Raw genomic sequence first — 114,383 nt, forward strand, 5'->3', positions numbered from 1 at the left:
CCGTCAACCAACCCAATTCTCGTCTCTCCACGATGTACTCAATCCCGCGGGGTGGAGCAGCCCGGTAGCTCGTCAGGCTCATAACCTGAAGGTCGCAGGTTCAAATCCTGCCCCCGCAACCAATCAAAACAATGCATTAGCCAAAATCCGCCTCGCGCGGATCTTTGCCGTGTCCGCCAGGTGTCCGGGGCGGACGTCGGTTGGGAAGGGGCATACGCTCAGTGCGCGTATGCGCAACGGCGACCTCGCACTCTCCCGAAAACCCCTATTCGAAGAACTCGTCTTTCCATGTGTTCATTCGTGTGCGCCTCGGTTCATCCGGTCCGGCTGCGGGGGCATCGTAAGCGGCGCGCGCACGCCCTGCCGCCGTCAGCTTGACGAGGGCTGGAAGTTCCAGGGGAGAAGGTCGTCGATCCTGCTCTTGGGATGACCCGCGGCGATGGCCTCGAGCGTGGCGGTGAGCCAGGCGAGGGGATCGACGCCGTTGAGCTTGCAGGTCTCGATCAGCGAGGCGATGCGGGCCCAGGCCCGCCCGCCTTCGTCATGGCCGGCAAAGAGCGCGTTCTTGCGGTTCAGCGTCAGGGGCCTGATCGCGTTCTCGACCGGGTTGGTGTCCATCTCGATGCGGCCGTCGCCCAGGAACAGAACCAGGTCGTCCCAGTGGCGCGCGAAGTAGGCGAGCTTCTCGCCGACGCGGGATTTGGCCGAGACCCTGGCACGGGCCGCGTCCAGCCAGGCGCGGAAGGCGTCGACCAGCGGGACGGACCGGGCCTGCCGGGCGGCGAGGCGCGCGTCGGCGCCTTGGCCGCGGATCTCGGCCTCGACGGCGTAGAGCTCGGCGATGCGGCGCAGGCCCTCCTCGGCGATGGGCGAGGCGTCGCGGTCGAAGACCTCGCGCAGCTTGCGTCGGCCGTGCGCCCAGCAGTGGGCGAGGCGCAGGGGCGCCTCCGCCCCCCGACCGCGGCTGACGGTCTTGTAGGCGGCATAGCCGTCGACCTGCAGCCCGCCGGCGAAGCCATGCAGCAGGCGCTCGGCATGTTCGGCGCCGCGACCGGGCGCGTAGCCATAGACCACGGCGGGCGGATCGGCGCCGCCCCAGCGACAGTCGTCCCGCGCCAGCGCCCAGAGGTATCCGGTTTTGGTTTTGCCTCGTCCCGGGTCCAAGACCGGCGCGGCGTCCTTCGGGGCTTACGCGGCCCCACCGGGGCCACGGTCCCCCTTTGGACCGCCCATGAAGAGGCGGTCCCCGCGCTTCAGCTCCTCGGCCATGCGCTCGACGATCGGGCCGAGGTGGAAGGCGGCCTTGCCGACCCAGCCGGCCAGGGTCGAGCGGTCCAGCTCGACGCCCGAGCGCGCCAGGATCTGCGCCTGCCTGTAGAGCGGCAGGTGGTCGGCGTATTTGGCGACGAGGACATGGGCGAGCGCCGCCTCGGTCGGCAGCCCGCCCTCGATCAGCCGCGCGGGCGCCTGCGCCTGGACCATGGCGCCCCTGCAGCGCCGGCAGGCGTAGCGGGGGCGGACGGTGACGATGGCGCGCAGCTGAGCGGGGATGATGTCGAGACGCTCGGAGCGATCCTCGCCGATCCGCGCCATCTCTCCGCAGCCGCAGGGACAGAGCGTGCTTTCCGGCTCGATCACCCGCTCGATCCGGGGAAGATCGGCAGGCAGGCGCCCGATGTTCCGTCGGGCCGCAGCAGGCATGACGGCCCGGGCGGGCTTCGCGCCGGCGGGCGCGATCTCCACCTCCGAGATCGCTGTTTCCAGGTCCTCGAAGCTCAACTGGCGCTCGTCGGCGGCCAGCTTCTCGGAGCTCTTGCCGTAGATCGCCTGGCGCAGCTCCCTCACCAGATGGTCGAGCCGCCGGTTCCGCTCGGCCAGGGCGGCGACCTCGGCCTCCAGCGTCAGGCGCGCCGCGCGCTCGGCTTCGAAGGCGGCGCGCCGCGCTGGCGGCAGGGCGCTCAGGTCGATGTCGTCGGGCGGGGCCATGCTCGCAGCATAGCTGGCGGCGTCGCGGGTGAGGCGCCCCTGCGGGCGGCGTGATTCACTCCGCCGCAGCAGGGCGGCGTGGACGCCGGGGGCCGTAGATCCGTCGCCAGTCGAGCCCGTCGAACAGCGCCTCGAACTGGGCGCGCGACAGCCGCATCACCCCATCGCGGACCGCAGGCCAGGCGAACTTGCCCTCCTCCAGCCGCTTGTAGATCAGCACCAGCCCGCTGCCGTCCCACAGCAGCACCTTGATCCGGTCGCCGCGCTTCGAGCGGAACACCACGATCAGCCCGGAATGCGGGTCGAGGCCGAGGGCCCGCTCCACGACGGCGGCGAGCCCGTCATGGCCCTTGCGGAAGTCCACCGGCTTCGTCGCGACCACGACCCGGACGGCTTGCGCCGGGACGATCATCGCGCCCGGCGCAGGGCGACCGCCACCGCCGCGATCCGCTCGGGGGCCGCGTCGGCCGGGAGCCGGATCGTGACGCCGTCCTGCTCGATCTCGACGGCGGCCCCAGGCGCGGCCCTGGACGGCGGCGACGACACGTCCTCAAGCGCCAGCAGCGCGAACCCCGCCTCGTCCTCGACCGGCAGCGCCAGCTTGCCTTGCCGGGCCTCCCGCCGCCAGATCGTTACCTGCTGCGGCACCACCCCGTGCCGCCGCGCGACGTCCACCACACGCACGCCCGCTGCATGGCTCTCCAGCACGATCCGGCCCTTGGCCTCGTCGCTCCAGAACCGGCGACCGCCGGGATGAGCGAGCACCTCGACCCGGCCCGGCGCATCGCCATCTTTGGCCAGTCTATGGAGTGCGCCCCTTCGGGCGGACTCCACTACGCTGCAAACCTCTTTGCAAAGCGGCGCTCCCATGCCCGAACAAATCGTCGGCAAGGGGACCATCACCGGGCGCACTCAGCCAGACAGGGGGCGCCCGCCCCGCTAGCGGGGCATCCGTAGCGCGGCGCGTTCGGCGTGTGGGGGGGGGTGAAGGTGCTTCAATGAGGTAAGCGTCGTCTGGACCCCACCTGTCGGTTCGGGCCGATCTGAAGGAGTGTTGCGACCTTGAAGGGGGATCGCTGCAAGGAAGGCTTCTCAACGATTGACGCAACGAACGCGGGGACGGCGCGCCGGCTGGAGGTACTGTCGGGCGAGAGCCGGCGGCGGAGCTACACGGATGCGCTGAAGGCGCGGCTGGTGGCGGAGACGCTTCAGCCCGGGGTCTGCGCGGCGGACCTGGCTCGATGGCATGCGCTGCAGTCAAACGAGGCCAGATCATAATCAGAAGAGGATATCAATCGAAGAAATTCGATTGCTGACCTGCCATGGTTTGCACCAGGAGGCTTCTGTCGAGAAACAGGTTCCGCATCTCGCAGCTCGTTTCCGCGATGAGTAGGCACCCGTGGCAAGCTGCCCCGTGGGTCGCCCGGTCCCCGCTTCGACCGTCAGGCTCATGATCCGCGCAAACCGGGTCGTTCGAGCAGATCAGCTGCCGAGCGAGCGCATTTCGTAGGATGCTGGAGAACCGTGATCCGGCGGCGACTAGTCCGCCCAATGTACCTTGGGCGCCGGGAGTCGCTGTGTAGATCAGGATCCCACACTTGATGGAAGCGCCGCCGTTGCGGGCGTTGCTGAGCGCATAGATGCGTTCTTTCAGAGAACTCGCGGGATATCCGCTGTCGAGGGCGATCTCGGCCATCAAGGCATGGGAGAGCGAGTGCAGCAGCGTATAGGCCGTTCCCGGATAGTTCGGGCCCCCTCCCGAAAACTTGGCTCGCCAGTGGTCATAGCCGCGTAGCAGGCTTGCCTGTCGATTGACGACATAGGGGTTCTGAAGCCAACGGTTCACGGCCTGCTCGTCAATGTGGATGAATAGGCCTTCGCCGAACTGCTCGATGGCCGGCAACCAATCGGCTCTGCGCGAGATCGGCGCGCCGCGAACAGCCAGCTGAATGTCCTCGATGCCGCCGTCGGAACTCGTGGGCGCGGCTTCAAATCGCGTGAAGCCGTACAGGCTTGACACCTCCCTCAAACGATGGACGGCGACGAGGTTCTTTATCGCCGAGGTGTCGATATCGACGCCTGGATCGACCCATGCTGTCCGTGGAAGTGTTTCCGCATAGAGCTTGGCTGTCGGGTGATTATTCCCGATCTGTTGGCGACCACTCGCAAACACGTCGAATTCGGACATCTTTGGAGACCGGGCCGCATCGGCCCTTGCTCCGTCCCTGAGCCGTTTCAGGCGCTCGAATATCTCGGCATCTGGATAGGCGCCCAGTGAGACGGAGACCTTCGGGTTGAAGCGTTTGGCCTGAGCGACATCCTCGACCGTCTGCACGTTCGCCAGATCGCCCGACAGTTCATCGACCAAGCGGGTCAGGTCGTCCTCTTCGCTCGGCAGCGAAATGACTGTGTAGACCTGCGGGAAGTAGGTGTTCGTGGCTGTGCGGGTAAGAAGCTTCAGATTGTCTCCGCATCCGTCGGGATCGCGATCAAGCAACCACGGCCGTTCGCCACGGCATTTTCCCAGGCGCCCGGGTTGGAAAGCATCCTGAAGCGAGAGGTGCCGACCGCAACCGCAGACAACGCTGGTATCGGCAGGGTCGGCGCTGGTGCCTTTCTCCTCTACCCAAAGCGGCTCCTGGCACTGAACCGTCCCATGGACGACCCATCGCCAGTCGATGTCCTGCAGATGTCCTTTTTCGCAGGCGCAGACGAAGCGGATCGGCGTCACTTCCGACTTTCGACCATCATCGAAGACGAACCTGCGCCTTCCCTTGGTGTCGAGGTCCTGCCAGCGCACGAGGCGCCGCCTTCGAAGCGTCCCTGTCGCCGCGGCCGTTGCTTCGACCTGCTCGCAGACAAACCATGTCGGGAAAATCGGCGCCGTAACTCCGGCCGGCATTCCTGTCGTGTTGTCGGTCGCGACCGGCGGAGTACGGAGCGATAGACTGATATTCGTGTCCAGCCGCCCCTGATCTTTCAAGAGCTGTTCCAGGCGCGCCGTTAGGCGTGGCTCGGGGATCGTCGTGAAGGAGTTAGCCCGCATCTCCCAGAATTCGAGACCTGCCACCACCACGGACCTTGTCGGCAGGTCGATCATGGCGCCGGGACCGAAGGTGGATATCAGTTGGCTCAGCCGTTGCGCGTTCTTGGTCATGCGAGATCATCCGCGTTTGCGATCTGGTTGCCCCATGGATCCCGGACCTTGAGCGCGACGCTGGGCTCCACATCCCGCATGGACCGTCCGGCGACGAAGTGCCGATGGTCTTCAGCAAGGTTGGCCAAGTCGGGCTCGAGCGGCATGTGCAGCAGGCGATGAGGACTCTTCTTTCGGGCGTAGGCGAACGTGTTGCCTCCTGCAGCCTGATCGTCGGCGGTCGAAATCCACGCATCGGCGATCGCGTCTATCGCCGCCGCCAACGCGGTGTGGCCACCCGCGATCATGTGCGCAGGAGCTCTAGCGATAATCGCATCGCGAACGGCGGCCCGCACCGCCGGATTGTTCTTGAAGGCTGTGACAGAGGCCTCAGGTGTCAGCGCAGGATCCAAGTGGCGTGCAGCGGCGACGACGACAGCCGCAAGGGCGCGGTCCAGCGCCCGGGCGGCCCAAGGCGTCACGCTAGTAGCCTCGACGGATCGATAGAAGGTTCGGTGGAACTGACCGAATTGCTCGAAGTGCATCCGGTCGCGGGGCTTGTGCAGATTCAAGACCGCGACGACCAATCCTGGGCGCGATGGATCGCGTCCAACGCGGCTGGTGGCCTGGATGTATTCAGCAGCCGTCTTCGGTTGCCCCTGGACGATCATGAGACCAAGGCGCGTGATATCTAGGCCGACAGAGATCATGTTCGTCGCCAGAGCGACGTCCACGGGATCCGCGCCGGTTTCGAAGCGCGTTTCGAGCCGTTGCTTGGCTTTGGCGACCTCGTCCGTCGAGACGCGCGAGGTCAACTCCAGAGGTTCTCTGATGGGCCGATCTGCAAACGGATTTCCGGGCGGATCGACCCGATGCCTCTGCGTCCCGTAGCGGGCCGTTCGATCCCGAACCTCGTCTTCGACGATCCGGCGTGCTCCGCCGAGCTCCCGCAGGGCGTTGAAATAGCAGACGGCGGTCATGTACGGGTCGGCGGGATTGGTGCTTCCGCCGATGGCGGCGGCGCTGGCAGCAAACTCAGACTGCGCCGCCGCAAGCAGGGTCGTGAGGGAACGCAGGAAGACGAGCTTCGGTCCGCGACCCTGGGCGGCGATGCCCATGTACATCCGGGCAGGGTCGTTCGTTGCCGGCACAGTCCGGGCGAAAAAGCTGTCAGTGCGATCCACGCCGGGCGGCGGGAAGATGCTTGTGGTCTGGCGATCGAACAGGGCCTCGATCTGATCCGTGGCCCGCCGCACCGTCGCGGTCGAAGCGACGATCTTCGGCCGCACGACCCGGCCCTCGTATCGACGCGACGCCAACAGGTCGATCGCCGCTTCATAGAGTCCCGCGACCGTTCCGAGGGGACCGGAGATAAGGTGCAGCTCGTCCTGAATGATGAGGTCGGGCGGATCGAGCGACCAGCCATTGCCCAAGGGGCGCCCCTCGCCTGGTTCAGCCGCGCCGTAGAAACCGACGCCGTCCTCGAAGCGATCGACATGGCCGAAGAAGGCGCCAGTCTCGCCGACCCAGGGCAAGGCCGCGAACTTGTCCACTGTCGCGATCAGGAAGGCGGGCAGGCGCCGATAAATCGGTTCATCGACCGTGAGGACCGGCAGCGGCCGGTTACGGCTGAAGTCGCAATTCGTATTGGCGCAACGGATCTCAAGGTTGGTCGGCGCGTGCTCGTTGGGCACGCAGGCGAAGGACGACGGCGTGAACTCCGTGCCGCACCATGGGCATGCCTTGAGCGGCGCCGGCGCGCGCTTGTCACGACCGTTTCGGAAACGCCGTACCCTGCCGACGGCCGTGGTTTCGTCCGACTTGCCTTTCCCCCCGAGCTTGTTGGGTGACGCATCCGAACCGACCCACAAGCCGATTTCGATCGGCCAATCTCCAAGCAAGCGGCGGCTTTGCCCATCGGTGTTGGTGGGATCTGTCCGCATCAGCTCGAGGGCGCACACCACGCCGGCGGCACGAGCCAACTGGTCGAGCGTGAGCAGCCGAAGCGTATAGCGCATGATGACCGCCACACCCGCTCCAAGCACGCCCGAACTGGTCAGTCGCCGCAAGGCAATTACGAAAGCGGCCAGACCGAGATAGGCTTCCGTCTTGCCGCCGCCTGTTGGGAAGAAGAGGAGATCGGCGATCTCCCGGTCGGGATGAGCCCGCTCAGCCAGCCCTGAAACGTTGAGCAGGATGAAGGCGAGCTGGAAAGGCCGCCATTGCGGCCCCGGCAGAGACTGTGGATCGCCGGAGGCGCCTGCCACTCGCCGGCGAGCAGCCATGGCGACGGCGAGGTTCATAAAGCGAAACGCAGTCCGGGCCTTCGCGTTCTGCTCAAGGAGCTTGATCCCGTCGACAATTCGGTCCTTAGCCGTCACCATCTCGGAGATCAGCCGCTCGCCTGTTTCCCGGCGGCGCGGGGGCAAGGAAGCCAGCTTGTGGCGCTCTGCATCGATCCAGAGCCCGTAAAGCTTAGGAAGCTCGTTGAGGGCCTGCACCAGAGCAGCGCCGCCGGCATCGGCGGCGTGCGCCAACGCTTCCATGCCGAACGTCACACGCGCCTTCAGCTCCGCGTCTTCGTTAGGTGCGACACGCTCCACCTCCGCTGTCGGTAGCGGGTCGGTCCAGACACGAGTGACGGGATCTTTCCCATCCTCGTTCGTCTCCCAGCCGGCAGCCGCGTTGCGCCCCACCGCCCATTCGAGCACGTCGCGGTAGTGAAGGTCCGCGACCCGCAGGTCCCAATCCGGCGCGCGGTATCCCGACAGGTCGCGACGCGGTCGGAAGCCTTCCTCGCAATAGAGTTCGAGCCGCGCCTGAAAGGCATAGCTGACGTCGGAGTAGAACCGATGCACCGTCGCGCGGCGATTGACAAGGAACACGGTCAGCGCCCGAACCTGCTCGGTATGTCCTTCAGGGGTCTCGTAACTGAACAGACGGGAGTGCGTCTCTAACGTCAGCCCGCCGCCGCGACGCTGCTCAGCGGCGCTTTCGGGGACGAGCACGGGCTCGCCTCTTCCATCCCGAATTTGCAGCCGGACGGTCCGCGCCTTCGGCGTCCGCACCCAGTCCACCATCGGCCTCGTCGCACGCTTAGGCTTTCCGTCCTCCCCGATCTCCTCGGGAAGAGGCTCTGGCAGCAGGATCGTTTCCGGCAGAGCGGGCTCCGTCCGGTAGTCGCCCCAGGAAACGCGAGCCTCGATCTCCTTGACGTCGGGCGAGAGCAGCACCGTCAGTCCGACGGACGAGGGAAGAAACCGGCGCCTCGTATTGGGCGTTTCCGGCTCCTCGTTGTCGCCGGCGGAGCCTCCGGCTCCATCGGCGTCGGATTCATCGACGTCGATCTCCATCTCCTCCTGGGCCGATGGATCTTCGTCCTCATCCTCTCCTTCTAGGCCAAGCGGGTCTTCGGCCGGCGCGAGGAAGCCGGTAAGATACCAGCGCGAGGGGCTCTCGTTCAGCCGCTCGGTCGCAAGATCGGCATCCTGCGGTCCAGGGCCAATCAGGTCGCGGCGGAACAGCTCGACAAGGTCGGCGCGAATATCGACAGAGCTTTTCATGTCCGGCCCACTCCTTCCGAAAGAACGAGCTCGCCGAGAGTCTTCTCAAGCCATATGCTCGTGTAAGCCAGCCTCAAGGGCTCCTTCGGCCGGTAGCCTGCCTCGTCGAGAAGCCGCTCCAGCGCGACAATGCGGTCGCGATGGCCGAGCCGGACGCCGAAGCGCAGGCTGGCCTTGTCTGGCCCGCACAGGATCCAACCATCGGTCCGTGCTAGCGCGTGCGCCCAGAGCGAGCGCTCACCGATATCCAGCGCAATGTCGGACGCTCTGAGAGCTGCCGCCGCGATCTCGCGATCTCCTGGCGCATGAACCGCCGCCAGTGACGCACGCAAGGCCTTCGCATCGATCTGATGCTCGGGCCGTCGCCGCTGGAAGCCCGTCTGGGTCTCGGTCACGCAGTCTTCTACCGTCTCGACCGGATACCCCCCCGCGAGCGCCGCCCACGAGCCGATGCGGTGGGATTCGAGAATGACGTTCGTGTCGACAAGAACTGGCCCCCGATGTCGCGCCATGGCCATCTCACAGCTCGGCCGGGGGCTCGACCCCGTGCGCAATGAAGAGGTCTGTCAGGTCTTCAACGGTAAGATCGAGGAGACCGGCAGCGCGGCGAGTCGACAGCCGCCCCTCGTCGATCGCGAGGCCGATCACCTCCATGAACGGCTTCGAGAAAAGAAGCGGCGGAACGGACTTGGGCGCGTCGTGTCCATTGTTGCGCAGCGCAGCGTCGGAGATCGCGCGCGCGCGCGCCGGCTTCAGCCATTCAAGCGCCACCAGCCGCCATTTCAACGCGGATGCTGTGACCATTAGTTCATCAGCGGCGGTGTTGAGTCTGATGACAAGCTCAGTGTCTCCGAACTCCGTCCACTCGCCGTAGCGCGCGAGCGCGGCCTTCGGCATCAGTACCGCCGAGGCGAAATTGTTGGCGAGCTGCTCGACGCGGTTGCCGCCGACTTCCTTGGACTCCTCCGAATGCTCTGGGGGCATCGCATCCCACGTGAGGATGTGAAACAGTTCGTGTGCCAGATCGAAGTGGCGACGGCCTGCGACTTCGTGGCGATTGATCAGCACGACGTCCAGCTCCGGCAGACGGCAGGCGGCACCCGAGATACCCTCGAATGCATCGACCATGAGCAACAGGATGCCCAGCTCACGCTCCATCACATCCGTCAGGCGTTGGGCCGGGACGTCCCCGAGATCAAATTCTGCAGCGAAGCGCTCGCCTGCCTCCATCGCATCCTCGAAGCGCGAATGGCGCGTCAGGCCGAGGGCTCGGCGCAGCAGTGGACTTGCGCGTCCAACCTGAGGTGCGATCGAGCGGAAGGCGGCGATCCATCGGCCGGCACTGCGCTCGTATGCGCCGAGTACGCCCAATCCGACGTTGGTCTGCCGCCAGGAGAAGCGGCCTTCTCCGACCAGCAGGAAGGGGTCGGTGAAATAGTCCAGCGGCGCTCCGAGCTTCTCGACGGCGAGCAGCAGCTCGTCTGCCGTGACGCGACGCTCTCCGGTCTCGATGGCGGAGACCGTCTGCCTGTCCTTGAAGCCGAAAACGCGCGCCAGATCGTCCTGGGAGAGCTTGCGCTCCTCCCGCAGGGCCTTGATCCGCGCACCGATGAGTTGCGTCGCCATGGGAGCCTCCACAGAGCGCATGTAATCTTGCGAAATGGCATTTGCAAGAATTTATTGCGTTCAGTGCTCAGGCGGTCCGCGCGACCTCGTCGATCCGCGCGGTCCCGGCCTCCTCCTCGAAGTAGCGGTCCCCACCGCTCAGGGACGCGCAGAAGAGGTCGGCAAGGACGCTGCCGATCCGCCGCATGTCGTCGTGAAAGAGGTCGAGCTTCAGGATCCTCGGGCCCCCGCGCTCGGCGTTGAACTCCACCCGGAAGCCTGCGAGCAGCGTCCGCCCCGTTCGTGCAGACTGCTTGTGGATCGGCTTGATCGTACGGCCGTCTCCGTGCGCGAGGGCGTCGCGGAGCCACTTGAAGAAGTCCTCGGCCGTCATGGCCTCGAAATCGGTGTTGATCCTCCGGTCCTCGATCTCGCGCCCGTCGGCGCGGTCGACCAGCACGAGCTGGGGGACGGCCAGGGACAGCCGCCACGGATCTTCCGTGATGCGCTTCGCTCGCATGGCTTCCCGAACATCATGGGCGCGGTGATCAGCATGGTCCTGCCACTGGCCGCGATGCCCTTGGTTGCCTGCCACCCATGCGCGGTTCTTGGTCCAGAGCAGGACGCTGCTGAACAGGGCGAAGGTCTGCGTCACATTGAAGGTCGTCTGTGGCGGCTCGTCGAGCATCGCCTTCAGGCGATTCACAATCGCCCATTCGACATGTTCGTCAGCGATGCCGCCCATGGGCCACCTCAGTCATTCGTCATCCACGTCGTCGTCCTCGTCCTCATCCTCTTCGTCCGACGCCGTCAGACCCGCGGCGCGCTCGGCTTCAGCGCGTTCGGCATTGAGCGCGAGGAGGCGGGCGAGGACCTCGTCCTTGAACTCGGACGGCCAGTCGAGGCGCGTCTTGGCTTGCTTGCCCTCATCGGCGTGCTGCTCGATGAACTCCGGCTGTGCCCGCTCGGCGAGGTCGTCCCAACCATAGGCGCGCAAGACTGCAGCATCCATCTCGGCATGGAGCTCGCGCAGGCGGGCAATATCCGGAGCGTTCTGGCCGCGGTGGTGGAAGCGATTGTAGGTCTTGGTAAGGCCCTCATCACGTGAGACCAATAGCTCGGCGCGGTATTCATAGTATGACTGACCTGCTTCCCTTAAGTCGTTCAACAATTGATAGCTCGCTGGAAAAGCAAAAGTGCGAAAACAATCGGAAGGTGCGTACCGAAGATCGTCCTTCATAGATGAAGAGAAGAATCGCGCCCAAACCTCATGCACTCGAGATTGCAGCACGGCAAATGCGCCGTAGCCATCAAGCGCTATTACAACATGAGGCGACGCTACGATGTGCTCAACGGGCAAAAAGGCGAATGCGAGATGAGCTGAAGTGAAGGGGTGGAAGAGTATTCGTGTAAGCCCTTGCTTTGCCCGCCGCATCTCAGCGCGCGTCCTCCAGAACGTCCAGAACGGCCAGCTGGCAACCTCCTTTGCCTTCTTCGATCGCTCCGAGGCCACCTTTTCTTCACATATGCTGAACAACGCGGGCCACAGCCTTGCCTCCGCCTCCGACATGTCATCAAAGCTGATGATGAACCGGGAATAGGCTTGCGTGGGACTTCCCAAGACTTCTGCGCCGCCAATGTATGGGAAAATCCGTTCTTGGTTTCTAGCGTCTTCTTCAATAAGCCGATGCATCTCCGAAATCGGAGAGGCGGCAACCTCATTATCGGCGAACTGAAACCCCTTGCCGTAGGGCTCTTGGCCCTTGAATGCCATGCTGCTGCTTTCGACCAAACTACGAGGCTCATCACTTGTGCCTGTGTGCACCAAGTACGATGTAATATTTTGAACAGTGCGACCGTCTACGATTCGCTCCTTCGGAACAATATGTTTTGCGATATGCACGATGCTGACAACAACCGCAGCCTCACCGGGCCAGGAATACCTCTTCACGACATTGTAGATGTTGCCGCTGTTGTTGCAGATCCAAGTCAAACCCGATCTTCGAGTGTCCCCTTGCGAGATGGTGTTAGTCGAGATGAAACCGAGTGCTCCACCTTTCCGGATAAGTCCAAATGCAACTCTGAAAAAATACGCGACGAGATCAGTCTGGCCGCCTGCCTGGTCGTTACTTGAGAACAACCAAGACAAGTAAGCCTTTCCAAGGTTTCCTGAGATATTGCGGCCGCCCATGAATGGTGGATTTCCGATAATGGCGTCGAACCCACCATTTTCACGTCTAAAGACCTCTGGGAACTCGACGGCCCAGTGGAAGGGTGGAATGCCGTACGCTCCTTCGCGCAGGGCCTTCGCAGACGCTTCCAGTAGGTCCCACCGTGCCGGGCGGCCCGAGAACCAGCTCTCCGCATCCGCACGCGCTTTCTCACGCGCTTTCGCCTTGTCGGCGGAGAAGAAGGCCGCGATCACAGCGTCCCCCAGCAGCCTGACGGGCGACAGCCGCGTCTCCACATGCTTGTGCCGCTGTTCCTGCATCGCGCGCATCGTGTCGTCCGGTGCTGATCGGATTTCCGCGCGAGCCCGATCCGCTTCGGCCACGCGTTCGGCGACGAGCGGCCGCAGCAGCGGCAGGCCGGGCTTCGACGAGTCCCAGTTCGCGGCCGCAATCTGCTCGGGCGTCAGCCCCACCAGACTGTCGCCGCATTTCAGCGCATGGTCGAGGAAGGTGAACTCGTGATCCTTCGCGAGTGTCGCGAGCCATAGCGACAGCTTCGCCAGATCGACCGCGCGCGGGTTCTTATCCACCCCATAGAGGCAGCGCTGCGCCACCAGGCGGCGGGCGTGCAGTTCCTCGTCCTCACCGGGCGGAATGACCGGACGTGTCGCCGGCCAGCGCTCCCAAGCCTTGACCAGCCGCGCGGCGATGGCGCGGCAGGCCTCGACGAGGAACGCGCCAGAGCCCATCGCCGGGTCGCAGACCTTCAGTTCGAGGATCTGCTCCGGCGTCGCATCCGGCCCCAGCCGTTCGAAAGCGGGCTCCAGCGCATGCGCGACGATCGGCTGGGTGAGGCTGCGGGGCGTGTAGTGGCTGCCGGTGCGGCGGCGCTCGTCCGTCGGCTGCAGGATCGGCGTTCCGGGGGATGCCACGACATGGCGGGGCGATCCGCGCTCGTCCACGACACCGTCGAGGGCGGCGGCAAGATCCTCCACCGTCGTTGCCGCCTCGACCGGCTTTGCCTGAGCGGCCGTGAGCGAACGGCCGACGTTCTCCTTCAGATCCTTGATCCTGTCCTTGCCCTTGCGTTTCAGCAGTTCGTCGAGCGCGACAAACACCGGCGTCCGGTTGTTCTTTCCCGCCTTTATCGCGAGCACGCGGCTTTCGGCGACCTCCACGGTGAAGCCCATGACCGTCTCGTAGACCGAGCCGATCTGCTCGACGTCCAGCGTGCGGTAGGACAGGCGCTGGCGTTCCTGACCGCGAAGCTTCAAGGTCATCAGCCCTTCGAGGATGCGAAGGATGCAACCGTCGGAGACATTGAGGATGCGGGGCGGGTCGTCCTTGCTCGCACGTCCCTCGAGGAAGGGGAATTCCTCCGGATCGAAGAGCTTGCCGCCGCGCGCCTGGACGAAGTGGGACGGGTGTCCCTTGTGGATCAGCCGGAAGAGTGCGAGCAACTGGCCCCAGCCGCCGCGACGCTCGTCCATGGTGTCGGGGTTGAGCGCAGCATCCTCGACGAGCTTCGCGTAGAGACCGCGGACCGAATAGCTGGACTCGTAGATGGCCCGGGCACGGGCATCTGTGAGCGACGGCAGCAGATCGCGATCCTCAGCGTAGAGTATGAAGACCAGCCGCATGAGAACCGTGAGCAGTCCCTCGTACACATGGCCGGGGTTCGACCTCGCCAGGTCCCGGATCATCGCGGCGTCAGCCGCATCGAGGCCACGAAGAAGCTCGTGCAGCGCGCCGAGGACTTGCCCGGCAAGTTCGGTCGAGACCGACGCCTGTGCGTCGCGGCTCTTCTTCAACAGGGCCGGAAGGCGGCGCTCGTCAGCGTCTGAGAACAGACGGAAGCTGTCTAGAAGGAGTTTCAGGCCGCCCAGCATCGGACGTCCGGCGACCATACCGAGTGGGCGCAGCGGGAAGGACAGATAGCCCGATGTCTCGCCGCGTGGCGCATAGACGAGGCGCAACTCACGGTCGGTGACCAGCAGGCCGGCAAACACGCCAGCGTCTTTCAGCAGACGCTCGAAGCGCTGATGCGGCGAGGCTTCCCAGCCGTCGAGCTGGGCGCGGCCATCCGGCTCGATGCCCGCCGCCTCTACGCGGATGAGAAGCTGCCACGGCTGGCCATTCTGCCCGAGCTCGGCGACTGCCCAAGTCGGCTCCAACGTCGTCCCGTGCTCGGGCAGGCTTACCAGCAAAGTGTCAGGCAGTTCCGGCCCGCCTGGCACCCCTGCCACATGGGCTGCGTTCCAACCGAGCACCTTCTCCATAAAAGCCCAAGGGTCGGGCAACGCTGGCCCGGCCAAATCCGGACTGAGGTGTTCGGCCACCTCTGCCGTATCGACGGGGCTCTGATGCAGCGGCGTCAGGCCCAGTTCCTTGAGAACACTGGTTGCTACGACCAGCCCGACCGGCTGAACGTGATCGAGCCATTCGAGGTCAGGGTCGCGATAGAGAATGTCAGCCATCGCGCTCATCCCGACACAGGCCAGAGGTAGACGATGCCGACCGGCTCCAACCGATGGGCCTTCACCTCATAGGAGTCGCGCAGACGCATAGGCTCATCGCGAAGCTCCTGCTCGAGGCGCGCGAGGCGCGTCTGCCAGTGCCGCCGGTCGGCTTCGCGCTCACGCCGTTCTTCAGGCACCAGGTCGAGCGTGAGCTGATCAGGATTGAACTCTTTCGAGGCTTTGCCAATCCGATTCCGTTGCTGCTCCAGCAGGCTCGCCAACGACCGCGCCTCCTCGTCTCCTCGCTTGGCGAGTTGCGTCTTGATGGCAGCAAGGCGTTCCTTGGCTATGGTTTCGAGGGCGGGGGTCAAGTCAGCAATGTCCTGGGCGACGAGGCCCTGTACGCGTGCAACTGCCAAGGCGGGAGCCTCGCGCGCATCGCGCAACGCCTCCTCAAGCTGGTTCAGCGTTCTTTCCTCGCCGCTCTCTCCCAGGGCCCGGAGCGGCTTTCGGTCCCGGTCGGATTCGGTCCAGATGGCCGTGATCGGGATGATCTCCTCATGCAGTCTGGCCGCGCCGGCGCCATAGACGGCCAGGCGGCCCATCAGCACGACGCGCGTCTGGGCGCCGGGGCCGGTGATGACCGAGAGTCGGGACAGGTTCGACTGGAACCCCTGACTCAGAAAACGCGAAATGAGGCGCCGAACCAGGCGATGTTCCAGATGCACCTGCACGACATCGGTCGCATCGCGACCGTCGTCGAGAACCGGAGGCTCGAAGGCGATTGCCCGGATTGGGGCGTTGCGCCGCCAATCGCCGAGCCTCTCTCCGCGCTTGCGCGGCCGAACCCGCAGATCGTCGAACGCGTCGTCCCAGCCGGCGTCCTTGGAGAATGCGGGATCAGACGGATCCAGCCGGTAGGTCGCGGTCCTGCCGACATTCTCGCCGCGCGAATTGTCGAGTGCGCAGCCGGCTCGCGACAGCGCTGCGGTGGCGACCCGCTTCAGATCGTCTGGATCGACGCCGACCCTCTCCCGGGAGCGTTCGAGAACGCGTCTCAGGTCGTCCTGCTCTTTGAGGAGACGCTCATGGCGCGCCTTCTCTTCATCATCCATTTCCGACCGGGCCTTGAGGAGCCGCTCTGCGTCGTTCTCATCGGAGATCGCGCGAGCGAGAGCCTTCCCCTGTCCGCGCCCGATGCCGTCTTCGGCCAACCGCTTGGCGATGCGATCCTCGATCACCTGGCCGACCGAGCCAAGTTCCTCGCGAATGGTCTCAGTCTTCCAAACCAGCGCGTCGAGAACGATGTCCGCTTCGCGTTGCTCATACCGGAAGTAGCGGCAGAAGACCTGCTTTTCAGGTTGAAGCTTGCGATCAATACGGCCGTTCCGCTGCTCCAGGCGTGACGGGTTCCATGGCAAATCGAAGTGTAGGAGGTCCGAGCAGTAGGATTGAAGGTTGATGCCTTCCCGCGCCGCGTCCGTGCAAATCAAGACGCGCAGCGGCTCCACATCGGGATCAGCGTTGAAGGCGCGTTTGATCTCCTCGCGGCGATCTGACCCCGTGGCGCCGCTGAAGACGCCAATCCGTTCGTCTATGCGATCGGTGTCAGCCAGCGCCTCCCGCAACCGCCGCTCCAACCAGCGCCTCGTATCTTCCCACTCGGTGAAGACGATCAGCCGACGTTGATTCCACTGCTGGCCGTCCAACATGGATCTGCGGATCCAATCAACCAGCCAATTCACACGCGCGTCGGGGCGCGCGGCGTGCTTTTCGGCCAGCGCGAGCATCTCGTCGACGGCCGCGAACTCGGCACGCAGGTCCTCCAGAGTAGCGTCAACGACGCCGGCCGCAGAAGCGGTCGCAGCTTCCGCCTCTTCATCTGCGGCCATGGTCCTTTCGGCGTTTTCGCCTTCCAGACCCAGCTCGGCGTTGTCCTCCGGTGTCGGCGCGCCCACGAATGCGGCCGCCGCTGCCGTCGCGCGAGCGACCTCTTCGCCATCCAGCACTTTTTGTAGGGTGGCGCGGTGTGTCTTCAGCGTTCGAGCGAACGCGGCGACCGATGACAGCAGTCTCTGCTGGAGGCCGACAAAAGCCAGCTTGGCGAGAGCCGCCTTCTGACTACTCAGCTTTGCGATGCGCTTCATGCGCAGCTCGCCATAGGCGACGAGGAGTCGTGCGAGCGCCAATTCCGGAGCATCCCCGGGTAGACCGTCGATCGAAATCGGCTCGATAACCCGTTCCGGGAACGCCTCACCGAGACGGCGGAGATCAGCCTTCAGGCGACGCACCATGACTGGCTCGAGATCGCGCGGCCGGACCTCGACACCGCGCGTGAAGCGTTGAGGGTCGAGCATCTCAAGAAGGGCGGAGAAGCTGTTGGAATGACCGTTATGGGGTGTGGCGGTCAGGAACAGGCGATGCTCGAAACGCTCGCCGAGTTCCCTGACCGCTTTTGTGAGCTGACTGGAAATCGCGTATCTCGTGCCCGCCGAGGGAGCGGCATGGTGCGCCTCGTCAAGGATGAACAGAGCCCTCGCACGAAATTCTCCGAGCACGTCTCGTAGGCCGGCGGCATAGGTCTCGTCAGTCAGCAGGCGGTGCGAGACGATAAAGCGTGAACCCGTGGTCCACGGATTGACGGAGAACCCCCTTAACCGCCTCAGCTCGCCGATGCGGTCTCTGTCTATGATCTCGAACGAAAGGCCGAACTTGGCCTCCAACTCATCCTTCCACTGGACCGTCATCGCAGGCGGCGCAGCGATCACGATGAAGTCCACCCGACGCCTGAGCAGGAGTTCCCGCGCGACGAGGCCCGCTTCGATCGTCTTGCCGAGACCGACATCGTCCGCAATCAGCAGGTTGACGCGCGGCAAACGCAGCGCTTTGCGCAGAGGGAGAAGCTGGTAGGCATCGAGTCTGATCCCCGCGCGGAACGGCGCTTGGAGCAGATCCCGGTCAGCGGCTGTCGCGGATCGCCATCGAATTGCCCGGATGTGCGCCGCCAGGACGTCGGCGCTGTCGGGATGACCGACGCCAATGCTTGCCCATCGATCCTCGTCGAGAACTCTTCTACCAATCTCAGCATCCCATAGGACATCGAGCTGTTCACCCTGGGCGTCGTCTGAGATGCAGGACAAGGCTATTGTAGGAAGGCTGCCGTCCTCGCCGACTAACGATTCCACCAACCATGGCTTACCTCGGACTTCAACGAAGCTGCCAGGTTGAATATTTGAGTGTGCAGAGCCGTCGCTCATTTCGATTTCCGATCGGTATATCTCACTGCCTCCATTCGCCCAATCACGCGTACCCATGCACTCCAAAGGCATGGTTGCCGCCGTCTGTCACAGCCTCACGATTCAAGAGAACAATCCGCTGATTCTGTGGGCGCCGCTCGGCCGGGTCGGTGTCGAGCCCAAGCCACCTGAGTGCGTAATAGAGAAGCGCGCGCCGAACTACGATCTTTGCCTTTCCGCCACGCATGCCGTAGTCGAGCGCGATGACCTTCGCCTGCGTTTCCGATAGCTCGGGATGCGGGCCGAGCTCCAGAGTTACCTCGGAACGCCAGTCGCGATCATCGTCGGCAGACTTTTCATTCTCACGCGATCCGCGGATGTCGAGGATCCGCGAAAACAGGAAGTCCTTGAAGCAGTTATCGGTCAGGCAGAACGCCCGCGTGTGCCAACGGAACCCGTCGAAAGCGATGGCATGGGGCGCGATCCAGCGCCAGCGGGACTCGGGACTGGAGAGGGACTGGTACATCACTTCGATCGCCTCTGAGCGGCGAATGGCGCCGACAACCGAACGGAGCGTTACCGCATAGACCCCACGGACCGGCGTAGGGGCGGCAGGTCAGGGATCCAGCAGTCCTCGTGCTCCAGCACGTCGTCGGCAACGAGGCGGAGCTGCGAGAGGTAGTTCGCGGCGTCTGGCGGGCGGGACTTGCAGTCGAAGCCCGACCCTCGGACATAGGTGCGCGCGCTCTTGTCGTAGACCATGTTGTTCGGCGCCAGCGCGATGTAGCGATTCAGGTCCGAGGATGCCTGGTTCACCGAGACACCGAACTGCTGCATCACGTCGATGCGATTGACGTGCCCCTCCCAGAACAGGCGGAACTCGATGAACTCGAGCCGCTGCTCGATCCCCCAGCGAAGTTCAGCCTTGTCCCTCTCCACAATGCGCTCCCGCCCGGCCCGGCGCGCACGTTAACTGTGCGCGCCCAATTTTTGGGCGGTTCGACGGTAGCCGCGTGGGACTGCGCGATCAATCGAAAAGAGGCGCGGCGGCGCGCGATAATCCCAAGGATTGCCTGAGGTTCTGCGCCACTGCATCCGCTGCCATCCGCACCGGCTCGGCAGCGAGGTGAGCGTAGCGCGCTGTGGCCTGGACCTGCGTGTGCCCGAGCAACTTGCCGATCATCGGCAGTCCCTGACTCGAGGCCACAGCCGGGGACGCGAAAGTGTGGCGCAGGTCAGGGATGCGGACGTCCTTCACCCCTGCGCGGGCGCGGACGCGCTGCCAGAACGGCTGAAGGTCGCTCAGGCGCTTGCCCGGCAGGGTGCCGAAGATGACCCACGGGTTGCCCTCGATGTGCTGGGCATCTCGCAGCAGTTCGACGGCGGGCTGACCGAGATGTACGACCTTGGCACCGTACTTTGAATCCGGCAGGCGCAGGACGCGCTCGGCCAGATCGACGCATGACCATTTCAGCGACACGATCTCGTTCAGACGACAACCGGTCGGTACGAGCAGGCGTGCGGCGAGGATGGCCGAGGTGTCCGTTGCCAGATGATTTGGGACAATGAGCGGTAAATCGCTCTGGAGGGATCGGCTCGCTGGTTTGAGGTTGTGCGGCGCGGCTCCGATTGAGCAATCGGCGCTGTCGGGTGGTCTCCTCCTTGGTCCTGCGCCGTTCCGCGAGGATGGCCTCGGCCCGGCCGAAGTCGGCGTCGGCAGGGGTAACGGTGCCGAGGCTCTCGTGGACGCGTCGATGGTTGCAGTGGTCGACGAACGCACCGACGGCAGCCTCGAGCGCGCCGGGCAGGCAGGGGGGGGCTCCAGCAGGATCTGGTTCTTCAGGGTCTGGTGCCATCGCTCGATCTTGCCCGTCCGCTAGGGGCTTCGGACCGATGGCGGCGCCATAGCGGACCTGCGGGCGGTTCGGCGCGCCGCGGACATGCTCCATGGCCTCGTCCTTCAGCCAGGTTGCGAGGTCGCCGGCGATGCAGGACGAGCCGTCGTCGCCGAGCAGCCGCGGGCGGCGGCGCGCCGTCGGCTGATCGCAGCCCGAGGCCGCCGAGGCGAGCTCAGGCGTGTCCGTCGCGTCCTCGGCCTGCATCGTCGCGCAGAGCTTCCAGGGCGTCACGTAGCGGCTGAAGCCGTCGAGGATGGCGCTGGGACGGCGTCAGCCCCAGCCGATGACCTTGAGGCAGGGAAGTCGGCCTGCCAGAGCTGGTTCGGGCGGACGGCCTGGTCGTGGAACGCGTCGGCGGTCTTGATCACCACGCAGGCAGGGCTCGCGATGAGGTTCTGCGCCTTGAGCATGCGATAGCCGTTCGTCGGGCGATCCGTCCGCTGGACGGCTCGCGGATCCTCCGAACCCTCTGACACGACGCGCCGTTTCGTGTCCGTGAACGGCACGGCCGGCTGTCGGGGCGAGAGATCCGGCTCCTCCAGCGCCAGGTGGCCGCCGTCTGGCGCACCTCGTCTGGGATCCGGTTCCAGACGTGGCCGGGATGGGGTCGATGGTCCTCGAGGCCGGCCTCGCCGAGCGCCGCCGGCGGGCGTGCCGGCGGTGGAAGGCGCTGCGCGGAACGCCGAGACGCTCCAGCGTTCGCGTCGCCGGCAGGCGCCGCCCTCGGCCCGGCGGACGATCTCCAGTTTTTCGGACGAGGGGCATCTCATGCGTCGTCTCCGCCCGCCATCGTCCTCGGACCTGTGGCGGACGATAGCTCGCCCCCGATCATGCTTTTTCCAGCAGCCGGCTTTCCAGGGCGAGATCCGCCGCGTTCGTCGGCGAAACGATCCACCGGACCGTTTCCCGATCCTCCTCGCCCTTCAGCGCGGCCGTCTCCACGCGGAGGTTCTTGACCTCCGGGCGCGTCGCCTGGCGGGCCGTGTCGCCGGCCAGCCGCTTCTTCCCGGCCTCGAGGAACGCCTTCGACCAGCTGCAGTGCAGGCTCGTTGCGGTCCCCTCGCGCCGGCGACAGCTCGGCGACGCTCTCCTCGCCGCACAGGCCCTCCAGCACGACGCGGATCTTCTCCTCCGCCGAATGCAGCTTCCGGGTCCTGCGTCGGATGTGCCGAATGACCTCCTCGGCCGCCGGCTGCGTCGTCTCGGTCTTCCGTCTCATCTTCTGCCCTCCCTGGGCACGATGAGCCGAAACCCTCCGTTACGATATCAACTCGGATGTCTCATGGGCGCTGACGCCGGACAAGGGGTTCTGACCGGTTCGGTGCCGCTAGCCATCTCGCCGCTTTTCAACCCAGTCTTCGGGCCAGTGCCGGGTCACCTCCTCGATTTCCCTTTCCGTGAGCTCGCCGGTCTCGCTGCTGATCACCTCGACGCCGATGAGATTCTCGGGGTCGGGCAGGTCCGCGATGGCGCCTGCGATATCCGGCGTTCCGTCCAGATTTTGATAGTCGTCCCCCATGACAGTGTACTCGAACGCGTTTCCATCGTTGTCGATTTCTCCGCAAGAAGATACGGTATCGCGAGCGAGGAGGCGCGCAATTGTAACAGCTGTCTTGGCCTGGGATTCATTAACCAGATAGATCTTCGTCACCTTGGCGAAGCGATAGCCTCTGGGGGTTGGTTTCGTCATGTTATCTCCGTCAATTTTTAGATTGGCTGTTGGATTGGTGGGGACTAGTGACGAAGCTGGGGTACTTCCCGGGTTGATCCGCCAAAGGGCGTGGGCTCAATCCTCATGAGTCAAGAGTCTCGGCCCGCTCATTGAATCCGAAGCCCACCTTGGCTGGTGCGATGCGAACCGATCCAGCGACTCGATGGCGCTGAGGGCCAGCATCCGCGTCGGTTCGCCATTGGCCGCGAGGCGGCGCTCCTCGTTGAACAGTTCGTCGAACACCCTGGCCTTGGCCTCGGTCGTGCCGGTGCCGCGTTCGATATTCGGTGCCACGGCCTCGAGAAAATCTCGGCACTGGTCAGCCATCGGGTAGTCTAGCCCAGCGGCGGAGGCGGCCCACGCGCGAACTGCGCCGTACTGGTAGAAGACGGGCTGCCCTTGCGCAGGCTTCAGATACATCGAGGGAATATGCGGGGGGCCTTCTCCGCGGATCCTCCAGGCGCTGAGCGTCGCCGGCGTGAGGTTGATCAGGGCAGCGACCTGCGGCGTCGACAGCAGCCACCAAGGGGGGATGCTCGGCCATACTTCTGGGAGCCGCTGCGGAGGGGTGGTTCTCATCATCTTCATATTTTGACAGTGCGGATTCGGCGGTTCAACTGAAAAAACCTTATTGTCTTGGGGGTGTCGAATGAATTACGGGTGTAGTTGTGTATTTCTGTAAATTGTTTCTGTTTTGTTGAGTGGTGTGTGTAAGAGGGTATATCCCTCCTACACAACTTGCACTGGTTCTGCTTGTCAGATGGTTTCGAACGGCTTCCGTTTCAGGTTCGCCCACATCTTGCCGCCGCTCCGTCTCTCCTGGTGATACCCACGCTTCTCCATCTCCGTCTTGAAGACGCCGCGGCTCAGCGGCTTCAATCCGAAGCTGTCGCACCAACGCTTGTAGGAGGTGTGGAGAGACTGGGCGCCCATCATCTCGCCTTCGCTGACCTCGCACGTTTCTTCCAGGAACTGAGCGATCATGTCGGACTGGGCGACGTACTGGTCGATGTCGGCCCTGACGCAGGCGGGGATGGCGAGTCCCTGCTTCTGGTAATCGCGCAGGCCCTCAAGCAGCCTGTTGAGGATGCCGGGCGATTCGGCCTCAAGGGCGCGCGGCAGGTTCGTGTCGAGCTGCTCGGGCGCGACGACGCGGTCAAAGTGGACGACAACGATCCGACGAGCGAGCGCCGTATCGCCGCCGTCGATGACGGGCCGGACGTTGGACGTCATCACCACGGTAAAGGCCGGCTGGAACTCGAAGCGGCTATGGTAGAGGTTCCGAGCACTGATCGTCTCGCCGCCGGTGAGCCTCTTCACCATCGGGGCGTCAAGGATCTCTCCGGTGCCAAGCTCCGACGTGGCGACGAGGCGCTTGCCCGCGAGGCGGGCGATGTCGTCGCGCCTTTCGTCATGTGTGCGCTTCGTGAAGGTCGAAGGCTCCGTGGAGGCGGCATAATCACCCAAGAGCCAGCGGATGATCTCCACAAGCGTCGACTTCCCGTTGCGGCCGGGGCCGTAGAGGATCGCGAAGACATGCTCCTTCGGGTCCCCGAGCAGCACATAACCGAGGAAGCGCATAGCGAACCGCGCCACCTCGTCAGAGAGCGTCTCCTTGAGGAAGGCGTCGAAGCGCGGGCAGGTCGCCTCGATATCGTAGTGTACGTTGGCCATTCGCGTGAGCAGGTCTTCGGCGCGATGAGGGTGAAGCGTGCCAGTGCAGAGATCCAGCGTGCCATTCATCACGTTCAGGACGTTTTCCTTCTGATCGAGACGATCGGGCGCCAGGAGGATGCGGTCGTCGCTGATGACCATCCCCAAGACATCCCGCACCTTCTTGGCGCTCAACAGCTTCCGGGCCCGGCTCCGGTGCTGCTCGTCGCCCGCAGATGTCTCGGCCTCGTAGATCGCCTCGAGCCGACTCTTGATCTGCTCCTGCATGGCGACCTTGTCGACCTTCCTCCAGCGGCCGTCCTCGTAGCGCAGATGGCCGTGCGCTTCGGAATAGCGGAACGAGTCCGTGAGATCGCTGGCCACAACCCGCGAGAGTGGCACGTCGTCCAGATCCATCGGGCCGGCGGGGTACCGGCCGACGCTCCGTGCGATCCCGTCCACCTCATGTTCGGGGAGCGGATTCGGGAGCGTCGCATTGACGCCCCGAAGAGCGTTGCGGATACCGTCCTCGTCCATCCCCTTGCGGCGCAGGGCGCCGGCAAGCGAGGCCAGGTCGTTGTTGCGGCTCCCCGGGGCGAGGAACTGATCGCCCGAGTTGTCCCCCCGGTTGTCGTTCTTCGCCTTCGTCGCCGACACAAGCCAATCCGGAGCCGCCTGGGCACTACCCTGCGAGATCCACTCGTAGCGGCTGCCGCTGATGTGGGCGCTCGGCGGAGCGATCACATAGCCGCCGGTTGCACGGATATCGAGGTTGTCTCCGAGCTTGCTGGCGCTGCTGCGAATATCGTCGGGCGGTGCCTGGAAGTAGATGTGCGTCCCACCGCTGCCAGTGCGAACGACGAGGCTGCGGGGGAGTTCGCCATTCGCGTCCTCGAGCTGGCGCAGCGCCTCCTCGCCGCGCTTGCCGGGCCCCTGGTCCACATCGACGACCAGCAGGTCCGAGGCGGCGCCGGTCGCGATGCCGATGTTGGCAAAGGGAGAGGCCCCCCACATGGCGCGGACCATTTCGGGGTCGGTGGTGGCGTTCTTGAAGCCGCCAGCGTGCAGCGGATGCTTGCCGGGGGAGCTGCAGGAGGCGCTGCCGCAGGTGCAGGAGCCGTCATCAATGCTGTGGGTGGGGAAGACCGCCCAGCCGCGGGCGGCGTAGCGCAGGGCATAGTCCAGCATATCGGTCATCAGGCGGCCTTCTCGATCGAACGCGGGGGCAGGGACTCGTGGGCGTCGAGCCAGGAATTCAGGGCGGGCAGGCGGTAGTAGACCTTGCGGCCGATCTTGCAGCGGGCCGGCCCAGTGCGGAGGGCGTGCCAACGGGCGAGGGTCCGCCGGGAGACGCCGAGGATCTCGGCGATGTCGTCGGCTGAGTAGAGCGTCTCGCGAGCGCTGATCTCGCGAGGGCTGTTGGGATGGGTGTTAGGGTGGCTCATCTTTTCTGCCTCTGGCTTCTAGGACGAGCTGGCATATGGCGACTGGTCGAGGGGTGGCAATGTTCGATTATATTAAAATGAGACTTGATTATAATCTAACTTCAGTCCGGGATTTTCGGGTCGCTGTCGAACGTTTACTGTCGGATCGTGTTCGCGAGCTTGTCCGCAGCGCGCCGCAGTGGGTCATCCATCAGGTGCGCATAGCGTAGCGTTGTCTGGTGTTGGGAATGCCCAAGCAGCTTGCCGATCGTCTCGAGCGTCTCGCCATTCGAGATCAGCACGGAGGCGAACGAGTGGCGCAGGTCGTGAACCCGCAGGCTTACAAGCCCGGTCTCGCGCTTGAGCCAACTCCAGGGCCTGTTGATGTCGGGCATGCAGGTGCCGCGGGACGTTGGGAACAGGTAGCGGTGACTTGCGATCTCCCGCATCTGATGCAGCAGAGCGAGAGCGCCGCTCGACAGCGGGATGCGCTTGGGGCGGCGGTCCTTGGACTTGTGAGCTGGTCTGTTCCAGATGCCGCGCACCAGATCGAGGTCCTGCCATTCAAGGCTCAGGACCTCACCACGCCGCGCACCGGTCAAGATAAGCAGTCGAATTGCGTTCGCGGCGCGCTGATTGGGCATTTCCTCCAATGCCGAAAACACCAGCTCGTATTCCGCCTCCGTCAGATACCTTTCGCGTGCGTGTTCTGCATTCCTCCTGAATCCCTCGGCGGGGTTCTTCTCGATCCATCCCCAGCGGACGGCGAGGTTGAGGGCCTTTCTGAGAACCTCAAGCACGCGATTGGCCCGCGTCTTGGCTCGGGCGCTGATCTCTGAATGGAGCTCATCGATCTGCTTGCTGGAAAGGTCGGCGAGCAGCACGGCGCCGAGGGTGGGAAGAATGTCCTTCTGCCACATGCTGCGCTGGTCTCGCCGGCTTCGGTCCGAAAGCGTTGGAAGGTGGACGGTCTCATATTCAGACCAGAGCGATCGCACGGTCGGCGCCGACCGGCGTTCATTCCTTTCGGCGAGGGGATCGAGGCCGTTGTCGACGTCGCGCCGCAGTTCCTTGGCGCGCTCGCGTGCGGCGGCGGCGCTCCAGGCGGGGTGCCGGCCGATGGTCATTCGCCGTTCCCGACCGTTGACATGGTAGTTGAGGACGAAGGATTTGGCGCCCGATGCCGTCACGCGCAGGCCGAAGCCGGGCAGCTGGGAGTCGTAGTGGACCTTGTTGCCGCTCTCGGGCGCCGCGATGTTCTTGCAGTAGGTTTCGTTGAGTTTGATCGACACTGATGTCCGTTCTATGTCCGGCCGTTTGAGTGATTTCATTGTCCGGTTGGCCGCCTGAGTGTCAATGGCGTATGTCTCAACAAACTGAAAATAAATACAGAAGCATGTCATTCAAGGACATGAGCGGCCATCGGCACGCAGGCTCATAACCTGAAGGTCGCAGGTTCAAATCCTGCCCCCGCAACCAAATCTGCCATACAGCCCAAACACGCGAACGCCGCCCCAAGGGGCGGCGTTTGCGTTAACGCTGGTCCCGTTCCAGAATTCCCGAATGCGCGCCACGAAGCTCAACATCGAGGCAGTCAGGGGGTATGGCCTTGAAAGACCCAAGGGTCTCTGATCGCTGTACGTCCACGCGCTCCCGACGAGGTGGTCGTCAGTCCCGGGCCAGACCCACGGCCGCTGCGTCGCCGCCGGAGCGGGCCGCGTCGCGGGCGGCGAAGAGATAGGCGGCGGCGGCGATCGCGTCGGCGGCCGGCAGGCCGGCGCGGCGGCTCAGGGCGGTCTGCATCGGCGCGGCCAGAGACCAGTCCTCGCGGGCGGAGAAGCTGCGCGCGACGGCGCCGGCCAGGTCGGGGCGCGTCTCGAGGGCGGCGGCGACGGCGGCGTGGACCCGGTCGCGCGTGTCCGGCGGGCCGGCGTCGGCCTGGATCGCCAGCGCCTCCATCACCGGGGCGAGGCGGGCGACGGACCAGGCGGGAGACGCCTCGGCGGGGTCGGGGGAGAAGAAATGCGCGGCGACGGCGTCGACGCCCTCGGGGCCGTCGATCTCGATCAGCGCCGCCGCCCAGGCGCCCAGCACGGGCGCGGCCGCCTCGCCCGGCGCGGCGGCCCGGATCCGTCCCTCGATCAGCGCGCGCGCCCGCGGCTCCCCGGTCAGGCCGAGCAGCAGGGCCAGGATCGGCTCGACCGGCGCGGAGTCGGCCGCGCTCAGCATCTCGATCAGCGCGGCGGCGTCCAACGGCAGGTCCAGCGCGCGCAGGTCGCGATAGGAGGCGCGATCGAGCTCGCTCAGCGCCAGCCGCCGCACCCGCAGGTCGCGGTCGCCGGAGAGCGTCGCGGCGAGGTGGAAGCGGGCGGGATCCTCGGGCCCGTCCCACCCCTGCGCCGCATCGATGATCCGGCGCACGACCGGCAGCGTGACGCGGCCGAAGGTTCCCAGCCGCCGCCATTCGTCGTCGACCGGATCGTGGGCGAAGACCACCGCCTCGTCGGGCCGCAGGGCGCGGGGACGGGCGTCGGCGCCGGCGGCGAGGAAGGCGGCCGGGTCCGGCGCGTCCATCGAGGCCGAGACCGGGGCCGGCGCGTCCAGAAGGCGCCAGCGCGTCGGATCGTCCGGATCGGGCGCGGCCACGACCAGCGCGTCGGCGTCGAACAGCCGGTCGACCAGCGTCAGCGGCGGCAGGGCGCCGTCGAAGGCGCAGGCCCGAGCCGCCGGCGCCGGCGCGAGCAGCGCGGCGGCGAGCGCGAGGGCGAGGATCGGCGAGGTCGCCCGCGCCGTCATTCGTAGGGCTCGATACGGTCGGCCGAGAGCGTGTAGCCGACGTCGGCGAGCTGGGTCTGCGCGGCCGCGGCGCCGAACATGCCGGTGACGTAGACCGGCGCGAACATCTCCTCGACCTCGTAGGGGGTCTCGGTGGTGACGAAGACGAGCTGGTTGGGCGGCGGCGGGGGGACGTGGATGCAGGCGCCCACGTAGGGCACCAGCAGGAAGGCGGTGGTCCCCGTGCCGTCGTAGTCGAGCGGCACCACGAAGCCCGGCAGGCGCACCAGCTTGCCGTCGAAGGCCCGCGTCACCTTCGCGCCCAGGTCCTGGTCCGGGGGCGTGCTCATCTCGCCGTGCTGGACGACGCCCAGGTCGCGCAGGGTGCGGAACATCTGGCCCTCGCCGCCCGCGGGGATCAGGTCGTCCCAGGTCAGCTCGATCGTCTCCTCCTTCGCCGGCAGGCGCAGGGGAGCGACGAGCCCGGCGAGCAGCGCGAGGCCGGCGACGACGGCGCGTCGGTCAGGGCGGAAGGCGTCGGGGTCGGACATGGTCGGGGCGGCTCCGGAAGGGTCAGGTGCGGATCGTCATGCCGTCGGCGAGGGACATGCGCCAGGCGCGGATCGCGGGCGGCAGGCTCGCCGCCGCGCCGGCCGCGACCACCGCGCCCAGCAGCAGCGCCTCGCGCGCCCCGGGGGGCGTCAGCGGCAACCATAGACCGAAAGCCTGGTCGACCCAAGGCCGCGCCAGCGCCAGCAGGGCGTAGAGCAGCGCCAGCCCCAGCGCCGCGCCGGCGGCCGAGATCAGCGTCGCCTCCAGCACCAGCAGGCCCAGGATCGTCGCCGGCCGCGCGCCCACGGCGCGCAGGATCGCCATCTCCCGACGTCGGGCGTCGAGCCCCGCGAAGATCATCGCAGCGAGCCCGATCAGCGCCGTCGCCACCACCATCGCCGAGACGCCGACCAGCGCGGTTTCGGCCACGCCCACGATCGACCACAGCTCCTGCAGCGCCACGCCGGGCAGGACCGCGAGCAGCGGCTCCTCGGGGTATTCGTTGATCCAGCGCTGCAGGCCGAAGATCTGCAGGCGGGACTTCACCCCGACGAGCGCCGCGGTGATCGCCTTCGGCGACAGGTCCATCTCCCGCGCCGCCTCGGCCGGGATCCGCGCGCCCTTCGGCGCCTGCGCCCCGTTCTTCCAGTCGACGTGGATCGCCTCGATCGCCTCGAGGCCGACATGCACCGTGCGGTCGACCGGCGTGCCGGTGCGCGCGAGGATGCCGGCGATGCGGAACGGCTTGTCGGCGTGCTCGGTGAAGGAGGCGAGGCCGTGGGCCACCACGATCTCGTCGCCCAGGCGGTAGCCCAGCGTCTGCGCCACCTCCGCGCCCACCACCGCGTCGAACAGGTCGTCGAAGCGCCCGCCGGCCGCGAATTCCAGCGGGCGGCCGCCGCGATAGCGGTAGCGGTCGAAATACTCGGGCGTCGTGCCCATCACCCGGAAGCCGCGATGGCTGTCGCCCAGCGAGATCGGCACGATCCACTCGACCTCCGGCCGCGCGGCGATGTCCTCGTAGCTTTCCCAGGTGACGTTGTTGGTGGCGTTCCCGATCCGGAACACCGAGTAGAGCAGCAGCTGCACCGAGCCGGAGCGCGCGCCCACGATCAGGTCGGTGCCCGAGACGGTGTCCGCGAAGCTCTGCCGCGCGCCGCCGCGCACCGTGTCGACCCCCAGCAAGAGGCAGGTCGAGAGCGCGATGGCGCAGAGCGTCAGCAGCGCGGTGACGCGCCGGTTCCGCAGCGACAGCAGCGCGAGGCGCAGAAGGCTCATGCCGCGGCCCCCGGTGCGGCCCCTGCTCCGGTCCCTGCTCCGGGCCGGAGCGGGCGCGCGATGTCGGGCAGCGCCACGGCGCGGTCGAAGCGGGGAGCGAGGGCGGGGTCGTGGCTGACCATCAGCAGGCTCGCCCCCGCCGCGCCGACCTGCGCGAACAGCAGATCGAGGAAGGCGCCCTGCGCCTCGGCGTCGAGGGCCGAGGTCGGCTCGTCCGCCACGATCAGGTCGGGCGCCCCGATCAGCGCCCGGGCGACGGCGACGCGCTGCTGCTGGCCGACCGAGAGCTCGGCGGCCGGGGCGCGGGCGACCAGCGCCTCGGGCAGGCCCAGCGCGCCGGTCAGGCGCAGCGCCTCGGCCCGGGCGCCGCCGGGGGCCTGCGCCACCCGGGCGCGGCGGGCCGGCGCGAAGCGCAGCGGCAGCAGGATGTTGTCCAGCCCGCTGGCGTAGGGCAGCAGGTTGAACATCTGGAACACCACCCCGATGCGTTCCGCCCGGAACCGGTCGCGGTGCGCGGGCGAGAGGGCCGAGAGCCTCTCCCCCGCCACCTCCACCGCGCCCGCCTGCGGCGCGGCGATCCCGCAGACCAGCGCCAGCAGCGTCGACTTGCCCGATCCGGAGGGGCCGTGCAGGAACACCCGCTCCCCCTTCTCGACCGAGAAATCCTCGACCTCGATCCCGAATCCCGCGCCGCCCCTTCGGGCCGGCCACGCGTAGCGCAGGGTCGAGACCGCGAGCGCCGCCGTCATCGCTCAGAGCGTGCCGTCGAGATCGAGCGTGGGCTCGTCGCGCTCCACCTCGAAGGCCCGGGCGCCGCGGTCGGAGACCACCTGCACGTCGAGCTCCTGCGCGCCGGCGAAGTGCTGGAAGTAGGGGAACCCGATCTCCTCGATCGCGTCGGCGTCGGCGCAGTCCAGCTCCCAGGCCGCGTGGAACTCGGTATGCCCGCCGGCGGGGGCGTGATCGTGATCCTCGTCGGCCGCGGTGTCGTGGTCATGCTCTTCGCCGTGCGCCTCGTCGTCGTGATGGTCTTCATCCGCGTCGTGGCCGGCCTCCGTCAAGAGTTCCGCGGCCGAGGAGACCACCTCGCAGCCCGCCGCCTCGGGCAGCGCCAGGAGGTCCAGCGGCCGGGCCAGCAGGTCCTTGGCGGCGGCGACGGCGGCGAGGTCGGCGTCGGCCTCGGCCGGATGCTCGAAGCCCACGATGTCCGCGCCGGGCGCGCGCAGGGTCAGCGACAGGCGCCCGCCCTCGCGCGCCAGCTCCAGCCGTCCATGCCCGTGCTCATGGGCGCCGAGCGCGCGATGCTCCTGCGCCGCGGCGGGGAGGAGCGCGGCGGCGGCCAGGATCGGGGCGGCGGCGAAGGCGAGGGGGCGGAGCGGCATGGCGGGTCTTCCTTCCGGCGGAGAATCGGTTTTCGGGGCCGAAGCTAGCCCGCCGGAAAGAAATGTTATAGCATAACTTTTGCGACATCCTGACGAGGGGCGCCGGCGGCCCGGCCGCCTCCGTCCGCGCCGCCGCCTCCTGCGCCAGCCGGCGCGCCTGAATGGCGTCGAGCCGGGCGAGCGCCGCGGCCGGGTCGCCCCGCGCCTCGCGCCGCGCCGCCGCCCAGGCGCGGACGACGGAGCGGGGGCTCCAGGGCAGGGCGGCGCCGGCCAGCCAGCGGCGCAGCGGCGGCGGCAGGCGGTCGAACTCGGCCATCGGGTCGCCCGCGCGCCGGCGCATCCGCAGCCGGATCTCGCCGCGATTGCCGCTCATGCCTCGTCGCGGCCCCAGGCGGGGAACGGGTCGGGCAGGGTCCGCCAGCGCTCCGGGTCGAAGTCCGCGGCCTCCTCCCGCGTCAGCAGGCAGGCGTCGAGCGTGGCGACGATCGCCGCGCGGTCGAGGCCGACGCCGATGAACACCAGCTCCTGGCGGCGGTCGCCCCAGGGCTCCTCCCAGCGCTGCATCGTGCGGGCGACGGACTCGGGCTCCTGCGGCCAGCGCGCCCGGGGGACCGAGGCCCACCACCCGCCCAGCGGACGCACGGTCGAGACCGCGCCGGCCAGGCTGAACTCGGCGACCCACTGGGGGCGGGTGGCGATCCAGAAATGCCCCTTGGCGCGGATCGTCCCCGGCAGCGGCCCGTTCAGCGCGGCATGGATGCGGGCGGGGTGGAACGGCCGGCGGGCGCGGTAGACGAAGGAGGTCACGCCGTATTCCTCCGTCTCCGGCACATGCTCTGTGAAGCCGTGCAGCTCCTTGGCCCACAGAGGATGCATGTGCGCGCGGTCGAAGTCGAAGAGGCCGGTCTCGAACACCTGGTCCAGCGGCGCGGCGCCCCAGTCGGTCTCGACCAGGCGCGCGTCGGGGTTGAGGCTGCGCACGATGGCGCGGGCGGCCTCGGCGCGGGCGGGGCCGGCGAGGCCGATCTTGTTGAGCACCACCACGTCGGCGAACTCGATCTGGTCGGTCAGCAGGTCGACCAGGGTGCGCGCGTCCGCCTCGCCCAGGCTCTCGCCCCGGTCGCCGATGAAATCGTGGCTGGCGAAGTCGGCGGCGAGCGCGGCGGCATCGACCACCGTGACCATCGCGTCCAGCCGCGCCACGTCCGCGAGGCTGCGGCCCTGTTCGTCGCGGAACTCGAAGGTGGCGGCGACGGGCAGCGGCTCGGCGATGCCGGTGGATTCGATCAGCAGGTGGTCGAAGCGGTTCTGCGCGGCGAGGCGGGCGACCTCCTCGAGCAGGTCCTCGCGCAGGGTGCAGCAGATGCAGCCGTTGGTCATCTCCACCAGGGTCTCGTCGGCGCGCGAGAGCTCCGCGCCCCCCGCCCGCACCAGGTCGGCGTCGATGTTGACCTCGGACATGTCGTTGACGAGCACCGCGACGCGCCGCCCCTCGCGGTTGGCGAGAACGTGGTTGAGCAGCGTGGTCTTCCCCGCGCCGAGGAAGCCGGAGAGCACGGTCACGGGAAGGCGCGGATCGGGGGCGGGGTCGGGCGGGGTCATGGTCGCTCCTTTGCGGTTTCGCAACCGCGCCCCGGACGTCCGCCTCCCGCGGGCCGCCGCGCGGCGCCGTCCCGTCCCTGATCGAGGGAGGTCCCGACACGGCGCGTCCCTTCCCGCGATGCGCGTCGAGCGAACGCGGCGAAGACCGTCGGGCTTGCGGCGGCGGGGCGTCGAGGCGGCGCGCGAGGCTTCGTCCTTCGGCGCGATGTGATCGTGCGTCCGTGTAAACGGCGCTCAGGAGAAATGCAATGTTATAACATTATAGTTTCGCGGTTGCCCGCGTTCGCCTGGCGAGACCCTGCAAGCGCAGCTGGCCCAGCACGAAAGGCCCGCCTGAGGACGGGCCTTCCGCGTCTCCGGCCGCCGGATCCGCCCCCGCTCACCACGCCGCGACCAGCGAGATCGCGCCCACCAGGATCAGGCTCGCCGCCCAGGCCAGGTCCAGGTTGAGCCAGCCCTTCGACAGGACGCCCAGGCCGAGCCACCGGTGCACCGCCGCGGCCAGCCCCCCGCCCGCGACCGTCATGGCGAGCGTGTGGACCAGGGCCACCGCCGCGGCGATCGCGGCGCTTCCCGTCATCAGCGTAGACGCGGCGGCGTGGCCCGCGTCCGTCTCCTCGACGCCGCAGAGGCCGAGGTAGATGGGGACCAGCATCAGGCCCGCGCCGTGGGCGGTCGCCGCAAGGAACGACCACAGCGCCAGGCGCGAGGGCGGCACCCGCGCCAGGAAGCGGGGGTGGCGGCGGTTCAGGAGCAGCCAGACCCCGAGGCCGATCACCAGGCAGGCCGCGCCGATCCGGATCTCGCGCTGCCGCTCGACCAGGAACATCAGCGCCGAGAACGGCCCCAGGATCGCCGCCATCGCCGCCAGGTGCCCCACGGCCAGCGCCCCGATCGCACGCCACAGCGCGCCCGGCCGCCGCTCCATCAACGCGGCGGAGACCGCGAGCGGCCAGCCCATGCCGGGGTTGAGGCCGTGATAGACCCCCGAGGCGACGACGGCCCACCACAGGGCCGCCGTCGCGTCGCCCGTCTCCACGCCTCAGACCGAGGGGTAGCAGAAGCTGTCGGTCGAGCAGTCCCCCCCTTCCAGGCGGATCTGGTGGCTGCGCCAGCCCTTGGGGAACTCGACCCAGAAATCCTCGGCCAGCGTCAGCCCGCCGTTCTCGCCGGCATGGGCCATCACCATCGCCCCGCCCCGGTCGCCCGGATAGAACTGGTCGTCCCAGGTCGAGTAGAGCGAGTTGGTCCAGTAGACGCGCTTGCCGTCCCGGCTGATCTCGACCATCTGCGGGCCGTAGCCGAAGGCCTTGCCGTTGGGATGCTTGGTGCGCTTCACGATGCCGCCGATCTCGACCTTGCCGGTCAGCTTCGGCTTCATCGGGTCGGAGACGTCGTACTGGTGCATCTCCCCCGTCCCCCAGCAGGACACGTAGAGGAAGCGGTCGTCGAGGCTGAGGTCGATGTCGGTCACCAGCGGCGGCACCGCGCCGAAGCCCTTGAGCATGTCGGGCAGGTCGTCGGGGTCGGCGGGCTGCGGATCGATGGTGATGGTCTTGATCGCCTCGAACTGACCGTCGGCCTTGCGCCGCCAGGTGAAGATGGCGCCCTGCAGGTTGGTCGTGTCCACCACCACGCCGACGAAGCCGTGGTCCTTGGCCGGATCGTGGGCGGGCCGGATCTCGAGCGCCATCTGGTGGTTGGCGCCCAGGTCGAGGGTCTGGACGTTGCGCCGCTGGCGCAGGTTCCAGAAGTGGATCTTGTGGCCGTACTTGTTCGAAAGCAGGTCCTCGGGCACCAGCCCGTTCTCGAACTGCGGGGGCAGCGCCCATTCCGAGCTGATCATGTAGTCGCGCGGCAGGTTCCACCAGAAGTCGTAGTGCTTCTCCTGCTGGCCGCGGTCCATCTCGTAGCGGCCCAGGATCTCGAACGTCTCGCAGTCCATGATGAAGATGCCCGGGGGGCCGTCGGTTCCGTCCGGGCCGCCGCCGCCGAGCGTGCTGACGTAGATGCCCTCGGGGCCGCAGTGGATGGTGTGGGGGCGCGAATAGCCGGTCTTGGCGAAGACCTCCTCGGGCTCGATGATCTTGTGGATCTTCGCATCCAGCGGATCCTTCACGTCGATCACGTAGATGCGCGAGGAGCGGATGCCCGGGATGATCAGGTAGCGCCGCTCGAGGAACGCGTGACCGCTGAGCGGCGAAAGCGAGGACGAGCAGGCGTTCCAGCCGAAGTGATGAAATTCGTCGCCCTTGTGGGGCATCAGCAGCTGGTGGACGATCTGGCCGTAGCGGTCCGAGGTGGGATCGACGTCGATCACCGCGAGACCGTCGGGCTGCGAGGCGTCGGGGCTCAGCATCAGCGTGAAGGCCAGCGTCTCCGCCGGGGCCTGCATGGCGAGTTTCGGCGTGGCGTGAAACGTGGGATCGGGTCTCAGGTTCATGGCAGGCTCCTCCCAGGACACGGGCGCGATGTTCTCGGGTTTCTGGACACGCCCGGGTTGAACAGTGCGCCCGATGCCGAGTCGGGTAAACGCCGAGAAGCGACCTAACGTCACCTGCCGCGCGTGAAATCGGGGCGGAAGCGGGCCGAAGCCGAGATGGGCGAGGGTCCTGCGCCCTGCGGCGGGCCGGGCCGCCGGCGAGGGGACTACCGGGGCGAAGGCTCGCGCAGGGCGCCGTGGCGGCCGAGGGGGAGCATCATCGGCTTGCCGGAGGTGGGGTCGGAGATCACCCGGCTTTCCAGGCCGAAGACCTCGCGCACCGTCGCCTCGGTCAGCACCTGCTCGGGCGGGCCGGCGGCGTGCACGCGGCCCGCGACTATCGCCACCAGCGCGTCGGCGTAGCGCGCGGCGAGGTTGAGGTCGTGGAGCACCATCACCACCGTCGTCCCCCGCGCGCGGTTGAGGTCGGTCAGCAGGTCCAGCACCTCGAGCTGGTGGGCGACGTCGAGATAGGTGGTCGGCTCGTCCAGCAGCAGCAGCTCGGTCCGCTGCGCCAGCGCCATGGCGATCCAGGCGCGCTGGCGCTGGCCGCCGGAGAGCTCGTCGACGGCGCGGTCGGCGAGGTCGGCGGTGGCGGTCGCCTGCAGGGCCTCGGCCACCGCCTCGTCGTCCTCGCGCGTCCAGCGGGAGAGGGGGCCGTGGTGGGGATGGCGCCCGCGCCCGACGAGGTCGGCGACGGTCACCCCCTCGGGCGCGAGCGGGGACTGCGGCAGCAGGCCCAGACGGCGGGCGAGCGCGCGGGTCGGCAGGCGGTGGATGGCGCGGCCGTCGAGCAGGACCTCGCCGCGCGTCGGCGCCAGCAGGCGGGCGAGGCTGCGCAGCAGGGTGGACTTGCCGCAGGCGTTGGCGCCGACGATGGCGGTGATCCGCCCGGGCGCGATCTCGAGCGACAGGTCCCGGAGGATCTCCCGCCCGTCGTAGCCGGCGTGGAGGCCGTGGGCCGCGAAGGATGCGACGGTCATGACAGGGCTCCGCTCCGCCCGGCGCGGACGATGAGATAGAGGAGATAGGGCGCCCCCAGCGCCCCGGTGACGACGCCGACCGGGTAGCGCGCGGGCAGCAGGAACTGGCCGGCGTAGTCGGCGCAGAGCGTCAGCAGCGCCCCGACCAGCGCCGCCGGCGCCAGCAGGGAGCCGCGCGTCCCCATCGCCCGCGCGGCGATCGGGCCGGAGAGGAAGGCGACGAAGGCGATCGGCCCCGCGACCGCGGTCGAGACCGAGACCAGCCCCACGGCGGCCAGAACCACCAGGAGGCGCGTCCGCTCGACCCGCACGCCGAGCGCGGCCGCGGCGTCGTCGCCCAGGCGCATCGCCTCCAGCGCGCGGGCCTGCGCCAGCAGCAGGGCGCCCGGCAGCAGGAGGGCCGCGAGCAGCGGGCGGGACTGCGCCAGCGTCGCGCCGTTGACGCTGCCGGTCAGCCAGCGCATCGCCTCCTGCAGGGTCCAGGACGGGGCCTGCGCGAGGCCCCAGGCGATCACGCTCTGCAGCATGGCCGAGACGCCGATGCCCACCAGGATCAGCCGCGGCCCGGCGACGCCGCCCCGCCAGGCCAGCGCCCAGATCGCCAGCGCCACGCCCAGGCCGCCCGCGACCGCCAGCAGCGACACGGCCGGCCCGCTCCACCCCAGCAGGACGATCCCGAAGACCGCCGCCGCGCCGGCGCCCGAGGAGATGCCGATCACGTCCGGGCTCGCCAGCGGGTTGCGCAGCAGGGTCTGGAAGGCCGCCCCGCCGAGGCCGAAGGCCATGCCTGCAAGGATCGAGAGCGCCGCGCGGGGCAGGCGCAGCTCCCCCACCGTGAAGGCGGCGACGGGCACGTCCGCTCCCGCCAGCACCCGCAGCACGTCGAGCGGCGGGGTGAAGGAGCGGCCGAGGCTGAGCGTCAGGGCGAAGGCCGCGGCCAGCAGCGCCAGCAGCGCGAGGCCGAGCCGCAGGCGGCGCCGGCCGCGGGCCCGGCGCAGGGCGGCGACGTGGTCGGGCAGGCTCACAGCGCGCGGACCTTGCGGCGGCGGACGATCCAGATGAACAGCGGCGCGCCCACGAAGGCGGTGACGAGGCCCACGTCCAGCTCCCCCGGCCGCGCGATCAGCCGGCCTGCCACGTCGGCGAGCAGCAGCAGGACCGCGCCCGCCAGCGCCGAGACCGGCAGCAGCCAGCGATGCTCGACCCCCACCAGCAGGCGGCACAGATGGGGCGCGGCGAGGCCGACGAAGCCGATGGGCCCGCAGACGGCCGTGGCCGCGCCGCACAGCAGCACCGCGCCGAGCGCTGCGACCGCGCGGGCGCGGGCGACGCGCAGGCCGAGGCCCGCGGCCAGCTCCTCGCCCAGCGCAAGCTGGTCGAGGCTGCGGGCGGAGACCAGGGACAGAACGAAGCCGGTCAGAAGGAAGGGCAGGGCGGGCGCGATCCCCTCCCAGCTCGCGCCGCCGACGCCGCCCACCTGCCAGGCGCGCACGCCGCCGGCGATGTCGTTGCGCGGCAGGACGATGGCCATGACGAGGGAGCTCGCGGCGATCGAGGTCGCGGCCCCCGCCAGCGCCAGGCGCAGCGGCGTCGCCGCGCCGCGGCCCAGCGAGCCGACGGCGTAGACGAAGGCCGCCGCCGCCGCGGCGCCGAGGATGGCGGTCCACAGGTAGGCCTCGACGCTCTCGATCCCGAACCCGGCGACGCCGATCACCACCGCCAGCGCCGCGCCTGCGTTCACGCCCAGGATCCCCGGATCGGCCAGCGGATTGCGGGTGACGCCCTGCATCACCGCCCCCGAGAGGCCCAGCGCGCGGCCGCGACCGCCCCCGGGCTCGCCGAGATCGAGCACCGCGGTCGCCAGGCTGATCGCCAGGCTCTCGGCGTAGACGTCGTGGCGGCGCGGCTCGGTCACCTCGGCGGCGAGCAGGCGGGCCAGCCCCTCGACCTCGGCCGCCTCGCGCACCTCCGCCGGGCGGGCCATCGCCTCGCGCGCCGCGGTCCGGCCCATCGCGCGGCCGAGCACGTCCAGGAGCTTCGCCGCGTCGAGATGGACGTCGAGATGCGAGAAGGCGAGCGGCGCGGTGAAGGCGGTCCACATCGGCGTTCCCGCCGGCACGTAGAAGGCGCGCGCCATCGGCCGCCCCCGCCGCGCCAGCGCCCGCTCGCTCTCGCCCACGCGGACCGAAGAGACGTCGTCGAAGAACACGCTGATGCGCGGGTTCGCCGACAGGTAGTAGCCGCGCCCGCCGCTGTCGCCCTCGGCCTGCCAGAAGGCGCCGAGGCCGCCGTCGAGCCCGCGCCAGCGCAGGGGCGCGGTGGGGCGGATGCCCTGGGTCCTGCCGGTGAACTGGTGTCGATAGCCCATCTGCCTGAGGCGCGCGTCCATCCATGGGGGGAGCGAAGCCGCTGGCTGGGCGGCGGCGCGCATCCCTTTGCCTGCGGTCGGCGGATGCGGGCCCCGCGGAACTGGCGAGCCACGCCGAACCGCTACGGCCTTCGACGCCGCCTTGCAACCCCGCCCCGGCCGGGGACGGGGGCCGTGTCGCCTTCGCGCGGCGGCGCAGCGGCGGGGGAAACCGCTTTGAAAGCCGCTTCCACAGATGTAATGAGACTGCATCAAAATTCTGGTGCGCGTCTCGTTCCGGCGTGCGCCCTGGCGTCCGCCGAACGTCACGAGAGTGGATCGAACCGGCCGGCAAGGTCGGCGCCGGCGCGGCTCGGCCCCGCGCGAGGGAGGAGACGACCATGTCCCAAGAGGCCGCGAGCCGCCTGCCGCAGGAGCAGCCCAAAGCCGCCGCCGCGCCCGTGCGCGCCGCCAACGCCGGCTTCGCCCTGCCGCCCGACGACGGCCAGGATTTCGAGGACGCGCGCCGCGGCTTCCTGGGGACCGTGCCCGACGGCGTCGTGCCCGGCGCGGGCCGGCGGCCCGCCTGGGACATGCGCGCCTACGCCTTCCTCGACGACCCGCGCGCGCCCGAGAGCGTGAACCCCAGCCTCTGGCGGCAGGCGCGGCTGAACGCGATCCACGGGCTGTTCGAGGTGATGCCCGGCGTCTACCAGGTGCGGGGCCTCGACCTCGCGAACATGACGCTGATCGAGGGCGAGACCGGCGTGATCGTCATCGACGCGCTGACCACGCGCCAGACCGCGGCGGCGGCCATCGCGCTCTACCGCGCGCATCGGGGCGAGCGGCCGGTGACGGGGGTGATCTACACCCACACCCACACCGACCACTGGGGCGGGGCCGAGGCGCTGGTCGATCCGGCCGACGCCGCGGCGGGCCGCGTCCCGGTCATCGCCCCCGACCGCTTCCTCGAGGAAGCGGTGGCCGAGAACGTGACGGCGGGCGGCGCGATGCTGCGCCGGGCGCTGTTCCAGTTCGGCCAGGTCCTCAAGCCCGGCCCGCTGGGGCATGTCGACAACGGCCTGGGCAAGGCGATGGCCGTGGGGACCTGGGGGCTGGTTCCGCCCAACGACCTGATCCTGGCGACCGGCGACGTGCGCGTCATCGACGGCGTGGAGCTGCATTTCCAGATGGCGCCCGAGACCGAGGCCCCGGCCGAGATGCACATCTGGGCGCCTGCGCTGAAGCTCCTGAACCTCGCCGAGAACGCCACCCACAACTTCCACAACCTGCTGCCCTTCCGCGGCTCGGCGGTGCGCAACACGCTCGACTGGGCGGGCTACATCAACGAGGCGCTGGAGATGTGGGGCGGCGAGGTCGAGGCGCTGGTCGGCCAGCACCACTGGCCCACCTGGGGCAACGCGCAGGTGCGCGCCTACCTCCGGATCCAGCGCGACCTCTACAAGTTCACCCATGACCAGACGGTGCGGCTGATGAACCTCGGCCTGACCCCGCAGGAGATCGCCGAGACGATCCGCCTGCCCGACGCGATCGAGGCGGCCTGGCATGCGCGCGGCTACTACGGCGCGATCCGGCACAACGCCAAGGCCATCTACCAGCACTACCTGGGCTGGTACGACGCGGTCCCCGCCCATCTCGACCCGCTGCCGCCGCAGGCGGGCGGGCGCAAGATGATCGAGTACATGGGCGGCATGGAGGCGGTGCTGACGCGGGCGCGGAAGGACGTCGAGGCCGGCGAATACCGCTGGGCGGCGGAGGTCCTCAGCCGCGCCGTCTTCGCCGAGCCCGACTGCGCCTAGGCGCGCGCCCTGCTGGCCGACGTCTACGAACAGCTCGGCTACGGCTGCGAGGCCGCCACCTGGCGCAACGCCTATCTCAACGGCGCGCTGGAGCTGCGGCAGGGGCCGCCGCCCCTGAAGATCCGCTCGGCGATCAGCCCGCAGACGGCGCGCGCGCTGTCGCCCGACCAGCTCTTCGGCGTGCTGGGCGTGCGGCTGGACGGGCTGGCGGCGCAGCGCGAGCGCATGGCCTTCACCGTCCGCTTCACCGACCTCGGGCAGGACTGGGTCCTGAACCTCGAGCATGGCGCCCTGACCTGGGTGGCGGGGCGCGGCGACCCCTCGGCCGTCGCCACCCTGACCCTCGCCAAGGAGGCGCTGGCCGCCGCCGTCTCGGGCGAGCGCGCCCTGGAGGAGGCGATCGAGGCGGGCGCGGTGCAGGTGGAGGGGGACCTCGCGGCCCTGCGCCGCCTGCTCGGCTGGATCGAGGCGCCGGCCCCGATCTTCGCGGTGGTGGAGCCCAAGCCGGGCTGGGATCTCTGATCCCGCAGCGTCCCGGGATCCGGGCCGCAGACGAGACCGGGGGCCGCGCGGCCCCCGGCGCCGGTCAGCTGCGCGGCCGCCTCAGAAGCGGATCACCGAGCGCGCGACCCCGCCCGAGCGCATGTCCGCGAAGCCCGCGTTGATCCCGTCGAGCGTGATCTCCTTCGAGATCAGGCGGTCGAGGTCCAGCTTGCCCTGCATGTAGAGGTCGCACAGCACCGGGAAGTCCAGCGCCGGGCGCACCGAGCCGTAGAAGCAGCCGGAGATCTTCTTCTCCCCGAACACGAGCTGGAAGGGCGAGAAGCCGGCCTGCACCTTGATCGCGGGAATGCCCACCAGCACCGCCTGTCCGCCGGGACCGACGATCGAGATCGCCTGCTCGGTCGTGGCCTGCGCGCCCAGCGCGTCGAAGGCGAAGTCGACGCCGGGGCCGCGCACGATCTCGCGCACCGCGGCGGAGACCTTCTCGGTCGCGCCGTTGATCGTGTGGGTCGCGCCGAAGGCCTTCGCCATCTCCAGCTTCGCGTCCAGCAGGTCGACGGCGATGATCGTCTTCGCCCCGGCCAGCCGCGCGCCCTGCACGATGTTCAGCCCCACGCCGCCGCAGCCGATAACGGCGACCGTGGCGCCGGCGGGAACCTTGGCGTGCCGGGTCACCGCGCCCACGCCCGTGGCGACCGAGCAGCCGATCAGCGCCGCGGGACCGAAGGGCATCGCCTCGGGCACCCGGATCGCCTGCTCCTCCGAGCAGACCACGTATTCGGCGAAGGTGCCGATGCGCGACAGCTGCCCCACCGCCTCCCCGTTCAGCTTCAGCGGCTTGCGCCCCGCGGGCGTGGCGTCGACCGGAGAGCGGTGGCCGTTGCAGCGGGCGGGCACGCCGGACTGGCAGCTGGGGCAGTGGCCGCAGTTCGGGGTGAAGGAGAAGATCACCCGGTCGCCCTTCGCGACCCGGGTCACGTCGGGGCCCACCTCCTCGACCACGCCCGCGGCCTCGTGGCCGAGCACGAGGGGCAGGGCGGCGGGCCAGTCGCCGATCATCACGTGCCAGTCGCTCATGCACAGGCCCGCGGCCTCGACCTTCACCCGGATTTCGCCCGCTCCGGGCCCGTCCTGCTCGAGGTCCAGGAGCTCCAGCTCCTGGCCGATCTCCGTCAGCACCGCCGCTTTCATGTCCGCGTTCTCCCTGCGTCGTTGTCCTTGGGTCACATCACCGAGCGGGCGCGCCAGCGCTCCAGCGTCGGGGAGGCGGTCTCGGGGTCGCCCAGCAGGCCCGCGGCCCGCCCGGAGACGGGGGCCTCGAAGATCGCGGCGATCGAGTCCACGCAGCATTCCACGTGCAGGGCGATCCGCTGCTCGGTCAGCGAGGCGGGGTCGAGGTCGATCCGCTCCTCGAGATTGGCGGCGGCGTCGACGGCCAGCGCGTTGGCGTGGAGATAGCGGTGATAGATCACCGGCGTCGGAACCTCGGCGCGCCGCCAGCGCAGCAGGCGGAAGCATTCGCGCAGGCCCAGGTCGTGGCGCCGCGCCAGCAGGCGGTCGACCAGTTCGTGGCGCATGTGGACCTGCTTGCAGAAGCGCCGGTGGTAGGTGACCGCGCCCAGGCCCAGACCCTCGAACATCGGGCGGACCATGGCGTCGGCGATGCCGCGCACCTCGGGCAGGCGGTCGCGGGCGTCCTCCTTCAGCGCGTCCAGCAGTTCGAGCCGGCGCTGGTCGCGCACGCCGATGCGCAGGGCGAAGATCGCCTCGAGCAGCCCGTCGCGCGAGCCGAAGTGGTAATGCACGGCCGAGCCGTTCTTCTGGCCGGCGGCGGCGTTGATCCGCCGGATCGACACCGCGTCGATGCCGTGCAGGGCGAACAGCCGCTCGGCCGTCTCCAGGATCTTCTCCCGCGCGCTGGGGGCGCGGTCTTCGGCGTCGGTCGCGCTCATCGCCTCGTCCCTGACAGTCGCTCGGCCAGCTTAATGCGCGCGCGTCATCCGGGAAATCCCCCTGGAGGGCGGCCGGCGCCCGTCGTGGGCCACGTTCGGCGCCCACGTCAGATCCTCTCCACGGCATGAGACGGTTGAGTTCCCCGTCAGGATGGCGAAGATGGCCCCGCGGCAGCCAAGGACCAGGCCTCCTGTCACGGTCCTCACGCCCGGAGACACCGCGCGCGCCCCTCGGGCGCGGTCACGGTCGAGCCGGCGGGGGGAGCCTCGGGCCGACGCAGGACCACCGACGGGGCGCGACGGCCTGCGCGCCTCCCTCAGATCGACGACCCCGGGCGCGTCTCCCGCGCCCGAAGCGGCCGGGGAGACGACATGCGCTACCACAGTCCAGAAACCTTCGAAGACGCGGCCCGGATCGCCGCCGCGGCGCAGGGCGTGACCCGCTTCCTGGCGGGGGGCACCGACGTTCTGGTGCAGATGCGCGCCGGCGCGGTGCTGCCCGACGACATCATCGACGTGAAGAAGATCCCCGGCGTCCACGACGCCGCGCGGACCGCGGACGGCGGCTGGCGGATCGGCGTCGCCGTCTCGGGCGCGAAGCTGGGCGCGAACGCCGAGCTGGTCGCCGACTGGCCGGGCGTGGTCGAGGGGATGGAGCTGGTCGGCTCCACCCAGATCCAGGGCCGCGCCACGCTGGTGGGCAACCTGTGCAACGGCTCGCCCGCCGCGGACTCGGTCCCCGGCCTGGTCGCCGCCGGCGCCTCGGTCGAGATCGTGGGCCCCGGGGGGACGCGCACCGTCGCGGTCGAGGACATCCCCGCCGGCCCCGGCAAGACCACGCTGAAGCCCGGCGAGGTGGTCGCGGCCGTAATCCTGCCGCCGCGCGGCAAGGCGGGCGGCGACGCCTACCTGCGCTTCATCCCGCGCACCGAGATGGACATCGCCGTGGTCGGCTGCGCGGTGAACCTGACGCTGGAGGGCGACAAGATCGCCTCGGCCCGCGTGGCGCTGGGCGCCGTGGGGCCGAAGATCGCGCTGGCGCCCGCGGCGGCGGAGGCCATCGTGGGCACGACGCTCGACGACGCGGCGCTCTCGGCGCTCGACGCCGCGGCTCGCGCCGCCTGCTCCCCCATCGACGACAAGCGCGGGACGGTCGAATTCCGCACCGAGGTCGCCGGCGTGCTCGCCCGCCGCGCCGCCCGCATCGCCTACGACCGCGCCATGGAGGCCGCGAAATGAGCAAGATCCACGTCACCACCACCGTGAACGGCGACGAGATGGAATTCCTCGCCGATCCGCAGGAGACGCTGCTCGACTGCCTGCGCGACCACCTCGACCTGACCGGCTCGAAAGAGGGCTGCGGCACCGGCGACTGCGGGGCCTGCTCGGTCACGCTCGACGGCACGCTGGTCTGCTCGTGCCTCGTGCTCGGCGTCGAGGCGCAGGGCAAGACGATCGAGACGATCGAGGGCATGGCCGGCGACAGCGGCCTGCACCCGCTGCAGCGCAAGTTCATCGAGCATGCCGCGCTCCAGTGCGGCTTCTGCACCCCGGGGATCCTGGTGGCGGCCAAGTCGCTGCTGGAGAGCAACCCCGCCCCGACCGAGACCGAGGTCCGCTACTGGCTCGCCGGCAACCTCTGCCGCTGCACCGGTTACGACAAGATCGTGCGCGCCGTCATGGACGCGGCCGCCGAGATGCGGGAGGCCGCGTGATGCCCAGAGATGATGTCGCCAGCGTCTACAAGCTGATCGGAACCCGCCCCGACCGCCCCGACGGGCTGGACAAGGTGACCGGGCGCGCGCGCTACGGCGCGGACATGTCCGCGCCCGGGATGCTGTGGGGGGCGGTGGTCCGCTCGCCCCACGCCCACGCGAAGATCCTCAGGATCGACGCCTCCAAGGCGCTGGCGCTGGACGGGGTGAAGGCCGTGGTCACCCGCGCCGACCTGCCCACCGGCCTGACCGGCGAGGACTTCTACCTGCAGGAGAACACCCTGGCGGGCGAGAAGGCCCTCTACGACGGCCATGCCGTGGCCGCGGTCGCCGCGACCTCCAAGCTGCTGGCCGAGAAGGCCGCGCGCCTGGTCGAGGTCGAGTACGAGGTCCTGCCCCATGTCACCGACGTGGACGCCGCCATGGCCCCCGGCGCGCCCGAGATCCGTCCCGGCTCGGCCGACCCGACGGTGCCCGAGGGGCTTCACCCCAACGTGGTGAAGTACATGGAGTTCGGCCACGGCGACGTGGACGCGGGCTTCGCCGAGGCCGACCTGGTCATGGAGAAATCCTACAAGACCGAGGCCACCCACCAGGGCTACATCGAGCCCCATGCCGCGCTGGGCCAGATGGGCGCCGACGGCAAGGGCGAGATGTGGGTCTGCACCCAGGGCCAGTGGTACATCCGCAAGATGTGCGCCGCGGTGCTGGGCGTGGAGGCAGCGCAGCTGCGCGTGACGCCGTCCGAGATCGGCGGCGGCTTCGGCGGCAAGACCACGATCTTCATGGAGCCGCTGCCGCTGGCGCTCAGCCGCAAGGCGGGCGGGCGTCCGGTGAAGATGGTGATGAGCCGCGCCGAGGTGCTGCGCGCCACGGGCCCGACCGCGTCGGCCTCGATGGACGTGAAGATCGGCATGCGGAAGGACGGCACGATCACCGCCGCGAGGGCCGAGTTCCGCATGCAGGGCGGCGCCTTCCCCGGCGCGCCGGTGGACATGGCGCTCTACTGCGCCTTCGCCTCCTACAAGCTGCCCGCGGTCCAGCACATCGGCTACGACGTGCTGGCCAACCGGCCCAAGTGCGCGGCCTATCGCGCCCCCGGCTCGCCCATGGCCGCCTTCGCGGTCGAGAGCCTGGTGGACGAGATGTGCCGCGAGCTGAAGCTCGACCCCATCGAGACCCGGCTGAAGAACGCGGTGCGCGAGGGGGACAAGGCCTCCTACGGGCCCAAGTTCGGCTCCATCGGGCTGGTCGAGACGCTGGAGGCCCTGCAGGCCCACCCCAACCTCCAGGCCCCGCTCGGCCCCAACCAGGGCCGCGGCATCGCCGCCGGCTACTGGTTCAACCACGGCGGCGAGACCTCGGTCTCGATGGCGATCTCCGAGGACGGGACCGTGCAGGTCTCGGTCGGCACGCCCGACATCGGCGGCAGCCGCGCCTCGATCGGCCTGATGGTCGCCGAGACGCTGGGCATCCCCTACGAGAACGTGCGCGTGAACGTGGTGGAGACCGGGGCGCTGGGCGTGAACGAGCCCACCCACGGCAGCCGCGCCACCTTCGCCTCGGGCAAGGCCGCGGTCGGGGCCACCAAGCAGGCCATCGCCGAGATGTGCAAACGCGCCGCGAAGGAATGGGGGATCGAGCCCGAGGCGGTCGAGTGGTCCGAGGGAGCGGCGCGCCCCGCGGGCGACAACGCCGGCAAGTTCGAGCCGATGACCATCGCCGAGATCGGCGCGACCATGGGCTCGACCGGCGGTCCGATCTCGGGCCACGAGCAGGGCGTGCCGGGCGGCGTCGGCGCCAGCTTCGGCGCCCATGTCGTCGACCTCGAGGTGGACCCCGAGACCGGGCGCGTCACCATCCTGCGCTACCTGGTGGTGCAGGACGCGGGCCGGGCCATCCACCCCTCCTACGTCGAGGGCCAGTACCAGGGCGGCGCCGCGCAGGGCATCGGCTGGGCGCTGAACGAGGCCTACATCTACGGCGAGGACGGCCGGTTGCAGAACCCGGTGTTCCTCGACTACCGCGTGCCCGTGGCCTCGGACCTGCCGATGATCGACACGGTCATCGTCGAGGTGCCCAACCCCGGCCACCCCTACGGCGTGCGCGGCGTGGGCGAGACGGGCATCACCCCGCCGCTGCCCGCCATCGCGAACGCCATCCACGCGGCCACCGGCGCCCGGCTGCGCAGCCTGCCGATGTCGCCGCCCAAGGTGCTCGCCGCGCTGAAGGAGGTCTGAGGACGGCATGGCGAAGGTCACGGTCAATCTCTGGGCGGGCCTTCGCCGCCTGACCGACGGCGCCGAGGTGGTCGAGGTCGAGGCCTCGACCATCGGCGAGATGCTCGACGCGCTGGTCGAGGCCTACCCGGGCCTCGGCCCCGTCTTCGACGCCGGCGTCTCGGTCGCCGTGGACGGGGAGATCATCAACGGCGGGCGCGGCAAGCCGCTCTCGCCCGAGAACGAGATCTTCCTGCTGCAACGGATGAAGGGCGGCTGAGGCCGCCCTCTCCCTTCCGCTCAGTTCGCGGGCGCGGTCACCGTCAGGCCCAGCATCCGCCAGCCCTGCATCCCGGCGCGGTAGTAGAAGATCTTCTCGGCGGGGAAGCCCGCCTCGATCATGCGGCGCGCGGCGGTGGGGGACTGGCCGCACCACGGCCCGTTGCAGTAGAGCGCGACCGACTTCACCGCCTCGCCCTCGCAGATCCAGCCGTCGAAGTCCGGCTCGCAGCCGAACTCGCCCAACCGGTCGGCGGCCTCGGTGTAGGGCACATTGATCGCGCCGGGGATCGCGCCGGTCTCGAAGTCGGGGCGCACGCGGCCGTCGACGACGACCACGTCGGGGTCCTGCAGGAAGGCCAGCAGCTCCAGCTCCCCGATGGGGGTCACGCCCTCGGCGGGGATCATCGGCTGGATGCAGAAGTTGGGGCAGGGGCGGGCGATGCGGGCGAACTCGCCCTCGATCACCGCGGCGTTGTCCTGGATGCGGGAGATCGCGACGGGCCCGTCGGGGCCGGGGATCTCGACGCTCATCAAGTCGCGGGTGATGCCCACGGGCTCGGCCTGCGCCGCGCCGGCGGCGAGGATCAGGGCGAGGGCGGAAACGAGATGGCGCATGGTATCCTCCTCCGCGCCGCGTGGGCGGTCGGAGCCCCGGGCGCTTTGATTCAATATTGAATACGATAATGTATCAGGAAGCCCGCGGGCGCCAGCGCCGCGACGCCGGGGCGGGACGGTCCGGGGAAAGACGGGCCGGGGCGAGACGGGCGGGGACGGGATGCGCATCGCGACCTTCAATCTCCAGAACCTGAGGCTGCGCCACGTGGACGGCGCGCCGCGGCTCGACGGCGCGCGCGACGGCGACCTGTCCGCCGATATCGGCGCGGAGGCGATGGCGCTGGACCCGCTCGACCGTCGGCTGACGGCGGAGGTGCTGGCCCGCGCCGACCCCGACGTCGCCGCCCTGCAGGAGGTGTTCGACCAGGCCGCGCTGGATCACTTCCACGACGCCTGGCTGCTGCCCGCCGGCGCCCGGCCCTGGCCGCACCGGGTCTGCCTGCCGGGAAACGACGGCCGCGGAGAGGACGTGGCCGCGATCAGCCGCCGCCCGTTCCGGCGGGTCGAGAGCCACGCGGCCGCGACGCCCGGGAGCCTGGGCCTCGACCCCATCCCCGGGGTCGGCCCGCACGACCGGATCTTCCGCCGCGACTGCCTCGAGCTGGAGCTGGACGGACCGACCCTGTTCGTGTGCCACCTCAAGGCCCCCTACCCGGACCCGGAGGCCGCCTGGCGGGTGCAGCGGCTGGAGGCCCGCGCGATCCGCCGGATCGTCGAGCGTCGGTTTCCGCGCCCCGAGGCGGCCCTGTGGATGATCCTGGGCGACCTGAACGCGCCGCGCCGCTCGCCGCCGGGGCATGGCCCCGCGGCGGCGCCCCTGCTCGGCGGGTTCGCGGTCGACCTGCTGGCCCGCCTGCCGGAGGACGAGCGCTGGACCTGCCGCCTGCCCGGCGCGGGCGGCTACATCCGCCCCGACGCGATGCTCGCCTCCCCCGCGCTCGCGAAGGCCTGGCCGGAGGCGACGCCGCGGATCCTGCGCTGCGGTCTGGGGCGGGAGGCTGAGCGCTACGCCGGCCCCCGCCTGCGCGGGGTCGGCCTGCACCGCCCCCACGCCAGCGACCACGCCGCCGTGACGATCGACCTGCCGGGCCTGTGAGGGGCCTAGCCCGCGGGCGCCACGGGCACGTTGTCGATCAGGCGCACGTCCCCCAGCCAGGCCGCGACCAGCAGGCGCGCGGGCCGCTCGGCCGCCGCGAGGGGGGCGAGGTCCGCCTCGGCCCGCAGCTCCAGGTATTCCACCCGGTCGAAGCCGGCGGCGAGGATCCCGGCCTGCGCCGCCGCCAGCACCGTGCCGGTCGGCTCCCCCGCCTCGAGCCGGCGGGCGGCGGCGATCAGGGCCTGGGGCAGGGCGGCGGAGCGGGCGCGATCCCCGGGCGTCAGGCGCACGTTGCGCGAGGACAGCGCCAGACCGTCCGCCTCCCGAACCGTGGGGCAGCCGACGATCTCGGTCGGGATGTTGAGGTCCAGCGCCAGGCGGCGCACCACCTGCAGCTGCTGGAAATCCTTCTCCCCGAACATCGCGACGTCCGCGCCCGCGATCAGCAGCAGCTTGCCCACCACCGTCGCCACGCCGTCGAAATGGCCGGGGCGCCCCGCGCCGCACAGCCCCTCGCTGACGCCCGACACCGTGACGCCGGTCGCGAAGCCGGGGGGATACATCTCGTCCCCGTCCGGCGCGAACAGCACGATCCGCCCGTCCGCGCCCCCGTCGAGCGCGCCGAGCTTGCGGGCGTCGGCCTCCTCGGTGCGCGGATAGGCGGCGAGGTCGGCGGGGCTGTTGAACTGGCGGGGGTTCACGAAGAGCGTGACGATCACCCGCTCGGCCCGGGCCTGGCCGGCGCGCACCAGGCTCAGGTGCCCCTCGTGCAGCGCGCCCATCGTGGGCACGACGGCGACGCGCGCGCCCTCGGCCCGCCAGGCGGCGACCCGGGCGCGAAGGTCGGCGACGGTTCTGACGATCTGCACGCTCATCGCGAGGCGGGCTCCGTTTTGGCGGCCGAGGCGGGGTCGGCCGCGCCGAACAGGTGCTCGGGGCCGGGGAAGCGGCGGGCGCGCACGTCCTCGGCATAGGCCGCGACGGCCTCGCGGGCGGCCGCCTCAAGCTCGGCGTAGCGCTTGACGAACTTCGGCTTGAAGTCCGCGAACAGGCCCAGCATGTCGTCCACCACCAGGATCTGGCCGTCGCAGGCGGGCGAGGCGCCGATGCCCACGGTGGGGACCGCGATCTCGTCGGTGACGCGGCGGGCGAGCGGGTCGGGGATCTTCTCCAGCACCACGGCGAAGGCGCCGGCCTCGGCCGCGGCATGGGCGTCGCGCATCACCCGGGCGGCGTCCGCGCCCTTGCCCTGCACCGCGTAGCCGCCCAGCGCGTTCACCGACTGGGGCGTCAGGCCGACATGGCCCATCACCGGGATGCCGCGGGCGACGAGGAAGCGGATGGTCTCGGCCATCGCCACCCCGCCCTCGAGCTTCACGGCCTCGCATCCCGTCTCGGACATCAGGCGGGCGGCGTTGCGGAAGGCCTGTTGGGGCCCTTCCTCGTAGCTGCCGAAGGGCATGTCCACGACCATCAGCGCGCGCGACAGGCCCCGGCGCACCGCCTGACCGTGCAGGATCATCATCTCCATCGTCACGCCCAGCGTCGAGGGCAGGCCGTGCAGCACCATGCCGACGCTGTCGCCCACCAGCGCCAGGTCGCATTCGGCGTCGATCACCCTGGCGACCGGGGTGGTGTAGGCGGTCAGGCAGACCAGCGGCGCGCCGCCCTTGCGCGCCTGGATGTCCATGGGGGTCGGCGCGCCGCCCCGTCCTGTCGCGCTCATCGTCCGCTCCTCCCGTTGCCGCGTTCGCGATGGCGGGCTTGCCTGACACAGGGGCGGCGGAAAGCAAAGTGGAAAAGGGGCGCGGTTCAGTATTCGCTCAGCAATGGCGGGGCGAATTTAATCGACGGAAGCGGGTTTACCTGAGCGTCATCGGGCGGGGTTGGGAATATTCATTTGCACGCTCCCGAATTTCGATTCGCGGCCCCGCCTCTTCTGGGCGGAGGCCGCGATTTCCGGCGGACCGCCGCGTCAGGCGCCGTCGGACTCCATCGAGGGCGCGCCGTTGGCGGCGGTCAGGAACCGGCTCTCCCACCAGGAGAACAGGATGTCCCGCAGGGCCGCGCCGTCGTCGGCGCCGTAGAGCTCGCGCCGCGCCAGGCGGTCGAGCATCGCGGCCTCCTCCGCGCTCAGCGCCACCTCCAGCGTCTGCTCGACGATGGGCGTGTTGGTGAAGGCGGGGGTGTAGTCGGGATCGCGGGTCAGCTCCCGCGTGGCCTTGATCGCGGCGTTGCGGAACTGCGCCGGCGTGCGCTGGGAGGCGAGGCGCGGCAGGGCGGGCACCTGCGCGAGATCCGCCTCCGACGCGTCCCACACGGTGACCCGGATCGGCTTCAGCGAAAAATTCGAGGTCCGCATCACGTCCGCCCCGCAGACGTTGGGCACCGCAAGCACGTCCATCAGCGCCAGCAGTTCGACGTAGTCCCCGGCCTTCGAGGTCTGGCGGTCGATCTTCACCGTGCCGCCGACCTCGACCTCGGTGAACATGAAGAAGTTGAAGCTGTCGTGCACGTCGTCCGGGGTCAGCCCGTACTCGCGCTGCGCCTCGGCCTGGATGTCGTGGCAGTTGGTGTGGTCGTGGAAGCCGTAGGCGCTTTCGTAGAGGAACGCCGAGCAGCGCGGGAACAGCACGTCGTTGCGCCCCACCGTGTCGGCGAGGAAGTACATCATCGCGTTCTCGCGCGGGGGCGCCGACCACAGGAAGGTCCCCGCGGTGGGGTTGAAGCCGTGCACGGTGCGGGTGCGGCCGCAGTGCATGAACTCCTTGTAGTCGTGCAGGTTGAAGGCGTTGAAGTCGACGCACTGGCCGCCCTCGACCTGCTCGATGCGCAGGACCTGGCCCTTCAGCAGCTCGATCGCCTTGCCGGCGCCTGGCGCGATCACCTGGTCGGAGACGAGGGTGCGGGTCATTCGGCGGCTCCCTTCCCGGCGGCTTCGGCGGCGGCCTCGCGCAGGGCGAGGCGCACCAGCTCGGCCCGGTCGTCGAGTCCCACGCGGGGCAGGGTGCGGTCGAGCAGCTCCATCTGCTGCTGGTTCAGGCGCAGCGCGACGGTGCGCGGGGACGAGTCGGTCATGGCGGCATCCGGTACGGGATTCGTTTGAAATCTTGTATACGTGATTTGCGAGGCTGGGAAGCTGGTTCGATCCGGCGGATCGAGGTGGATAGCCTTTCTGTCTGCCATCTCCGCCCGAAACGCAGGCGTCGTAGCCGGTTCAGGCGAGATCGCGGGCAAATCCGGGCGCCTTGGCTCGATATGACGAATCCATATGCATCCTGAGCGCGCAGTTGCTGCGCTGCGGGATTCCATCTTGCGCTCTTTCGAAATGCAAAAGAGTATACATTAAAGACGCTGAAACGGATTCGCCATGCCCGTCGCCGCCTCCCGGTTCGAGATCGCCTACCGCGCGCTCCGCCAGGCCATCCTGGAGCAGGAGCTCAAGCCCGGCGCCCGCCTGCCGGAAGACGAGATCGGCGCGCCCTTCGGCATCTCCCGCACGCTGGTCCGCCAGGCCCTCCAGCGCCTGCACGCCGACGGGCTGGTGGAGTTGGGCGGCAAGCGCACCGCCACCGTCGCCCGCCCCACCGTCGAGGAAGCCCGCGACGTCTTCCGCGTCCGCCGCGCGCTGGAGCGCGAGGCGCTGCGCATCCTCGCCGAGGACTGGCGCCCCGAGATCGGCGCCGCGCTCGAGGGCCACCTGCGCGCCGAGCGCAAGGCGATGGAGGCCCGCGACGACCGCGCCGGCGTGCGCCTCGCCTGGGAGTTCCACCTCCTGATCGCGGAGCTGACCGGCAACGGCCTGATGGAGGCCTGGATCGGCCAGCTGGTCGTGCGCTGCTCGCTGATCCTCGCCGTCCACGGCCGGCCCCACGCCGCCGAATGTTCGGTCAACGAGCATGCCGCCGTTCTCGAGGCCCTGCGCCGCGGCGATCCGGAGGAGGCCGCCCGCCTGATGGACCACCACCTGCACCTGGTCGAGGATCGCGCGCTGGCGCCGGAGGCGGAGGCCGCCCCCGACCTCGGCGCCCTGCTGGCCCGCTACGCCGACGAGCTCGACACGCCCCGCGCGCCGCCGCTGCGCCGGAGCCGCGCGGACTGAGCCCCCGGACCCGCCCATCGCGCCGTCTCCCGCCCCGGGACGGACCGCCGCGGCAGGGGCGCAAGAGACGGCCCTTCGCTTCGCAGCTCAGCTTGACCAGCAGGAACAGCCCATGACCCGATCCGCCTTCATGCCCTCCCGCCGCGGCTTCATCGCCGGCGCCGCCTCGCTCGCCGCGCTCGCCGCCGGCGGACGCTCCGCCAAGGCCGCCGACACCGTCGTCGGCATGATCTACGTCGGCCCCCGCGACGACTACGGCTGGAACCAGGCCCACGCGGTCGGCGCCCAGGCCGTGCGCGAGCTGCCCGGCGTGACCGTGGTCGAGGAGGAGAACGTGCCCGAGTCCGTCGCGGTGTCGAAGACCATGGGCTCGATGATCGAGCTCGACGGCGCCTCGCTGATCTTCGCCACCTCCTTCGGCTACTTCGATCCCTTCATGATCGACATGGCGAAGAAGTATCCCGAGGTGCAGTTCCGCCACCCGACCTCGCTGTGGTCGGCCGACAAGCACCCGGCGAACCTGGGCGGCTACTTCTGCTATATCGAGCAGGCGCACTACGTGAACGGCGTCGCGGCGGGCCTGTCCACCGCCACCAACCGCATCGGCTTCGTCGGCGCCAAGCCGATCTCGGTCGTGCTGCGCAACATCAACGCCTTCACCATGGGCGTCCGCTCGGTGAACCCCGAGGCGAAGGTGCAGCTGATCATGACGGGCGAGTGGTCGCTGCCGGTGCGCGAGGCGGAGTCGGTCAACGCGCTGGTCGACGCCGGCTGCGACGTGATCGCCTGCCATGTCGACAGCCCCAAGGTCTGCGTCGAGACCGCCGAGGCCCGCGGCGTGAAGAGCCTGGGCCACAACGCCGACCAGTCGCCGCTGGCGCCCAAGGGCTTCATCACCGGCGCCGAGCTGAAGTGGGGCACCGTCTACAAGCAGTACGCCGAGCTGATCGCGAAGGGCGAGCCGCTGCCCAACGTCAACGAGGGCGGCTTCGACAAGGACATGGTCCAGAACTCGCCCTTCGGCGCCGGCGCGACCGAGGCCGCCCGCAAGGCCGCGCTGGAGGCGCAGGAGAAGGTGCGCGGCGGCGCGCCGATCTTCGTCGGTCCCCTGAAGGACAACACCGGAAAGACGATCTCCGAGACGACGATGGAGCTCTACGATCCCAAGCTCTGGGCCATGGACTACCTGGTCGAGGGCGTGGAAGGCTCGACCATCTGAGCCGCCGCGGGGGCCGTTCGCGCGCCCCCCGCCTCACGGGCGCGCCCCGGGCCCGGCCCGGGGCCTCCGCCGCATCGAACGCCCGCCCGCGCCCGGCCCGCCCGCCGGGCGCGCCGCCCTGCCAGGAGACGTCGCCATGCCCCCCGAGCTTCCCGCCCCCGACCTGATCGTCGAGGCCGGCCATGTCCTGCGCGGCGTCGACGCCGCCGGCGCGATGATCGCGCAGGAGGGCGCCGCGATCCGCATCGAGGGCGGGCGCATCGCCGAGATCGGGCCGGCCGCGGAGATCGCGAAGGGCCGCGAGGGGCTGCCCCGCGTCGGCGGCCCCGGCATGGTCGCGATGCCCGGCTTCGCCAACGGGCACCACCATTTCGGCCTGACGCCCCTGATGGCCGGCGTCCCCTTCGCCCCGCTGGAGCTGTGGCTGCCCCGTTTCCGCGCCATGCGCCAGCTGCCCCTGCGCCTCGACACCCTGTTCTCGGCCATCGAGATGCTCGAGAGCGGGACGACCTGCGTCCACCACATCTTCTCGAACCTGCCCCCGGATCGCGAGATCTGGGACGAGACCGCCGACGCGGTGCTCGACGCCTATGACGAGATCGGGATGCGGGCCGCGTTCTCCTGGATGATCCGCGACCGCAACGTGCTGGCCTACGATCCGGACGACGAGGTGGTCGGCCGCCTGCCCTCGGACCTGCGGACCTGGGTCGATGCGGGCCTCGCCGCCTCCCGCGTGCCGGTGGCCGAGCAGATGGACTTCTTCGCCCGCCTCAAGTCCCGGCGGGAGGGGGCGGCGCCCGAGCATGTGCGCGCCGCGCTGGCGCCCGCCAACCTGCACTGGCTGAGCGACGCGGCGCTGGAGACGATCTTCGGGACCGCCTCCGACCTCGGCGCGCCGATCCACATGCACCTGCTCGAGACCCGCCGCCAGCGCGACTTCGCCCGCGAGCGGCTGGGCCGGGGGGCGGTGGAGCACCTCCACCACCTGGGCCTGCTGGGCCCGAACGTCACGCTCGGCCACGGCAACTGGATGAGCGAGGCGGAGCTCGACATCGTCGCCGACTGCGGCTGCACGATCTGCCACAACGCCTCCTCCGGCCTGCGGCTGGCGTCGGGGATCGCGCCGGTGAACGCGCTCAGGGCGCGGGGGGCGAAGGTGGCGCTGGGCATCGACCAGTCGAACCTGATCGACGACCGCGACATGACGGTGGAGATGAAGCTCGCCTGGGCGCTGCACCGGGGGACGGGCATGTTCTCCGACCGCCCCGACGCGGCCGCGATCCTGCAGATGGCCTCCGAGCATGGCGCGGCCTCGGCCGGGTTCGCCGGCATCGCCGGGCGGCTGGAGCCGGGCTACGCCGCCGACGTGGTGCTGATGGACCTCGCCCGCATCGGCCGCCCCCGCATCAGCCCCCGCACCCCGATCGCCGAGGCGGTGCTGCACCGCGGCTCCCGCGCCGCGGTCGAGACGGTGCTGGTCGGGGGCCGCGTGGTCGTCGAGGGCGGCCGCGCGATCTGCATCGACCGCGAGGCGGTGATGGCCGAGATCGACGAGATCCTCGCCCGCCCCGAGACCGAGGCCGAGGCGGAGACCTGGGCGAAGGTCGACCGTCTGGTGGCCCACCTGGAGGAGGAGCACCGAGGCCGCGGCTTCCCCGACGATCCGAAGCTCTACCGCTACAACGACCTCGTCTGAGGTCGGTCGCCGCAACGACCTATTCCGAGGTCAGGGTCAGGGGCGGGGCAGGCCCGCCGCCCAGCGCTCGAGGATCGCGAGCGCGCCCTCGACCGGCGCCTGCACCACGCCCGGGCGGCCGCCGGCCGGCCGGGCGGCGACCTCGCGCAGCGCGGCCACGTCGCCCGCCCGGCGCAGCTGCGGGGGCACGGCGGCCAGCGCCGCGTTGGCCTCGCCCAGCCCCAGCGCCCAGCCCATGCGGCGGATGCCGGCGATCTCGATGGCGGCGAGGCACAGGGGGCAGGGCTCGCAGCTCGAGTAGATCTCGCACTCCGAGAGGTCGAGCGTCCCCAGCCGGCGGCAGGCGTCGCGGATCGCCTCGGTCTCCCCGTGGGAGGTGGGGTCGAGATGGGCGAGCGAGTGGTTCAGGCCGCGCCCTACCACCTCGCCGTCGCGGATCACCAGGGCGCCGAAGGGCTCGGTCCCCGGCCGCTCCAGCGCGGTGGCGGAAAGGGCGACGGCCCGGGCGATCCAGTCCTGCGGCGTGGTCATCGGGCGGTCTCCTCTCCCGTCTGCGGAGCCCTGAGCGCGCGGGCCGCGGCGAGGCGTGCGGGAACCGTCTCGGCCAGCCGGTCCAGCACCAGCCGCGCCGCCCGGGTCAGCGGCCGGCGCGCGTCCACGGCGAGCGAGATCGTCTGCGGGCGCAGCCCCGGCTCGCGCAACGGTCTCCAGACCAGCGTCCCGCGCTCGATCTCCGGCAGCACGTCGAGCTCGGAGGTCAGCATCGCCAGCCGCCCCTCGGCCAGCGAGCTTTTCAGGAGCTGGAGCGAGTTCGACAGCAGCGCCGGCGGGTTGTCGGCGAAGAGCCACCCATAGCGCGTCTCGAGGTAGCGGCGGCTGGGCAGGACCGCGGATTGCGAGACGGTGGGGTGGCGGGCAAGGTCGGCCATCGTCGGCGTCTCCAGCGCCGCCAGCGGATGGTGGGGCGCGGTCACGCAGCCGAAGGGCAGGTCCGCGCTCCACGCCGCGTGCTGGTTGCGGTTGGGGGCGAGGTTGAAGGCCAGCGCCAGGTCCACCGTCCCCTCGTCCAGCGCGCGCCCGGCCTCGGGCGGGGTCAGCACGTCGCAGGCGAGCTGGATGCGGGGGTGCGTCTCCTGCAGCCACGCCGCCAGTTCCGGCAGCAGGCCGTTCGCCAGGCTGTCCATGGCCGCGAGGCGCACCGTCCCGCGCTCCTGCCCGCGCATCTCGCGCAGGCCGTCGTCCAGCCGCTCGGCGTCGGCGCGCCAGCGGCGGGCCATGACGATCACCGCCTCGCCGGCCGCGGTGGGGCGCATGCCGCGGGGCAGGCGCTCGAACAGGGGCGTCTGGCTCGCCTCCTCCATCGCGTGGATGTGCCGGTCGATGGCCGAGGCCGCGATCCCCAGCGCGCGCGAGGCGCCCTGGACCGAGCCATGCTCGGCCACCGCCTCGATGTAGCGCAGCGGCCGGGGCAGCAGGTGGAGGGACATCGGCGCTCCATTCGCAAAACGAGAATGGACAGTTGCGTATTTCGACATGGATGGCAATCCAATCCGCGGCTACCGTTTTCGCATCCGCAGCAAGGACGGGACGCCCGGGATGACGCCGACCATCGACCTCGACGCGATCAACGGCGCCGACGACCGGGCGGCGCAGGCGCTGCTGCTGCCCTTCATCGAGCGCTCGCCCGAGGTCGCCGCCCGCGCCGCCCGCCGCCGTCCCTTCGCCGACGCCCCGGCGCTGGCCGCGGCCCTGCGCGCGGCGCTGTTCGAGCTGACCGAGGCGGAGACGCTGGAGCTGTTCCGCGGCCACCCCGAACTTGCGCCGCCCGCGCCGGACGAGATGACGCCGGCCTCGCAGACCGAGCAGGGCCGCCTGGGCCTGACCGACCCTGCCGCGCCGGTCGCCGCGCGGCTGGCGGAGCTGAACCGGCGCTACCGCGCCCGCTTCGGCTTCCCCTACATCGTGGCGCTGCATCGCCACGCCGACCTCGAGAGCGTGCTGGCGAATTTCGAGCGGCGCCTCGACGCCGCGCGGGAGGACGAGATCGCCGCCGCGCGGGAGGAGATCGCCTCGGTCTGCCGCGCGCGGGTGCTGGCGGCGAGCGAGGCTCCGGCGGCGGGCTCCAACGCCGGCGGCGTCTCGATCCACGCGGTCGACGTCGCCTCCGGCCGCCCGGCGGAGGGGCTGGAGGTGCGCCTGATCCGCGTGGCCCCCGGCGATCCCGCGGTGCTGGCCGAGGGACGCTGCGGCCAGACCGGCCTCTTCGATCACCCCACCGTGCAGGGCGAGGGGATCGAGGCCGGGCGCTACCTGGCCGAGTTCGAGGTCGGCGCCTATTTCCGCGCCCGCGGGGGCGAGAGCGCCGACGCGGGGTTCCTCGAGACCGTGCGCTACGACTTCGGCGTGCCCGAGCCCGCCCAGCACTATCACCTGCCCTTCAAGTTCACCGCCTGGGGCTACTCGCTGTTCCGGGGAGGGTTGTGAGCATGGCGCAGGAGACGCGATCCCCCCGCCGCCTGCGCGCCCACTGGGGCGCGGCGGGCGCGCTGTTCCTGATCGGGCTGGCGATCTGCTTCATGGTCGGCGGGCTGGAGCTGGGGCTGGGCGTCCTGTTCCGCCCCGGCACCGGCGCCTTCCCCTTCTTCACCGGGCTGATCCTGGCGGGCCTGTGCGTGGCGATCCTGGTCCAGGACCTCGCCGACCCCGGCCTGGCCGAGCGGCCGGACTGGATCTCCTTCGCGGCCATCGCCGCGGCGCTGGCGGTCTTCGCGGCGACCGCCGACCGGCTGGGGCTGGTTCCGGCGGCGTTCCTGACGACGGTGGTGGCCTCGGTCCCCGACCGCTCGCTCCCCTTCCCCGGCAAGGCGGCGCTGGGCGCGGCCGTGGCGCTGGGATCGTGGCTCCTGTTCATCCAGGCGCTGGGACTTCCCTTCAAGGCGATCGCGGGGATCTGAGCCATGGACGTCCTCTCCTCCTTCGCCGGCGGGCTCGCCACGGTGCTGCAGCCGCAGAACCTGCTCTACTGCTTCATCGGCTGCTTCCTGGGCACCTTCATCGGGGTGTTGCCGGGCATCGGCTCGATGGCCGCCATCGCGATGATCCTGCCGCTGAGCTTCTATCTCGAGCCGACGACGGCGCTGGTGATGATCGCGGGGGTCTACTACGGGGCCGAGTACGGCGGCTCCATCGCCTCGATCCTGATGAACATTCCCGGCACGCCCTCGTCCTCGATCACCTGCATCGACGGCTACCCGATGGCGAAGAACGGGCAGGCGGGGCTGGCGCTGTTCGCGACCTCCATCGCCTCCTTCGGGGGCGGGATGATCGGGATGGTGGTGATGGCCGCGCTGTCGCCGGGGCTGGCGCGGCTGGCGCTGAACTTCGGGCCGGCGGAGTATTTCTCGGTGATCCTGCTGGGGCTGGTGGCGGCCTCGGCGGTGTCGAACGGCGGCGCGGTGAAGGGCGTGGCGATGGTCACGCTCGGGCTGATGCTGGGCACGGTGGGCATCGACCTGACCACCGGCGACCTGCGCTTCACCCTGGGCATCCCCGAGCTGCGCGACGGCGTGAACCTGGTGATCGTGGCCATGGGCCTGTTCGGGGTGGGGGAGCTGATCGCCTCGATCCGCGCCAACGCCGGCGGCGGCAAGGCCACGCAGGCGGTCGAGTACGGCCGGCGCATGCGTCCGACCCGCGCCGAGTGGCGCGCGATGGTCGGCCCGATCTGGCGGGGCGGCGCCATCGGCAGCTTCTTCGGCGCCCTGCCGGGGACGGGGCAGACGGTCGCCTCGGCGGTGGGCTACGCAGTGGAGAAGAAGATCTCCCCCTCCCGCGCCCGCTTCGGGCAGGGGGCGATCGAGGGTGTGACGGTGCCCGAGAGCGCCAACAACGCCGCCACCCAGACCGCCTTCATTCCCACCCTGACGCTGGGGGTTCCCGGCTCGGCCTCGATGGCGATGGTGATCGGGGCGCTGATGATCCACGGCATCACTCCGGGTCCGCGGATCCTGACCGACCACGCCGACCTGTTCTGGGGGCTGGTCGCCAGCTTCCTGGTCGGCAACGTGATCCTTCTGATCCTCAACGTGCCGCTGATCGGCATGTGGGTGAAGCTGCTGCAGATCCCCTACCGCTACATGTACCCCACGATCATCGTGCTGATCTGCATCGGCGTCTATTCGCTGAACAACAACGTCTTCGACATCTGGCTGACGCTGGTCTTCGGGATCGCCGGCTACCTGATGCGCCTGTTCCGGTTCGAGCCGGCGCCCCTGCTGATCGGCTTCGTCCTCGGCCCGATGATGGAGGAGCAGCTGCGCCGCGCCATGCTGCTCTCGCGCGGGGACCCGATGGTGTTCCTCGAGCGGCCGATCTCGGCCGCGCTGATCGCGGCGACCGTCGCGATCATGGTCTTCGGCCTCGCGTCCGGGCTGCGCGCCCGGCGCCGGCTGCGGATGGCGGGCCTGCCCGCCGACGAATGAGCTTTTCCGCCTTCCGACCCCGCGCGCGCGCCGCGCCTCCGACGAAAGGGACGACCATGTCCAAGACCCTGACCCGCCGCGCCGCGTTCGGCGTCGGCCTGGCCGCGACGCTCGCGGTCTCGCTTCCCGCCCTGGCCGCCGCCGAGCCCGGCGCCTGGTCCGAGGAGCCGGTGCGCATCGTCGTCACCTTCCCGCCGGGCGGGACCTCGGACCTGGTGGCGCGCCTGCTGGCCAAGCACCTTGACGAGGCGTTCGGGCAGAAGGCCGTCGTCGACAACCGCCCCGGCGCCGCCGGCACGGTCGCGGCCGACTACGTGGCCAAGCAGGACCCCGACGGCACGGTGCTGATGATCGCGAACAACGCGCCCTTCACCATCGCGCCCACCCAGTTCGCGAGCCTGCCCTACGACCCGATGGGCGACTTCAGCCATGTCGCCTACATCGGCGCCTCGGCCCCCGGCCTGTTCGTGAAGCCCGACAGCGGCATCGCGACGGTCGCCGAGTTCCAGGCGGCCGCGAAGGATCACTCGATCTCCTACGGCTCCTCGGGGATCGGCTCGATCTCGCACATCCTGGGCAAGGCCGTGGACGGGGCGCTGGGGGTCGAGACGCTGCACATCCCCTACCAGGGCTCGGCGCCCGCCATCCAGGACTTCCGCGCCGGGGTGCTGGACACGTTCTACGACATGGTCGCCCAGAACGCCCCGATGATCGAGGACGGCGAGGCGGTCGCCATCGCCATCGCCTCCGAGACCCGCTCCTCGGTCACCCCCGACGTGCCCACGTTCAAGGAGCAGGGCTTCGACATCGTGATCGAGAACTGGGTGGGCCTGACGGGCCCGGCGGGGATCCCGGACGAGACGGCCGCGAAGATCCACGACACGGTGCTGGCCGTGATCGCGCTGCCCGAGGTGCAGGCCCAGCTGACCGACCTCGGCGTGACGACGCGCGAGATGTCCTCGGCCGACTACGCCGCCTTCGTCGAGACCTCGATGGGCGTGTGGAAGCCGCTGATCATAGCGGCCGGCGTGCAGGGCAAGTGAGCCGCGCCTGAGCGGCGCGCGAAAGGGACCGCGGGGCGGCCGTCGGCGGACGGCCGCCCCGCGGCCGTTCCGGGCCCTCGCCTGCGCGATCTCGGCACATGGCGTCCGCGCCGGGCCCGCCGCCAACATGCGCCTTCTCAAGCAGCGAGGAGCGAAGAGGCATGAGCGAGATGCACGACGTGATCGTCGTCGGGGCCGGGTCGGCCGGGGCGGCGCTGGCGGGGCGCCTGTCCGAGGATCCCGACCGTCGCGTCCTGCTGCTGGAGGCGGGCGCCGACTGGCGCGCCGACCAGGCGCCCCGCGCCGCGCGCTCGGCCAACATCTTCCCCTTCATGTTCCAGCCCGATCACCAGGCCGCCTGGCAGTGGCCCGGCGTCTGGAGCCGGCGCACCGCGGTGCAGGAGCCGCGGCACTACTGGCGCGGCCGGGGGCTGGGGGGCAGCTCGCTGGTCAACGCCCAGATCGCGATCTGGGGCGTGGGCGCGGCCTTCGACGCCTGGGCCGCCGCGGGCTGCGAGGGTTGGAGCGCCGCCGACGTCCTGCCGCTGTTCGCGAAGATGGAGCACGACCCCGAGATGGCGGGCGTGAACCACCACGGCCAGGGCGGCCCGCTGCCCATCTACCGCGCCCCGCAGGAGACCTGGGGCCCGATCGACAAGGCGCTGCGCGACGCCGCCCTCGACTGCGGGCACCCGTGGAACCCCGACCTCAACGCCCCTGACGGGGAGGGGGTCTCCTGCTATCCGATCAACAGCCGCGGGCTGGAGCGGGTGACCACCAACGACGGCTATCTCGAACCCGCCCGCGGCCGCGCCAACCTCACGATCCAGGGCGGCGCGCTGGTCGACCGGGTGCTGATCGAGGACGGCCGCGCCACGGGGGTCGAGGCGCTGATCGAGGGCGAGCGGCGCACCTTCCGGGGGGCGGAGGTGGTGCTGTGCGCCGGCGCCGTCCATTCCCCCGCGATCCTGATGCGCTCGGGCCTCGGGCCCAGCCTGCACCTGCGCGCCCACGGCATCGAGGTGAAGCGGGAGCTTCCCGACGTCGGGCGCAACTTCATGGACCACCCGATGCTGCGGGTGAAGGTGGTGATGAAGCCCGAGCATGCGCCCAGGGACCCCGACCAGCGGCACACCAACTGCTGCGTCACCTACTCCTCAGGGCTGGGCGAAGGCGGGGTGCGGGACATGATCCTGATCGGCTTCAACCATCGCGACATCGAGGGGACGGGCGGCAACGCCGACGGCGCCGTGGGCATCGGCCTCTTCGACGCCTTCTCCCGCGGGGAGGTGACGCTGAAGTCCGCGCGCCCTGAGGACGATCCGGTGGTCGAGGAGAACATGCTCTCCGACCCCCGCGACATGCTGCGGATGCGCGACGCCGTGCGCCGGGTGCGCGAGATGGCCCGCCGCCCGGCCCTGCGCGACATCGCGCAGGCGATCATGATCTCCGAGAGCGGGATCGACATCGAGACCGCCGCCGACCTGCCCGACGCCGAGCTCGACGCGCTGATCCTGCGCCAGGTGGGCGACATCCAGCACGCCGCCGGCACCTGCCGGATGAGCGCCTTCAACGACCCGCAGGGCGTGGTGAACCCGGACCTGACGGTGAAGGGCGTGCCGGGGCTGCGGGTGGCCGACGCCTCGATCATGCCGATGGACTGCCGGGCCAACACGCACATGACCTGCGTGATGATCGGCGAGGCGCTGGCCGAGCGGATGAAGACGAAGGCCCGCGCCGCCGCCTGAGGGCGGGCGCCGCGCCGGGGGCCCCGGGTCCAGCCCGGGGCGCGCCGTCGCGCCCTCAGCGCGGGGCGGGGGGCTGGGCGGCGTACCAGGCCGCGACGGCCTCGATCTCGTCGGCCTCCAGCGCATGGGTGGCGCGGGTCATCAGCGCGGCGAAGGCGCCGCCGCCGCGCGGATGCTCGGAGGCGAAGAGGCGCAGCTGCGCGGCCAGATAGGGCGCGTGCTGGCCGGCGAGGCGCGGGAAGCTCTCTCGCCCCTGGCCGGCCTCGGGCGCGTGGCAGCCTTGGCAGGCGCCGACGTCGCGGTCCGGCAGGCCCTCGCGCGCCAGCCGCTCGCCCAGCGCAAGCGCCTCGGGCGAGGCGGCGCCGATCCCCGGCCCCGCGCCCATCGGCGCGGCGGCGTAGTCGGCGGCGAGTTGCGCCAGCGTCTGCGCGTCCAGCCCCGCCACGGCATGACCCATGATCCCGCTCGCCCGGGCGCCCTCGGCGTAGCTCTCCAGCGCCGCGCGCAGCGCCGCCTCGGGCTGGATGTCGAGACGCGGGATCAGCCCGCCCTCCGCCGGCCCGGCGCCGTCCGGCCCGTGGCAGCGCGCGCAGTCGGCGCGCGGCGGGGCGGCGGGCAGGGCGAGGCCGCGGGCGCGCTCCCCCGCCGCGCCGTAGGCCAGCGCCCGGTAGGTCCCGGCGTCCATGCCGGGCAGGGCCTGCAGGAACGCGACGACGGGCCAGACCTCGTCCTCGCGATGGCGGGCGGGCCAGGCGGGCATGCCGGTCATCATCACGCCCTGGTCGACGATCCAGTGCAGCTGCGCCGGGGTCCAGTCGTCGATCCGCTCCGCCAGATCCGGGGGCTTGGGCAGCATCGTCCGCGCGGCCCCGCCCGAGGGCGCGGCCGGGCTGCCGTGGCAGGGGGCGCAGCCGCTTTCGTAGTGCCCCGCGCCCAGGCGCACGAGGCCGGGGGCCGAGAGGTCGGGGACCTCGGTCCCCATCGCGTGGAAGGCCACCGCCCGGCGCATCGCCGTGTGCAGCACCCAGTCGGCGAGCTTGGAGTGGCCCCCCGCCGCCCCGATGGGCGCGAGGCCCAGCCAGAACGCGGCCGCGCCGGCCGCGGCGGCGATCAGCGCCGCGATCAGCAGCGCGCGCAGGGTGACGGTGCGGTCTAGCATGCCGGACTCTCCTCCCGCCGCAGCAGGCGCGCGGCCAGCGCCAGCCCGCCCGCCAGGTAGACCGCCCCGCCCGCGCCCAGCATCAGCAGGCCCCCGACCTCCTGGTCGCGCAGGAGGTCGAGGCCGAAGAGCCCGCCGCCCGGCGTCTGCGCCAGGCAGATCGCGCGGGGCGAGAGGGCGATCAGCACCCCCAGCAGGGTCATGTGCATCGAGGTGAACAGCAGCGCCCCCGCCCCTGCCATCGCCGCCCCAGCGCGGCCGGGACCGGAGGCGGGCGCCGCCAGCGCCGTGGTCCACACCGCCAGCGCCGCGCCCAGGAACGTCGCCTGCTCGGCCGCCAGCGCCCAGGCCTGCGTGCGGGCCAGCGTGTGCAGCGCCGGCGCGTGCCAGGCCCAGATCGCCGCAAGCTCGACGACCGAGGCCGCCACGGGCGCCCAGCCGGGAAGGGCCGCGGCCCCCGCCCGGCGCGCCAATCCCAGCGCCAGCAGCGGGGCCGCGACCGCCACCACCGCCATATGCATCGCCATATGCGCGAGGAAGCTGCCCTCGGCCAGCCGCGGCAGCGGCCCGCCCCAGGCGAGCGCCAGCACGGCGAGGCCGGCGAGAAGCGCCGCGCGCCCGCTCATCGGCAGGTTCCCAGCAGGGCCGCGGGCAGGGCGGAATAGACGATGGCGACCAGGCTGACGACGCAGAGCAGCATCGAGACATGGGCGAGGAAGCGCCGGCGCTCCTCGGCGTCGTCGGCCTCGTAGACCAGGTCGTCGTCGGTGACGCTCAGCCCCCGCACCCGCCACAGGGCGCGGAACACCAGCCCCAGCGCGAGGATCGCCACCACGGTCGCCCCCGCGATCGCCCAGCGCGCGGGATCCAGCGAGGCGCCGGGCCCGGCGCGCGCGCACCACACCGCGCCGATCCAGTAGCAGGCGAGGAAATGCGCCCCCCAGATGATCGGCCCCGTGGCCACCCGCCACAGGCCTCGGCGCTGCACCTCGCCCTCGCCGTGGAAGCGGCTTTCGCGGGCGGCGGCGGCCTCGGGGTCGCGCGGGGCGGGGGCCTCGGTCTCGGGGGCGTCGGGGCGGGTCATGGCGCGGCCTGCGGGAAGGCGGCGAGGGCGACGGCGGTCAGGATCGCCGCGAAGGCGTGGAAGTGCCAGAACACCTCCGAGTTGCGGATGTCGGCGTCGTAGCGGGGCGTCAGGCGCCCCGCGAAGCTGGCGACGAGGCAGAAGGCCTGCATGATCGCCCCCACCGCGGCATGGGCGCCCGACCACAGGACCAGCGTCCACACGATGGCGGGCCAGCTGTGCGCCGTCGGGTCCATCCCCGCCGTCCACGGCCCCAGCGCCAGCGCCGCCGCTCCCGCGATCCCCGCGATCAGCGCCACGCCCAGCAGCGCCCGGAACAGCGCCACGCGCCCCGCGGCGTTCGCCCGTCGCCCGCCCCAGGTGGCGAGCCAGGCCGTCGCGGTCAGCGCCAGCGCCGCGGCGGGCCAGCCGAGGCCGGGCACGGGCAGGCCGGGGGGCGGGAACGCCTCATGCACCGTCCAGAAGAAGAACAGGCCGAAGATCAGGCCCAGGAAGGCGGTCAGGTCGCCCAGCATGGTGATGAACATCGCCCACCACCCCGTCGACTTGGGCCCCGAGACGTAGAGCGGCGCGTCGCGGCCCAGCCCGATGGGCTTGCGGTCCTTCTCCGGATGCTCGCCCGTCCCGGTCCACACCCACAGCAGGATCGCGACCAGCGCGCCCGCGGCCGAGATCCCGGTCAGCCACCACCAGTGGAAGGTGGCGAAGATGAAGACGCCCCCCAGCGTGACCGCCGACCAGATCGGCAGGGTCGAGGGGCCGGCGACGCGCAGCACCTGCTCGGGCTCCGCGTCGAGGACCGAGGTCACCAGCGTCTCACGCCGCCCCTCCTCGGCGTCGGGCAGGTAGAAGCGGCCCTCGTCGTAGTTCTTCACATAGTCGGGGTCGTCCCAGATCGGATAGCGCGAGGAGACCTGGGGCACGCAGCGCACCCCCCAGTCGCCCGGGGGCGAGGTCTGCAGCCACTCCACCGCGCCGCCCTGCCATGGGTTGCGGGGGGCGCGGTCGGCCTCGGACTTGGGGCGCACCAGGTCCCACACGAAGACCAGGAAGCCCGCGGCGAAGACGAAGGCGCCCGCGGTCGAGACGGCGTTGAGCGTGTTCCACCCCATGTCCGCGTCGTAGGTCCACACCCGGCGCGGCATCCCCAGCATGCCCGTGAGGTGCATCGGCAGGAAGCAGACCGAGAAGCCGAGGAAGCACAGCCAGAAGCTCCACCGCCCCAGCCGGTTCGACAGCATCCGACCGGTGATCAGCGGGTAGTAGTAGTGGACCCCCGCCACCAGCGGGAACAGCATCCCTCCGAACAGGGTGAAATGCAGGTGGGCCACGATGAAATAGCTGTCGTGGGCCTGGAAATCGAAGGGCGCGACCGCGACCATCACCCCCGTCAGCCCGCCCATCACGAAGATCGCCAGCGCGCCCAGGCTCCACAGCATCGGGACCGAGCGGCGCACCGTCCCCAGCATCAGCGTCGCGATGAAGACGAAGATCTGGATGCCGGTGGGGATCGCGACCGCCTCGGACGCCGCCGAGAAGAAGCCGATGGAGATCGAGGGCAGCCCCGTGGTGAACATGTGGTGGACCCACAGCCCGAAGCTGATGAAGCCCGTCCCCATGGCCGAGAGCACGATCCACGAATAGCCCGCGATGGGCCGTCCCGCGAAGGTGGGGATCATCATCGCCAGCAGCGCGATCGAGGGCAGGAAGATGATGTAGACCTCGGGGTGCCCGAAGATCCAGAACAGGTGCTGCCACAGCAGCGGATCGCCGCCCCGGGTCGGGTCGAAGAACGGCCAGTCGAACATCCGCTCGAGCTCGAACAGGATGTCGCCGGCGATCAGGGGCGGGAAGGCGAACAGGATCATCGCCCCCACGATCAGCACGTACCACGCATAAAGCGGCGTGAGGTTCATGCGCATCCCCGGCGGGCGGCACTTGAGCGCGCCCACGATCAGCTCGACGGCGGCGGCGATCGAGGCGACCTCGATGAAGCTCAGCCCCAGCAGCCAGATGTCGGCGCCCACGCCCCCCTGCGTGGTGGCGAGCGGCGGGTACATGAACCACCCCGCGTCCGGCGCGACCCCGAAGAAGATCGAGCCGCACACGAACACGCCCCCGATCAGGTAGCACCAGAACCCGAAGGCCGAGAGGCGGGGGAACGGCAGGTCCCGCGCGCCCAGCAGGGCGGGCAGGATCAGGATCGCCACCGCCTCGAAGATCGGCACGGCGAACAGGAACATCATCGCCGTGCCGTGCAGGGTGAAGGCCTGGTTGTAGAGCTCGGGGCCGATCAGGTCGTTCTCGGGCACGGCGAGCTGCGCGCGCACCAGCAGCGCCAGCACGCCGGCGAACAGCATGAAGAACAGCGCGGCGCCGGTGTACCAGACCCCGACCTCGGTGTTGTTCACCGCGGTCCAGTAGCGCCAGCCGGTCGGCGTCGCCCAGGCCTTGCGCAGCCGCGCCTCCTGCGCGGCGCGCACGGCGGGATCGTCCTGCATCTCGGGGTGGGAGGCGTCGGTCATGGGCCCTCAGCGCAGGTCGTGGAGCCACCGCGCGAGGGCGGCGAGCTCTTCGGGGGGCAGGGCGTCGTAGGCGGGCATCCGGGCGCCGGGCTTCATCGCCTGCGGGTTTCGGATCCAGGCGGCGATTCGCTCGGGCGTGGGGGCCTCGATCCCGGCGCCGAGGCTCAGGCGGTCGCCGAAGCGGGTCAGGTCGGGGCCCGAGGCGCCGGCCTCGACCACGCCCGCCACCCGGTGGCAGCCGCCGCAGCCGTTGGCGCGGAACAGTTCCGCGCCCCGGGCGGCGGCCTGCGGATCGGCGGGGGCGGGGGCCGACGGGGCGTCGAGCCAGGAGGGGCGCGCGACCCGCTCGGCGGCCGGTGCGTCGCCGGGCGTCGGCGCCTGGGTCCCGCCCGGTGCGGCGGGGTCCGCCTGCCGGGCCAGCCAGGCGTCGAACTCCTCGGGCGGCATCACCACCGCGGCGAAGGCCATCTGGGCGTGGGCGGGGCCGCAGAACTCGGCGCAGACGCCGCGGTAGGTGCCGGGCTCGGCGTTCTCGACCAGCAGGCGGGTGGTGCGGCCGGGGATCATGTCCATCTTGCCCGCGAGGGAAGGGATCCAGAACGAGTGGATCACGTCATGGGCGGTCAGCACGAACTCGACCGGCTCGCCCGCAGGCAGGCGCACCTCGTTGGCCGAGGGGACGCGGCCCTCGCGCCCCTCGACCTCGTATTCCACGCGCCACCAGAACTGCTCGCCCGTGACATGGACCTTCACGCGGGCGCCGGAGTCGGCCCAGTCGGGCAGCAGGGTCAGGCCGAAGGCCAGCAGGGCCGCGAGCGTGACGGTCGGGAAGACGACCCCGCCCCAGACGATCAGCCGGTCGGCGCGCCGGTCGCCCCCGCGCAGGGCGGGGCGGGCGACGGCGAGCACGGCTGCTCCCATCACCGCGATCCAGATCACCGCCGCGCCGATGCACATCCACAGGAACAGATCCGCGACCTCGCCGGCCTGGGTCGCGCGGGGCGCCAGCGCCGACTGCGGCCCGTCGCAGGCCGCCAGCGCCGTCGCGCCCGCGATCAGCGCGGCCCGGCGCGCCATCCGCGCGCCCGCGCGTCGGCCGGTGGTGATGGTCTGCGCGATGATCCCCTCGTCTCCTCGGCGAGCCTGTCCGTCGAGCCGACCCTCGACCCGCCTTCGGCTGAGAGTGTGGCGAGGGCCGGCCGAAACTGGGGCGGCGCACGCGGCCCGAACCGGCGCCGAGCCCCGGCGCCCGTGCGGAGATGGGCCGCGATCGGCCCGCAAACCGTCCCATCGCGAGCGGTTTGCGACGCCGATGCGTCGGATTTGACGCTCCGGCCTTGATTTTCACGAAATCGCTGAATCTTAATTGAGCGCACAGTCAACGTCCGTCGCCGTGCCGTGGCGGGGGGCGCGAGACGGATCCGGCGGCCGCCTGCGTCAGGGCGTCGGGAACAAACAGGGAGACGCCACGCATGAAAAAGATCGCGGTCGCCGCACTCGGCGCCATCGCCATGCCTTTCGCCGCCTCCGCCGCCGACTGCGGCGAGGTGGTGATGACCGAGATGAACTGGAAATCCTCCCAGGTGGTCACCGCCGTGGCCGAGTTCGTGCTCGAACAGGGCTACGGATGCGAGGTGACGCTGGTCGCCTCCTCGACCGTGCCCGCGCTCGCCTCGGTGGCCGAGACGGGCAAGCCGGACATCGTGACCGAGCTGTGGATCAACGGCGCGCCGAGCTACGGGAAGATGCAGGCCGAGGGGAAGATCACCACCCTGACCGACGTCCTCTCCGACGGCGGGGTCGAGGGCTGGTGGATCCCGCAGTACGTGGTCGACGAGCACCCCGAGGCCGCGACGCTGGAGGGCATCCTCGCCAACCCGGAACTCGTCGGGAACCGCTTCCACCAGTGCCCCGAGGGCTGGGGCTGCCAGCGCGCCAACGCCTCCAAGGGCGAGGCCGCGGGGCTTGAGGAGGCCGGCATCGAGATCTTCCAGCACGGCTCGGGCGAGACGCTCGCCGCCTCCATCGCCTCGGCCTTCGAGAACAAGGAGCCGTGGTTCGGCTACTACTGGGGTCCGACCGCGATCCTGGGCAAGTACCCGATGCACAAGATCTCGCTCGGCGACTACAACGAGAAGATCCACATGTGCGACACGGATCCCGAGTGCCCGACCCGCGGCCAGGGCCTGTCGGAATACCCGGTCGGCCCGGTGAAGACCGTGGTCACCACCGACTTCGCCGAGAAGCACCCCCAGGCGGCGGCCTTCATGACCAACCTGTCGTTCACCAACGACCAGATGAACGGCCTGCTGGCCTGGATGGACGAGAACGAGGCCACCGCCGAGGAGGCCGCGGTCCACTTCCTGACCACCGAGAAGGAGCTGTGGATGAGCTGGATCCCCGAGGAGGACGTGAAGTCCACCCTCGGCGGCTTCTTCTGATCCGCGGCCTGCCGCGCGACGGGGCCGCCTCCGCCTGACCGGCGGGGGCGGGCCTGCGCGCGGCCATCCGCGCGCCCGCGCCCGCTTCGGCGGGCGGCCCGGGCGCCGGCGCAGGAACGACATCGGGGGGCGGCATGGCTTACTATTCGGGCGTGTTCGACGGGCTGGGCCTGCGCGAATGGTGCGACGCGGACAAGCAGGAAGGGCCGATGAGCATGGCCCAGCTGCTCGCGCGCAAGAAGGCGCAGGCGGCGGGCGGCGACGCCGACGCTTCGGCGGACGCGGTCTCGGCCGGGGTGCCGTTCCCTTCGCTCGACGAGCTGCACAGGGCCTGCGACGCGGTCCCCCGCACGCGGGACTTCACCTCGGGCGCCGAGCAGCTGTTCCTCGACATCAAGGACCCGCTGAAGGTGGTCCTCGATCCGATCACCCAGCCGCTGAGCTTCCTGCTCGACGAATCCCTGGCGCTGTTCACCTGGCTGCCGTGGTTCGTGCTGATCCCGCTGCTGGCGCTGGCGGCCTGGGCCGCGACGCGCTCGTGGAAGGTGGTCGGCCTGGTGGCGGCGAGCTTCCTCGGCATGGCGGTGATCGACCATTTCGACTACGCGGTGCAGACCCTGTCGATCGTCTTCGTGTGCACGATCTTCTGCGTCCTGCTCGGCGTGCCCATCGGCATCGCCATGGCGCGCAACGACCGGCTGCAGGGGGTGCTGACGCCGGTGCTGGACATGCTCCAGACCCTGCCGACCTTCGTCTACCTGATCCCGCTGATCTTCCTGTTCTCGGTCACGGAATCGAAGCTCTACGGCATCGCCATCATCCTCTACGCCATCGTGCCGGTGATCCGGCTGACCAACCTCGGCATCCGTCTCGTTGACCAGGACGTGATCGAGGCCGCGGACGCCTTCGGCATGACCGAGCGCCAGAAGCTCTACGGCGTGCAGATCCCGCTGGCGCTGCCCAACATCATGGCCGGCGTGAACCAGACGATCATGATGAGCCTCGCGATGGTGGTCATCGCCTCGCTGGTCTCGGCGCCCGGCCTCGGCGTGCTGGTGCTGCGCGGCATCCGCAACCTGGAGCTCGGGGTGGGGCTGATCTCGGGCCTGTGCATCGTGCTGCTGGCCATCGTGCTCGACCGGTCGACCAAGGCCGCGCTCGAGCGCATCGACAAGTCCGAGCGCTGAGGGGGACCGCATCATGACCCAGTCTTCCTCCGCCCAACCTTCCTCCGAGCGGCCCAAGGTCTCGATCCGCGGGCTCTACAAGATCTTCGGCGGCGATCCGCAAAGCGCGCTCGCCGCCGTGCGCCGCGGCATGGGCAAGGCCGAGCTGCTGGAGAGCCGCGGCCACGTGCTGGGCCTGCAGGACATCAACGTCGACATGCAGGCGGGCGAGATCACCGTCATCATGGGCCTGTCGGGCTCGGGCAAGTCGACGCTGATCCGCCACCTCAACCGCCTGATCGAGCCGACGGCGGGCGAGATCCTGGTGGACGGCGAGGATGTGATGAAGCTGGGCCCCCGGGCCCTGCTCGAGATGCGCAAGCGGCGCATGTCGATGGTGTTCCAGAAGTTCGCCCTGTTCCCCCACCGCACGGTGCTGGAAAACGCCGGCATGTCCCGGCGCATCCGGCGCGAGGGCGGCGGCCCCGCCGACCGCGAGGGGCGGCGCTGGCTCGACCGGGTGGGGCTCGCGGGCTACGAGAACGCCTATCCCGCCCAGCTCTCGGGCGGCATGCAGCAGCGGGTGGGCATCGCGCGCGCCCTGGCCTCGGACAGCGACATCATGCTGATGGACGAGGCGTTCTCCGCCCTTGACCCGCTGATCCGCACCGACATGCAGGACCTGCTGCTGGAGCTGCAGAAGGAGCTGTCGAAGACCGTGGTCTTCATCACCCACGACCTCGACGAGGCGCTGAAGCTCGCCGACCACCTGGTGATCCTGAAGGACGGGCGCGTGGTCCAGCAGGGGGAGCCGCAGGAGATCCTGCTGCATCCCAACGACCCCTACATCGTGGACTTCATCTCGGACATCAACCGCGCCCGGGTGCTGCGCGTGCGCTCGGTGATGGAGCGCACGACGACGCCGCTGGAGACCCCCGACGGGACGCTGGACGAGAACGCGAACCTCGAATCCGTCATCGCCCTCTCGGGCGGCGACACCAGCCTGCATTACCAGGTGACGAAGGACGGCGCCCCGGTCGGGGTGCTGCACATGCAGGAGCTGGTGCGCGCCCTGGTGCCCACCGCCGCCTCCGAGGACGGCCTGCGCGCCGGCGCCGCCTGACCGCGGCGCCTCCGGGCGCTCTCCCGGCCCTTCCGACGCCCCGCCGCGCCCCCGCGGCGGGGCGTTTCCTTGCGCGCGTGCCGCACCGGCCGGAGGGCGGCGGAGCCTCTCATAGATGAAACGCATCGGATCGTATATTTTCTTGCGGCGCACCCCAAAAGTCCGCACCTTTGCGGAGCCCCCCGGCGCCGCCTCCGATTCCCGGCGTTGGACCCCGCCCTCGCTGGGAGCCCGCCCTTGCCGACCCCCCGGCCCCTCCCCTCGCGCACCTCCGCCGCCCCAGCGCCGGCGCCGGCCCGATGATCGCGCCCCCGCCCGGGACCGAGCGCGAGCCTAAGGACGGCGGCCCGGCCTCGCCCGCGCCCTTTCGCCCGCTGGACGCGAACGAAAGCCTCGCCGACCGCGCCTACCGCGCCATCGAGGACCTGATCGTGACGATGGAGCTGGCGCCCGGGGCCCGCGTCTCGGAGCCCGCGCTGGTCCAGCGCCTGGCCATCGGCCGCACCCCGGTGCGCGAGGCGCTGCAACGCCTCGCCTCCGACCGCATCCTGGTGAACCGCCCCCGCCGCGGAATGGTGGTGTGCGAGATCGATGTCCACACCCAGCTCCGTGCCCTCGAGGCCCGCCGCGCCCTCGAAGTCGCCATGGTCCGCGCCGCCGCCCGCCGCCGGACGCCCGAGCAGGCCGAGCGCCTCGCGGCCATGGCCGCCGAGTTCCGCCGGATGCGCGGGCAGGCCGACCACGTGCCGGTGCTGCGCCACGACCGCGCCTTCATCGACCTGCTGCTGGAGAGCGCCGCCAACCCGTTCCTCAACGGGATCGTGCCGCTCTACGCCATCTCGCGCCGCTTCTGGCTGGCCCATCACGCCCGGACCGACCGCTTCGACCCGGCCGAGATCACCACCTTCCACATCCGCATCGGCGAGGCCGTCGCCGCCGGAGACGAACCCGAGGCCGGCCGCCAGGCCGAGGCCTTCCACGACCATATCGAGGCCTTCGCCCGCTACGTCGGCCTGGAGCTGTCCTGAGATGGAGCGCGCATGACCCCGCCCGAAGCCGCCGCCGAAGCCCCGATCACCGTCATCCGCTCCGCCGCCTGGGCGGTCGTGTGGAACGAGGAGACCGGCCGCCACGAATACGCCAAGGGCGTCGACGTGGTCTTCCAGGGCGACCGGATCGTCTCCGCCGACGGAACCTGGACCGGTCCTTTCGACGCCGAAATCGACGGGCGCGAGCGCATGGTCATGCCCGGCTTCGTGGACGTCCACTCCCACCCCAGCTTCGAGACGATGCTCAAGGGCCTGACCGAGGAGGTCTACAGCCCGAAGTTCTACATGAGCTCGCTCTACGAGTTCCTGACCCTGTTCGAGATCGACGAGGAGGGGATGCGCGCCTCGACCGAGGTGGCGCTGGCCGAGCTCCTGCAGTCCGGCGTCACCTCGCTGTGCGACATCTCGTTTGCGCATGAGGGCTGGCTCGACGGCCTCGCCGCCACCGGCATTCGCGCCTTCGCCGCGCCCATGTTCCGCAACGGGCCGTGGAAGACCTCCAACGGCCACTCGGTCTACTACGAGCTGGACGAGAAGCGCGGCGAGGAGTCGATGAAGGCCGCCATGGCCTGCCTCGACGAGGCCGCCCGGCACCCCTCCGGCCGCGTCTCGGGCGTGGTCTCGCCCTCCCAGATCGACACCTGCTTCGAGGGCCTGTTGCGCGAGGCGATGCAGGAGGCGGAGGCCCGAGACCTCCCCTTCACCATCCACGCCGCCCAGGGCGTGATCGAGTTCAACGAGATGATCCGCCGCCATGGCGTGACGCCGATCCGGTGGATGGACGACATCGGCATCCTCAACGAGCGCACGCTGATCGGCCACGGCATCTTCCTCGACAGCCACCCGCAGGTGGGGTGGACGACGTCCTCGGACGACATGGGGCTGATCGCGGACGCCGGCGCCTCGGTCGCGCATTGTCCCACGGTGTTCGTGCGGCGGGGGATCTCGCTGCAGCACTTCTCCGCCTATGTCGAGCGGGGGGTGAACATGACCATCGGCACCGACACCCACCCCCAGAACATGGTCGAGGAGCTGAAGACCGCGATCTATGTCGCCCGCACCATCTCCGGCAACGCCGCCAAGCCCACGGCCGAGATGTTGTTCCACGCCGCCACCGTCGGCGGCGCCAGGGCGCTGCGCCGCGACGACATCGGCAGGATCGCGCCGGGCGCCAAGGCGGATCTGGTGCTGGTCGACATCACCCACCCCTCCCTGCGCCCGCTGCGCGATCCCGTGCGCGCCCTGATCTTCTCGGGCGGCGAACGGCCCATCAAGGACGTCTATGTCGATGGCCGCCAGGTGGTGGCGGACGGCCGCGCGATCTTCATCGACTACGAGAGCGCCATGGTCCGGGTCGAGGCCGCGCAGAAGCGCTCGATGGACCTCGTGCACACCCGCGACTGGGCCGGGCGCAGCGCCGACGCGGCGATGCCCCCCGTGTTCCCGATCCGCGGCCACAACCGCCCCGCCGGGCAGTGATCTTCAAGGGAAGCCAGACATGAAACTGATCGGCGTCGACGTCGGCGGCACCTTCACCGACCTCGTGCTCGTGGAGACCGAGAGCGGCGAGAGCGTGGTCCACAAGGTCCCCACCACCCCCCACGACCCGTCCGAGGGCGTGCTCACCGGGGTCACCGAGCTCTGCGCGCTGGCCGGCGCCGACCCCGCCACGGTCGACCACGTCCTGCACGGCACCACCACCGCCACCAACGCGGTGCTGGAATACGACGGCGCGGTCACCGGCATGATCACCAACTCCGGCTTCCGCGACATCGTCCACATCGGCCGCCACCAGCGCCCCGAGCATTATTCCATTCGCCAGGAGGTGCCCTGGCAGGACCGCCCGCTGGTGAAGCGGCGGTATAGAAAAGCCGTCGGCGGCCGCATCGCCCCGCCGGGCGTCGAGCTGGAGCCGCTGGACGAGGCCGCCGTGGCCCAGGCCGCCCGCGAGCTGGCCGAGGCCGGCGTCGAGGCCATCGCGATCTGCTTCCTGTTCTCCTACCTCGACCCCTCCCACGAGGCCCGCGCCAAGGCCATCGTCGAGGCCGAGGCGCCCGGGATCTTCGTCACCACCTCCTCGACCGTCTCGCCCCAGTTCCGCGAGTTCGAGCGCTTCACCACCACCGCCATGAACGCCTTCATCGGCCCCAAGGTGCGCGACTACGTCACCCGGCTGGAGGCCCGGCTGGTCGAGGCCGGGTTCGAGGCCGACCTGCACATCATGGGCTCCAACGGCGGCGCCGCGACCGCGCGCATGGTCTCGGAGCTGCCGGTGCTGACCCTGCTGTCGGGCCCCGCCGCGGGCATCATCGGCGGCGCCTGGGCGGGGGCGCTGTCGGGGCGGACCAACCTGATCACCTTCGACGTCGGCGGCACCTCGGCCGACATCGGCATCGTGCGCGAGGGCGCCTTCGCCGAGGCGTCGGCCCGCGACACCTCGATCGCCGGCTACCCGGTGCTGGCCCCGATGATCGACATCCACACCATCGGCGCGGGCGGCGGCTCGATCGCCCACGTCGACGCGGCGGGCGGCTTCCGGGTCGGCCCGCGCTCGGCCGGCGCCGTGCCGGGCCCGGCCGCCTACGGCCGCGGAGGCACGCAGCCCACCGTCACCGACGCCAACGTGGCGTTGGGCCGGCTCGACCCCCGCGCCTTCCTGGGCGGTGCGATGAGCCTGGACGTCGAGGCGTCGCGCAAGGTCGTCGGAGAGCTGGCGCGGACCCTGGGCATGAGCCTCGAGGAGACCGCCGACGGCATCCTCGCCGTGGTCAACGCCAACATGGCCAACGCGGTCCGGTCCCGGACCGTTCAGAAGGGCCTCGACCCCCGCGCCTTCTCGCTGATGGCCTTCGGCGGCGGCGGGCCGTTGCAGGCGGTGGACGTGGCCGCGATCCTCGGCATCCCCGAGGTCATCGTGCCCCCCGCGCCCGGCATCACCTCCGCCGTCGGCCTGACCGCCACGGACATGAAATACGACCTGGTGCGCACCGCCTTCGTCACCTCCGCCGACACCGACGCGGGCGCGCTGGAGGCTCTGCTGGAGGAGATGCGGGCCGAGCTCGCCTCCCGCCTCGCCGCCGACGGCTTCGCCGAGGCCGAGATGCGCTTCGAACGCTCCGGCGACCTGCGCTATGTGGGCCAGGGCTACGAGCTCCGCTGCGCCTTCCCGGCCGAGCCGCTGGACGACGCCGCCATGGCCGCCATCTACGCCGACTTCACCGAGCAGCACCGCCGCGAATACGGCCGCATCAACGACAACCCCATCGAGATCGTGAACGTCCGGGTCCGCGGCATCGGCGCCATGCCGGTTCTGGAAAAACCCGCCGCGCCCCCGGGCGGCAGGCTCGAAGAGGCCAAGCTCCACGACGCAGAGATCGCCTTCCGCGTCGACGGCGAGATGAAATGGGTGACCACCCCCGTCTACCGGCGCGACCGGCTGCCTTTGGACGTCGAAATTCAGGGCCCGGCCCTGATCACCCAGAAGGACACCACCTCGATGCTCCGCCCCGGCGACAGGCTCGTCGCCGACGCCGGCGGCAACCTGTTGATCCGCGTCGCGCAGAAGGGATGACGGGAATGACCTCGAAAGCCAGCACCATCGACCCGATCTCCGCCTCGGTCATCCAGGGCGCGCTGCAGTCCATCGCCGTCGAGATGGGCTACAAGCTGATGCGCATGTCCTACTCCTCGATCATCCGGGAGTCGGAGGACTTCGGCGCCGCGCTCACCGACGCCTCCGGCCGCCAGATCGCGGAATCCATGCAGTCCACGCCCCTGCAGTCCGGCCCAATCGCGGGCTACGTTCAGAACGTCCTGAAGACGCTGGAAGCCCGCGGCGACCGGGTGAACCCCGGCGACGTGATCCTGCACAACGACCCCTACGGCGGCGCCTCCCACGGGCCCGACTTCGCGTTCCTGGTCCCGGTGTTCCGGCAAGAGAAGCTGGTCGGCTTCGCCGCCACCACCGCCCACCATCTCGACGTCGGCGCGCAGACCCCCGGCTCCGCCGGCATCGTCGAGGCGATCGACGTCTATGCCGAGGGCCTCCAGTTCAAGGCGATCAAGGTTCGCGACCGCGGCGTCGACAACGCCGCCGTCTGGCAGATCCTGCGCGACAACGTCCGCGCCCCCAAGCTCGTCGTCGGCGACATGGAGGCCCAGATCGCCGCCTGCGAGATCGGGGCCGAGCGCTACGGCGCCCTGATTGACGAACACGGCCTCGACCGCGTCGAGGCCGCGGTGGACGCCCTGATGGACCACTCCGAGGCGATGATGCGCCAGGCCATCGCGGCCCTGCCGGACGGCGTCTACAAGGCCGAGACGAAGCTCGACGGCTTCCTCGACGACCCCGAGCGGCGCCATTTCACCCTGGCGGTGACGCTGACGGTGAAGGGCGACGAGATCCACGTCGACCTCACCGGCACCTCGCCGCAATGCGACGACCGGCCGATCAACCTGCCCTACATCGGCACCACCGACATCGCCATCTGGCTGACCCTGCGCTCGGTGCTGCTCGACAGCGCGGTGCACGGGATCATCCCGCAGAACTCCGGCCTGACGCGCCCCATCACCATCCACGCGCCGCTGGGCTGCATCGCCAACCCGCGCTTCCCCGCCCCGGTCATCGCGCGCTTCACCGGCGGCAACGGCCTGGCGGACTGCGTGATGAAGGCCCTGTCGCTCTGCGCCCCCGAGCAGGTGTCCGCCGGGATCGGCAACCTCAAGTGCGTCGCCTTCTCGGGCCTCAACGAGTCCGAGCACTGGGTCCACATGGAGATCTTCGAGGGCGCCTATGGCGGCCGCTTCGGCATGGACGGCATGGACGCGGTCGACACGCTCTACGCCAACACCCGCAACAACCCCATCGAGGACATCGAGACCCACCTGCCCCTGCGCGTCACCCGCTACGAGCTGAACGAGGGCGTCACCGGCCCCGGCAAGTGGCGCGGCGGCTTCGGCTCGGTCCGCGCGTTCGAGTTCCTGGCGCCCGGCGGCATCTCGGTCGAGGGCGAGGGCCACGCGTTCCGCCCCTGGGGCTTCGAGGGCGGAGAGCAGGGCGGCGTCGCCTCGCTGACCTCCATCGCGCCGGACGCCTCGACGGCCTCGCTGCCCTCCAAGGTCCCCTACCGCGCCACTCGCGCGGGCGAGACCTTCCTCGCCGTTGGCCCCGCCGGCGGCGGCTACGGCAAGCCGTTCGAGCGGGATCCCGCGAAGGTCCTCGCCGACGTGCTCGACGAATTGCTGACGCCCGAGCAGGCGCGCGCCGACTACGGCGTCGTCATCGCGGCTGGCGCCGTGGACGTGGCCGCCACCGAAGCCATGCGGAAGGGAGCGAACTGATGCCCGCCTCGATCAACCCCAACGCCCGGCCCATAGTGGTGGCGGCCGCCCAGATGGGCCCCATCGCGCTGAGCGAGACCCGGGCCGACTGCGTCGCCCGCCTGCTGGAGATGATGCGCGAGGCCGCCTCCCGCGGCGCCAGGCTGGTGGTGTTCCCGGAGCTCGCCCTGACCACCTTCTTCCCCCGCTGGTGGTTCGAGGCCGACCAGGAGGTCGACGTCTTCTTCGAACGCGAGATGCCCGGTCCCGAGACCCGCATCCTGTTCGAAACCGCCGCCGAGCTCGGCATCGGCTTCTACCTCGGCTACGCCGAACTCGCGCAGACCGACGCCGGCCTGAAGCGCTTCAACACCGCCGTCCTCGTGAACGACAAGGGCGCCATCGTCGGCAAATACCGCAAGGTGCACCTCCCCGGCCATGCCGACCACCGCCCCGAGCGCGCCTTCCAGCACCTCGAAAAACGCTACTTCCAGCCGGGCGACCTCGGCTTCCCGGTGTGGGAGACGATGGGCGGCAATTTCGGCATGTGCATCTGCAACGACCGCCGCTGGCCCGAGACCTACAGGGTGATGGCGCTGCGCTCGGTCGAGATGGTGCTGCTGGGCTACAACACCCCCAACGACCACACCGGCCACCCGGAGATCGACGGCCTGTCCAACTTCCACAACCAGCTCGCCATGCAGGCCGGCGCCTACCAGAACGCGACCTGGGTGGTGGGGACCGCCAAATGCGGGATCGAGGAAGGCTCCCCCATGATCGGCCAGTCGATGATCGTCGCGCCCTCGGGCGAGGTCGTCGCCATGGCCTCGACGCTGGGGGACGAGGTGGTGGTCGCGCGCTGCGACCTCGACCTCTGCCGGATCTACCGCGAGACCTTCTTCAACTTCGCCGTCCACCGCGAGCCCGGCCACTACGGCCCGATCACCGCGCAGAAGGGCCCGGTTCCGCCCACCAACGGCTGAGCCGTCGCGCGGTCCCCGGGGCGAGGTTCCGGGGCCGCGCGTGACGGGCGCGAGGCGGGGCGGCCCGCCCGGTCGGACGGCGGAGTCCGGGGATCGCGGCGCCCGCCGGGGGCCACGAAGGGCTCGACATCGCGCGTCGGCTGGGGATGGTCTGGGGGGCGCCGATCGCGCCGGCCGCGATCCTCGTCGCCGCCGGCGGCCCCTCGCCTTCACGGGAAGACCCGATGACCCGGAAAAAGACCTACGAGGAGCTCCGCTCCGCCCGCTGGATGGCCACGGACGACTTCCGCGGCTTCGGCCACCGCTCCCGCGCCCTGCAGATGGGCTACGGCGAGGCGGACTGGACGGGCAAGCCGGTGGTGGCGATCCTCAACACCTGGTCCGACATCAACCCCTGCCACCAGCACTTCAAGAGCCGGGTCGAGGACGTCAAGCGCGGCGTCTACCAGGCCGGCGGCTGGCCCATCGAGCTTCCCGCGATCTCCGTCTCGGAGAACTTCGTGAAACCCACCACCATGCTCTACCGCAACATGCTGGCGATGGAGGCCGAGGAGCTGATCCGCTCCCACCCCGTCGACGGGGTGGTGCTGATGGGCGGCTGCGACAAGTCCACGCCGGGGCTGGTGATGGGCGCGGTCTCGGCCGGGGTTCCCTTCATCTACCTCCCCGCCGGGCCGATGCTGCGCGGCAACTGGCAGGGGCGCACGCTGGGCTCGGGCTCCGACGCCTTCAAGTACTGGGACGAGCGGCGCGCGGGCACCATCGCCGAGGAGGACTGGAAGGGGATGGAGCGGGGCATCGCCCGCTCCTACGGCCACTGCATGACGATGGGCACCGCCTCGACCATGACCGCCATCGCCGAGGCCTGCGGCCTGTGCCTGCCCGGCGCCTCCTCGATCCCCGCGGCCGACGCCAACCACATCCGCATGTCGGCGGACTGCGGCCGGCGGATCGTCGACATGGTGTGGGAGGATCTGACCCCCGACCGGATCCTGACGCCGGAGGCCTTCGACAACGCCGTGACGGTCGCCATGGCGACCGGCTGCTCGACCAACGCGGTGGTGCACGTCATCGCCATGGCCCGGCGCGCGGGCGTGCCCCTGACGCTCGACGACCTCGACGCCAAGGGCCGCGTCACCCCGGTCATCGCCAACGTGCGCCCGGCGGGCAAGGAATACCTGATGGAGGATTTCTTCTACGCCGGCGGCCTGCCCGCGCTGATGGAGCGGATGCGCGGGCGGCTGAACCTCGACTGCCTGACCGTCACCGGCCGCACCCTGGGCGAGAACATCGCCGGCGCGCGGGTCTGGAACGACGACGTGATCCGGCCGCTGGACAGGCCGATCTACCACGAGGGCTCGCTGGCGGTGCTGAAGGGCAACCTCTGCCCCGGGGGCGCGGTCATCAAGCCGGTGGCCTGCGATCCGAAGTTCCTGGTCCACGAAGGCCCCGCCTGGGTCTTCGACAGCTACCCCGAGCTGAAGGCGCGGCTGGACGACGAGAGCTGGGAGATCACCCCCGACGCCGTGCTGGTCCTGCGCAACGCCGGCCCCAAGGGCGGGCCGGGGATGCCCGAATGGGGCATGATCCCGATGCCCAAGGCGCTGCTCAAGCAGGGCCACCGCGACATGGTCCGCCTGTCGGACGCGCGCATGTCCGGCACCAGCTTCGGCGCCTGCGTGCTGCACGTGGCGCCCGAGAGCTACGTGGGCGGGCCGCTGGCGCTGCTGCGCACGGGCGACGTCGTGCGGCTCGACGTGCCCAACCGCTCCCTCGACATGCTGGTGAGCGAGGCCGAGCTCGCCGCCCGCCGCGCCGCCTGGACCCCGCCCGCGAAACGCTACGGGCGCGGCTACGGGTGGATGTACTCCGAGCACATCCTGCAGGCCGACCAGGGCTGCGACTTCGACTATCTGCTGACCGACTTCGGCCCCCCCGTGCCCGAGCCGGAGATCCACTGAGCGGCGGGGCAGGGCGTCGCCCCTGCGCCCCGGCCTTCGGCGCGCGCTTGACGCTCCGCCGGCGACCTGCAAGCCATACGACATGGACGAGGACGCGGGCGCAGGAGGGACGAGGCGATGAGAGGCGCGCCTCTGCTCAATCTCTTCCTGTCGCTGGCGCTGGTGATCGCCGCGGGCCACCTGCTGGTGGTCGGGCGGGCGATCCTGGTGCCCATCGTCACCGCGGTGATCTCGGTCTACCTGATGTCCTCGGCGACCGAGGCGCTGCGCCGCGCGCCCGTGCTGCGCCGCCTGCCGGCGGCCGTGCTGCGGCTGCTGGTGCTTCTGAGCTTCGCGCTGGGCCTCTACGCGTTCGCGGTGGTCGTCGCCTCGACCATCGGCGACATCGCCGCCGTGGCGCCGAGCTACCAGCAGAATTTCGAGGCCCTGCTGGGCCGTCTGGAAACCCGCTTCGACGTCGACCTGCAGGAGGAGCTGCGCGACGCCGCGCGCGTCACCTTCGGCAGCATCGACCTGCGCGCGGTGATCCTCGGCGTGCTGGGGGGCTTCACCTCGGTCGGCTCGACCGCCTTCCTGGTGGTGCTCTACGCCGGGTTCCTGATGGTCGAGCAGCCGGGCTTCCCGGCCAAGCTCTCGGCCGCGCTGGGGGATCCGGAGGACGCGCGCGACGCGGCCCGGATCCTCGCGCAGATCAACGCGCGGATCGGCGAGTACCTGGCGGTGAAGACGCTGATCAACCTGATCCTGGGCGTGCTGTGCCTGGGGATCCTGCTGGCGATGGGCTCGGACTTCGCGCTGTTCTGGGCGATCGTGATCGCGCTGCTGAACTACATCCCCTACGTCGGCTCGCTGCTGGGGGTGGCCTTCCCGGTGCTGCTGTCGGTGGCGCAGGAGGGGTCGCTGGCGCATTCGCTGGCGCTGGCCTCGATGCTGATCGCGGCGCAGGTCTCGGTCGGCAACGTGCTGGAGCCGCGGTTGATCGGGCGCCAGCTCAACCTCAGCCCCTTCGCGGTGATGGCGGCCCTGTCGGTGTGGTCGGCGATCTGGGGGCTGGCCGGCGCGATCCTGGCGGTGCCGATGACCGCCATGCTGGTCATCGTGCTGGAGCATTTCCCCGCCACCCGCTTCCTCGCGGTGCTGATGTGGAACCGCGTGCCCGCCGCCGGCCGGCCCGCCCCGCCCGCCGATCCGCGCGACGGCTGAGGCCGCAGGACCCTCGCCGGCGCCTCGGCACCGCCGCGGCGTTCAGCTCCGCATCCGCGCCCCGGTCGGATCGTAGAGGGGCCTGAGGCTGGCGGCGGCCCCGACCTTCCCCCCGCCGATCTCGATCTCGAACCGGCTGGCGAGCAGGTCGGCCGCCGTCTCGCCCGGCGCCTGGGCCACGTATCCCAACGCCACCGCCCCGCCCAGCGCGTGGCCGTAGCTGGCCGAGGTCACATGCCCCGCCAGCCGCCCGTCGCGCCAGATCGGCTCCCCGTGGTGGAGCAGCGGATCGGGGTCCTCCAGCAGGAACTGGAGCATCCGGCGCGAGAGGCCGGACTCGCGCTTGCGCAGCACGGCGTCGCGGCCGATGAAATGGCCGAAGCGTCCGGGCGCCCGGTCGGTCTTCACCGCGAAGCCGAGGCCGGCCTCGAGCACGTGGTCCTCGTCGGTCACGTCGTGGCCGAAGTCGCGGAAGCCCTTCTCCAGCCGGCAGGAATCCATCGCATGGAGGCCGGCGGGGCGGGGGGCGAAGGGGGCTGCGGCCTCGAACACGTGGTCGAAGAGGTGCTGGGCGAAGTCCGTGGTCACGTGGATCTCGAATCCGAGCTCCCCCATGAAGGAGGTGCGATGCACCCGGGCCGGGGCCATGCCGACCTCCAGCCGGCGGACCTCTCCGAAGCGGAAGGCCTCGGCCGAGACGTCGTCGAGGGTGGCGGCCTGGAGGGCCTCGCGGGCCCTGGGGCCCATCAGTCCCAGCGCGGCCTCGGCCGGCGTGACGTCGACGGCGACGCAGCGCGCCTCGCCGATATGGCGGGTCAGCCAGGCGAGGTCGCGGCGCAGCGTCGGCGCGGCGGTCAGGACCAGGAAGGCGGTCTCGCTCAGGCGGGTGACGGTGACGTCCGCCTCGACCGCGCCGCGGTCGTTGAGCCACTGGGTGTAGACCGAGCGGCCGGGGGGCGCGTCCACGACGCTGGCCGACAGGCGCGAGAGCACGGCGGCGGCGTCCGGCCCCTCCACCCGGATCTTTCCGAAGGCCGAAAGGTCGTAGACCGCCAGCCCCTCGCGCGTGGCCATGTGCTCCTCCCGCCAGCGGCCGAACCAGGCGGGGCGGGACCAGGAGTAGTCGTAGGCGGGGGGCGTGGCGGCGTCGGGGTCGAACCAGCCCGGGCGCTCCCACCCGCAGGTCTCGGCGAAACAGGCGCCGCGGGCGGCCCAGCGGTCATGGAAGGGCGTGCGCCGGACGCCGCGGGCGGTCTCGTATTGGCGGAAGGGCAGGTGCTCGGCGTAGAGCAGTCCGAGGGTCTCGGTGGTGCGCTCGCGCAGGTAGGCGCGGCCGGCCTGGAAGGGGGACATGCGGCGGATGTCGACGTCCCACAGATCGAACGGCGGGCGGCCTTCGACGATCCAGTCGGCCAGCACCTTGCCGGCGCCCCCCGCGCTCTGGATCCCGATCGAGTTGAAGCCGGCGGCGACGAAGAAGCCGGGGAGCTCCGGCGCCTCGCCCAGCAGGTAGCGGTCGTCGGGGGTGAAGCTCTCGGGGCCGTTGAAGAAGGTGCGGATGCCGGTGGAGGCGAGCGCGGGGATCCGCTCCATCGCCTGTTCGAGGATCGGGGCGAAGTGGTCGAGGTCGGGGGGAAGCTCGTCGAAGCAGAAGTCCTCGGGGATGCCGTCCATGCCCCAGGGCTTGGCGCGCGGCTCGAAGGCGCCCAGCAGGAAGCGGCCGGCCTCCGGTTTCAGGTAGGCGCATTCGTCGGGGATGCGCAGGGTGGGCAGGCCCTCGGGCATGTCGGCCACCAGGTCGGTGACGATGTAGAAATGCTCGGCGGCGTGGAGGGGGGCGACCACGCCGGCGGAGGCGGCGAAGTCGCGGGCCCACATGCCGGCGCAGTTGACGACGTACTCGGCTTGAACGTCGCCCCGGTCGGTGGTCACGCCCGTCGCCCGGCCGTTGGTCTTGAGGATGCCGGTGACCTTCACCCCCTCGACGATCCGCGCGCCCTTCAGGGTCGCGCCGCGGGCCAGCGCCTGGGTGATGTTCGACGGGTCCCCCTGGCCGTCGAGGGGCATGTGCACGCCCCCCACCACGCCGTCGAGGTTCAGGAGGGGGTGCAGGCGGGCGATCTCGCCCGCGTCGATCACGTTCGCCTCGACCCCGTGGACGCGGGCCATGGAGGCGTTGCGGCGCAGCTCCTCCATCCGCCGCTCGGTCAGGGCCAGCGAGATGGCGCCGTTGCGCCGGAAGCCGGTGGCGACGCCGGTCTCGGCCTCCAGCGCGCCGTAGAGCTCCTGCGAATAGCGCGCGAGGCGGGTCATGTTGATCGAGGCGCGCAGCTGCGCGATCAGGCCGGCGGCGTGCCAGGTGGTGCCGCAGGCGAGCTGCTTGCGCTCCAGCAGCAGCACGTCGGACCAGCCCAGTTTCGCGAGGTGATAGGCGACCGAGCAGCCGACGACGCCGCCGCCCACGATGACGACGCGGGCGTGGGAGGGAAGGGGGGCGGTCATCGGCGGGCGGTCTCCGGGAGCAGGGCGTCGAGGTCGGCGAGGGCGCGGGCCAGCGCCGGGGCCAGCGCCGAGGGCGCGCCGGCGGCGATGAGGACGAGGGCGTCGGTGGGCGCGGCCTCGGTCGGGGAGAGGATGCTGCGGGCGCCGACCTTCTGCACCAGCAACGGGCCCTCGGGCGTGCGCAGGACGCCCTTGGCGCGGTGGATCTCCGGGGGGAGGGCGTCGAGGGCGGCGGCGAGGCGCTGCGGGTCGACGGGGGCCGAGGGGCGCCAGGCGGCGGTGCGCAGAGGGGAGAGGTCGTGAGACGGCGAGGCGTCTTCGGCGAGGCGGCGGGCGCCCTGCGGGCGGTTCCGCGGCTGCGCCGCGAGGGGGCCGGCCTGCGGCCGGGAATGCGGCTGCGCCGCGGGGAGGGAGCCGGCCTTCGGCCGGGCGTGCGGCTGCGCCGCGAGGCGGGGGCCGAGGAGGAGGTCCGCGTCGAGGGCGCCGTGGGGGGCGTCGAGAAGGCGGGCGCCGGGGGCGAGCGCGCGGATGCGGGCGCGGGAGAGCTCGGCGGCCTCGGGAGTCAGGAGGTCTGTGCGGGTCAGGGCGACCAGGTCGGCGGACTGGAGCTGGGCGCGCACCAGCTGCCCCACGTAGCGGTCGGCGGCGCGGGCGGCGACGGTCTCGGCGTCGGCGAGCGTCACCACGGCGTCCAGCTCGAACCCCGGCCAGCCGCCCGCCATTAGGGCGATGCGGCGGGGATCGGCGACGCCGCTCGCCTCCAGCAGCACATGCTCGGGCGGCAGGGGACGCGCCAGCAGCAGGTCGAGCGCGCGGCCGAGGTCGTCGGAGACCCCGCAGCACACGCAGCCGTCGGCGAGCGACAGCACCCCGTCCTCGACCCCCTCGATCAGGGCGGCGTCGACGCTCACCGCGCCGAAGTCGTTGACCAGGACCCCCAGCCGCCGCCCGCCCGGCGCGGCCAGCAGGCGGTTGACCAGCGTGGTCTTGCCCGCGCCGAGATAGCCCGAGAGGAGCGTGACCGGGATCCGGCGGCGGGTGGAGACGACGACGAAAGGCGCGGGAGGCATCGGGTCAGCCCAGCGGGAAGGGGCGGCCCTCGAAGACCGTGCCCAGGATGGGGATGTCGCGCAGGGCCATGGGGTCCACCTCCCACGGGTCCTGCCCCAGCACCGTGAAGTCGGCCTTCTTGCCGGCGCGGATCGAGCCGACCTCGGTCTCCATCCCCAGCACGTAGGCCGCGTCGATCGTGATGGCGCGCAGGGCGGCGTCGAGCGAGATGCGCTCGCCGGGGCCGAGGACCTCGCCGGTCTCGCCCACGCGGTTCACGGCGACCCAGGCGGAGTTCAGGGGCAGGGCGGGGGCCATGGTGAAGTCGGAGTGCAGCGCGAAGGGCACGCCCTCGCGGTCGAGGGAGCCGAGGCGGGCCATCTGGGAGGCGCGCTCGTGGCCGATGGAGGCCTTCCAGTAGGCCTCGCCCAGCTCGTGGACGTAGTAGACGTTGGCGGAGACGAGGGCGCCGAGGGCCTTGATGCGTCTGGCCTGCTCGGGGGTCGAGACGCCGAAGTGCTCGATGGTGAAACGGTGGTCGAAGCGGGGGCGCTCCCACTGCAGCTTCTCGAGGATGTCGAGGGCGAGTTCGACGCCCAGGTCGCCGGTGCAGTGGATGTGGATGCGCTTGCCGGCGTGCCAGAAGACGCGGGCGAGGGCCTCGATGCTCTCGGGGGCCATCATCCACTCGCCGTGGTGGCCGTCGATGAAGCCCGGCGGGGCCATCTGCATCAGCTCGGCGAAGAAGCCGCCGTCGGCGAAGAGCTTCACGCCGTTCCCGAAGATCAGCTTGTCGGTGGAGCGCGCAGCGTAGGCGTTCACGCGCGCCAGCTCCTGCTCGGGCGCGCCGGCGTTCCAGGTTCCGCGGCCGGCGCCGCGGGGCACGAACTGCATGCGGAAGGGCACGTCCTCGCCCCCGAAGACCGCCTGCACCGCGCCCCACTCGGCGGCGTCGTCGGCGAGCGGATAGGCGAGCTCCCCGATGGTGGTGTGGCCGCCCATGTGGATGGCGCGCCGCACCTGCTCCAGTCCGCCGATCAGGCGCTTCGGATCGTGCAGGAACGGGCTCATGCCCCTCATCGCCAGCGCCAGCCCCGTCTCGAAGAAGCGGCCGGAGGGGAGGTCGACCTGGGCGTGCCGCTCGAGGTCCGCACGGTCGAGGCCCATCCAGTCGATGGCGGCGTCGTTGGCGACGACCTCGTGGAAGCTGCGCTGCCACAGCACGATGGGGCGGGTTCCGGAGACGGCGTTCAGCGCTTCCCGCCCGATCTCGCCGTGCCAGATGCGGTGGTATCCCCAGGTGACCAGGGGCTCGACGCCCGGCATCTCGGCGTCGATCTCGGCCAGGCGGGCGAGGTAGGCGTCGCGGCCCCGGACGGCGGCGCAGGTGCGGTCGGGAAGCTTCCACTCCATCGCCGTGATGAAGGGGCAGGGCAGCAGCAGGGCGCCCAGCGTGGGGTGCAGGTGGGGGTCGATGAAGCCGGGCATCAGGACGTGGTCGCGGAAGCGGTCGTCGATGCGGTGAGGATGGGCGTCGAGCCAGGGGCGCAGGGTCTCCAGCGTCCCGGCCTCGAGGATCATGCCGCCCTGCACCGCCACGGCGGTCGCCACCGGGGCCGAGGGGGTCATCGTGCGGATGCGGCGGGCGGTGAAGACGGTGATCTCGGACGCGGTCGGGGTCATGAGGGGCTCCGCAGGGTCAGTAGTCGGCCGGGGCGATGACCCACATCACCACCGCGTCGCGCTCGCCGGGGTTGCGGCACCAGTGCTCGCCGGCGCCGGGAAGCTGGAAGCTGTCGCCCTCCTCCAGCAGGTGCACGCGCCCGTCGGCGTGGAGTTCGAGCCGGCCCGAGAGGACCATGCCCCCCTCCTCCCCCCGCCTGCGCCGCGGCGCGTCGCCGGTCGAGGCGCCGGGGGCGAAGGTGGTCAGGATCATCTCCAGCGTGCCGGCGAGATGGGGGGAGAGCAGCTCCTCCCGCGCGCCGGCCTGGGCGAGGTTCAGCTCCCGCCGCGCGCCCCGGCGCACGACCACGTCGCGCTCCTCGGGCGGGGCGACGGCGGTGCCGGTGAAGAACCAGTTCAGCGAGACGTCGAGCGCCCGCGCGATCCCGTCCAGCGACTGGATGGTGATCGGGCTCTTGCCCCGCTCCATCTCCGAGAGGTTGCCGATCGAGCGGCCGGTGGCCGCCGCCAGCTCCGCGAGCTTCAGGCCGCGCGCGCGGCGAAGCTCCCGGATCTGCTGGCCGATGGGGGCGCGCGCGTCGGGGATCGGCTCGGCCGCCGCCGGCGCGGGGGCGGCGGCTTCGGGCAGGGCCGGGGGACGAGGGGCGCGGGGCGGGCGATCGCCGCGGTCTTCAGTCATTTTCGAAGCGGATCCGGGTTCGTTTCGCTGATATGAAAAAAGTCTTGCGCAATTTCAGATTCACCGCAACGCTTTTCAGCAGCCGCCCCCGAGCCACGGAGGGCGGGACCGAAATCAGTCCCCCCGATCCGACAGGGAACCGCAGACATGACCCGACCGATCCGCCCGACACGGCCGCCGATGCACGGCGCCCGCGCCCTCCTGCCAGCCCGCGCCGTCCTGCCCGCCCTCGCGCTGCTGGCCGCCTTGCCGGCCGCGGCGCAGGAGCCGGTGCGGGGCGGAGAGCTCGACACCTTCACCTCCGGCTACCGCACCCTGAACCCCGCGGTGCAGTCGGGGGCGGCGACGGGCGTGCCCGGCAGCCAGATCTTCGCGGGGCTGGTGCTGATCGGGGCCGACTACCAGGCCACGCCCTATCTCGCTGAAAGCTGGGAGATTTCGGAGGACGCGCTGGCCTACACCTTCCACCTCGTCCCCGGCGCCACGTTCCACGACGGCGCGCCGATCACCGCCGAGGACGTGGCCTTCTCGCTCGAGACGGTGCGCGCCAACCATCCCTTCGGACAGGCGATGTTCGGGCAGGTGGAGACGGTCGAGGCGCCGGACCCGCAGACCGTGGTCGTCCGCCTCTCCCAGCCCGTGCCGGGCCTGCTGCTGTCGATGCAGCCGCTGCTGCTGCCGATCATCCCCAAGCACGTCTACGGCGACGGGCAGGAGCTGCGCTCCCACCCCCGCAACATGGAGGACGTGGTGGGCTCGGGCCCGTTCAAGGTCGAATCGAACGATCTCGAGCGGGGGCTGGTGCTGGTGCGCAACGACGCCTTCTTCATCGAGGGGAAGCCCTACCTCGAGCGCATCGTGATGCCGCGGATCCCCGACGCCCTGGCCCGCGCCCTGATGCTGGAGAACGGCGAGATCGACCTCGCGGGCTTCGCCGGCCTCACCCCCCAGTCCGCAGACCGGCTGGAGAAGGTGGACGGCCTGACCGTGACCACCGAGGGCTACGGCGCGGTGGGCTACATCCATTACCTGGAGATGAACCTGCGGGAGAAGCCGTTCTCCGACCGCGCGGTGCGCGAGGCGCTGGCCCACGCGATCGACACCGGGTTCCTGTCGAAGGTGATCTTCCGCGGCCGCGCCACGCCCGGCGACGGGCCGCTGCACGGCGGCAACCCGTTCCATGCCGAGGGCCTGCCCGCCTACGCCCCGGACCTGGAGCTGGCCGCGACGATGCTGGACGCGGCCGGATATCCCGCCGGCGCCGACGGCAAGCGCTTCGCCTTCGAGCTCGACGTCCCCTCCTGGGCGCCGCAGGCGCACCGGCCGATGGCCGAGTACATCAAGAGCCAGCTCGGCAAGCTGGGCATCGAGGTGACGCTGCGCCCGGCGCCCGACTTCGCCTCCTGGGCCAAGAAGATCGGCTCGTTCGGGTACCAGGCGACCATGAACGGGTCCTTCAACTATCCCGACCCGGTAATCGGGATGCACCGCCACTTCGACTGCGACAACATCCGCAACGTGATCTGGGCGAACACGCAGGGCTATTGCGACCCGGCGATGGACGCGCTGCTGGACGCGGCGGCGGTGGAGATGGACGTGCAGGCGCGCAAGGCGATCTACGCCGACATCCAGCGCAAGGCGGTCGAGGACGTGGTCTTCATCTGGATGCCCGAGGACTACACGACCTCGGTCTGGAACGCCCGCGTGCAGAACCCGCCCGAGGGGGCGTTCGGCCCGCTCGCGCCCTGGATGGACGTCTGGCTGAAGGACTGACGGGGGCGCGGCCCTCTCCCGCGACCCGCCCCGTCCGCGCCTGCGCGGGCGGGGCCTTCGCGCGCCGCCTCAGACGCCGCGGCGGATGCCGGGGATCAGGCGGGTCAGGCTGACGGCCGCCCCCACCAGCGCCGCCCCCACGCCCAGCCACAGGGCCACGTGGATCCCCCGCTCCGGCGCGACCGAAATGCACAGCGCCACCGCCGCCGCCCCCACCGACTGGCCCAGCAGGCGCGAGGTGGCGAGGATGCCGCCCGCGCCGCCCGACCGCTCCCGCGGGGCGGAGGACATGATGGCGAGCATGTTGGGCGACTGGAAGAAGCCGAAGCCGATCCCGCAGACCACCAGCCGCCAGCCGATCTCGACCGGGCCCGCGCCCAGCGGGATCGTGCCCACCAGCCACAGCCCGACGGCGAGCGTCACGAGGCCGAAGCCCCCCAGCAGGCCCGGCGGCGTCCGCTCGGCCAGGCGGGGGGCGATGACCGACATCACCACCAGCGCCGCCGGCCAGGGGATGATCAGCAGCCCCGCCTGCACCTGCGAGTAGCCGAGCTCGTAATGCAGCAGGAAGGGCAGGACCACGAAGGCCAGCCCCTGCACCGAGAAGGCGACGATGGCGGTGGCCGAGGACAGGGCGAAGAGCGGCGCGCGGAAGAGGTCGGCCGCGAGCAGGGGCGCGGGCCGGCCGGCCTCGCGCCGGCGCAGGGCGACGGCGAGGATCGCGGCGGCGGCCAGCGCCGCCAGCGCCGGGCCGGCGCCCAGGTGCGCCGCCCCCGCGATGGCGAAGAGCAGGAAGGAGAACATCGCCGCGCACAGCACCGCGGCGAGCGGATCGAAGGCGCGCGCGCTGCGCTCGGTCGCGGGCAGGGCGCGGCGGCACAGCAGGGTGCAGACGCCCGCGGTGACCGCCGCCTGCAGGAACAGCCAGGGCCAGTCGGCGACGGCGAGGATCGCCGAGGTCGCCGTCGGCCCGGCGGTGATCGAGACCCCCACCACGGTGGCGTAGAGGCCCAGTCCCCGCCCCATCTTCTCGGGCGGATAGAGCGCGCGGATCAGCGCCGGCGTGGTCGCCGAGGTCAGCGCCGAGCCCACGCCCAGCACCGCGCGCCCCGCGATCAGCACCTCGAGCGAGGGCGCGAGCCCCGCGATCAGCGCGCCGGCGGCGAAGATCGCGAGGCCGGCGGTGAAGACGCGGTGATGGCCCGCGATCTCGCCCAGCGCGGCGGCGGGCAGGAGCGCCGCCACCACGGCGAGATAGTAGATGTTGATGATCCAGATGGTGGTGGCCGGCGCCACGCCCAGCCCCTCGGCGATGGCGGGCAGGGCGGTGGAGGTCATCGAGATGTCGATGGTCACCACCACCACCGCCACCAGCAGCACCGGCAGGGCGATGCGGCGCGAGGCGCCGACGGCGGGAGGCTCGATCCGGGTCTCCTTCATGCCGCGGGGCCTTCCGCGCGCCGGGGGCGCGGCTCGGCGGCCCGCGCAAGGGGGCGGGCGAGGGCGCCGCGCGCGTCGCGCCGTGGTCTGGCGTGCATGAGGGTCCGAGGCTCCGTCTCCCGCGGGCCCGCGCCCGCCGCGCCGCGCTCCGCGGGCGGAGGGGCGTCGCCTGCACTCAAGCCTCAGCCGGCCGGCAAGTCAAAGGGTCTGCGCGGATTTCCGCGTCGCGGAAGCCGGCCGAGCGGGGCGCCCGGACCGGCCGGGCGGCCCTCGCGTCCGCTGCGCGGCCGCATCGCCCCGCCCTGCCGTCCCCGTCGCGGGCCAGGGCGGCGGAGGGCGTTCGCGGGGACGAGGGGGTGGGACGATGGGGGGACGAGCGGCGCGCCTTGCCCGTCCGCTCGGGGGCGCCTCGGGCAGGAGGCGGAACGCCTGAAATCCTCGCCTTGGCAGTGTTTGCAGCGAGGCGGCGTGGCGCAGAGCGGTTGCAGAGGAGCGGCGCGGGGGCGCGGACCGTCAGGTCGAAGTCCGGCGGCGGGTCAGGGACCAGAGCCTCCCCTTCCCGCGTCGAGGCGGCGTGCGCAAGGCGCGTCTTGCGACGCCCCCGCCGCTGTCAGTTCAGGCGGGAGACGACGAACTCCACCACCCCTTCCAGCGCGGCGCGCAGGTCGGAGGGGGGGAAAGCGGCCAGCGCCTCGCGCGCCTCGGCGGCGTAGGCGCGGGCGCGGCTCTCGGCGCCGGCCAGGGCGCCGGCGGCGCTCATCAGCTCCAGCGCCCGCTCGAGGTCGCCCTCGGCCTGGTCGCGCTTCTCGATCACCCGCTTCCAGAAGGCGCGGGTCTCCTCGTCCGGGGCGGCGGCGACGGCGAGCAGGACCGGCATCGTCACCTTCCCCTCGCGGAAGTCGTCGCCGGTGTTCTTGCCCAGCGTCGCCGAGGCGCCGCCGTAGTCCAGCACGTCGTCCACGATCTGGAAGGCCATGCCCAGCGCGGTGCCGTAGGTCTTCAGCGCCTGCACCTGCGCCTCGGGCGCGGCGGCGATCACGCCCCCCACCTCGGTCGCGGCGGCGAAAAGGGCGGCGGTCTTGCCGTGGATCATCTGCAGGTAGGCGGCCTCGCCCGTGCCGAGATCGTTGGCGGTGGCGAGCTGCAGCACCTCGCCCTCGGCGATCACGGCCGAGGCGTTGGCGAGGATGTCGAGGACGCGCAGGCTGCCGGCCTCGATCATCAGCTGGAAGCTGCGCGCGAACAGGTAGTCCCCCACCAGCACCGAGGACTTGTTGTCCCACAGCAGGTTGGCGGTGGGGCGGCCGCGGCGCTGGGCGCTCTCGTCCACCACGTCGTCGTGCAGCAGCGTGGCGGTGTGGATGAACTCCACCGTGGCGGCGAGCTTCACGTGGTCCTCGCCCGCGTAGCCCGACATGCGGGCCGCGGCCAGCGTCAGGATCGGGCGCAGGCGCTTGCCGCCGGCCTCGACCAGGTGGCGCGTGACCTCGGGGATCCGCGGCGCGTGCTCGGAGGCCATGCGATCCGCGATCAGGCGGTTCACGGACTCCAGATCCCCCGCGACCAGGTCCATCAGGCGCTGGAACGCGTCCTGCGAGTCGGCGCGGGCGGGCTTCAGGGCGGCGGAGGAGGCGGAAGGCGCTGTCACGGGCGTCATCGGGTCCCATCGAGGCGCGCGTCGCGCCGGGCGCGGCCGCGCGGAATTTCGGGTCGGCGCGCCCGCGTCTCGACGGGCGGGGCCGGTGCGGGTAACCCTGCGGGGATGATCGAGCTGCTTCGCACGACAAACCCCGCCACGATCGCCTTCGCCACGGCCCTGCTTCGCGGCGAGGATATAGACTGCTTCGTATTCGACGTCCACACGAGCGTCCTCGAGGGCAGTCTGGGCGTTCTGCCGCAGCGTCTGATGGTGCCGCGCGACCAGGCCTTCCGGGCCCGCGCGGTGCTGCGCGACAACGACCTGGGCGACGAGCTGACGCCGGAGCGCCGCGCGTGAGGGACGGGCCGGGCCAGGCCGCCCCCCGCAAGCGAGAGGAGCCGCCCCCGCCCGGCGGCTTCGGCGACGCCGACCTGACCTGCGACGCCTTCCTGGGCGGGCGGGTGATGCTGCGCCAGCCGCGGCGCGGCTACCGGGCCGCGACCGACCCGGTGCTGCTGGCCGCCGCCTGCCCCGCGCGGGCGGGGGACGTGACGCTGGACCTGGGCTGCGGGGCGGGGGCGGCGGCGCTGTGCCTCGCCTCCCGCGTGCCGGGGCTGGAGCTGCACGGGCTCGAGATCCAGCCGGCCTACGCGGCCCTCGCCCGGCGCAACGCGGCCGAGGCGGGGACGACGCTGACGGTGCACGAGGGCGACATGGCCCGACCGCCGGCGGAACTGCGGGCGATGTCCTTCGACCTGGTGCTGACCAACCCGCCCTGGTATCCGCCCGGCGCGCCCGCGCCCGAGGACGTCGGCCGCTCCCGCGCCCATGTCGAGGCGGCGCCCATCGCCGACTGGATCGCTGCCGCCCTGCGCCGCCTGCGCCCCGGCGGGCGGCTGGTGGCGATCCACCGGGCCGAGGCGCTGGCCCGGATCGTGGTGGCGCTGGACGGGCGGGCGGGAGACCTGCGGATCCTGCCGCTCTCGGCGCGCGCGGGCCGCCCGGCCCGCCGGGTGATCGTCGCCGCGCGCAAGGGGGCCAAGGGCCCGCCCCTGCTGCTGGCCCCGCTCGTCCTGCACGACGGTCCCCGCCACGAGGCGGACCGCGAGGATTTCTCCGACGCCGCGCGCGCGGTGCTGCGCGACGCGGCGCCCCTGCGCCTCGACCCCACCTGGCCCTAGAGCGATCCCCATGCCCCGTCCCGTCCCCAACGCCATCGCCGTCCTCGCGCCCGAGCTGACCGCCTGGCGGCGCGATCTGCACGCCCACCCCGAGGTCGGGTTCGCGGTGCACCGCACCGCCGGGATCGTCGCCGCGAAGCTGCGCGCCTGGGCCGTGGACGAGGTGGTGGAGGGCGTCGGGCGCACCGGCGTCGTGGGCGTGATCCACGGCGAGGACGGCCCCGCCGACGACGCCGCGCGCCGCATCCTGCTGCGCGCCGACATGGACGCCCTGCCGATGCAGGAGGCGACGGGCCTGCCCCATGCCTCCACCCTTCCCGGCGCCTTCCACGGCTGCGGCCACGACGGCCACACCACCATGCTGCTGGGCGCCGCGAAGCGCCTGGCCGAGACGCGGGCCTTCTCCGGCACCGCCGTGCTGATCTTCCAGCCGGCGGAGGAGGGCGACCGCGGCGCCAAGGCGATGATGGACGACGGGCTGCTGGAGCGCTGGCCAGTGCGCGCGGCCTTCGGCCTGCACAACGTCCCCGGGATGCCGGTCGGCGCGATGGGGACGCGGCCGGGGCCGGCGCTGGCCTATTCCGACCGCTTCCGCATCACCCTGCGCGGGCGCGGCGGCCATGCCGCGCGCCCGCATCTCGCCGACGACGTGATCGTGGCGGCGGCGCAGGTGGTGCAGGGCCTGCAGGCGCTGATCGCGCGGCGGCGCGACCCGACGAACCCCGCCCTGATCTCCGTCACCCGCTTCGAGGCGGGGACCACCGACAACGTCATCCCCCAGACCGCCGAGCTGTGGGGCACGCTGCGCGCGCTCGACCCCGAGCTGGTCGCCCCGATGATCGAGGGGATGGAGCGGGTGGCGAAAGGCGTCGCCGCGGCCCACGGCGTCGAGGTCGCCTGCGAGCTGGGGCTCGACGCCGACCCTGCGCTGGTCAACGACCCCGCCGTGACCGCCTTCGCGGTGGAGGTGATGCGCGAGGTGGCGGGGGAGGACGCGGTCGACCCCGCCATGCCCACCGAGATGGGCGGCGAGGACTTCGCCTGGTTCGCGGAAGCCGTCCCCTCCTGCTTCGCCTTCATCGGCAACGGCGACACCGCGCCGGTGCATCACCCCGAGTACGATTTCGACGACGCCGCCGCCCCCCACGGCGTCGCCTACTGGACCCGGCTGGTCGAGCGCGCGCTGCCCCGCCGCGGCTGAGCTCGCGGCGCTTCGGTTCGGCGGCGCGGCCTGTGACGCGACGTGACGCGCAGGGAACGCGGGGCCGCGGCCGCTGCGCGCTTCCGCGAAGCGGGCGCGCGTGCCAGTCTCGGGTGGAGACGCGACCACCGCGCGGCCCGCTCCGCGCGCGACCTTCCCGGGGGACCCCATGAACAAGCCGATCCCGAACTCCATCGCCTCGATGCAGGCCGAGATGACGGAGTGGCGGCGCGACCTGCACGAACATCCCGAGCTGAACTACGAGGAGGTGCGCACCGCCGGCGTCGTCGCCGCCAAGCTGCGCTCGTGGAGCTTCGACGAGGTGGTCGAGGGCCTGGGCAAGACCGGCGTGGTGGGCATCCTGCACGGCGCCGACGGCCCGGCGACGGACAAGGAGCAGCGGATCATCCTGCGCGCCGACATGGACGCGCTGCCGATCCTCGAGGCGACGGGCGCGCCCTACGCCTCGAAGACGCCCGGCAAGATGCACGCCTGCGGCCACGACGGTCACACGACGATGCTGCTGGGGGCGGCGAAGCACCTGGCCGAGACGCGCAATTTCGCCGGCACCCTGGTCTTCGTCTTCCAGCCGGCGGAGGAGGGCGGCGGCGGCGCCAAGGCGATGATCGACGACGGGCTGCTCGAGCGCTGGCCGGTGCGCGCGGCCTTCGGGATGCACAACCACCCCGGCTCGCCGGTCGGGACGATGGGCACCACGCCGGGCGCGGCGCTGGCCTATGCCGACCGCTTCAAGATCGTGATCAAGGGCAAGGGCGGCCACGCGGCCATGCCCCATCTCGCCGACGACGTGATCGTGGCGGGGGCGCAGCTGGTCACCGCCTTCCAGTCCATCGTCTCCCGCCGCCGGGACCCGATGAACCCCGCGGTGATCTCGATCACCAAGTTCTCCGCCGGCTCCGCCTACAACGTGCTGCCGCCGGAGGCGGAGCTGTGGGGGACGGTGCGCGTGCTCGACCAGGCGCTCGCCGGCCAGCTGATCGGGGAGATGCGCCGGCAGTGCGAGATGATCTCCGCCGCCATGGGCTGCACGGTGGAGGCGGAGCTGGGCCTCGACGCCTATCCGGTCACCTGGAACGACCCGGAGCTGACGAATTTCGCCGTCTCGGTGATGCAGGAGGTGGTGGGCGAGGCCAACGTCGACCCCGCCGCGACCGCGGTGCTCGGCGGCGAGGATTTCGCCTTCTTCGGGCAGGTGATCCCGGCCTCCTTCATCTTCATCGGCAACGGGGACACGGCGCCGCTCCACCATCCGCAGTACGATTTCAACGACGAGATCAGCCCCATCGGCGTCCACTACTGGACCCGGATCGCGGAGCGTGCGCTGCCGCGCAGCTGATCGCCCGAACGGGGCATTTTTGAAAGAATGTTGCCCTTGAGCGCAATGATCTTGCGCTCAAGGGTTCGTTAACGTTCATCTCTTCTGAAGCCTTACGAATTTTCCGTCACAAGCCTGTGTATTTATGATGACGACTCGGGCTTTCGGCGCCAATCTTATGGGCATCGCTAGATCAGCAAGGAGGACGTCCATGAACCTCGCCGGCCACATCACCGAGCTGCGCAGGAAGCACGAGACTCTCAACCGCATGATCGAGGAGGAGCAGCGCCGCCCGGCCGTGAACGACCTGGAGGTTTCCCGCCTGAAGCGTGAAAAGCTGAAGTTGAAGGAGGAGATCACGCGGCTCAGTCCCGCGATCCACTGAATTGACGACGGGTTGAACCCGACTGGCCCCGAGAGGGGTCGGCGGAGCCCGCCCCCGGGAGGGGGGCTGGTGGCTCCGGGGCAGGGGCGCGGCCGGGGGGCCTGCGCCCCGCCTTGTTTTCGGGGCGCCGACTCGCGGCAGGCCCGCGGGACGTTCCGGCGCCGAACGCGTCTGGCCCTCGGGCGCCTCAGGCCGTCGGGCGCTCTGGCGGGTCCACCGGCGCCGCGCCGCGGCCCCGCCGCGAGGAGCCGAGCGCGGCGAGCCCCGCGCCCCCCGCGATCAGCGCCGCCGACAGGGCGAGGCCCGGGGTCAGCGCCGTCTCCCCCGCCGCGGCGAGCGCGAGGGTCGAGAGCAGGGGCGCCGCGTAGGCGGCCACCCCCAGGAGCTGGATGTCGCCCCGCTTCACGCCCACGTCCCAGACGTAGAAGGCGAGCCCCAGCGGCCCCGCCCCCAGCGCCAGCACCGCCAGCCACTCGCCCCCCGTCGCCGGCCAGACCGTGCGCTCCAGCGCCAGGTGCGCCAGCGCCGAGAGGACCGCGCCGATTAGGCAGAAGCCGGTCACCGCCTCGGTCGGGGCCTTCCCCGCGAGGCGCGACAGCACCGAGTAGCCCGACCACAGCAGCGAACACAGGCCCGCCGCGGCGAAGCCCAGCGCGTATTCGCCCGCGAAGGCGATGCGCCCGCCGGGCGCGAGGATCAGCGCCGCTCCGGCCAGCGCCGCCAGCGCGCCGACCAGGTGCAGCGGGCGCAGCCGCTCCCCCGGCAGCAGGCCCGAGAACAGCACGATCAGCAGCGGCCAGAGGTAGGCGATCAGCCCCGCCTCGGCCGCGGGCGCGTTGCGCAGGGCGGTGAAGTAAAAGAAGTGGTAGCCGAAGATCCCCCCGATCCCCAGCGCCGCCACCGGCCAGGGCTGGCGCAGCGCCGCCAGCGCCGAGCGTCCGGCGACCCGCGCCCAGACCACCCCCACCAGCGCCCCGACGCCCAGGCACATCGCCGTCAGCTGGAAAGGCGGAACCTGCCCCGAGCGCACGGTCAGCAGCGCCAGCAGCGCCCAAAGCAGCACCGCCAGCGCCCCGACCGCGGTCGCCCGCAGCCGGGCCCCGGCCTCGGCCGCGCTCATCGGGCGGCCCCGGGAGGGATGGGGGCGGGGCGGCGCAGGATCATGCTCGGCATCCTCGGACGGGCGCCGACGGGCCTTGGCGCACGCGGGCCGGTCTGCCGGGCGCGCCGGACAGGGTCAAGCCCGCGGGGGGGCGAGGAGGGGGAGGGGGTGGATCCGGCGTGTCGACGGTCAGAGGGGGGGCAATCGCGTCGACACGCCGGATCCGAGGGGCGTTTTCCCGGTCGCAGCTCTGGGAACACGCGCCTTGAGACAGACCGTGGTCGTCGATCACGGCGGGGTTTCGACGCGATTGCGGCGAAAACGCCCCAATGTTGAGCATCCGTTGGGATAGGTGGCGACGGCCTTCCCAACCGGCGACAATGCCCCGTCGCGCCGTCGTTCATGCGCGTTCAGGCGCCTCGCCCGGCCCCGGCCGATCCTCGCCGCCGGTCGGATCGAAGCCGAAGGGGGCGAGCTGGGCGCGCGTCGATTCGGTCTCCGCCTCCAGCCAGGCGAGCAGGGCGGCGAGGCGGGCGTCGCGCTCCGCCCCCGCCGGGCAGACGAAACGGTAGGCGCCGGGCATCGGCAGGATCGGGCCGAAGGGGATCGCGAGCCGCCCCGCCGCCAGGTCCGCCGCGCACAGCGACAGCCGCCCCAGCACCACGCCCGCGTCCTGCAGGGCCGCGTCCACCGCCGGATCGAAGCTCGAGAACCGCAGCCCGCCCTCGACCCGCGGCGGCGCGACCCCGGCGGCGGCGAACCACTCCGCCCAGCCGGGCGCGCCGGCGGTGCGGGAGATCGAATCGTCGTGGATCAGCGTGTGGCCGGCCAGGTCCTCGGGCCGGCGCAGGCGCGTCGCCCGCGCGGGCGCGCACATCGGCACCAGCGCGTCGCGCCACAGCGCCTTCGAGAACAGGCCCGGCCCCGGCTCTCCCGACAGGCGCAGGGCGGCGTCCACCTCGTCGCGGTCGAAATCCAGCGTGCGCAGCGAGGCGACGAAGCGCAGCTCGATCTCGGGATGCGCGGCGGCGAAGCGGAACAGGCGCGGCGCCAGCCACTTGGCGGTGACGGCGGGGCCGGCGGTCAGGGTCAGCGGGCGGGCCTCGCCCAGCCGCCGCACGGCGCGCTGCGCCTCGCGGAACGCCTCGAAGCCGCGGGCGACGCCGGGGACCAGGGCGCGTCCGGCCTCGGTCAGCTCCACCGCGCGGTTGAGGCGGCGGAACAGCGGCGTGCCCAGCTCCGTCTCCAGCTGGCGGATGCGCCAGGAGAGGGCGGCGGGGGTCACGTGCAGTTCCTCCGCCGCGCGGGCGAAGCTCATGTGCCGGGCGGCGGCGTCGAAGGCGCGCAGGGCGTCGAGCGGGGGGAGGCGGGGATCCGGCATCGGGGGCTCAGTTAAAGCAGGCTTGTCCGAAGGGCGGGAGAACTCGTTTGTCGCCGCACCATTGCATGCCGATATTCGATGGAGAAGAGGGCGCGTCGCCCGCGCCCCGATGAAATGGAGTTGATCCGATGACGGAGATGGATTTCGCCCGCTCGGGCCCCGCCGACTACGTCGCCGCCACGATCTGGGCGCGGCGCGCCCGCAGCCGGGCCATGCGCGGCGCCGCGCGGGCGGCCGTCGCGTGGATCCCGGGCGCTCTCGCCCGGGCCGGCGCGAGGGTCCGGGCCGCGGCGAGGCGCCGGGCCGCGTTCGTCCGCCCGGCGCAGGCCGGCGCCGCGCGGACCTGAGGGGACGGGGGCGCCGGCGGCCCTCCCCCTCCGGGGCCGGCGCCCGCGGCCTCCCTCCGCGGCGCCGGCCATCCCCCTGCATTCGCCCCGCAATCGCCGCGTCCTCGCCCTTGCCTCGCCCGCCTGCGCGGCGCAGTTTGCGGCGTTGCCGAGCGAGCAGGAGTGCGTCATGAGGCCGGACGACCTGCCCCGCTTCCGCCAGTCCCCCACCGACCCCGCCTTCATGGCCGATCCCTACCCGGCCTACGAACGCCTGCGCGCGCTGGGCCCGGTCGCCTTCTGGGAGGAGCTGGGCAAGCCGGTGCTGTGCGGACACGCCGAGGTCTCGGCCGTCCTGCGCGACCGCCGCTTCGGGCGGGAGGTCACGCACCTCGCCTCGCGCGAGGCGCTGGGCTGGGAGCCGATCCCCGAGCGGCTGGCCCCGTTCTACGCCTTCGAAGCGCATTCGCTGCTGGAGCGCGAGCCCCCGGTCCACACCCGCCTGCGCCGGCTGGTGAACCGCGCCTTCACCTCGCGCGCCATCGCCGGTCTCGGCCCGCGCATCGAGGCGCTGGCCGAGACGCTGATCGACGGCTTCGACGGCGAGGTCGAGCTGATGGAGGCCTACGCCACCCCCATCCCCCTGACCGTGATCGCCGAGCTGCTGGGCGCCCCCGTCGAGGCCGGGCCGCAGATGCTGGCCTGGTCCCACGACATGGTGGGCATGTACCAGGCCGGGCGCGATCGCGAGGCCGAAGATCGGGCGGTCGCCGCGACCGAGGCCTTCTCCGCCTTCATGCGCGAACTGATCGCCGAGCGTCGCCGCCGCCCCGGCGAGGCGCTGATCGACGCGCTGATCGCCGCCGAGGATCCCGCCGCCGAGGGCGGCGCGCGCCTGTCCGAGCCGGAGCTGGTCACCACCTGCATCCTGCTGCTGAACGCGGGCCACGAGGCGACGGTCCACGCCATCGGCAACGCCGTGCGCCTGGTGGTCGAGCAGGGCCTCGACCGCGCCGCCTTCGGCCGGGCGGGGGGCGAGCGGGCGGTGGACGAGTGCCTGCGCCACGACCCGCCCCTGCATCTCTTCTCCCGCTACGCGCTGGGCGAGGTGGAGGTCGCGGGCCTGCGCCTGCGGCTGGGGGAGGAGGTGGGCCTGCTGCTGGGCGCGGCCAACCGCGACCCGGCCGCCTTCGCCGACCCCGCCCGCCCCGACCTGGGCCGCGAGGGGGCCGACCGGCACGTCTCGTTGGGCGCGGGCCTGCATTTCTGCGTCGGCGCGCCGCTGGCGCGGCTCGAGATGCGCGCGGCGCTGGCGGTGCTGTTCCGCCGCCTGCCGGAGCTGCGCCTGGCCGGCGCGCCGGAGCGGTCCGGCCGCTGGCATTTTCACGGCCACCAGACCCTGCGGGTGGCGCCGTGAAAGCGGCCGGCGCCGCGCTGGCGCCGCTCGTCCTGTGGGCCTCGACGCTCGCCGCCGCCGCGCAGGGCTGCGGGGAGCACGAGGTCGTGGCCGGCGACACGCTCGCCCGGATCGCGCGCGAGGCGCCGGGCGCGCCGGACCCGCAGGCGATCTACGTGCTGAACAAGGACCGGCTGAAGAGCGCGGACCATATCGAGGTCGGGCAGGTGCTGCGCCTGCCCTGTCCGCCGGAGGCCGAGGCCCCGGCAAGGGCGCCCGAAGACCCTCCCTCCGAGACGGCGGAGGCCGCGGCGCCGGATCCGACCGACGATCCCGCGACGCCAGACGCCGAGACGCCCGAACCCGCCGGCGGCGATCCCGAAGCCCCGGCCGAGCGGGCGGAGGCGCCGGCCGCCGCCGCGCTGCCCTCCCCTCCGCCGACGCCGCCGGACCCCGAGGCCGGACCGATCCGCGTGGCCTGGGGCGGGGACGCCGCGGCGCTGCCGGCCTCCGACCGGGCGCGCGCCCGGCTCGAGGCGGCGTTGGCCCGCGCGTCCGGCCGGGCGGTCGAGATCGAGGCGGGAGAGGGCGACGCCCGCGCCGAGATCGCGCCGGGCGCCGGCGCCGACCTCGCCTTCGCCTGGATCGCGCCGGACTGCGCGGCGCTGGCGCGGCTCGATGCGGCCTCGGCCGAGATCTGCGCGCGCTACGACCTGTCGCGGCCGCTCGCCTCGGTGGCGCTCGCCTGGTTCGTGCGGGCGGGGGATGCGGCGCGCGGGCCCGCGGACCTGGCCGGACGGCGCATCTGCCGGCCGGAGGGGCGCAGCGTCGCCGATCTCGCCGCCCTCGGACTCGCGCCCCCGCGCGCGGTGCGGGCGGCCCCCGCCACCGCCGCCGAGTGCCTGCGCATGGTCGCGGCGGGGGAGGCGGACGCCGCCGCGCTCTTCGCCGAGGATGCGCTCTTCGCCGATCTCGCGGCCGGCCTGCGCCGCTTCGCGCCCGAGGGCGCGCCCGAGGCTCTGTCCCTCGTCGCCCTCGCCCATCCCGCCAACCCCCGCGGCCGCGCGGCGATCGAGACGCTCGACCGCGGGCTGGCGGCGCTGGAGGGGGAGGAGTAGGCGGCGCGCCCTACGCCTGCGCCTCGCCGGCCAGGGCGCGCACCCGCAGGTCCAGCGCCTCCAGCTCCGGATCGGGCAGGCCCAGGTCGCGCAGGTGGGCGACGGTGTTGTGCAGGTAGTCGCGGTTCGATCCCGCCGGGCCGCGGGCGCGCAGGATCACCTCGGCCTGTCCGGCGGGGGAGAGGTCCGTGTACTGCGGATGCCCCTCGTCGATCACGTAGGCCAGCGCCCGGACCGGCGCGCGGCCCTCGACCTCCAGCTCCTGCACGGTCTCGTGATAGGCGTCGGTGACCATCTCGCGCTCGCGCAGGTAGGCGTGGGCGTCGTCGGCGTGATCGGGGGCGACGCGGTAGACGAGGCCGCGGCACTCGGCGCCCTGCCGCGCGGCCAGCGCCAGCACCAGGCCGGGCGCCTCGGGCGTGCCGCGATAGCGGATCGAGCGCAGGCAGAAGGCGCGGCGGAAGCCGCTCAGGCGCGCCGCGCGTCGTTCGGCCCAGGGGAAGCCCGGGTTCCAGATCAGCGATCCGTAGCCGAACACCCACAGGGCGCCGCTTTCGTCCCGTCCCAGCATCGCGTCTTCGTTCCTCGTTCCGCCGCCGTCCGCCGCAGGTCCGGCGCCGGCGGGTCGCCCTCTCGCCTCGGGCCCGCTATATGCCCCGTCACGGCCCCGCGGAAAAGGCGGCCCGCGGAAAAGGCGGGCGGAACGAGAGGTGATCGGATGGGACGCTGGTTCGGCATCATCATGGGCGCGCTGCTGCTGGCCTTCGCCGCCTGGAGCGGCTGGTGGTACGTCGGCTCGACCGCCCAGCAGGAGGCCGTGACCGGCTGGCTGGCCGACCGCCGCGCCGACGGCTGGCAGGCGGAGGCCGACGTCTCGGTCGCGGGCTTTCCCAACCGCTTCGACATGACCGCCGAGGGCCTGCGCCTATCCGACCCCGAGGCCGGCTGGGCCTGGGCCGCGCCGACCTTCCGCACCTACATGCTCAGCTACCAGCCCCACAAGGTGATCGCCGAATGGCCGGGCGTGCACCGCATCGCCGTGCCTGGCGAGACGGTGGAGGTGGAGGCGCGCCAGCTCCGCGCCTCGGCCGCCTTCGTGCCGGACACGCGGCTGGAGCTGACCCGCGGGATCCTGGAGATGCACGATCTCGAGCTGCGCTCGGGCCTCGGCTGGACCGCGGGGATCACGGACGGCCAGCTCTCGGTGCGCGCCTCGGAGGAGGAGCGGGGGCGCGAGAACGCCTATGACGGCGTGCTCGACGTCAAGGGCCTGCTGCCCCCCGACGCCTGGCGCGCGGCGCTGGGCAAGCGGCTGGCGAAGGAGCTGCCGGAGCGGATGGAGGAGGCGAAGATCGTCGCCACCGCCGTGTTCCGCCGCCCGCTCGACCGGCTGGCGGTCGAGGCCGGCTCGCTGCGCCCCGAGACGGTGTGGCTGCGCCCCTCGGTGGTGACCTGGGGGCCGCTGTCGATCCGCGGCTCGGGCCGGCTGGAGGTGGACGCGGCGGGCGTGCCGGAGGGGACGATCGACCTCGCCGTCTCGAACTGGAAGCGGGTGCTGGAGGCGGCGGTCGCCGCGGGCGCCGTGCCCCAGGACCTGGCGGGCGCGCTTGAGGCGGGGCTGCGGCTGATGTCGAACCTGACCTCCGACGGCAAGGGGCTGGAGGCGCCCCTGCGCTTCGCCGGCGGCGACATGTTCCTGGGCCCGATCCCGCTGGGCCCCGCGCCGCGGTTCTGATCCGCCCGCGCCGGGGCTCGCCCGCCGCGGGAGCCGCGGCGCGACGCGCGCGCCCGTGGCGGGTCGAACGCTCGCCGCGGCGGGGCCGGCGCGGCGCCGCCTGGCGGGCCGGCGGCGGGGCGGAGGACGGGATCTGCGGATCGGGGCGCCGGCCGCGGGCCGGTCAGCGGCACCACGCCTCGCTGCGCCTGGCGGTGTCGAAGTGCAGGTGGTCGCGGTGGTATTCGTCCGACTCGGGCCCCAGCACCGTGCCGAAGGGGCCGCAGGCGCTGCTCCAGGCCGCCTTCAGGAAACGCCCGGCGTCGCCCTTGTCCCAGCCGCGCAGCGGCGCGATCTCGCGCCCGTCGGTCAGCTGGAAAGCGCGCACGTCCACGGCGTTGCCCAGCGCATGTTCCGACAGCCGCGCCCCGGGGCGCGAGTTGCGCGAGCGGCAGGCGTAGCTGGCCGCCACGCGCACCTTGGCGATGCGCGCGCCCAGCATCGGCTTCGCGTCGCGCATCGGACCGCGTTCGAGCCACCCGGCGAAGGTTCTCGCGGTGCGGCAGTTGACGACCGCGGGCGGCGTCAGGGCGACGCCGAGCACATGGGTCACCTCGACCGGCGCCTCGATCCCGCAGCGGCCGGGGCCGTCGATCGGCGCCTGCGGGCGCCCCGCCAGCCGCGGATCGCCGCAGAGCCCGCCCGCGGCGGCGGCCGGCGCGCCGCTCTCCGAAGGCTCCCCCTGCGGGCGGGAGACCGCGCCGCGCGGCGGGCGCACGCCCGAGCGCGGATCGGGCAGGAGGCTCGCCACCGCCCGCTCCCGCGAGACGGCCGGCGCCTGCGGCCGGGCGGCGGGCAGGGGCGAGACCGCGGCGGCGAGCGCTGTGCCCATGTCCGGGACGGGGCCGGGCGCCGGCGTCGCCTCGGCCGGGGCGACCGGGGGCGCCGCGGGCGCGGCCTGCAGCTCGGCCGGCGCCTCGGTCTGCGGCCCGTCCGGGGCCTCGGCCACCGCCGCCTCGAGGGTCGAGCGCAGGTCGGCGGGCAGGCCGCGCGCGGGCGGCGGCGCGGGCGCGTCGGGCGCGGGGGAGGCCTGGGGCTCCGTCGCCGCCAGGGGGACGTCGACGGGAGGCGGGGGCGAGGCGGCCTCGGGCTGCGCGGCCGCGCCGGGGCGGCGCGGCGGGGGCGCGGGCCAGGCGCCGCCGCGGCCGTCGCCGGCGTCGCGGACGCGGGCGGCCTCCGGCACCGCGGAGGCGTAGGCGGAGGCCGGCGGCGGATCGGAGGGCGCGGGCGCGAGGCCCACCTCCGGCCGGGCCGGCGGCGCGGCGGGCGTCTGCGCGGCCGAGGGCAGGGCGGCGAGGGTCAGCGCGATGGCGAGCGCCGCGCGAAGCGGCCCGGAGGCGAAGGTCCGGGCCGCGGTCCTCATGGCTTCCCGCTCTCCCCCGTGCGGCGGGCGGAGCGGCCGAAGTCCGGCGCGGCGGTGTCCTGCCCGGCCTGGATGATCCCCCGGCGCACCGCGCGGGTGCGGGTGAAATAGTCGAACAGCTGCGGCCCGTCCTCGGTCCGGATGGCGCGCTGGAGGGCGAAGAGCTCCTCGGTGAAGCGGCCCAGGATCTCGAGCGTCGCCTGCTTGTTGGTCAGGAACACGTCGCGCCACATGGTCGGGTCGGAGGCGGCGATGCGGGTGAAGTCGCGGAAACCGGCGGCCGAGTACTTGATGACCTCGGACTGGGTCACCCGGCGCATGTCGTCGGCGACGCCCACCATCGTGTAGGCGATCAGGTGCGGCACGTGGGAGGTCACCGCCAGCACCAGGTCGTGGTGGGCGGGGTCCATCGTGTCGACGTTCGCGCCGCAGCCGGTCCAGCACTCCGCCAGCCGGGCCAGCGCCTGCGGGTCGGTGTCCTCGTTCGGGGTCAGGATCACCCATCGGTTCTCGAAGAGCTCGGCGAAGCCGGCCTCGGGGCCGGAATGCTCGGTCCCCGCCAGCGGGTGGCCGGGGATCAGGTGCACGCCCTCGGGGATGAAGGGCGCGACCGCCTCCTGGATCGGGCCCTTCACCGAGCCCACGTCCGAGACGGTGGCGCCGGGCTTGAGGGAAGGCGCGATCTCCTCGGCCACGCGCGCCATCGCGCCCATCGGCACGCAGAGCAGGACGAGGTCGGCGTCCTCCGCGGCCTCGGCCGCCGTGGCGTGGACGCTGTCGCACAGGCCCAGGCGCAGCGCCGTCTCGCGCGTCTCCGGCGTGCGGGCGTGGCCGGCCACATGGCCCACCAGCCCCGCGCGCTTGGCGGCGAGGCTGAACGAGCCGCCGATCAGGCCGAGGCCGATGAGCGCGACTTTCTCGTAGATCATCGTCATCCGTTCAGGTCTTCCGATCAGGTCTTTCGGGCGGCCATGAACGCCTCCAGCGCCTCCGCCGCGGCCCGGCAGCCGGTCTCGTCGCCGATGGTGATGCGCAGTCGGTCGGGCAGGCCGTAGGAGGCGGTGCGCCGCACGATCAGCCCGCGGGATTTCAGGAAGGCGTCCGCGGCCTCGGCCTTCTCGGCCGAGCCGAAGCCCGCCAGGACGAAGTTGGCGTGGGTCGGCGTGCAGGGGATGCCCGCCGCCGCCAGCCGCTTGACCAGCCAGTCGCGCCAGACCTCGTTGAGCACCGCGCAGCGCTCGACATGCGCCACGTCGCGCATCGCCGCCTCGCCGGCCAGCAGGGCGGCCGTGTTGAGGTTGAAGGGCGGGCGGAAGCGGTTGAGCGCGTCGATCACGTGGTCGGGGCCGTACATCCAGCCGATCCGGAGCGCGGCGAGCCCGTGGATCTTCGAATAGGTCCGCGTCATCACCACGTTGTCCCGCGCGTCCACCAGCTCGGCGCCCGCGTCGTAGTCGGCGTCGCGCACGAACTCGGCGTAGGCGCCGTCGAGCACCAGCAGGGCGGCCGGGGGCAGGCCCTCGGCGAGGCGCGCGAGCTCCGCCCGGCCGATCTTGGTGCCGGTGGGGTTGTTGGGGTTGGCGATGTAGACGAGCCGCGTGCGGTCCGTGCAGGCCGCGAGGATCTTGTCCACGTCGGTGGTCAGGTCGGTCTCGCCGACCTCGACGGGCGTCGCGCCGACCATCTGGGCGTTGATCTTGTAGAGGCCGAAGCCGTGCTCGGTGTGGATCACCTCGTCCCCCGGCCCGGCATAGGCCTGGGCGAGGAGCGCCAGGCATTCGTCCGAGCCGTTGCCGCACAGGATCCGGGCGGGGTCGAGGCCGTGGACCTCGCCGATGGTCCGGCGCAGCTCGGCATGGCCGCCGTCGGGATAGGCGGCGAGCTTCGAACCGGCGGCCGCGAAGGCCTCGGCCACCTTCGGCGAGGGGCCGTAGGGGTTCTCGTTCGAGCTGAGCTTGATCACCCGGTTGGCCCCGGGGATCTTCGACTCGCCGCCCACATAGGCGGCGATATCCAGGATCCCGGGCTGGGGCCGGATGGTCGGATGCGGCGGAATGGTCCGGGCGGGCGAGGAAGAAGCCACGGCCTGTCTCCTTTGGGGCGTCGTCGCTCCTTACCCGCTGAGCGGGACGCGCGCCATAGGCAGAGGTGGGCGGAGGGGGAGACGCGTGGGCGCGGGGGACGGAGGCGCCCTGCGGGCGGGCTTGGGCCTGCGGCCGGGGGCGCGCCCGGATCTGGGCTGGGGGAGCCTCCGGCGGGCTCCTGACTCACCAAAGAACAAAACGCCCCGCGCCTGTCCTTCGGAGCCGTCTCTCGCTGATGGATGCCTGAGCGACTCGCCCCCGCCGGTCAAGGACAAGCCCGCGCAAGCGCGGGTCGCTTCGCGATCCCTGACCGGCGGGGACGAGTCGCTCTTTCCGGCATCCGCGAGAGACGGCTCCGAAGAACAGGCGCTCCCCGGGGCGCCTGGGGCGGGGGGCTCCGGGGGCGGGCCGGGCGCCGCCATGGGCGCCCGGCTGCGGGGTGCGGCTACTCGGCGGCGGCGTCCTCGCCCAGGAAGCCGCCGGACTGGCGGGCCCAGAAGCCGGCGTAGAGGCCGCCGCGGGCCAGCAGTTCGCCGTGGGTGCCCTGCTCGGCGATGCGGCCGGCGTCGAGGACCACGATCCGGTCCATCGAGGCGATGGTCGACAGGCGGTGGGCGATGGCGATCACCGTCTTGCCCTCCATCAGCTCCTCCATCGCCTCCTGGATCGCGGCCTCGGCCTCCGAGTCCAGCGCCGAGGTCGCCTCGTCCAGCACCAGGATCGGGGCGTCCTTGAGCACCACCCGGGCCAGCGCGATGCGCTGGCGCTGGCCGCCCGAGAGCTTCACGCCCCGCTCGCCGACATGGGCGTCGTAGCCGCGGCGCCCGGCCGAGTCCTCGAGCCCCAGGATGAAGTCATGGGCCGAGACCCGGGCGGCGGCGGCGTGCATCTCCGCCTCCGAGGCGCCGGGCTTGCCGTAGAGGATGTTGTCGCGGACCGAGCGGTGCAGGAGCGAGGTGTCCTGCGTGACCATGCCGATGGCGTTGCGCAGGGAATCCTGCGTGACACGCGCCACGTCCTGGCCGTCGACCAGGATCCGCCCCTCCTCGGCGTCGTGGAAGCGCAGCAGCAGGTTGACCAGCGAGGACTTGCCGGCGCCGGAACGCCCGACCAGCCCCACCCGCTCGCCCGGGCGGATCGTGAGGTCGATGCCGTCGAGCCCCCCGGCCTGGCGGCCGTAGCGGTGGCGCAGGCCGTCGAAGCGGATCTCGCCGCGGGTCAGCGCCAGCTCGGCCGCGTCGGGGACGTCCACGATCTCGTGCGGCTTCGAGATGGTGATCATCCCCTCGGCGATGGTCCCGGCGTAGCGGAAGAGCTGGGAGGTCACCCACATGATCCAGCCCATCATCGCGTTCAGCCGCAGCACCAGCGCGGAGGCGGCCGAGACCGCGCCCAGCGTCGTCTCCCCGATCGACCACAGCCACACGGCCGTGCCCAGCGCGCCCACGATCAGCAGGCCCCCGGTCAGGGCCAGCGAGAACGACATCAGCGACATCAGCGCCATCTCGTTCCCGTCGCGCTCGCGCAGGTCCTCGATCGCCTCGCGCGCGAGGTCGAGCTCCCGCTTGCCGTGGGCGAAGAGCTTCACGGTCTGGATGTTGGTGTAGGCGTCCACGATCTTGCCGGTCAGGGCGGAGCGGCCCTTGGAGCTCTCCTCCGCCGCATGGGACATCTTCGGCACCAGGATGCGCAGGATCGTGCCGTAGACCACCAGCCAGATCAGGATCGGGATCGCCAGGCGCGCGTCGGCCTGGCTGAGCACCAGCAGCGCGCCGATCACGTAGGAGCAGAAGTAGACGATCCCCTCCAGCGCGCCGAAGGCGGATTCCTCCACCGCCGGCGCAGTCTGCACGATCCGGTTGGCGATGCGGCCGGCGAAGTCGTTCTGGAAGAAGCTCGCCGACTGGCCCAGCACGTGGCGATGCGCGCGCCAGCGCACCAGCGCCACCGCGTTCACCCCCACCAGCATGTCGAGCGTCGCCATCTGCGCGCCGATGGCGAGCGGGCGCACCGTCAGGATCAGGAGCGCGACGAAGGCGAGCTCCAGCCCGCGGGTCGACCACAGCGCCTCCGCGCCCTGCTCGGCGCCGACCTGGGCCAGCATGTCCACCAGACGGCCCGCGTACCAGATCAGCGAGGTCTCGATGATCGCCACGCACACGCCCAGCGCGCCCGCGGCGAACATCGGGCGCTTCAGCGGCGACAGCATCGCCCACATGAAGGGCCAGTAGCGGTCGGGCGGGGTCTTCGCCTCGTAGGCGACGAACGGATCCGCAAGGTCGCGGAGACGACGATAAAGGGGGAGCATGAGGGCTCTCCGAAGCAGGCGTCGCGCGTCCATGGGGACGCGCCGAAAGGGGATGGACCGGGGAGGTCGCAGGAACGGGGCCGGCGCCCGCGAGGGGCCGAAACGGGAAATGGGATGCCGCGCCGCCGACCTGGCCGGCACGCCCCGCAGGAATCGCGGGGCCTCGGCGAGGTTGCGCGAAGCTAGCGAGGAACCGTAATGGATCAACGACAATCCGGAGGACCATTCGTGACCCTGACGATTCAGCCGGTCGGCGAGGCCGAAAAGACACGCGCGGCCGACTGGTTCGCCGAGCTTCGCGACCAGATCTGCGCCGCGTTCGAGGCGCTGGAGGACGCGCAGGCCGGGGCCTTCCCCGACGGCCCCCACGCCGACCTGCCCCCCGGCCGCTTCGAGCGGACCGAGACCCGGCGCGATTCCGAGGACGGCTCGGAAGGCGGCGGCGGCCTGATGTCGGTGATGCGCGGCGGTCGGCTGTTCGAGAAGGTCGGGGTCAACGTCTCGGCCGTCCACGGCCGCCTGGGGGAGCAGGCGCAGCGCTCGCTCAGCGCGCGCCACGAGATCCCGGGCCTGGCCGAGGATCCGCGGTTCTGGGCCTCGGGCGTCAGCCTGGTGGCGCACATGCGCTCGCCGAAATGCCCGGCGGTGCACATGAACACGCGGATGTTCTGGACGCCGACGGCCTGGTGGTTCGGGGGCGGCTCGGACCTCAACCCGATGCGGCCGGTGGAGGAGGACACGGCCTTCTTCCACGGCGTGCTGAAAGGCGCCTGCGACCGGCACGATCCAACTTACTATCCCCGCTTCAAGGCCTGGGCGGACGAGTACTTCTTCAACCGCCACCGCAAGGAGCCGCGCGGGGTCGGGGGCATCTTCTACGACGACCTGTGCACCGGCGACTGGGAGGCCGACTTCGCCTTCACGCAGGACGTGGGCCGCGCCTTCCTGGACGCCTTCCTGCCGATCACCGAAAAGCGCCGCGCCGAGCCCTGGACGCCCGAGGACCGCGAGCACCAGCTGATCCGCCGCGGCCGCTACGCCGAGTTCAACCTGGTCTGGGACCGCGGCACCCGCTTCGGCCTCGAGACCGGGCACAACATCGAGGCGGTGCTGATGTCGATGCCGCCCGAGGCGAAGTGGCCCTGAGGCGCCGGCGCCCGGGGCCGCGCCCCTTGACCTGCGCCGCCATCCGTCGCCGACTGCGGCGGTGGGAGCGTTGAAGGAGGGAGAGGCGCCATGGCCGCCAGGGTGAAGGTGATCCGCTCGACGCCCGGCGTCTCGGTCTTCGACGACCCGCAGCCGTTCGGGGGGGACTTTCCTCAGACGCTGCTCGAGAGCTCGCCGGTCCAGAACCGCCGCCGCGAGGTGGTGTTCGAGGACGGCGCCCTGCGCCTGACCGTCGAGGGCCGGATCCGCTACGACGGCGGCGAGGTCGCGGGCGGGCGCGCCGACAAGATGACTTTCGAGGGGCCGAAGGGCGTCTTCCAGGCGTGGACCGGGCTCGACTGGGACCTCGCCTCCCTGATGGACCGGGTGGACGACGGCGGGCTGGACGCGTTCCTCGCGGGCGCCTTCGCGCGCTTCGTGGTGACGGGCGGACGCTCCGGCGTGGAGGCGCTGGCGACCGGGAGCGCCGACGTCATGGTCGGCTCGGGCGTCTCCGACGGGCTCTACGGCCTGGGCGGGAACGACCGGATCTTCGGCGAGGGCGGGCACGACTACCTGGATGGCGGCGCCGGCGACGACCGGATCCTGGGCGCCAACGGCGACGACCAGATCCGCGGCGAGGCCGGCGACGACCGCCTGTTCGGCGGCGACGGCTACGACAACCTGGGCGGCGGCGCGGGGGACGACGTCCTCAGCGCCGGGGTCGGCGGGGATTTCCTGACCGGCGACGCCGGGAACGACCGGCTGGGGGGCTGGAAGGGCAATGACAAGCTCTATGGCGGGGCGGGGAAAGACCGGCTGCTGGGCAGCTCCGGGCGGGACAAGCTGTTCGGCGACGCGGGCGACGACGCGCTCTACGGCGGCGAGGGGCGCGACCGGCTGATCGGGGGCGACGGCGTCGACCTGCTGTCGGGCGGCAAGCGCGCCGACGTGCTGATCGGCACGGACGCCGGCGACGACCTGCGCGGCGGCGACGGGGCCGATGCGCTCTACGGCGGCGACGGGGCGCAGACCCTGAACGGCGGCGCGGGCGACGACCTGCTGCAGGGCTTCGGCGGGATCGACGCCTTCGACTTCCGCGGCGGGGCCTTCGGGACCGACCGCGCCGACATCGCGCTGGCCGCGGGCGCCGCCGACGCTCCGGGCGGCGGCGCGGTGGAGGAGCGGCTGCTGCTCGACGCGGGCGCGACGATCCTCGTCTACGCGCTCGACGACGACGGGACCCGCGTCTACGCCTTCGACGTGATCGAGGGCGGGGCCGGCGCCGGCACGGTGATCACCGCCATCGCCGCGCTGGACGCGTCCGACCCCGGCGCCGAGGCCGAGCGCCTGGAGGTCGCCGCCGCGCTGCAGGCGGCGATCGAGCAGGACGCGGCGGTCCTGTGAGCGGGCGATGCTGAGACGGGGCGGCCGCAAGGCGGGGCGCGCGCAGGCCGGCGTGGGCCTGGCGCCGTCCATCGAGGACCTGCAGCGCATGGCCGAGGCCGCCGCCGAGGCGCTGCCGCCCTGGGTGCTGGAGGCCGCGGGCCCGTTCCTGCTGCGGGTCGAGGACTTCGCCTCGCAGGAGGTGCTGGACGACCTCGGGATCGAGGACCCGTTCGAGCTGACCGGCCTCTACGACGGCGTGGCCCTGACCGAGCGCCGCCACGACGACCTGCCGGGGCCCCCCGAGACGGTCTGGCTGTTCCGCCGCCCGATCCTGGACGAGTGGATCGACCGCGGGGACGTGGCGCTGGAGGACCTGGTGGCCCACGTGCTGGTCCACGAACTGGCGCACCATTTCGGCTGGTCGGACGAGCGCATCGCCTCGGTCGATCGCTGGTGGGACTGACGGGGAACCGGGGACGGAGGCGCCCTGCGGGCGGGCTTGGGCTTCTGGCTCCGGGCGTGCCTGGATGGGCGAGGGCGGGAGCCTCCGGCGGGCTCCTGACTCACCCAAGAACAAAGCGCCCGCGCCTGTCCTCCGGATCCGTCTCTCGCTGAAGATGCCTGAGCGAGTCGCCGGGCGGGGTCAAGGACAAGCCCCGCGCAGGCGCGGGGTCGCTTCGCGATCCCTGACCCCGCCCGGCGACTCGCTCTTTACGGCATCAGCGAGAGACGGCTCCGGAGAACAGGCGCTGCCGGGGGCGCATGGGGCCCGGCGCCTGGGGCGGGCGTCGCGACGGGGCGGCGACGGTCGGGGGGGAGTTCGCCACGGGCGCGGACGCCGGGATGCGCCGCGGGCGCGACGGGGGCCAGGGGCGCGGCGGTCGACGCGGCGCCTTGCGCAACGGCAAGGCGCCGCGGGAGGGGTCAGCGCATCACGAACGGATTGCCGGGAGGGGCGTCGGAGGTGGAGATCCAGACGGCCTTGGTCTCGAGATACTCCTTCACCGCCTCGATGCCGCTCTCGCGGCCGAGGCCGGAGTGCTTCATGCCGCCGAAGGGCATCATGTAGCTGATCGCGCGGTAGGTGTTGATCCACACCGTCCCCGCCTTCAGGGCCTTGGCCATGCGGTGCGCGCGGGCGATGTCGCGGGTCCAGACGCCGGCGGCGAGGCCGTAGATCACGTCGTTGCCGATCTTCACCGCCTCCGCCTCGTCGTCGAAGCCGATGATCGAGAGGACCGGGCCGAACACCTCCTCCTGCGCGATGCGCATGTCGTTGGTGACGTCGGCGAAGATCGTGGGCTCGACGAACCATTTGCCGGCCGAGGAGGCGCAGCCGCCCGCCAGCAGCGTCGCGCCCTCGCCCTTCGCGATCTCGA

General features: G+C 71.3%; 93 protein-coding genes, 1 tRNA gene and 4 pseudogenes (1 of these 98 running past the window's edge). 39 read left to right on the forward strand and 59 right to left on the reverse strand.

The annotated features are described in order from the left end of the window. Positions 1-45 precede the first annotated feature (45 nt). Positions 46-122 (forward strand) — tRNA-Met (locus P2H44_RS21255). Positions 123-369: 247 nt separating this feature from the next. Here P2H44_RS21255 and tnpC read toward each other — a convergent pair. From tnpC to tnpA, 3 genes and pseudogenes are all read right to left on the reverse strand, one after another. Continuing rightward, positions 370-1,986, reverse strand: a pseudogene (tnpC, locus tag P2H44_RS21260) (IS66 family transposase). A gap of 55 nt (positions 1,987-2,041) precedes the next feature. After that, positions 2,042-2,368 carry an IS66 family insertion sequence element accessory protein TnpB gene (gene tnpB, locus P2H44_RS21265; RefSeq protein WP_275766909.1) on the reverse strand — a complete coding sequence of 109 codons (327 nt, stop codon included), beginning with the start codon at positions 2,366-2,368 and terminating at the stop codon, positions 2,042-2,044. Between the two features lie 26 nt (positions 2,369-2,394). Beyond that, a complete protein-coding gene (tnpA, locus tag P2H44_RS21270; RefSeq protein WP_275766910.1) occupies positions 2,395-2,856 on the reverse strand; it encodes an IS66-like element accessory protein TnpA in 462 nt (153 codons plus the stop codon). Positions 2,857-3,048: 192 nt separating this feature from the next. Here tnpA and P2H44_RS25570 point away from each other — a divergent pair, with 192 nt between their 5' ends. Further along, positions 3,049-3,264, forward strand: a complete 216-nt coding sequence (locus P2H44_RS25570) for a transposase (protein WP_462976313.1) — start codon at positions 3,049-3,051, stop codon at positions 3,262-3,264. A gap of 13 nt (positions 3,265-3,277) precedes the next feature. Here the strand turns inward: P2H44_RS25570 and drmB are convergent, their stop codons facing one another. The 28 genes and pseudogenes from drmB to P2H44_RS21405 form a co-directional block, all read right to left on the reverse strand. Beyond that, positions 3,278-5,143: a DUF1998 domain-containing protein gene (gene drmB / locus P2H44_RS21275; RefSeq protein WP_275766911.1), complete on the reverse strand. Its 1,866-nt coding sequence runs from the start codon at positions 5,141-5,143 to the stop codon at positions 3,278-3,280. Then, complete coding sequence (gene drmA, locus P2H44_RS21280; RefSeq protein WP_275766912.1) at positions 5,140-8,685, reverse strand: DISARM system helicase DrmA; 3,546 nt, start codon at positions 8,683-8,685, stop codon at positions 5,140-5,142. Before drmA ends, drmB begins: the two co-directional genes overlap by 4 nt. Further along, positions 8,682-9,203 (reverse strand): hypothetical protein, encoded by a 522-nt coding sequence (locus tag P2H44_RS21285; protein WP_275766913.1) that lies wholly within the window; start codon positions 9,201-9,203, stop codon positions 8,682-8,684. The genes drmA and P2H44_RS21285 overlap by 4 nt, the downstream gene beginning before the upstream one ends. Position 9,204: 1 nt before the next feature. After that, entirely contained in the window at positions 9,205-10,311 is a 1,107-nt protein-coding gene (locus tag P2H44_RS21290; protein WP_275766915.1) for a helix-turn-helix domain-containing protein, read from the reverse strand. Between the two features lie 67 nt (positions 10,312-10,378). Beyond that, complete coding sequence (locus P2H44_RS21295; protein WP_275766917.1) at positions 10,379-11,035, reverse strand: hypothetical protein; 657 nt, start codon at positions 11,033-11,035, stop codon at positions 10,379-10,381. 12 nt (positions 11,036-11,047) lie between these two features. Then, complete coding sequence (locus P2H44_RS21300) at positions 11,048-14,938, reverse strand: Eco57I restriction-modification methylase domain-containing protein (RefSeq protein WP_275766918.1); 3,891 nt, start codon at positions 14,936-14,938, stop codon at positions 11,048-11,050. 5 nt (positions 14,939-14,943) lie between these two features. Continuing rightward, positions 14,944-18,177, reverse strand: coding sequence for a DISARM system SNF2-like helicase DrmD (gene drmD, locus P2H44_RS21305; RefSeq protein ID WP_275766920.1), 3,234 nt, complete (start codon positions 18,175-18,177; stop codon positions 14,944-14,946). 43 nt (positions 18,178-18,220) lie between these two features. After that, positions 18,221-18,682, reverse strand: coding sequence for a WYL domain-containing protein (locus P2H44_RS25515; RefSeq protein ID WP_345799011.1), 462 nt, complete (start codon positions 18,680-18,682; stop codon positions 18,221-18,223). Between the two features lie 50 nt (positions 18,683-18,732). Continuing rightward, a complete protein-coding gene (locus P2H44_RS25520; protein WP_345799012.1) occupies positions 18,733-19,095 on the reverse strand; it encodes a hypothetical protein in 363 nt (120 codons plus the stop codon). Positions 19,096-19,183: 88 nt separating this feature from the next. After that, positions 19,184-19,876: a site-specific integrase gene (locus P2H44_RS21315; protein ID WP_275767306.1), complete on the reverse strand. Its 693-nt coding sequence runs from the start codon at positions 19,874-19,876 to the stop codon at positions 19,184-19,186. Further along, positions 19,770-21,273, reverse strand: a pseudogene (locus P2H44_RS21320) (DDE-type integrase/transposase/recombinase); the annotation flags it as partial. The pseudogene P2H44_RS21320 and the gene P2H44_RS21315, both read right to left, overlap by 107 nt. A gap of 108 nt (positions 21,274-21,381) precedes the next feature. Continuing rightward, the gene (locus P2H44_RS21325; RefSeq protein WP_275766922.1) at positions 21,382-21,744 is read right to left on the reverse strand and encodes a hypothetical protein; all 363 of its coding nucleotides are present in this window, start codon (positions 21,742-21,744) and stop codon (positions 21,382-21,384) included. Between the two features lie 96 nt (positions 21,745-21,840). Further along, positions 21,841-22,347: a hypothetical protein gene (locus P2H44_RS21330; protein ID WP_275766924.1), complete on the reverse strand. Its 507-nt coding sequence runs from the start codon at positions 22,345-22,347 to the stop codon at positions 21,841-21,843. A gap of 174 nt (positions 22,348-22,521) precedes the next feature. Next, positions 22,522-24,615 carry a phage/plasmid primase, P4 family gene (locus P2H44_RS21335; protein WP_275766925.1) on the reverse strand — a complete coding sequence of 698 codons (2,094 nt, stop codon included), beginning with the start codon at positions 24,613-24,615 and terminating at the stop codon, positions 22,522-22,524. Continuing rightward, complete coding sequence (locus P2H44_RS21340) at positions 24,615-24,863, reverse strand: helix-turn-helix transcriptional regulator (protein WP_275766927.1); 249 nt, start codon at positions 24,861-24,863, stop codon at positions 24,615-24,617. Before P2H44_RS21340 ends, P2H44_RS21335 begins: the two co-directional genes overlap by 1 nt. A gap of 134 nt (positions 24,864-24,997) precedes the next feature. After that, the gene (locus tag P2H44_RS21345) at positions 24,998-26,134 is read right to left on the reverse strand and encodes a tyrosine-type recombinase/integrase (RefSeq protein WP_275766928.1); all 1,137 of its coding nucleotides are present in this window, start codon (positions 26,132-26,134) and stop codon (positions 24,998-25,000) included. 376 nt (positions 26,135-26,510) lie between these two features. Next, the gene (locus P2H44_RS21350; RefSeq protein WP_275766930.1) at positions 26,511-27,638 is read right to left on the reverse strand and encodes a hypothetical protein; all 1,128 of its coding nucleotides are present in this window, start codon (positions 27,636-27,638) and stop codon (positions 26,511-26,513) included. Then, on the reverse strand, positions 27,635-28,168 hold the full coding sequence (locus tag P2H44_RS21355) for a DUF3299 domain-containing protein (RefSeq protein WP_275766932.1): 534 nt from the start codon (positions 28,166-28,168) through the stop codon (positions 27,635-27,637). Before P2H44_RS21355 ends, P2H44_RS21350 begins: the two co-directional genes overlap by 4 nt. 22 nt (positions 28,169-28,190) lie before the next feature. Continuing rightward, positions 28,191-29,447: an ABC transporter permease gene (locus P2H44_RS21360; protein WP_275766933.1), complete on the reverse strand. Its 1,257-nt coding sequence runs from the start codon at positions 29,445-29,447 to the stop codon at positions 28,191-28,193. Beyond that, complete coding sequence (locus tag P2H44_RS21365) at positions 29,444-30,196, reverse strand: ABC transporter ATP-binding protein (protein WP_275766934.1); 753 nt, start codon at positions 30,194-30,196, stop codon at positions 29,444-29,446. Before P2H44_RS21365 ends, P2H44_RS21360 begins: the two co-directional genes overlap by 4 nt. A 3-nt stretch (positions 30,197-30,199) precedes the next feature. Next, positions 30,200-30,829 carry a ZrgA family zinc uptake protein gene (locus tag P2H44_RS21370; protein WP_275766936.1) on the reverse strand — a complete coding sequence of 210 codons (630 nt, stop codon included), beginning with the start codon at positions 30,827-30,829 and terminating at the stop codon, positions 30,200-30,202. Then, positions 30,729-31,202 (reverse strand): DUF6525 family protein, encoded by a 474-nt coding sequence (locus P2H44_RS21375; RefSeq protein ID WP_275766938.1) that lies wholly within the window; start codon positions 31,200-31,202, stop codon positions 30,729-30,731. Before P2H44_RS21375 ends, P2H44_RS21370 begins: the two co-directional genes overlap by 101 nt. Continuing rightward, positions 31,199-32,431, reverse strand: a complete 1,233-nt coding sequence (locus P2H44_RS21380; RefSeq protein WP_275766939.1) for a GTP-binding protein — start codon at positions 32,429-32,431, stop codon at positions 31,199-31,201. Before P2H44_RS21380 ends, P2H44_RS21375 begins: the two co-directional genes overlap by 4 nt. A 379-nt stretch (positions 32,432-32,810) precedes the next feature. Continuing rightward, on the reverse strand, positions 32,811-33,392 hold the full coding sequence (locus P2H44_RS21385; protein WP_275767307.1) for a hypothetical protein: 582 nt from the start codon (positions 33,390-33,392) through the stop codon (positions 32,811-32,813). 81 nt (positions 33,393-33,473) lie between these two features. Further along, a complete protein-coding gene (locus tag P2H44_RS21390; RefSeq protein WP_275766941.1) occupies positions 33,474-34,874 on the reverse strand; it encodes a selenium-binding protein SBP56-related protein in 1,401 nt (466 codons plus the stop codon). 206 nt (positions 34,875-35,080) lie between these two features. After that, on the reverse strand, positions 35,081-35,896 hold the full coding sequence (locus P2H44_RS21395) for an ABC transporter ATP-binding protein (RefSeq protein WP_275766942.1): 816 nt from the start codon (positions 35,894-35,896) through the stop codon (positions 35,081-35,083). Then, positions 35,893-36,921, reverse strand: a complete 1,029-nt coding sequence (locus P2H44_RS21400; RefSeq protein ID WP_275766943.1) for a FecCD family ABC transporter permease — start codon at positions 36,919-36,921, stop codon at positions 35,893-35,895. Before P2H44_RS21400 ends, P2H44_RS21395 begins: the two co-directional genes overlap by 4 nt. Then, a pseudogene (locus P2H44_RS21405) lies at positions 36,918-37,715 on the reverse strand (FecCD family ABC transporter permease); the annotation flags it as partial. The gene P2H44_RS21400 and the pseudogene P2H44_RS21405, both read right to left, overlap by 4 nt. A gap of 1,226 nt (positions 37,716-38,941) precedes the next feature. Between P2H44_RS21405 and P2H44_RS21410 the strand changes: the two are divergent. Further along, positions 38,942-40,156 (forward strand): annotated as a pseudogene (locus P2H44_RS21410) (alkyl/aryl-sulfatase); the annotation flags it as partial. A 39-nt stretch (positions 40,157-40,195) separates the two neighbouring features. Further along, positions 40,196-40,585 carry an alkyl sulfatase C-terminal domain-containing protein gene (locus P2H44_RS21415; protein WP_275767308.1) on the forward strand — a complete coding sequence of 130 codons (390 nt, stop codon included), beginning with the start codon at positions 40,196-40,198 and terminating at the stop codon, positions 40,583-40,585. Positions 40,586-40,666: 81 nt separating this feature from the next. Here the strand turns inward: P2H44_RS21415 and P2H44_RS21420 are convergent, their stop codons facing one another. Further along, entirely contained in the window at positions 40,667-41,758 is a 1,092-nt protein-coding gene (locus P2H44_RS21420; RefSeq protein ID WP_275766944.1) for a Zn-dependent alcohol dehydrogenase, read from the reverse strand. 32 nt (positions 41,759-41,790) lie between these two features. After that, the gene (locus P2H44_RS21425) at positions 41,791-42,519 is read right to left on the reverse strand and encodes a TetR/AcrR family transcriptional regulator (protein ID WP_275766946.1); all 729 of its coding nucleotides are present in this window, start codon (positions 42,517-42,519) and stop codon (positions 41,791-41,793) included. 372 nt (positions 42,520-42,891) lie between these two features. Between P2H44_RS21425 and P2H44_RS21430 the strand changes: the two genes are divergently transcribed. The 4 genes from P2H44_RS21430 to P2H44_RS21445 are packed head-to-tail and all read left to right on the forward strand — an operon-like array spanning position 42,892 to position 46,733. Then, entirely contained in the window at positions 42,892-43,758 is an 867-nt protein-coding gene (locus P2H44_RS21430; protein ID WP_275766948.1) for an FAD binding domain-containing protein, read from the forward strand. After that, positions 43,755-44,234, forward strand: a complete 480-nt coding sequence (locus P2H44_RS21435; protein WP_275766950.1) for a (2Fe-2S)-binding protein — start codon at positions 43,755-43,757, stop codon at positions 44,232-44,234. Before P2H44_RS21430 ends, P2H44_RS21435 begins: the two co-directional genes overlap by 4 nt. Beyond that, entirely contained in the window at positions 44,234-46,474 is a 2,241-nt protein-coding gene (locus P2H44_RS21440) for a xanthine dehydrogenase family protein molybdopterin-binding subunit (RefSeq protein WP_275766952.1), read from the forward strand. The genes P2H44_RS21435 and P2H44_RS21440 overlap by 1 nt, the downstream gene beginning before the upstream one ends. Positions 46,475-46,481: 7 nt before the next feature. Beyond that, complete coding sequence (locus P2H44_RS21445) at positions 46,482-46,733, forward strand: MoaD/ThiS family protein (protein WP_275766954.1); 252 nt, start codon at positions 46,482-46,484, stop codon at positions 46,731-46,733. A 20-nt stretch (positions 46,734-46,753) separates the two neighbouring features. On the opposite strand, the gene P2H44_RS21450 is transcribed toward P2H44_RS21445, so the two are convergent. After that, positions 46,754-47,350 carry a rhodanese-like domain-containing protein gene (locus tag P2H44_RS21450; protein WP_275766956.1) on the reverse strand — a complete coding sequence of 199 codons (597 nt, stop codon included), beginning with the start codon at positions 47,348-47,350 and terminating at the stop codon, positions 46,754-46,756. Positions 47,351-47,510: 160 nt separating this feature from the next. Here P2H44_RS21450 and P2H44_RS21455 point away from each other — a divergent pair, with 160 nt between their 5' ends. Beyond that, positions 47,511-48,446: an endonuclease/exonuclease/phosphatase family protein gene (locus tag P2H44_RS21455; RefSeq protein ID WP_275766958.1), complete on the forward strand. Its 936-nt coding sequence runs from the start codon at positions 47,511-47,513 to the stop codon at positions 48,444-48,446. A 5-nt stretch (positions 48,447-48,451) separates the two neighbouring features. Here P2H44_RS21455 and panC read toward each other — a convergent pair whose 3' ends face one another. The 4 genes from panC to P2H44_RS21475 form a co-directional block, all read right to left on the reverse strand. Continuing rightward, a complete protein-coding gene (gene panC, locus P2H44_RS21460; protein WP_275766959.1) occupies positions 48,452-49,321 on the reverse strand; it encodes a pantoate--beta-alanine ligase in 870 nt (289 codons plus the stop codon). After that, positions 49,318-50,172, reverse strand: a complete 855-nt coding sequence (panB, locus tag P2H44_RS21465) for a 3-methyl-2-oxobutanoate hydroxymethyltransferase (protein WP_275766960.1) — start codon at positions 50,170-50,172, stop codon at positions 49,318-49,320. Before panB ends, panC begins: the two co-directional genes overlap by 4 nt. A gap of 249 nt (positions 50,173-50,421) precedes the next feature. Beyond that, positions 50,422-51,360, reverse strand: a complete 939-nt coding sequence (locus P2H44_RS21470; RefSeq protein ID WP_275766962.1) for an urea carboxylase-associated family protein — start codon at positions 51,358-51,360, stop codon at positions 50,422-50,424. Then, positions 51,357-51,524: a hypothetical protein gene (locus P2H44_RS21475; RefSeq protein WP_275766963.1), complete on the reverse strand. Its 168-nt coding sequence runs from the start codon at positions 51,522-51,524 to the stop codon at positions 51,357-51,359. Before P2H44_RS21475 ends, P2H44_RS21470 begins: the two co-directional genes overlap by 4 nt. Positions 51,525-51,816: 292 nt before the next feature. Here P2H44_RS21475 and P2H44_RS21480 point away from each other — a divergent pair, with 292 nt between their 5' ends. The 3 genes from P2H44_RS21480 to P2H44_RS21490 all read left to right on the forward strand — a co-directional run bounded on the left by P2H44_RS21480 (position 51,817) and on the right by P2H44_RS21490 (position 55,463). After that, positions 51,817-52,548 carry a GntR family transcriptional regulator gene (locus tag P2H44_RS21480; RefSeq protein ID WP_275766965.1) on the forward strand — a complete coding sequence of 244 codons (732 nt, stop codon included), beginning with the start codon at positions 51,817-51,819 and terminating at the stop codon, positions 52,546-52,548. Between the two features lie 112 nt (positions 52,549-52,660). Further along, entirely contained in the window at positions 52,661-53,767 is a 1,107-nt protein-coding gene (locus P2H44_RS21485) for a BMP family ABC transporter substrate-binding protein (protein WP_275766967.1), read from the forward strand. A gap of 136 nt (positions 53,768-53,903) precedes the next feature. Beyond that, positions 53,904-55,463, forward strand: coding sequence for an amidohydrolase family protein (locus tag P2H44_RS21490; protein ID WP_275766968.1), 1,560 nt, complete (start codon positions 53,904-53,906; stop codon positions 55,461-55,463). Positions 55,464-55,499: 36 nt separating this feature from the next. Here P2H44_RS21490 and P2H44_RS21495 read toward each other — a convergent pair whose 3' ends face one another. Both P2H44_RS21495 and P2H44_RS21500 read right to left on the reverse strand, forming a co-directional pair. After that, positions 55,500-55,994: a nucleoside deaminase gene (locus P2H44_RS21495; RefSeq protein WP_275766970.1), complete on the reverse strand. Its 495-nt coding sequence runs from the start codon at positions 55,992-55,994 to the stop codon at positions 55,500-55,502. Then, positions 55,991-56,950: a LysR family transcriptional regulator gene (locus P2H44_RS21500; protein ID WP_275766971.1), complete on the reverse strand. Its 960-nt coding sequence runs from the start codon at positions 56,948-56,950 to the stop codon at positions 55,991-55,993. The genes P2H44_RS21495 and P2H44_RS21500 overlap by 4 nt, the downstream gene beginning before the upstream one ends. 109 nt (positions 56,951-57,059) lie before the next feature. Here P2H44_RS21500 and uraD point away from each other — a divergent pair, with 109 nt between their 5' ends. The 5 genes from uraD (at position 57,060) to P2H44_RS21525 (ending at position 62,735) form a co-directional block, all read left to right on the forward strand. Further along, complete coding sequence (gene uraD / locus P2H44_RS21505; RefSeq protein WP_275766973.1) at positions 57,060-57,947, forward strand: 2-oxo-4-hydroxy-4-carboxy-5-ureidoimidazoline decarboxylase; 888 nt, start codon at positions 57,060-57,062, stop codon at positions 57,945-57,947. A 2-nt stretch (positions 57,948-57,949) separates the two neighbouring features. Further along, on the forward strand, positions 57,950-58,417 hold the full coding sequence (locus P2H44_RS21510; protein WP_275766975.1) for a tripartite tricarboxylate transporter TctB family protein: 468 nt from the start codon (positions 57,950-57,952) through the stop codon (positions 58,415-58,417). A 3-nt stretch (positions 58,418-58,420) separates the two neighbouring features. Then, a complete protein-coding gene (locus P2H44_RS21515) occupies positions 58,421-59,944 on the forward strand; it encodes a tripartite tricarboxylate transporter permease (RefSeq protein ID WP_275766977.1) in 1,524 nt (507 codons plus the stop codon). A 56-nt stretch (positions 59,945-60,000) separates the two neighbouring features. After that, on the forward strand, positions 60,001-60,987 hold the full coding sequence (locus tag P2H44_RS21520; RefSeq protein ID WP_275766979.1) for a Bug family tripartite tricarboxylate transporter substrate binding protein: 987 nt from the start codon (positions 60,001-60,003) through the stop codon (positions 60,985-60,987). A 161-nt stretch (positions 60,988-61,148) separates the two neighbouring features. Then, positions 61,149-62,735, forward strand: coding sequence for a GMC family oxidoreductase (locus P2H44_RS21525; RefSeq protein ID WP_275766981.1), 1,587 nt, complete (start codon positions 61,149-61,151; stop codon positions 62,733-62,735). Positions 62,736-62,790: 55 nt separating this feature from the next. On the opposite strand, the gene P2H44_RS21530 is transcribed toward P2H44_RS21525, so the two are convergent. From P2H44_RS21530 to coxB, 5 genes are read right to left on the reverse strand one after another with little or no spacing between them, the layout of a single operon-like run. Beyond that, positions 62,791-63,894, reverse strand: coding sequence for a c-type cytochrome (locus tag P2H44_RS21530; protein WP_275766982.1), 1,104 nt, complete (start codon positions 63,892-63,894; stop codon positions 62,791-62,793). After that, positions 63,888-64,520, reverse strand: coding sequence for a cytochrome c oxidase assembly protein (locus P2H44_RS21535; RefSeq protein WP_275766984.1), 633 nt, complete (start codon positions 64,518-64,520; stop codon positions 63,888-63,890). The genes P2H44_RS21530 and P2H44_RS21535 overlap by 7 nt, the downstream gene beginning before the upstream one ends. Then, the gene (locus P2H44_RS21540) at positions 64,517-64,978 is read right to left on the reverse strand and encodes a hypothetical protein (protein WP_275766986.1); all 462 of its coding nucleotides are present in this window, start codon (positions 64,976-64,978) and stop codon (positions 64,517-64,519) included. Before P2H44_RS21540 ends, P2H44_RS21535 begins: the two co-directional genes overlap by 4 nt. Next, on the reverse strand, positions 64,975-67,503 hold the full coding sequence (gene ctaD / locus P2H44_RS21545) for a cytochrome c oxidase subunit I (RefSeq protein ID WP_275766988.1): 2,529 nt from the start codon (positions 67,501-67,503) through the stop codon (positions 64,975-64,977). The genes P2H44_RS21540 and ctaD overlap by 4 nt, the downstream gene beginning before the upstream one ends. Before the next feature lie 6 nt (positions 67,504-67,509). Continuing rightward, a complete protein-coding gene (coxB, locus tag P2H44_RS21550) occupies positions 67,510-68,580 on the reverse strand; it encodes a cytochrome c oxidase subunit II (RefSeq protein WP_275766990.1) in 1,071 nt (356 codons plus the stop codon). 395 nt (positions 68,581-68,975) lie between these two features. On the opposite strand from coxB, the gene P2H44_RS21555 reads away from it, so the two are divergent. From P2H44_RS21555 to P2H44_RS21600, 10 genes are all read left to right on the forward strand, one after another. Further along, positions 68,976-69,944, forward strand: coding sequence for a glycine betaine ABC transporter substrate-binding protein (locus tag P2H44_RS21555; protein ID WP_275766993.1), 969 nt, complete (start codon positions 68,976-68,978; stop codon positions 69,942-69,944). Positions 69,945-70,078: 134 nt separating this feature from the next. Further along, positions 70,079-71,131, forward strand: a complete 1,053-nt coding sequence (locus P2H44_RS21560; RefSeq protein WP_275766994.1) for an ABC transporter permease — start codon at positions 70,079-70,081, stop codon at positions 71,129-71,131. A 13-nt stretch (positions 71,132-71,144) separates the two neighbouring features. Next, on the forward strand, positions 71,145-72,233 hold the full coding sequence (locus P2H44_RS21565) for a quaternary amine ABC transporter ATP-binding protein (protein WP_275766996.1): 1,089 nt from the start codon (positions 71,145-71,147) through the stop codon (positions 72,231-72,233). Between the two features lie 299 nt (positions 72,234-72,532). Then, positions 72,533-73,261 (forward strand): GntR family transcriptional regulator, encoded by a 729-nt coding sequence (locus tag P2H44_RS21570; RefSeq protein ID WP_275766998.1) that lies wholly within the window; start codon positions 72,533-72,535, stop codon positions 73,259-73,261. A gap of 12 nt (positions 73,262-73,273) precedes the next feature. Next, a complete protein-coding gene (locus tag P2H44_RS21575) occupies positions 73,274-74,761 on the forward strand; it encodes an amidohydrolase family protein (RefSeq protein WP_275767000.1) in 1,488 nt (495 codons plus the stop codon). Positions 74,762-74,780: 19 nt separating this feature from the next. Continuing rightward, a complete protein-coding gene (locus P2H44_RS21580; RefSeq protein WP_275767002.1) occupies positions 74,781-76,853 on the forward strand; it encodes a hydantoinase/oxoprolinase family protein in 2,073 nt (690 codons plus the stop codon). 5 nt (positions 76,854-76,858) lie between these two features. Then, entirely contained in the window at positions 76,859-78,622 is a 1,764-nt protein-coding gene (locus tag P2H44_RS21585) for a hydantoinase B/oxoprolinase family protein (RefSeq protein WP_275767003.1), read from the forward strand. Next, positions 78,622-79,584 (forward strand): N-carbamoyl-D-amino-acid hydrolase, encoded by a 963-nt coding sequence (locus P2H44_RS21590; RefSeq protein WP_275767005.1) that lies wholly within the window; start codon positions 78,622-78,624, stop codon positions 79,582-79,584. Before P2H44_RS21585 ends, P2H44_RS21590 begins: the two co-directional genes overlap by 1 nt. 224 nt (positions 79,585-79,808) lie before the next feature. Continuing rightward, the gene (araD, locus tag P2H44_RS21595; protein ID WP_275767007.1) at positions 79,809-81,545 is read left to right on the forward strand and encodes an L-arabinonate dehydratase; all 1,737 of its coding nucleotides are present in this window, start codon (positions 79,809-79,811) and stop codon (positions 81,543-81,545) included. A 117-nt stretch (positions 81,546-81,662) separates the two neighbouring features. Further along, complete coding sequence (locus tag P2H44_RS21600; protein WP_275767009.1) at positions 81,663-82,748, forward strand: AI-2E family transporter; 1,086 nt, start codon at positions 81,663-81,665, stop codon at positions 82,746-82,748. Between the two features lie 42 nt (positions 82,749-82,790). Here P2H44_RS21600 and P2H44_RS21605 read toward each other — a convergent pair whose 3' ends face one another. The 4 genes from P2H44_RS21605 to P2H44_RS21620 are packed head-to-tail and all read right to left on the reverse strand — an operon-like array spanning position 82,791 to position 88,662. Beyond that, positions 82,791-85,250: a GcvT family protein gene (locus P2H44_RS21605; protein WP_275767011.1), complete on the reverse strand. Its 2,460-nt coding sequence runs from the start codon at positions 85,248-85,250 to the stop codon at positions 82,791-82,793. Beyond that, entirely contained in the window at positions 85,247-86,320 is a 1,074-nt protein-coding gene (locus tag P2H44_RS21610) for a CobW family GTP-binding protein (protein ID WP_275767013.1), read from the reverse strand. Before P2H44_RS21610 ends, P2H44_RS21605 begins: the two co-directional genes overlap by 4 nt. Positions 86,321-86,324: 4 nt before the next feature. Next, on the reverse strand, positions 86,325-87,983 hold the full coding sequence (locus tag P2H44_RS21615) for an amidohydrolase (protein WP_275767015.1): 1,659 nt from the start codon (positions 87,981-87,983) through the stop codon (positions 86,325-86,327). Positions 87,984-87,999: 16 nt separating this feature from the next. After that, positions 88,000-88,662 carry a helix-turn-helix domain-containing protein gene (locus P2H44_RS21620; RefSeq protein WP_275767017.1) on the reverse strand — a complete coding sequence of 221 codons (663 nt, stop codon included), beginning with the start codon at positions 88,660-88,662 and terminating at the stop codon, positions 88,000-88,002. Between the two features lie 147 nt (positions 88,663-88,809). Between P2H44_RS21620 and P2H44_RS21625 the strand changes: the two genes are divergently transcribed. Then, positions 88,810-90,435 carry an ABC transporter substrate-binding protein gene (locus tag P2H44_RS21625; RefSeq protein ID WP_275767018.1) on the forward strand — a complete coding sequence of 542 codons (1,626 nt, stop codon included), beginning with the start codon at positions 88,810-88,812 and terminating at the stop codon, positions 90,433-90,435. 69 nt (positions 90,436-90,504) lie between these two features. Here the strand turns inward: P2H44_RS21625 and P2H44_RS21630 are convergent, their stop codons facing one another. Both P2H44_RS21630 and P2H44_RS21635 read right to left on the reverse strand, forming a co-directional pair. Continuing rightward, positions 90,505-91,875, reverse strand: a complete 1,371-nt coding sequence (locus P2H44_RS21630) for an MFS transporter (protein ID WP_275767019.1) — start codon at positions 91,873-91,875, stop codon at positions 90,505-90,507. Positions 91,876-92,485: 610 nt separating this feature from the next. Then, complete coding sequence (locus tag P2H44_RS21635; protein ID WP_275767309.1) at positions 92,486-93,448, reverse strand: polyprenyl synthetase family protein; 963 nt, start codon at positions 93,446-93,448, stop codon at positions 92,486-92,488. A 189-nt stretch (positions 93,449-93,637) separates the two neighbouring features. On the opposite strand from P2H44_RS21635, the gene P2H44_RS21640 reads away from it, so the two are divergent. The 5 genes from P2H44_RS21640 (at position 93,638) to P2H44_RS21660 (ending at position 97,617) form a co-directional block, all read left to right on the forward strand. Next, on the forward strand, positions 93,638-93,871 hold the full coding sequence (locus P2H44_RS21640) for a putative signal transducing protein (RefSeq protein WP_275767020.1): 234 nt from the start codon (positions 93,638-93,640) through the stop codon (positions 93,869-93,871). Positions 93,872-93,978: 107 nt separating this feature from the next. Further along, on the forward strand, positions 93,979-94,695 hold the full coding sequence (locus P2H44_RS21645) for a tRNA1(Val) (adenine(37)-N6)-methyltransferase (RefSeq protein ID WP_275767310.1): 717 nt from the start codon (positions 93,979-93,981) through the stop codon (positions 94,693-94,695). A gap of 10 nt (positions 94,696-94,705) precedes the next feature. Next, positions 94,706-95,896 carry an amidohydrolase gene (locus P2H44_RS21650; RefSeq protein ID WP_275767021.1) on the forward strand — a complete coding sequence of 397 codons (1,191 nt, stop codon included), beginning with the start codon at positions 94,706-94,708 and terminating at the stop codon, positions 95,894-95,896. 169 nt (positions 95,897-96,065) lie between these two features. Continuing rightward, the gene (locus P2H44_RS21655) at positions 96,066-97,253 is read left to right on the forward strand and encodes a M20 aminoacylase family protein (protein WP_275767022.1); all 1,188 of its coding nucleotides are present in this window, start codon (positions 96,066-96,068) and stop codon (positions 97,251-97,253) included. A 190-nt stretch (positions 97,254-97,443) separates the two neighbouring features. Beyond that, the gene (locus P2H44_RS21660; protein ID WP_275767023.1) at positions 97,444-97,617 is read left to right on the forward strand and encodes a YdcH family protein; all 174 of its coding nucleotides are present in this window, start codon (positions 97,444-97,446) and stop codon (positions 97,615-97,617) included. 187 nt (positions 97,618-97,804) lie between these two features. Here the strand turns inward: P2H44_RS21660 and yddG are convergent, their stop codons facing one another. Together yddG and gcvA are read right to left on the reverse strand one after the other, a co-directional pair. Continuing rightward, positions 97,805-98,737, reverse strand: a complete 933-nt coding sequence (gene yddG / locus P2H44_RS21665; protein ID WP_275767024.1) for an aromatic amino acid exporter YddG — start codon at positions 98,735-98,737, stop codon at positions 97,805-97,807. 382 nt (positions 98,738-99,119) lie between these two features. Next, the gene (gene gcvA, locus P2H44_RS21670) at positions 99,120-100,100 is read right to left on the reverse strand and encodes a transcriptional regulator GcvA (protein WP_275767025.1); all 981 of its coding nucleotides are present in this window, start codon (positions 100,098-100,100) and stop codon (positions 99,120-99,122) included. A 516-nt stretch (positions 100,101-100,616) separates the two neighbouring features. On the opposite strand from gcvA, the gene P2H44_RS21675 reads away from it, so the two are divergent. After that, complete coding sequence (locus tag P2H44_RS21675) at positions 100,617-101,843, forward strand: cytochrome P450 (RefSeq protein WP_275767026.1); 1,227 nt, start codon at positions 100,617-100,619, stop codon at positions 101,841-101,843. Continuing rightward, the gene (locus P2H44_RS21680) at positions 101,840-102,940 is read left to right on the forward strand and encodes a LysM peptidoglycan-binding domain-containing protein (RefSeq protein WP_275767027.1); all 1,101 of its coding nucleotides are present in this window, start codon (positions 101,840-101,842) and stop codon (positions 102,938-102,940) included. The genes P2H44_RS21675 and P2H44_RS21680 overlap by 4 nt, the downstream gene beginning before the upstream one ends. Positions 102,941-102,950: 10 nt before the next feature. Here the strand turns inward: P2H44_RS21680 and P2H44_RS21685 are convergent, their stop codons facing one another. Next, positions 102,951-103,511: a gamma-glutamylcyclotransferase gene (locus P2H44_RS21685; RefSeq protein WP_275767028.1), complete on the reverse strand. Its 561-nt coding sequence runs from the start codon at positions 103,509-103,511 to the stop codon at positions 102,951-102,953. A 147-nt stretch (positions 103,512-103,658) separates the two neighbouring features. On the opposite strand from P2H44_RS21685, the gene P2H44_RS21690 reads away from it, so the two are divergent. Continuing rightward, a complete protein-coding gene (locus P2H44_RS21690) occupies positions 103,659-104,675 on the forward strand; it encodes a DUF2125 domain-containing protein (protein WP_275767029.1) in 1,017 nt (338 codons plus the stop codon). A 163-nt stretch (positions 104,676-104,838) separates the two neighbouring features. On the opposite strand, the gene P2H44_RS21695 is transcribed toward P2H44_RS21690, so the two are convergent. From P2H44_RS21695 to P2H44_RS21710, 4 genes are all read right to left on the reverse strand, one after another. Continuing rightward, positions 104,839-106,077 carry an extensin-like domain-containing protein gene (locus tag P2H44_RS21695; RefSeq protein ID WP_275767031.1) on the reverse strand — a complete coding sequence of 413 codons (1,239 nt, stop codon included), beginning with the start codon at positions 106,075-106,077 and terminating at the stop codon, positions 104,839-104,841. Further along, a complete protein-coding gene (locus P2H44_RS21700; RefSeq protein WP_275767033.1) occupies positions 106,074-107,012 on the reverse strand; it encodes a prephenate/arogenate dehydrogenase family protein in 939 nt (312 codons plus the stop codon). Before P2H44_RS21700 ends, P2H44_RS21695 begins: the two co-directional genes overlap by 4 nt. Before the next feature lie 17 nt (positions 107,013-107,029). Then, the gene (gene hisC, locus P2H44_RS21705; RefSeq protein ID WP_275767035.1) at positions 107,030-108,160 is read right to left on the reverse strand and encodes a histidinol-phosphate transaminase; all 1,131 of its coding nucleotides are present in this window, start codon (positions 108,158-108,160) and stop codon (positions 107,030-107,032) included. A 446-nt stretch (positions 108,161-108,606) separates the two neighbouring features. Further along, positions 108,607-110,469, reverse strand: a complete 1,863-nt coding sequence (locus P2H44_RS21710) for an ABC transporter ATP-binding protein (RefSeq protein WP_275767036.1) — start codon at positions 110,467-110,469, stop codon at positions 108,607-108,609. Between the two features lie 228 nt (positions 110,470-110,697). Here P2H44_RS21710 and hemF point away from each other — a divergent pair, with 228 nt between their 5' ends. From hemF to P2H44_RS21725, 3 genes are all read left to right on the forward strand, one after another. Then, positions 110,698-111,615: an oxygen-dependent coproporphyrinogen oxidase gene (gene hemF / locus P2H44_RS21715; RefSeq protein WP_275767037.1), complete on the forward strand. Its 918-nt coding sequence runs from the start codon at positions 110,698-110,700 to the stop codon at positions 111,613-111,615. Between the two features lie 90 nt (positions 111,616-111,705). Beyond that, a complete protein-coding gene (locus tag P2H44_RS21720; RefSeq protein ID WP_275767039.1) occupies positions 111,706-113,022 on the forward strand; it encodes a calcium-binding protein in 1,317 nt (438 codons plus the stop codon). A gap of 7 nt (positions 113,023-113,029) precedes the next feature. Continuing rightward, a complete protein-coding gene (locus P2H44_RS21725) occupies positions 113,030-113,467 on the forward strand; it encodes a metallopeptidase family protein (RefSeq protein WP_275767041.1) in 438 nt (145 codons plus the stop codon). Positions 113,468-113,928: 461 nt separating this feature from the next. Here P2H44_RS21725 and P2H44_RS21730 read toward each other — a convergent pair whose 3' ends face one another. Next, on the reverse strand, positions 113,929-114,383 hold the end of the coding sequence (locus P2H44_RS21730) for an aldehyde dehydrogenase (protein ID WP_275767042.1). The gene runs 1,045 nt beyond the window's last position; the window shows 455 of its 1,500 coding nt (coding positions 1,046-1,500); its start codon lies beyond the right edge, outside the window; its stop codon occupies positions 113,929-113,931.

It is taken from the genome of Albimonas marina (genome assembly GCF_029223255.1).
Classification (GTDB): domain Bacteria; phylum Pseudomonadota; class Alphaproteobacteria; order Rhodobacterales; family Rhodobacteraceae; genus Albimonas.

Excerpts from the sequence above, each read along its gene's own strand:
- tnpA (WP_275766910.1), bottom strand. The coding sequence starts at position 2,856 with ATGGGAGCGCCGCTTTGCAAAGAGGTTTGCAGCGTAGTGGAGTCCGCC.
- drmB (WP_275766911.1), bottom strand. The coding sequence starts at position 5,143 with ATGACCAAGAACGCGCAACGGCTGAGCCAACTGATATCCACCTTCGGT.
- drmA (WP_275766912.1), bottom strand. The coding sequence starts at position 8,685 with ATGAAAAGCTCTGTCGATATTCGCGCCGACCTTGTCGAGCTGTTCCGC.
- P2H44_RS21285 (WP_275766913.1), bottom strand. The coding sequence starts at position 9,203 with ATGGCCATGGCGCGACATCGGGGGCCAGTTCTTGTCGACACGAACGTC.
- P2H44_RS21290 (WP_275766915.1), bottom strand. The coding sequence starts at position 10,311 with ATGGCGACGCAACTCATCGGTGCGCGGATCAAGGCCCTGCGGGAGGAG.
- P2H44_RS21295 (WP_275766917.1), bottom strand. The coding sequence starts at position 11,035 with ATGGGCGGCATCGCTGACGAACATGTCGAATGGGCGATTGTGAATCGC.
- P2H44_RS21300 (WP_275766918.1), bottom strand. The coding sequence starts at position 14,938 with ATGGCTGACATTCTCTATCGCGACCCTGACCTCGAATGGCTCGATCAC.
- drmD (WP_275766920.1), bottom strand. The coding sequence starts at position 18,177 with ATGAGCGACGGCTCTGCACACTCAAATATTCAACCTGGCAGCTTCGTT.
- P2H44_RS25515 (WP_345799011.1), bottom strand. The coding sequence starts at position 18,682 with ATGTACCAGTCCCTCTCCAGTCCCGAGTCCCGCTGGCGCTGGATCGCG.
- P2H44_RS21325 (WP_275766922.1), bottom strand. The coding sequence starts at position 21,744 with ATGACGAAACCAACCCCCAGAGGCTATCGCTTCGCCAAGGTGACGAAG.
- P2H44_RS21330 (WP_275766924.1), bottom strand. The coding sequence starts at position 22,347 with ATGATGAGAACCACCCCTCCGCAGCGGCTCCCAGAAGTATGGCCGAGC.
- P2H44_RS21335 (WP_275766925.1), bottom strand. The coding sequence starts at position 24,615 with ATGACCGATATGCTGGACTATGCCCTGCGCTACGCCGCCCGCGGCTGG.
- P2H44_RS21340 (WP_275766927.1), bottom strand. The coding sequence starts at position 24,863 with ATGAGCCACCCTAACACCCATCCCAACAGCCCTCGCGAGATCAGCGCT.
- P2H44_RS21350 (WP_275766930.1), bottom strand. The coding sequence starts at position 27,638 with ATGACGGCGCGGGCGACCTCGCCGATCCTCGCCCTCGCGCTCGCCGCC.
- P2H44_RS21355 (WP_275766932.1), bottom strand. The coding sequence starts at position 28,168 with ATGTCCGACCCCGACGCCTTCCGCCCTGACCGACGCGCCGTCGTCGCC.
- P2H44_RS21360 (WP_275766933.1), bottom strand. The coding sequence starts at position 29,447 with ATGAGCCTTCTGCGCCTCGCGCTGCTGTCGCTGCGGAACCGGCGCGTC.
- P2H44_RS21365 (WP_275766934.1), bottom strand. The coding sequence starts at position 30,196 with ATGACGGCGGCGCTCGCGGTCTCGACCCTGCGCTACGCGTGGCCGGCC.
- P2H44_RS21370 (WP_275766936.1), bottom strand. The coding sequence starts at position 30,829 with ATGCCGCTCCGCCCCCTCGCCTTCGCCGCCGCCCCGATCCTGGCCGCC.
- P2H44_RS21375 (WP_275766938.1), bottom strand. The coding sequence starts at position 31,202 with ATGAGCGGCAATCGCGGCGAGATCCGGCTGCGGATGCGCCGGCGCGCG.
- P2H44_RS21380 (WP_275766939.1), bottom strand. The coding sequence starts at position 32,431 with ATGACCCCGCCCGACCCCGCCCCCGATCCGCGCCTTCCCGTGACCGTG.
- P2H44_RS21385 (WP_275767307.1), bottom strand. The coding sequence starts at position 33,392 with ATGGGCTGGCCGCTCGCGGTCTCCGCCGCGTTGATGGAGCGGCGGCCG.
- P2H44_RS21390 (WP_275766941.1), bottom strand. The coding sequence starts at position 34,874 with ATGAACCTGAGACCCGATCCCACGTTTCACGCCACGCCGAAACTCGCC.
- P2H44_RS21395 (WP_275766942.1), bottom strand. The coding sequence starts at position 35,896 with ATGACCGTCGCATCCTTCGCGGCCCACGGCCTCCACGCCGGCTACGAC.
- P2H44_RS21420 (WP_275766944.1), bottom strand. The coding sequence starts at position 41,758 with ATGAAAGCGGCGGTGCTGACGGAGATCGGCCAGGAGCTGGAGCTCCTG.
- P2H44_RS21425 (WP_275766946.1), bottom strand. The coding sequence starts at position 42,519 with ATGAGCGCGACCGACGCCGAAGACCGCGCCCCCAGCGCGCGGGAGAAG.
- P2H44_RS21430 (WP_275766948.1), top strand. The coding sequence starts at position 42,892 with ATGCGCTACCACAGTCCAGAAACCTTCGAAGACGCGGCCCGGATCGCC.
- P2H44_RS21435 (WP_275766950.1), top strand. The coding sequence starts at position 43,755 with ATGAGCAAGATCCACGTCACCACCACCGTGAACGGCGACGAGATGGAA.
- P2H44_RS21440 (WP_275766952.1), top strand. The coding sequence starts at position 44,234 with ATGCCCAGAGATGATGTCGCCAGCGTCTACAAGCTGATCGGAACCCGC.
- P2H44_RS21445 (WP_275766954.1), top strand. The coding sequence starts at position 46,482 with ATGGCGAAGGTCACGGTCAATCTCTGGGCGGGCCTTCGCCGCCTGACC.
- P2H44_RS21450 (WP_275766956.1), bottom strand. The coding sequence starts at position 47,350 with ATGCGCCATCTCGTTTCCGCCCTCGCCCTGATCCTCGCCGCCGGCGCG.
- P2H44_RS21455 (WP_275766958.1), top strand. The coding sequence starts at position 47,511 with ATGCGCATCGCGACCTTCAATCTCCAGAACCTGAGGCTGCGCCACGTG.
- panC (WP_275766959.1), bottom strand. The coding sequence starts at position 49,321 with ATGAGCGTGCAGATCGTCAGAACCGTCGCCGACCTTCGCGCCCGGGTC.
- panB (WP_275766960.1), bottom strand. The coding sequence starts at position 50,172 with ATGAGCGCGACAGGACGGGGCGGCGCGCCGACCCCCATGGACATCCAG.
- P2H44_RS21470 (WP_275766962.1), bottom strand. The coding sequence starts at position 51,360 with ATGACCCGCACCCTCGTCTCCGACCAGGTGATCGCGCCAGGCGCCGGC.
- P2H44_RS21475 (WP_275766963.1), bottom strand. The coding sequence starts at position 51,524 with ATGACCGACTCGTCCCCGCGCACCGTCGCGCTGCGCCTGAACCAGCAG.
- P2H44_RS21480 (WP_275766965.1), top strand. The coding sequence starts at position 51,817 with ATGCCCGTCGCCGCCTCCCGGTTCGAGATCGCCTACCGCGCGCTCCGC.
- P2H44_RS21485 (WP_275766967.1), top strand. The coding sequence starts at position 52,661 with ATGACCCGATCCGCCTTCATGCCCTCCCGCCGCGGCTTCATCGCCGGC.
- P2H44_RS21490 (WP_275766968.1), top strand. The coding sequence starts at position 53,904 with ATGCCCCCCGAGCTTCCCGCCCCCGACCTGATCGTCGAGGCCGGCCAT.
- P2H44_RS21495 (WP_275766970.1), bottom strand. The coding sequence starts at position 55,994 with ATGACCACGCCGCAGGACTGGATCGCCCGGGCCGTCGCCCTTTCCGCC.
- P2H44_RS21500 (WP_275766971.1), bottom strand. The coding sequence starts at position 56,950 with ATGTCCCTCCACCTGCTGCCCCGGCCGCTGCGCTACATCGAGGCGGTG.
- uraD (WP_275766973.1), top strand. The coding sequence starts at position 57,060 with ATGACGCCGACCATCGACCTCGACGCGATCAACGGCGCCGACGACCGG.
- P2H44_RS21510 (WP_275766975.1), top strand. The coding sequence starts at position 57,950 with ATGGCGCAGGAGACGCGATCCCCCCGCCGCCTGCGCGCCCACTGGGGC.
- P2H44_RS21515 (WP_275766977.1), top strand. The coding sequence starts at position 58,421 with ATGGACGTCCTCTCCTCCTTCGCCGGCGGGCTCGCCACGGTGCTGCAG.
- P2H44_RS21520 (WP_275766979.1), top strand. The coding sequence starts at position 60,001 with ATGTCCAAGACCCTGACCCGCCGCGCCGCGTTCGGCGTCGGCCTGGCC.
- P2H44_RS21525 (WP_275766981.1), top strand. The coding sequence starts at position 61,149 with ATGAGCGAGATGCACGACGTGATCGTCGTCGGGGCCGGGTCGGCCGGG.
- P2H44_RS21530 (WP_275766982.1), bottom strand. The coding sequence starts at position 63,894 with ATGCTAGACCGCACCGTCACCCTGCGCGCGCTGCTGATCGCGGCGCTG.
- P2H44_RS21535 (WP_275766984.1), bottom strand. The coding sequence starts at position 64,520 with ATGAGCGGGCGCGCGGCGCTTCTCGCCGGCCTCGCCGTGCTGGCGCTC.
- P2H44_RS21540 (WP_275766986.1), bottom strand. The coding sequence starts at position 64,978 with ATGACCCGCCCCGACGCCCCCGAGACCGAGGCCCCCGCCCCGCGCGAC.
- ctaD (WP_275766988.1), bottom strand. The coding sequence starts at position 67,503 with ATGACCGACGCCTCCCACCCCGAGATGCAGGACGATCCCGCCGTGCGC.
- coxB (WP_275766990.1), bottom strand. The coding sequence starts at position 68,580 with ATGGCGCGCCGGGCCGCGCTGATCGCGGGCGCGACGGCGCTGGCGGCC.
- P2H44_RS21555 (WP_275766993.1), top strand. The coding sequence starts at position 68,976 with ATGAAAAAGATCGCGGTCGCCGCACTCGGCGCCATCGCCATGCCTTTC.
- P2H44_RS21560 (WP_275766994.1), top strand. The coding sequence starts at position 70,079 with ATGGCTTACTATTCGGGCGTGTTCGACGGGCTGGGCCTGCGCGAATGG.
- P2H44_RS21565 (WP_275766996.1), top strand. The coding sequence starts at position 71,145 with ATGACCCAGTCTTCCTCCGCCCAACCTTCCTCCGAGCGGCCCAAGGTC.
- P2H44_RS21570 (WP_275766998.1), top strand. The coding sequence starts at position 72,533 with ATGATCGCGCCCCCGCCCGGGACCGAGCGCGAGCCTAAGGACGGCGGC.
- P2H44_RS21575 (WP_275767000.1), top strand. The coding sequence starts at position 73,274 with ATGACCCCGCCCGAAGCCGCCGCCGAAGCCCCGATCACCGTCATCCGC.
- P2H44_RS21580 (WP_275767002.1), top strand. The coding sequence starts at position 74,781 with ATGAAACTGATCGGCGTCGACGTCGGCGGCACCTTCACCGACCTCGTG.
- P2H44_RS21585 (WP_275767003.1), top strand. The coding sequence starts at position 76,859 with ATGACCTCGAAAGCCAGCACCATCGACCCGATCTCCGCCTCGGTCATC.
- P2H44_RS21590 (WP_275767005.1), top strand. The coding sequence starts at position 78,622 with ATGCCCGCCTCGATCAACCCCAACGCCCGGCCCATAGTGGTGGCGGCC.
- araD (WP_275767007.1), top strand. The coding sequence starts at position 79,809 with ATGACCCGGAAAAAGACCTACGAGGAGCTCCGCTCCGCCCGCTGGATG.
- P2H44_RS21600 (WP_275767009.1), top strand. The coding sequence starts at position 81,663 with ATGAGAGGCGCGCCTCTGCTCAATCTCTTCCTGTCGCTGGCGCTGGTG.
- P2H44_RS21605 (WP_275767011.1), bottom strand. The coding sequence starts at position 85,250 with ATGACCGCCCCCCTTCCCTCCCACGCCCGCGTCGTCATCGTGGGCGGC.
- P2H44_RS21610 (WP_275767013.1), bottom strand. The coding sequence starts at position 86,320 with ATGCCTCCCGCGCCTTTCGTCGTCGTCTCCACCCGCCGCCGGATCCCG.
- P2H44_RS21615 (WP_275767015.1), bottom strand. The coding sequence starts at position 87,983 with ATGACCCCGACCGCGTCCGAGATCACCGTCTTCACCGCCCGCCGCATC.
- P2H44_RS21620 (WP_275767017.1), bottom strand. The coding sequence starts at position 88,662 with ATGACTGAAGACCGCGGCGATCGCCCGCCCCGCGCCCCTCGTCCCCCG.
- P2H44_RS21625 (WP_275767018.1), top strand. The coding sequence starts at position 88,810 with ATGACCCGACCGATCCGCCCGACACGGCCGCCGATGCACGGCGCCCGC.
- P2H44_RS21630 (WP_275767019.1), bottom strand. The coding sequence starts at position 91,875 with ATGAAGGAGACCCGGATCGAGCCTCCCGCCGTCGGCGCCTCGCGCCGC.
- P2H44_RS21635 (WP_275767309.1), bottom strand. The coding sequence starts at position 93,448 with ATGGACCTGGTCGCGGGGGATCTGGAGTCCGTGAACCGCCTGATCGCG.
- P2H44_RS21640 (WP_275767020.1), top strand. The coding sequence starts at position 93,638 with ATGATCGAGCTGCTTCGCACGACAAACCCCGCCACGATCGCCTTCGCC.
- P2H44_RS21645 (WP_275767310.1), top strand. The coding sequence starts at position 93,979 with ATGCTGCGCCAGCCGCGGCGCGGCTACCGGGCCGCGACCGACCCGGTG.
- P2H44_RS21650 (WP_275767021.1), top strand. The coding sequence starts at position 94,706 with ATGCCCCGTCCCGTCCCCAACGCCATCGCCGTCCTCGCGCCCGAGCTG.
- P2H44_RS21655 (WP_275767022.1), top strand. The coding sequence starts at position 96,066 with ATGAACAAGCCGATCCCGAACTCCATCGCCTCGATGCAGGCCGAGATG.
- P2H44_RS21660 (WP_275767023.1), top strand. The coding sequence starts at position 97,444 with ATGAACCTCGCCGGCCACATCACCGAGCTGCGCAGGAAGCACGAGACT.
- yddG (WP_275767024.1), bottom strand. The coding sequence starts at position 98,737 with ATGAGCGCGGCCGAGGCCGGGGCCCGGCTGCGGGCGACCGCGGTCGGG.
- gcvA (WP_275767025.1), bottom strand. The coding sequence starts at position 100,100 with ATGCCGGATCCCCGCCTCCCCCCGCTCGACGCCCTGCGCGCCTTCGAC.
- P2H44_RS21675 (WP_275767026.1), top strand. The coding sequence starts at position 100,617 with ATGAGGCCGGACGACCTGCCCCGCTTCCGCCAGTCCCCCACCGACCCC.
- P2H44_RS21685 (WP_275767028.1), bottom strand. The coding sequence starts at position 103,511 with ATGCTGGGACGGGACGAAAGCGGCGCCCTGTGGGTGTTCGGCTACGGA.
- P2H44_RS21690 (WP_275767029.1), top strand. The coding sequence starts at position 103,659 with ATGGGACGCTGGTTCGGCATCATCATGGGCGCGCTGCTGCTGGCCTTC.
- P2H44_RS21695 (WP_275767031.1), bottom strand. The coding sequence starts at position 106,077 with ATGAGGACCGCGGCCCGGACCTTCGCCTCCGGGCCGCTTCGCGCGGCG.
- P2H44_RS21700 (WP_275767033.1), bottom strand. The coding sequence starts at position 107,012 with ATGACGATGATCTACGAGAAAGTCGCGCTCATCGGCCTCGGCCTGATC.
- P2H44_RS21710 (WP_275767036.1), bottom strand. The coding sequence starts at position 110,469 with ATGCTCCCCCTTTATCGTCGTCTCCGCGACCTTGCGGATCCGTTCGTC.
- P2H44_RS21720 (WP_275767039.1), top strand. The coding sequence starts at position 111,706 with ATGGCCGCCAGGGTGAAGGTGATCCGCTCGACGCCCGGCGTCTCGGTC.
- P2H44_RS21725 (WP_275767041.1), top strand. The coding sequence starts at position 113,030 with ATGCTGAGACGGGGCGGCCGCAAGGCGGGGCGCGCGCAGGCCGGCGTG.